The sequence below is a fragment of the Microbacterium sp. NPDC089987 genome (genome assembly GCF_044748505.1).
In the GTDB taxonomy this organism is placed as follows: domain Bacteria; phylum Actinomycetota; class Actinomycetes; order Actinomycetales; family Microbacteriaceae; genus Microbacterium.
Genome location: NZ_JBIVGE010000002.1, coordinates 892,214 through 1,006,323 on the forward strand (window position 1 = coordinate 892,214; position 114,110 = coordinate 1,006,323).

Below are 114,110 nucleotides of genomic sequence, written 5' to 3' on the forward strand. Positions count from 1 at the left end.
GGGAATAGGAGAACACTTTCATGGCTGCACCCAAGGCCGCCGCGCGCAAGCCGCGCCGCAAGGAAAAGAAGAACATCGCGCTGGGCCAGGCCCACATCAAGTCGACGTTCAACAACACCATCGTCTCGATCACCGACCCGTCCGGCGCTGTCATCAGCTGGGCCTCGTCGGGTGGCGTGGGCTTCAAGGGCTCGCGCAAGTCGACGCCGTACGCCGCCGGCATGGCCGCGGAGTCCGCTGCCCGCCAGGCAGCAGAGCACGGCGTCAAGAAGGTCGACGTCTTCGTGAAGGGTCCGGGCTCGGGCCGCGAGACCGCGATCCGCTCGCTGCAGGCCGCCGGCCTCGAGGTGGGGTCCATCCAGGACGTCACGCCTCAGGCGCACAACGGCTGCCGCCCGCCGAAGCGCCGCCGCGTCTGATCTCGCGCATTCGCCTCACTGGACCTTCGGCAGGCTCAGGGACCCAGGAGCAGAGCTCAGGGACCCAAAAGCACGGCTCGGGATCCAGTGAGGCGGACTCGCCCCCAGATTCCCCACAACTTCAGACCTCACCCCACACATGTCATATAGCGGGCATGTGATCGAAAGGAACACATAGTGCTCATCGCACAGCGTCCCACTCTCACCGAGGAGAAGATCTCCGAGAACCGCAGCCGGTTCGTCATCGAGCCGCTGGAGCCCGGTTTCGGATACACGATCGGCAACGCGCTGCGTCGCAGCCTGCTCTCGTCGATCCCCGGCGCATCGGTCACCACCATTCGCATCGACGGCGTGCTGCACGAGTTCAGCACGATCCCCGGTGTGAAGGAGGACGTCACCGAGATCATCCTCAACATCAAGCAGCTGGTCGTCTCCAGCGAGCGCGACGAGCCCATCACCGCGTACCTGCGCAAGACGGGCTCCGGCGAGGTCACCGCGGCCGACATCTCCGCTCCGGCGGGTGTCGAGGTGCACAACCCCGACCTGGTCATCGCGACGCTCAACGACACGGCTCGCTTCGAGCTCGAGCTGACCATCGAGCGCGGCCGCGGCTACGTCTCGGCAGCTCAGAACCGCAACGAGTACGCAGAGGCCGGCCAGATCCCGGTCGACTCGATCTACTCGCCGGTGCTCAAGGTCAGCTACCGCGTCGATGCCACCCGTGCCGGTGAGCGCACCGACTTCGACAAGCTCGTGCTGGACGTCGAGACCAAGTCGTCGATCCTCCCGCGCGACGCGGTCGCATCCGCAGCCAAGACCCTCACCGAGCTGTTCGGCCTCGCCCGCGAGCTGAACGTCGAGGCCGAGGGCATCGAGATCGGCCCCGCGCCGGTCGAGGCTGTGCTCTCCAGCGAGCTCTCCATGCCGATCGAGGACCTCGATCTGTCGGTGCGCTCGTACAACTGCCTCAAGCGCGAGGGCATCAACACCGTCTCGGAGCTGGTCGCCCTTTCCGAGACGCAGCTGATGAACATCCGCAATTTCGGACAGAAGTCGGTCGACGAGGTGCGCGACAAGCTCGTCTCGCTCGGTCTGTCGCTGAAGGATTCGGTGCCCGGTTTCGACGGCGCCCACTTCTACAGCGCAGGCGAAGACGAGTCCTTCTGAAACCCGACATCTTTCTGACCAGGAGCTAGACGATTATGCCCAAGCCCACCAAGGGTCCCCGCCTCGGAGGCGGCCCCGCACACGAGCGCCTTCTTCTCGCGAACCTCGCGGCCGCGCTCTTCACCCACAAGTCGATCAAGACGACCGAGACCAAGGCGAAGCGCCTGCGTCCGCTCGCCGAGCGCCTGATCACGCTCGGCAAGCGCGGCGACCTGCACGCCCGCCGTCGTGCTCTCACCGTGCTGCGCTCCAACAAGGACGCCGCGCACGTGCTGTTCAACGAGATCGCGCCGCTGGTCGCCGACCGTCAGGGTGGCTACACCCGCATCACGAAGGTCGGCAACCGCAAGGGTGACAACGCCCCCATGGCCGTGATCGAGCTCGTCCTCGAGCCCGTCACCCCGAAGCGCAAGGCTGCGAAGCCGGTCGCCAAGACCGAGGCTCCCCAGGCCGAGAAGGTCGAGGAGGCTCCCGTCGAGGAGACCACCGAGGCTCCGGTCGACGCCGCTGAGGAGACCACCGAGGCTCCCGCCGAGGAGAAGGCTGAGTAAGCTCTCCCTCCGCATCGAAGAAGCCCGCCGCCCCTTCCGGGGTGGCGGGCTTCTTCGCGTCCCGCCGGTGCCGGGCAGGGCGCGTCAGGCGCCCTGACGCGCTCGCAGGTCCTTGCGCAGGATCTTGCCGGATGCGGATTTCGGGATGCTCTCGATGAGCTCCACCTGCCGCACCTTCTCGTGCGGGGCCACCTTCGACGCCACGAACGTCATGACGTCCTCGGCGGTGAGCGTCGCATCCTTCTGCGTCACGATGAACGCCTTCGGCACCTCCTGGCCGTCCTCGTCGTTCGCGCCGATCACGGCCGCGTCGGCGATCAGCGGATGCTCGAGCAGCACCGCCTCGAGCACCGCCGGCGCCACCTGGTACCCCTTGTACTTGATCAGCTCCTTCAGGCGGTCGACGATCCGGAACGTCCCGTCGGATGCCGTCGTCGCGATGTCTCCGGTGCGCAGCCATCCGTCGGCATCCAGCATCTCCGCGGTGGCATCCGGCCGGTTCAGGTAGCCGACCATGACCTGGGGTCCGCGCACCCACAGCTCGCCGGGAGCGCTGTCGCCCTCTGCGGGGACGTCGACATCGGCGCCGGTCTCGGGGTCGACGAGTCGCGCCTCGGTGTTCGGCACCAGTGGTCCGATCGACGACTTGTCGATCTCGGGATGCCCAGCCGGGATCAGGTTCACGGCGGGGCTGGTCTCGGTCATCCCGTACCCCTGCACCACCTCGCAGCCGAGGCGCGCCGCGACCGCGGCCGCCAGCGACCCATCGAGGGGAGCCGCCCCCGAGAAGATCACCTTGATCGCCGACAGGTCGTACTGGTCGACGATCGGATGCTTGGCCAGGGCGACCGCGATGGGCGGCGCCACGAACACCCAGGTGGTGCGGTGCTCGGAGATGATGCGCAGGAACTCGAGAAGGTCGAACTTCGGCATGGTGACGAGCCCGGCCCGCTGCCGGAGGGCGAAGTTCAGCAGAACGGTCATGCCGTAGATGTGGAAGAAGGGCAGCACGGCGAGCAGGCGATCGGTGTGGTCGACATCCAGCAGCGGACGACACTGGGCCACGTTGGCGACGAGGTTGCGGTGCGTGAGCATCACGCCCTTCGGGTGCCCTGTCGTGCCTGACGAATAGGGCAGCACGGCGAGGTGCGTGGCGGGGTCGAACGTCACGTCGGGTGCAGCATGCCCCTCGCTCAGCAGGTCGCGCAGGCTGGGATGGCCGTCTGCGCCGTCGAGCACGATGAGGTGGTCGTCGGCGATGCCGCGCTGCCCGGCGGCCGCCTTCGCGCCGGCGAGCAGCGGCGACACCGTCACCAGCCACTCGGCGCCCGCGTCGTCGAGCTGGTTGGCGATCTCGTCGGCCGTGTAGAGGGAGTTGATCGTGGTGGCGGTGGCTCCGGCGCGCAGGATGCCGTGGAACACCGTCGCGAAGGCCGGGACGTTCGGGCAGAGCACACCCACCCGGTCGCCGATCGCGATGCCCCGTGCGGCGAGCGCGCCGGCGAACAGTTCGATCTGCCCGACCAGCTGCCGGTAGGTCGTCTCAGCGCCGGTTGTGCCGTCGACGATCGCGACGGTGTCGAGCGTCGCGTCATCGAGGTCGGAGAACAGGTAGTCGTAGATCGACACGGCCGGGATCTCGACGTCGGGCAGAGGGCTGCGAAGCATGTGATCTCCTTCGATCAGAGCGGGCGGCTTCTGGGCGTCAGTCTCGCACGGGTTGAGACACGGTCTCAATGGTGCGGTACCGGGTGCCCGGGCGGCCCTTGGTCGAGTAGTCCAGTGTGCGCACTGCGCGCCCCGTGCTCGCGAGGTGCTCGAGGTAGCGGCGTGCACTCACCCTCGACATCCCGAGCACTTCGCCGAGCTCGGCTGCGGAGGCGTCGGGGTTCTCACTCAGCGCGACGCAGACGCGATTCAGCGTCTCGGCGCTGAGCCCCTTGGGGAGGCCGGCGCGGCGACGGAACGCGATGATCGCATCGGCCGCCTCGACCCGGCGCACGACATCATGCAGTTCGGTGTGATCGCGCAGCAGCAGGGTGGCATCCACCGACTCGCCATCGACGCGCGCACCGGTGCCGCGAGCAACCAGCACATGACTGCCGACGATCACCGGACGACCGGCGTCCTCCCCGTCGCGGAGCACGACGAGCAGCTCGTCGTCGAGGACGTCCGCCGCCCGCGCGCCGGTCAGATCGCCGGCATCCGTGCCCAGCAGACGAGCGGCGGCGTCGTTGGCCAGGGTGATCGTGCCGGAGGCATCGACCGTGATGACACCCTCACTGAGGCCGTGCAGCGTCGTCTCCTGGTTGCGCACGAGGGCGGTGATCTCGTGCGGCTCGAGCAGGTGGATGCGCCGGCGGATCACCGCAGTGACCCATGCCGAGCCGAAGATGCCCAGCACGACCGCCACCAGCATCGCCCCGATGATCCACGTGAGATTGCCGACGAACTCTCCCGTGCCCTGCGACTCGAGGATGCCCACCGATACCGTGCCGATCACCTCGGAGCCGTCGAAGACGGGCACCTTCACTCGCCACGACGGGCCGAGCGTCCCGGTCTGCGTGCCCATGTAGATCTCGCCGGAGAGCGGCACCGACGCATCCGTCGACACCTTCTGGCCGATCCGCTCGGGGTTTGGATGCGAGAACCGGATGCCGTCGGCGTCGGCCACCACGACATAGGTGAGCTCGGATGCGCGGCGGATGGTCTCGGCGAGAGGCTGCACGGTCGCCGATGGATCCGCATCGTCGAACGCCTCGCGCACCACGGGCATCGACGCGATCGACTGCGCCACCGCCAGCATGCGGTCCTCATAGGCGTCGCGCACGGTGTGCGCCTGAATGACCCCCGCCGTCACCCCGGCGATCAGAGTCACCACTGAGACGATCAGCGCCTGCAGCAGGATCAGCTGCACGCGCAGCGTCATCCCGCTGTGCGTCATCTGCGACGCGCGCATCATCTTCGAGGCCACCAGACCATTCTCCTCGCGCCGGCGAGCAGGGGAACAGCCCGTCACCGCGCGTCCGAGACCAATACTTTCGAAAGCCCGACCAATGATTTCAGAAGCAGATCCGGCGTGGGCGCGGTGCCTACGGTTGCCCCATCCCTACACGCTCAAGGAGGAGCGCATGAAGAAGTCACGCTCAGCTCTCATCGCCATCGCCGCTGCGGCCGCACTGGCTCTCACCGGGTGCTCGTCGCAGAACGCGGCACCGGCATCCGACTCCGACGCGAAGGGCGACGCATCGTCCTTCACGGACGTCTCGCTCATCGTCCCAGCCGACCCGGGTGGCGGATGGGACCAGACCGGTCGTTCGATGTCGAAGGTGCTCACCGATGGTGACATCGTCGGATCGGCCGCGGTCAGCAACGTCGGCGGGGCCGGCGGCACAGTCGGCCTCGCGCAGCTCGCGAACCAGAAGGATCCGGCGACGCTCATGGTCATGGGCCTGGTGATGGTCGGCGCGATCGAGACCAACTCCTCGAACGTCCGCCTCGAGGACACCACTCCCATCGCGCGCCTCACCGACGAGCCTCTCGTGGTCGTCGTGCCGGAGAACTCGAAGTACGACACGCTCGAGGATCTCGTCGAGGACATCGCAGACAGAGGCCAGGAGATCACGGTGACCGGCGGCTCGGCGGGCGGCGCCGACCACATCCTCGCGGGCCTGCTGCTCGAGGAAGCCGGTGTCTCTGGCACCGACATCCCCTCGAAGCTGAACTACACGCCCAACTCCGGCGGCGGCGAGGCTGTCTCGCTGCTCGTCGGCAACAAGGTCGCCGCGGGCATCTCGGGAGTCGGCGAGTTCCTGCAGTACATCGAAGACGGATCGATGCGCGCGCTCGCCGTCTCGTCGGCGGAGCCGGTCGATTCGCTCCCCGAGGTGCCCACCATCACCGACGGGGGCTACGACGTCGTCCTGACCAACTGGCGCGGTGTGGTCGCACCGGGCGGCATCTCAGACGCCGACCGCGACGAGCTGGAGCGCATCGTGACCGAGATGCACGAGTCGGAGGCGTGGACGTCGGAGCTCAAGACGAAGGGCTGGACGGATGCCTTCCTCGCCGGCGACGAGTTCGACGCGTTCCTCGAGGAGAACATCGCAGAGGTCACCGGGACGCTCGAGAACATCGGGCTGATCTGACATGAACACCCCGTTCCTCGGGGCGACTGAGCGGGCCGAGGAGACTCGGCCCGCTCAGCGGGTTCCCCTCGGTGAATTCGTCTTCGCGCTGCTCATGCTCGCCCTCGGCGCGTTCGCGCTCATCGGGGCCTTCTCGATCCACGTTCCCGTCGGCGTGAAGGTCGGCCCCACGATCTTCCCGATCTTCGTCTCCATCGTCCTGCTCGCCTCTGCAGCCGCCGTGCTCGTCTCGGTGCTGCGCGGCAACCGCGCGGAGCTCGAAGAGGGCGAGGACATCGATCCCGATGCCCGGACCGACTGGCTCACGCTGGCGAAGATCGTGGGAGCGGTCGTCGCGCACCTTCTGCTCATCGATGTCATCGGGTGGGCGCCGGCGGCCACGCTGCTGTTCGGCATCGTCGCGTGGTCGCTGGGCGCCAAGCGCTGGTGGCTCGCCTTCATCATCGGCTTGGCGCTGAGCCTCGTCGTGCAGATCGTCTTCGGCGGGCTGATGGGGCTGTCGCTGCCCTGGGGTCCGGCACTCGGCTGGCTGGGAGGAATGTTCTGATGGACAGCTGGACTCTTCTTCTCGAGGGCTTCGCGACCGCACTGCAGCCGCAGTATCTCGTCTTCGCGTTCTTCGGCGTCCTGATCGGCACGGCCGTCGGTGTGCTGCCGGGCATCGGCCCGGCGATGACCGTCGCCCTGCTGCTGCCGCTGACCTACACGCTCGATCCGACGGCGGCGCTGATCACCTTCGCGGGCATCTACTACGGCGGGATGTACGGCGGCTCCACCACCAGCATCCTGCTCAACACCCCCGGCGAGTCCGCCTCGATCGTCACCGCGATCGAGGGCAACAAAATGGCCAAGCTCGGCCGGGGAGCCGCGGCGCTGGCGACAGCGGCTATCGGCTCCTTCATCGCCGGCACCATCGCGACGGTGGGCCTCACACTGCTCGCACCGGTGCTGGCGCAGTTCGCGGTGAACCTCGGTCCCGCAGACTACGTGGCGCTCATCGTCATCGCGTTCGTCACCGTCGGCGCCCTGATCGGCAGCTCCGTACCGCGCGGCATGACCTCGCTCGGTGTCGGGCTCTTCCTGGGCCTCGTCGGCACCGACACGCTCACGGCGCAGCAGCGCTACACGCTGGGACTGCTGCCCCTGTCCGACGGGATCGACATCGTGCTCGTCGCGGTCGGCCTGTTCGCCGTGGGGGAGACGCTGTACATCGCAGCTCGCCTGCGACAAGGTGGCATCGACGTCATCCCGGTCACCGGCGGGTGGCGCAGCTGGATGACGAAGGACGACTGGAAGCGCTCGTGGAAACCGTGGCTGCGCGGCACCGCGATCGGCTTCCCCATCGGCACGATCCCCGCGGGCGGCGCGGATGTGGCGACCTTCCTCTCGTACGCCACCGAGCGCAAGCTGTCGAAGCAGAAGAAGGAGTTCGGCCACGGTGCGATCGAGGGCGTGGCGGGCCCGGAGTCGGCGAACAACGCGGCGGCGGCTGGCGTGCTCGTGCCGCTGCTGACCCTGGGGCTGCCGACCACGGCGACCGCGGCGATCATCCTCGTCGCATTCCAGGCGTACGGTCTGCAGCCCGGACCGCAGCTGTTCCAGAGTCAGCCCGCTCTGGTGTGGGCGCTGGTGGCCAGCCTGTACCTCGGCAACGTCATCCTCATCGTGCTCAACCTCCCTCTCGTGGGGATGTGGGTGAAGCTGCTGCAGATCCCCCGGCCGTATCTCTACGCGGGCATCCTGCTGTTCGCCGCCTTCGGGGCGTATGCGCTGAACTTCGCCGTCGTCGACATCCTGATCCTCGTGATCATCGGTGTGCTCGGCTACTTCATGCGGCGCTACGGGTATCCGGTCGCTCCGCTCGTCGTCGGCATGATCCTCGGGCCGATGGGCGAGGAGTACCTGCGCAAGGCTCTGCAGCTGAGCCAGGGCGATCTGTCGACCCTGGTGGCGCAGCCGTTCGCAGCCACCGCGTACGCGGTGCTCGCCGCACTGGTCGTGGGGGGACTGTGGCTGCGACGGCGGCAGCGGCGCTACGAGCAGGCGCTCACCGAGTCGATCGCCGTGCCGATCAAGGCTGATCAGGAGGTCTGAGCAGAGCCGACCCGATGCCCGGGAGGGCATCGATGAGGAGCGCGGGGCCACCGGCGATAGTCTGAACTGCGTGAACGCGAAGCACCAGGCCATCACCCGGGGGCCCCGCGCCTACCTCTCCTTCATCGCCATCGGCCTCACCGCGGGTCTTCTCTCGGGGCTCTTCGGCGTCGGAGGAGGCACGGTCATCGTGCCGCTGCTGGTGGTGCTGCTCAGCTTCGGTCAGCGCATCTCCGCCGGCACGTCGCTGGCGGCCATCGTCCCGACCGCGAGTGTCGGCGTGATCTCGTACGCGATGTCGGGTTCGGTCGCGTGGATTCCCGCGCTCATCCTGGCAGCCGGCGCGGTCGTGGGTGCGCAGATAGGCTCGCGCCTGCTGCCGCGGGTGTCTCAGACCGCGCTGCGCTGGGGATTCGTCGCCTTCCTGCTCGTCGTGATCGTCAGCCTGTTCCTCGTCATCCCCTCGCGCGCCGCCGAGTTCGAGCTCGGCTGGCTCAACGGCCTCGCGCTGATCGCCGTGGGCGTGTTCACGGGCGTCATCGCGGGCCTGATCGGCGTCGGCGGCGGAGTGATCATCGTCCCGGTGCTGATGCTCGGATTCGGCACGAGCGATCTCGTCGCGAAGGGCACCTCCCTGCTGATGATGATCCCGACGGCTGTCTCCGGGACGATCGGCAACCTCCGTCACCGCAACGTCGACCTGATCGCGGCCGCACTGATCGGGGTTTCGGCCTGCACGACCACGGCGCTCGGCGCCTGGCTCGCGACGTTGATGGACCCGCTCCTGGGCAACGTCCTCTTCGCCGCCTACCTCGTGGTGATCGCCGTGCAGATGACGCTGAAGGCTCTTCGGTCGCGCGAGCGCTGAGGCGTTTGCACGGCCCGGCGGGCAGGATGTGCTCAGCGCTCGCCGGGTAGGATCGACGGGTGCCCGTGAACAGTGAACTGGTCGGCAGGGAGTTCCCGCCGACGGCCCCGTACCTCGTCGGCCGCGAGAAGGTGCGCGAGTTCGCCCGCGCCGTCTTCGCCGACGCCCCGCAGCACCTCGACGTCGAGGCGGCTCGCGCCGCGGGCTACTCCGATCTCGTCGCTCCGCCCACCTTCCCGATGGTCATCCAGGACCTCACGCTGCAGCAGCTGCTCTCCGAGCCCGACTCCGGCATCGTCCTGGCGCGCACGATCCACGCCGAGCAGCGGTTCCAGTACACGCGGCCGATCGTGGCCGGCGACGAGCTCACCGCTCGGCTGGCGGTCACGGGCATCCGCTCGCTGGGCGGCAACGCGATGATCACGAGCGAGGCGAGCCTCACCGACGCCTCAGGTGAGCATGTCGTCACCGCTGTCAGCGTGCTGCTGGTCGGCTCCGACAGCGAAGGGGAGGCCGCGTGATGGCGGAGTTCACCGTCGGCGATGTCATCGCCGAGCGCACGCTGCACCTCACCCGCGAATCCCTCGTCCGCTACGCCGGGGCATCCGGCGACTTCAACCCGATCCACTACCGCGACGACGTGGCCGTCGCCGTCGGGCTTCCCGGCGTGCTCGCGCACGGGATGCTGACCATGGGCCTCGCCTCGTCGGTCGTGCTCTCGGCTCTTCCGGCCGACACGCGCGTGGTCGACTACGGCGTCCGCTTCACCAAGCCGGTCCTCGTCGACGCCGAGACGGGCGCCGATGTGCACGTCTTCGCGAAGGTCGGCGCGGTCGACGAGACCACGGCGCGCATCGACCTCACCGTGAAGGCGGCCGAGGCGACCGTGCTCGTGAAGGCCCAGCTGCGGGTCGCGCTCTGACATGGCATCCGCCGACGTGACCGAGATCACCCCCGTCGCCCTGCGCGAGCTCACCACCCTGCGCACCGGCGCCGCTCCGCAGCGGATGCTCGAGGCAGGCACCCGCGAGCAGCTGCTCTCCGCGCTGCAGGACGCCTGGTCCACCGGCGACGACTGGTTCGTGCTGGGTGGCGGGTCGAACCTGTTCATCGGCGACGCGCCCTTCGAGGGCACCGTCATCCGCGTGCTCACCGAGGGCCTCGAAGAGCTCCCCTCGCCGCATGACGGCCGCATCCGCCTGCGCGTGCAGGCCGGACACAGCTGGGATGCCCTGGTCGCGTACGCCGTCGAACGCGGCTACGCCGGCATCGAGGCGATGAGCGGCATCCCGGGCACCGTCGGCGCCGCGCCCGTGCAGAACGTGGGGGCGTACGGTCAGGAGATCCAGGAGACGCTCGTCGAGGTCGAGCTCATCGACGAGCACGAGGACGCCCCGGTGGTGCTCCCCGCGGCGGATCTGGAACTCGGCTTCCGCACCTCGGTGCTCAAGCACCACTACGGCGAGGCAGAGGGCCGCCGCGCTGTCATCCTCTCGGTGACGCTCGACCTCGCCGTCACCGGCGATGCGGGGCGGGTGGTGCGCGGTGAGCAGCTGCGCCGAGCGCTGGGTCTCGAGGACTACGAGCCCGTTCCGCTCGCGTGGGTGCGCTCGCGGATCCTCGAGACGAGGGCCGCCAAGGGCATGCTGCTCGACGCCGACGACTCCGACACGTGGAGCGCCGGGTCGTTCTTCCAGAACGCGATCGTTCCCGAGCCGGTCGCGCGGACGCTGCCGCCGGAGTGCCCCCGCTGGCCCGTCGAGCCCGACCTCGACTCGGTCACCGTCATCCCGCTGGACTCGTACTACGGCCTCACGCCGCGTGAGGACAAGCCGATCGGGATGGTCAAGGTCAGCGCCGCCTGGCTGATCGAGAACTCGGGCATCCGCAAGGGCTTCCGTCTGCCGCAGTCGCGCGCGGGACTCTCGACCAAGCACGCGCTCGCGCTCACGAACCGTGGCGGGGCGAGCGCCGCCGAGCTGAGCGAGCTGGCCCGGTTCATCCAGAGCCGGGTGCACTCCGAGTTCGGTCTGCTGCTGCAGCCGGAGCCGGTGCTCGTCGGCGTCGACCTGTAGACGCTCGTCGACCGCCACGGCGTGCCCTGGCTGATCGGGCACAAGCGCTGACGCCGATAGGCCTCACACATCGGCGCCCCCTCTGAGCATCGGCGCCCCCTCTGAATCGCGTAGATCAGAGGGGGCGCCGACGACAGGAGGGGGCGTGGACGGATGAGCGGCCGGACGTCAGGCCGAGAACAGGCGCTGCAGGCGCTGCACGCCCTCCAGCAGCTGGTCATCTCCCAGGGCGTACGACAGGCGCAGGTAGCCGGACGGTCCGAAGGCCTCGCCGGGCACGACCGCGACCTCGGCCTCATCGAGGATGAAGTCGGCGAGCTCGAGCGAGGTCATCGGGGTCACCGTGCTGCCGTCGCGGCGAGTCCAGGTGCGACCGAGCAGACCCTGTACGTCGGGGTACACGTAGAACGCGCCGGTCGGGGTGGGCACCACCATGCCGTCGATCTTCGACAGCTCTGCCACGATGAGCCGGCGACGGCGGTCGAAGGCCTCGCGCATCTTCTCGGCCTCGTCCTGCGGACCGTTCAGAGCGGCGATCGCGCCGCGCTGGGCGACGTTGTTGACGTTGCTCGACAGGTGCGACTGCAGGTTGGCGGCGACCTTGATGGCATCCGCCGGTCCCACCATCCAGCCGACCCGCCACCCGGTCATCGCGTAGGTCTTCGCGACGCCGTTGACGAGGATGGTCTGGTTCGCGATGGCGGGCAGCGCCTCGACGATCGAGGTGGCCTTGACCCCCTCATACGTGAGGTTCTGGTAGATCTCATCGCTGATCACCCAGATGCCGTGCTCGAGGGCCCACTCGGCGATCGCCTTCGTCTCCTCGGCCGTGTAGACCGAGCCGGTCGGGTTCGACGGCGAGACGAACACGAGCACGGTGGTGCGCTCGGTGCGCGCGGCCTCGAGCTGCTCGACGGTGACCTTGTACTCCTGGTCAGCGCCGGCGAAGACCTCGACCGGCACGCCATCGGCCAGCTGGATCGCCTCGGGATACGTGGTCCAGTACGGCGCGGGCAGCAGCACCTCGTCGCCCGGGTTCACGACCGCCTGGAAGGCCTGATACACCGACTGCTTGCCGCCGTTGGTGACGATGACCTGCGACGGCGCGACCTCGAGACCCGAGTCGCGCAGCGTCTTCGCGGCGATCGCCTCGCGCAGCTCGGGAAGACCCGCAGCGGGGGTGTAGCGGTAGTTGGCCGGATCAGCGAGAGCCTTCGCCGCCGCATCGACGATGAACTGCGGCGTCGCGAAGTCGGGCTCGCCGGCGGCGTACGAGATCACGGGCTTGCCCTCGGCCTTGAGGGCCTTGGCCTTGGCATCCACCTTCAGCGTGGCGGACTCGGCGATGGCGGACAGTTTGCTAGAGAGGGGGGCGCGTTCGGTCACGACTCCGATCGTACTCGGGCGACCGTCGCGACGACACCGGCCCGAACCCTCTGCTGCGGTCGGCTCAGCCGACGTCGCACTGGCAGAAGTCGGCGAAGCGGCGGGTCGGATGCTGTGGATCGGTGATGTCGACGATCGCATCCGCATCCGTGTTCGCCATCTCGCCACCGGCGGCGAGCCAGATGCTCGAGTGCCACATCCACCGGGTGCGCTCGGCGAGCAGCGACGTGTCGCCGCAGACGATGGTCACGGCGTCCACTCCGGCATCCCGCATCGGCGCGACCACCTCGCTTCGCAGTTCGCTCTCGCCGCGACCACCCTGAGCGACGACGCCAGTGACGACGCCCTGCGTGCGCAGAGCCGCCGCGAGCATGTCGGCGAAGTCGGCGGAGCGCGCGGGGTCCGTCGCAGCGACGGCCAGCAGTCGTGCGCCTCGGCTGTAGTTGTGCAGGAACTCGCGCGCCAGGTCGTCCTGCGGCGTCCGTGATCCGATGGTGGTCCCGCTCATGCGACCAGGGTACGCCCGCGCGGTGCCGTGCGGGCCGGATCAGCGTTCGACGAGCACACCGTCCTCGTCGGCGTACAGACGCGCGCCGGGGCGGAAGACCACGCCGCCGAACTCGACGACGACGTCGGCCTCACCGGTGCCCTGCTTGCCGCTCTTGCGCGGGTTGGTGCCGAGCGCCTTCACTCCCAGCGGCATCCGTCCGATGGCGACGCTGTCGCGGATGCAGCCGTGGATGACGACGCCCGCCCAGCCGCTGTCGATCGCGAGCTGCGCGATCATGTCGCCCATCAGCGCGGTGCCGTAGGAGCCGTCGCCGTCGACGACGAGCACGGCGCCCTCGCCGGGGGAGGAGAGAACCGACTTCAGCAGCGCGTTGTCCTGGAAGCAGCGGACAGTGCGGACCGGACCCTCGAAGGAGGTGAACCCTCCGAACGAGCGCAGCTGCAGGGGCAGCGACTGCAGGTCGTCGCCGTGCACGTCGTAGAGGTCGGCGGTGGAGGTCATGGTCAGATCCTATGAGGTGGGGGAATGGGGGCGGATGCGCTTCGACAGGCTCAGCGTCCCATTTTGGGACCCTGAGCCCGTCGAAGGGCGGTCAGCTGAACTGGTTCATGGTGTTGTGCTGGCCGCCGGCCTTCAGCGCGGCCTCGCCGGCGAAGTACTCCTTGTGGTTGTCGCCCAGGTCGGAGCCGGCCATGTTCTGGTGCTTGACGGTGGCGATGCCGCCGCGGATCTCGCGGCGCTGCACGCCCTTCACGTACGCGAGCATGCCCTCGTCGCCGAAGTAGCCCTTTGCGAGGTCATCGGTCGACAGTGCGGCCGTGTGGTACGTCGGCAGGGTGATGAGGTGGTGGAAGATCCCGGCCCGCGCCGAGCCGTCGCGCTGGAAGGTGCGGATCCTCTCGTCGGCCAGCGCGGCGAGCTCGGTGTCGTCGTACTCGACGCTCATCAGCCGTTCGCGGTCGTACGCGGAGACGTCTTCACCCCGCTCGGCGAGCAGGTCGTACGCCTGCTGGCGGAAGTTCAGCGTCCAGTTGAACGACGGGCTGTTGTTGTAGACCAGCTTCGCGTTCGGGACCGCCTCGCGGATGCGGTCGACCATCCCGGCGATCTGCTCGACGTGCGGCTTCTCGGTCTCGATCCACAGCAGATCGGCGCCGTGCTGCAGCGAGGTGATGCAGTCGAGCACGACGCGGTCGACGCCGGTGCCCGGGCGGAACTGGTACAGGTTGCTGGCGAGGCGCTTCGGGCGCAGCAGTCTGCCGTCGCGCTGGATCACGACATCGCCGTCGCCGAGGTCGGCGGGAGCGATCTCCTCCACGTCGAGGAAGGAGTTGTACTGGTCGCCCAGGTCGCCCGGCTGACGCGAGACGGCGATCTTCTGGGTGAGGCCGGCGCCAAGGGAGTCGGTGCGGGCCACGATGATGCCGTTGTCGATGCCGAGCTCGAGGAATGCGTAGCGCACGGCGTTGATCTTCGCGAGGAAGTCCTCGTGCGGCACGGTGACCTTGCCGTCCTGGTGACCGCACTGCTTCTCGTCCGACACCTGGTTCTCGATCTGGATGGCGCAGGCGCCCGCCTCGATCATCTTCTTCGCGAGCAGGTATGTCGCCTCCGGGTTGCCGAAACCGGCGTCGATGTCGGCGATGATCGGCACGACGTGCGTCTCGTAGCCGTCGATCTGCGACTGGATGAACTCCGCGGCGGTGTCGTCGCCCGCTGCCCGTGCTTCGTCGAGCTGGGTGAACAGGAGGTCGAGCTCACGGGCATCCGCCTGCCGGAGGAACGTGTACAGCTCTTCGATCAGCGCGGGAACCGCGGTCTTCTCGTGCATCGACTGATCGGGCAGCGGCCCGAACTCGGAGCGGAGGGCGGCGACCATCCATCCGGAGAGGTACAGGTAGCGCTTGTTCGTCGACTTCAGGTGCTTCTTGATCGAGATCATCTTCTGCTGGCCGATGAAGCCGTGCCAGACGCCGAGCGACTGGGTGAAGGCCGACGAGTCGGTGTCGTACTCCTGCATGTCGCGGCGCATGATGTCGGCCGTGTACTGGGCGATCTCCAGCCCGGTGCGGAATCGGTTCTGTGCGCGCATGCGCGCGGCCGACTCGGGGTCGATGGCAGCCCAGCCGGAGCCCTGCGCGTGCGTGAGCTGCCGGATGGCGTCGATGTCTTCCTGGTAGCGGGTCATGGCATGTCCTTCGTGTGGTGTGGTCAGTCGTTGTCGGTCAGGTAGCGGGAGTACGCCGGCAGGGTGAGGAACGCGGGGAACTCGGGTTGCAGCGTGACCTCGCGGAAGAGTTCGGCGGCGTCGTCGAAGCGGTCGCCCTGGTGACGCGGAGCCGCGGCGAGCACCTCGCCGATCATCCGCTCGATGTGCTCGACGGTGATCTCGGTGCCCTCGTCGGTGCGGCGGTCCTGGTGGATCCACTGCCACACCTGCGAGCGGCTGATCTCAGCGGTCGCCGCGTCTTCCATCAGGCCGTCGATGGCGACCGCCCCCTGCCCGCGCAGCCATGCCTCCAGGTAGCGGATCGCCACCGACACGTTCTCGCGGACGCCGGCGTCGGTCACCGGCCGGCCGATGCGCAGGTCGAGCAGCTGCGCTGCGGTCACCTGCACGTCGTCGCGCTGGCGGTCGAGCTGGTGCGGGCGCTCTCCGAGCACCGCGTCGAACTCCGCCCTTGCTGTCGGTACGAGGTCGGGGTGCGCGACCCAGGTGCCGTCGAATCCGTCGGCGGCCTCGCGTCGCTTGTCTGCGGCGACCTTCTCCAGTGCGCGCTCGGTTGCCGCGGCGTCGCGCCGGTTCGGGATGAACGCGCTCATCCCGCCGATCGCGTGCGCGCCGCGCTTGTGACAGGTCTGCACGAGCAGCTCGGTGTACGCCCGCATGAACGGCACCGTCATGGTGACCTCGCTGCGGTCGGGCAGCGCGAATCGCGCGCCGCGCCCGCGGTAGTTCTTGATGATCGAGAAGATGTAGTCCCAGCGGCCGGCGTTGAGGCCGGCGCAGTGGTCGCGCAGCTCGTAGAGGATCTCGTCCATCTCGAAGGCGGCGGGCAGGGTCTCGATCAGCACCGTCGCACGGATGCTGCCGCGCGGGATGCCCATGTACTCCTCGCTGAACGAGAAGACGTCGTTCCACAGCCTCGCCTCTTCGCGCGACTCGAGCTTGGCGACGTAGAAGTAGGGGCCTCGGCCCGCGTCGATCAGCGCCTGCGCGTTGTGGAAGAAGTACAGCCCGAAGTCGGTCAGGGATGCGGATGCCGGGAGCCGGCGGCCTGAGCGGTCGGTGAACTCGATGTGCTTCTCGGTCAGGTGCCAGCCGCGCGGGCGCATCACGACGGTGGGGGTCTGCTCGGCGGTGACGCGGTATTCGCGGCCGTCGGCGCTCGTGTGGGTCAGCTCGCCCCGGATCGCGTCGCGCAGCGAGAGCTGGCCGCCGATGATGTTGCGCCAGGTCGGGCTGGTCGCGTCCTCGAGGTCGGCGAGCCACACGTTGGCGCCGGAGTTGAGGGCGTTGATGGTCATCTTCGGGTCGGTCGGCCCGGTGATCTCGACGCGGCGATCCTCGAGGCCGGGGCCGGCCCCGGCGACCCGCCAGTCGGCGTCGTCGCGGATGTGGGCGGTGTCCTCGCGGAAGCGCGGGTCGTGGCCGTTGCCGATCTCGAATCGGCGGCGCATCCGATCGGCCAGACGGTCATGACGGCGGCCGCCGAAGCGGTGGTGCAGCTCGGTCAGGAACGCGATCGCCTCGGTGGTCAGGATCTCGTCCTGACGGTCGAGCCGGGGCCCGGTGATGCGCAGCGTCGGACCGAGTCCGGCGGAGACGGCTGCGGTGACGGTGCGCGTCGGTGCGGTCGCAGTGGGAATGCTCATGATCTGTCTCCTCCGTGAGTGTCCGGTCGGCCTCGTGGCCGGGGTGGTGCGAGATCCACTGTGGGTGAAGAACGGCATGCGGAATCGCCAATGCAGGGGAGAAGTTCTGCCGAATTTCTGCTGCTGTGACAGACTGCGTGCATGTCTGACGAATCCGACGCGCTCACGATCGGCCGGCGCATCCGCCAGCTGCGCACCGCACGAGGGATGACGCTCGAAGAGCTCGCCTCCCGCATCGACCGCGCGCCGAGCCAGGTGTCGATGTTCGAGACGGGCAAGCGCGAGCCCAAACTCACCCTGCTGCAGACGATCGCCAAGGTGCTCGGCACCACCCTCGACGGCCTGCTCGAGGGTGAGCCGCTCGACGCGCGCGCGACCCGCGAGATCGCCCTCGAGCGCGCCATGAAGGGCCAGACGTTCCAGGCCCTCGGCATCCCGTCGTTTCGGATCGGCAAAGCGCTCTCCGACGACGCGATCGACGCGATGCTCGCCCTGCACGGCGAGATCGAGCGCCTGCGCGACGAGCGCTCCGCGACCCCGGAGGAGGCGCGCCGCGCCAATCTCGAGCTGCGCCACCTGATGCGCAGGCAGGACAACTACTTCGCCGATCTCGAGGCGCAGGCGCGCGGGATCCTCGACGCCGTGGGCCACCCGGGCGGACCGCTCACTCAGCGCACCGCGTCGGAGATCGCCGCGCACCTCGGCTTCACGCTGCACTACGCGCCCGACCTGCCGCAGTCCACGCGCAGCGTCGCCGATCTCGCGCACGGCCGCCTGTACCTCTCGAGCAGCGTGCCGGCCAAGGGCGATGCGCGCACCGCCGTGCTGCAGGCGCTGTCGAGCCGCATCCTCGGACACTCCGAGCCCCGCAGCTACGCGGAGTTCCTGCGCCAGCGGGTCGAGACGAACTATCTGACCGGCGCGCTGCTCGTGCCCGAGGCGCACGTCGTGCCGGTGCTGCAGGATGCCAAGCAGCGCCGCGCCATCTCGGTCGAAGACGTGCGCGATGCCTACTCGGTCTCATACGAGACGGCAGCGCACCGGTTCACCAATCTCGCGACGCGGCACCTGGGCATCCCGGTGCACTTCCTCAAGGTGCACGAGTCGGGCACCATCACCAAGGCGTACGAGAACGACGACGTGAACTTCCCGACCGACCGCCTCGGCTCGATCGAGGGGCAGATGTGCTGCCGCCGGTGGACGAGCCGCGAGGTCTTCGACGTCGACGACCGCTTCAACCCGTACTACCAGTACACCGACACCGGCAACGGAACCTACTGGTGCACCGCCCGCGTCGAGCCGTCCAGCGAGGGACTGCACTCGGTGAGTGTCGGGGTGCGCTTCGACGACACGAAGTGGTTCGTCGGGCGCGACACTCCCAACCGGGGAGTGTCGAAGCACTCGGTCGAGACCTGCTGCCGGCGTGCTCCCGCTGAGCTCGAGCAGCGCTGGCGCGAACAGGCGTGGCCCAATGTGCGCACCCCGCGCACGCTGCTGGCCACCCTGCCGACGGGGTCGTTCCCCGGCGTCGACACGACCGATGTCTACGAGTTCCTCGAGGCGCACGCGCCGCGCTGAGCCGGCGGTGCGGGTGCATCTGGGTAGTGTGGGCGTCGTGATGTCGGGGAGGAACCGCGTGGACGAGCGCAGCAGACCGATAGAGGAGCCGATCGAGGACCCGCACCCCTTCCGCAGCGATCTGCGGGCGATGCTCACCGGCGCGAACCTCGTCGTCCTGATCGCCGCAATCGCCGCCGGAGTCTGGGCCGTGTTCGACACCCTGGCCGATGCCGACGGCGAGCGCCCCTGGGGCATGCTGCCTGTCGCAGCCCCTGCCGCGTACGCCGGCTGGTGCATGCTCGAGATCGCCTGGAAGCCGTTGTCGGAGATCGGCCCCGTGCTCCGGCGGCTCGTGACAGCGTGCTTCGTCGCCCCGCTGTTCGTCGCAGTGCCGGTCGGGGTGGTCCAGGCGATCGCCGTCGCGTTCCCCGGCGTACGGCAGACGATCGACGACGCCAGTTCAGCGAACGGCGGATTCCACTACTGGTGGAGCGAGGGCATCGGTGCGCAGCTCGGCCTCGTGCCTGTCGCCGGCTACGTGATCGGCACGTGCGCGCCGCTCGCGGTGCTGCTGATCATCGTGATGCCGGTGCTCTCGCTGCGCGCTCCGCGCATCGCGGCCGAGGGCTCGCACCTGGAGAAGGTCGAACAGGGACGGCGCGGTGCCGCGACCGCCTTCGTGTTCGTCGGGCTCGGATCGATGACTCTCGGGGTCGGATTCTGGACGTTCGGCGACGGTGGCAGCCTCGTCGAATTCCCCGAGGACCTCGGCCGGTTCCTCGACGCGGTGTCCCACGGCTACGTCCCGTGGGACGACGCGGTGTGGCTCGTCGGGGTCGTGCTGGTGGTGCTCGGTGTCGCGGCGATGGCGTGGGGCTGCGTGCAGGTGCTCTTCGCGCGAGGCCGGGTCGCTGCCGCGGGTGGCGAGCGCGGCTAGCCGCGACCGAGCGCCCTCCCGCCACGTGCGGCGTCACCCGGCGCGAAGGGTCGCCCAGAGCTCAGCTCGCGCCGGGAACGAGCCGAGGTCAGCGCCGAGAAGCGACGCGGCCTGGGCGATCCGTGCACGCAGAGTGTGCCGATGGATGCCCAGCGCCGCCGCGGTCTGCTCGGAACGGGTGTCGTGCTCGAGCCAGACCCGCAGGGTGCGCTCCAGGTCGGCGCCGGTCGTCGCGTCGTGCGCGCGCAGCGGCGCGAGCCTCGTGCGGGCCAGGGTGCGCGTCTCGGCCGACACGACCGCGTCGAGCACACCACCTGACGCGACGTCGAGGTATTCGATCACCCGGTCGCCGCCCGATCGCCGCAGCGCGGTCATCGCCTGCGCGTGCGCGTGGGAGAACTCGCCGTACCCGGCGGGCGCTGAGACGCCGATCCGGATGCCGAATCGCTCGGCGACCTGATCGAGCAGGCCTCGCGATGCCGCCCCGAGGCAGATCGTCAGCCCGTCGGCATCCTCCGCCACGAACGACACGGTGCCGCCGACCGCACGCTGTCGCTCGAACCAGCCCACCATCGCGTCGACGGGCCCGGCGTCCGCGTTCGCGACGATCATCGGCGCCGGCGGCAGTGCGCCGAGCGTGCGCCGGGCGAGTTCCGGTTCGTCGGTGCGCAGCGACGCGAGCAGCTGGGTGTGCATGCGCCTGCGGCCGCGCGCGAGCTGCTCGCTCTGCTCGAGCGACAGGCCGGCCATGGCGATGGCCGTGGTGATGATTCCTCGCGCCTCCGCGTCGATGACGCTGAGGTCCACCCCGATCACACCCTTCAGCTGACCCGTGCGGCCGAACGTGAACAGCGTGACCGTGTGCTCGCCGGCGTCGAGAGACCGGCTCGCGGTCGTTCCCCTCGCGAGCATCTCGGCCACAGCATCCGCGACGGCGTCAGCGTCGCCGTCGAGAGCGGCCGGATGCTGCTGCGCGATCGCCCCGCTCGAGTCGAAGAGTCCCACCCAGCAGCCGAGGCGGCGGGCGAGCTCGGCGAGGGTCGCCTCGAGGCCCCGGGGACGCAGGGCCGCCACGGCCAGCGCGCGCTGCACCTCGAGCGCCCACGAGCGCCGGGCGTAAGCGTGCGTGGCCATCGCCTCGGCGTGCGCGCGGGCGATGGCGAGGAAGGGGATGTCGTACGGCACGTCGAACAGCGCGAGCCCGGCGTCGGCGCAGGCGGCGATGAGCTCGTCGGACGGCCCGAGGCGGTGAACGCCCGACCCGAATCCGAGCGCCAGCACGCCGCGTCGCACCAGGCGGTCGACGTACGCCGTGGCGCCCGGTGCGTCGCTGTCGGCGAACTGGCTGCCGGTCGTGAGCAGCACGAGATCGTCGGCGAGGAAGGGCGTCGGGTCGACGAGATCGGAATTGTGCACCCAGCGCACCGGCAGATCGAGCGCGCCGTCGGCGAGTGAGGTCTCGGGGGAGAGGAGGCTGAGGCGCAACTCGGCGTGCCCGAGCAGAGTGCGCAAGGTCGGGGTGGTGGCGATGTCCACGCTCTGGTCCTTGAGGGGTTGTACAGAATGGCGAAGCTGCTCCGGCAAGTGTACAACTCGGCGAATGCGTCGGACGGATACGGGTCGTAGCCTCGCCTCATGACCCTCATCGACGAGACCTCCACGATTCCTGCAGGCGGACCGACCCTCGAGCAGGTCCGTCGTGTCGTCACCGAGCTGCCCGGGCCCCGCTCCGCCGCGATCCTCGCCCGCAAGGCCGACGCGGTCGCCGCGGGCGTCGCGCACTCCATGCCCGTCTCCGTCGTGGCCGCCGGCGGCGGTGTCGTCGTCGATGCCGACGGCAACTCGCTCATCGACCTCGGCTCCGGTATCGCCGTGACGAGCGTCGGGAACGCGCACCCCAAGGTCGCCGCCGCCGTCGCCGCCCAGGCCGCGCAGTTCACGCACACCTGCTTCATGGTCTCGCCGTACGAGTCGTACGTGGATGTGGCCGAGGCCCTGAACCGCCTCGCCCCCGGTGACTTCGCGAAGAAGACGGCCCTGTTCAACTCCGGCGCCGAGGCCGTCGAGAACGCCATCAAGATCGCCCGCAAGCACACCGGTCGCCAGGCCGTCGTCGCCTTCGATCACGGCTACCACGGACGCACCAACCTCACCATGGCGCTCACCGCCAAGTCGATGCCCTACAAGGCCGGCTTCGGTCCGTTCGCCCCCGAGGTCTACCGGGTGCCCGGCTCGTACCCGTACCGCGACGGGCTGACCGGCGCGGAGGCTGCGAAGCGAGCCATCACGCTCATCGAGAAGCAGATCGGCGCCGACAGCCTGGCCGCCGTCATCATCGAGCCCATTCAGGGCGAGGGCGGCTTCATCGTCCCCGCCGACGGCTTCCTCGACGCGGTCGTGGCCTGGTGCCGCGACAACGGCGTGGTCTTCATCGCCGACGAGGTGCAGACCGGATTCGCCCGCACGGGCGCGATGTTCGCCAGCGAGATCTTCGGCATCGAGCCCGACCTCATCACCACCGCCAAGGGCATCGCCGCGGGCCTGCCGCTCGCCGGCGTCACCGGCCGCGCCGAGATCATGGACGCGGCTCACGCCGGCGGCCTCGGGGGCACCTACGGCGGCAACCCGATCGCCTGCGCCGCCGCGATCGCCGCGATCGACGCGTTCGAGAACGACGGGCTCGTAGAGCGTGCCCAGCAGATCGGCGCGGTGCTCACCGAGCGCCTCCGCGCGATCCGCGAGAACGACCCCCGCCTGGGTGACATCCGCGGTCACGGCGCCATGATCGCGGTCGAGTTCGTCGCCCCCGAGACGGGTGCTCCGGATGCCGCGCTGACCGCAGCCGTCGCCAAGGCCTGCGTGGCCGAGGGCGTCATCATCCTCACCTGCGGAACGTTCGGCAACGTCATCCGCTTCCTGCCGCCGCTGTCGATCGGCGACGACCTGCTGAACGAGGGCATCGACGTCCTCGCCACCGCGCTCGAGCGCGCCTGAGACGGTCGGCCGCGACCCTGGTCGGGGGATCAGGGGTCGCGGCCGACACATATTCGACACACATTCCGCATCAAAGGAGATCACCCATGGCAGAGCACGAGATCACGCGCGACGTCGTCATCGTCGGCGCGGGAGCCGCCGGCACCACCGCGGCGAACGAGCTGCGCAAGGCCGGCCTGTCGGTCGCCGTGCTCGAGGCGCGTGACCGGGTCGGCGGGCGCCTGTGGACCGACCAGATCGAGGGCGCGATGCTCGAGCTCGGCGGCCAGTGGGTCTCGCCGGATCAGGATGCCCTGAAGGAGACAATCGTCGACCTGGGCCTTGAGACCTTCGACCGCTACCGCGAGGGCGACAGCGTCTACGTCGGCCCCGACGGCACGCTGCACCGCTTCACGGGTGAGATGTTCCCCGTGTCGGCCGCGACCGAGGCCGTGATCGCCGAGATCACCGAGCGCCTCGACGCGATGGTGGCCGAGATCGACCCCGACCGCCCGTGGGAGCACCCCAGCGCCGCGGAGTGGGACACGATCACCTGGGACGCCTGGCTGCGCCAGCAGACCGATGACGACGAGGCCGTGCTCAACCTCGCGTTCGCCACCGGGTCTGCCATGCTCACCAAGCCCACCCACGCGTTCTCGCTGCTGCAGTCGCTGCTCATGGCGGCATCCGCCGGGTCCTACTCCAACCTCGTCGACGCCGACTTCATCCTCGACAAGCGCGTCGTCGGCGGCCTGCAGCAGGTTCCGCAGCTCCTCGCCGAACGCCTCGGCGATGACGTCTTCCTGAACCAGCCCGTGCGCACGCTGGAGTGGTCCGAGGACGGAGTCGTCGCGCACGCCGACGGCATGACCGTCCGCGCCCGGCACGCGATCCTCGCGCACGCCCCGGTGCTGTACGACCGGATCTCGTTCGTGCCGCCGCTGCCGCGTCGCCAGCACCAGCTGCACCAGCACCTCTCGATGGGCTTCGTCATCAAGGTGCACGCGGTGTACGACCGCCCGTTCTGGCGCGAGCAGGGTCTGAGCGGTACCGCATTCAGCCCGTACGAGCTCTCGCACGAGGCCTACGACAACACCAACCACGGCGACGAGCGCGGCACCCTGGTCGGCTTCGTCAGCGACCAGAACGCCGACGACCTGTTCACCCTGAGCGCCGAGGAGCGCAAGGAGCGCATCCTCGAGTCGCTGTCGCACTACTACGGCCCCGAGGCGAAGAACCCGGTCGTGTACTACGAGAGCGATTGGGGCAGCGAGGAGTGGACCCGCGGCGCCTACGCCGCGAGCTTCGACATGGGCGGCCTGCACCGCTACGGCGCCGACCTGCGCGCCGCCGTCGGTCCGGTCCACTTCGCCTGCAGCGACATGGCCGGCGCCGGCTACCAGCACGTCGACGGCGCGATCCGCATGGGCCGCCTCGCGGCCGCACAGATCATCGAGAAGGCCGGCGCCGGAAGCAGCGGAGCATGAGCGGGTCGATCGTCGTCGGGTACACGGCGACGGACGAGGGGGCCGACGCCCTCGCTCTCGGTGCGAGGCTCGCGCGCAGCATCGACGCGCACCTCGATCTCGTCATCGTGCTTCCGCCCGAAGGCACCCGCAGCTCGGCCGTCGTTCCCCCGGAGCGCGCTTTCGAGGCACACGTGCGCGCGCAGGCCGAGGAGTGGCTGCGGGCAGCCGTCGCTCAGGTGCCCGCCGACGTCCGCTGCCTCGGGCACGTGCGGTTCAACGAATCCTTCGCCGAGGGCATCATCGCCGCGGGCGAGGAGTTCGACGCACGGCTCGTGGTCATCGGAGCAGCCAACGGCACGACTCTCGGCCGCCACCGCCTCGGCTCCGTCGCCTCCGAGCTCGTGCACTCCTCGCCGATCCCCGTGGCGCTGGCACCTGCCGGCTCGCGCGACAACGCCGACGCCGAGACGCCGATCCCGCGCGTCACGGCCGCCGTCGGCACGCGCGCCGGCGCAGACGCGGTGGTCGACGCGGCTGCGCGCCTCGCGGCAGCCGCCCACGGCACGCTGCGTCTCGTCTCGCTGGTGCCGTTCGACGTGCCCGCCGGCCTCGACACCGGCGCGATCACCCTCGCGCAGAACGCGCACGGAGAGGACGTGCTCGCCCAGGTGCGGGCATCCCTTCCCGATGACGTCGCCGCCGAGGTCGAGCGCGCGGCAGGAGACAGCGTCGAAGACGCCGTGGCGCACCTGCGCTGGCATCCGGGAGAGGTCATCGTGGTGGGCTCCAGCCGGCTCGCCCAGCCCCGCCGTCTCTTCCTCGGCTCGACCGCGGCGAAGATGCTGCACGAGCTTCCCGTACCCATGATCGTCGTCCCGCGCGCACGCGCTGAAGCAGGAGAACGTTGATGTCCAGCACCGATCGGGCGATGGCGCCCGACTCCGGAGTCACGACCGGAATCTCCCGCAAGGGGCTCAGCGTCGGGACGGTCGGCGTTCTCGGCGCCCTCGTGATGGGCATCTCGTGCATCGCCCCGGCCTACACCTACACCGCCGGGATCGGCGGCGCGGTGGGCGCCGTCGGGTTCCAGGTTCCCGCCATCCTGCTGCTCGGCTTCATCCCGATGCTGCTCGTCGCCTTCGGGTACCGCGAGCTCAACAAGGCCATGCCCGACTCGGGCACGAGCTTCACCTGGGCCACCCGCGCGTTCGGACCCTACGTCGGGTGGATGGCCGGGTGGGGCCTGATCGTCGCGACGATCCTCGTGCTGTCGAACCTCGCCGGCATCGCCGTCGACTTCCTCTTCCTGCTGATCTCGCAGATCTCCGGCAACGAGGAGATCGCGTCCATCACGCGCAATCCCTTCGTGAACGTCGCGGTGTGCCTGATCTTCGTCGCGCTCGCCACCTGGGTGTCGTACCGCGACGTGTCGACCTCGCAGAAGCTGCAGTACGGCCTGGTGGCCTTCCAGGTCGTGATCCTCGTGCTCTTCGCCGTGATGGCGATCGTCGAGACCGTGCAGGGCGGCGCCTTCGAGGCGAACCTGCCGGAGTTCGCGTGGTTCAACCCGTTCGAGATCCAGGGCGGACTCTCGATGATCGTGATGGGTCTCTCGGCATCCGTCTTCATGTTCTGGGGGTGGGATGTCACCCTCACCATGAACGAGGAGGCGAAGGATCCCGAGCGCACGCCGGGCCGAGCCGCAATGCTCACCGTGCTCTCGATCATCGCGATCTACCTGCTGCTCACCATCAGCAGCCTGATGTACTCCGGGATCGGCGACAAGGGCCTCGGCCTCACCAACGAGGACATCGGCGGCAACGTGTTCTTCGCGCTCTCCGGTCCGGTGATGGGGGGCCTGGCGTTCCTGCTCTCGCTCGCCGTGCTCACCTCGTCGGCCTCGTCACTGCAGTCGACCTTCATCTCGCCCGCACGGACCCTGCTCGCGATGGGCCACTACGGTGCGATGCCCAAGAAGTTCGCGCGGGTCAACCCGCGCTTCTTCACCCCGGGCTACGCGACGATCGCCTCCGCGTTCGTCGCGGGCGGCTTCTACGCCGTGATGCGCTTCCTCAGCGAGGACGCCCTCTGGGACACCATCCTCGCACTGGGCATGATGATCTGCTTCTACTACGGCATCACCGCCCTCGCGTGCGTGTGGTACTTCCGCCGCCAGTGGTTCGACTCGGGCAAGGACTTCTTCTTCAAGTTCGCCAGCCCGCTCGTCGGCGGCGTCATCCTGCTCGTGCTCTTCGTGATCACCGCGGTCGACAGCCTCGCGCCCGACTACGGATCGATCGCCATCGGCGTCGACGCCAACGGCGAGGGCGGCATCGGCATCGTGTTCTTCATCGGCGTGGGCCTGCTCGTCTTCGGCGTGGTGCTGATGTTCGTCCAGAGGATCTTCGCCCCCGCCTTCTTCCGCGGTGAGACGCTGGGAGTGGACGCCCCGCCCAGCGCTCGCCAGCCCTGACCATCCCTCCCCACAGAATCGAGATGAACATGACACTCGCATCGAACGAGCAGGAACTCCTCTCCCGCGTCCCCGGCGGCCTCTTCATCGGCGGTCAGTGGACGGATGCCGAGGAGGGGCGCACCTTCGACGTGCGCGACCCCGCGACCAACGAGGTGATCGCGTCGATCGCCGACGCGACGCCCGGCGATGGCATCCGGGCTCTCGACGCAGCCGTCGCCGCGCAGGATGCCTGGGCGGCCACCGCCCCGCGCACCCGCAGCGACATCCTGCGTCGCGCCTTCGACCTCGTGCAGCAGCACAAGGAGGACCTCGCGCTGCTGATGACCCTCGAGATGGGCAAGCCGCTGGCGGAGGCGCGCGGTGAGGTCGTCTACGGCGGCGAGTTCCTGCGCTGGTTCAGCGAGGAGGCCGTGCGCATCAGCGGCCGCTACGGCAGCAACCCCGAGGGCACCGGCCAGATGATCGTGTCGCAGCGCCCCGTCGGCCCGTCCTTCTTCGTCACGCCGTGGAACTTCCCGTTCGCGATGGCGACGCGGAAGATCGCCCCCGCGCTCGCGGCCGGATGCACGGTGATCATCAAGCCCCCGGCGCTGACCCCGCTGACCACCATCTTCTTCACCAAGCTGCTGGAGGAGACGGGCCTGCCCGCCGGTGTCGTCAACGTCGTGCAGACCTCGCGCTCCGGCGCGCTGTCGGGCCCGATCATCGCCGACCCGCGTCTGCGCAAGCTGTCGTTCACCGGCTCGACCGAGGTGGGCCGCAAGCTCATCGCGCAGGCGGCCGACGGCGTCCTGCGCGTGTCGATGGAGCTGGGCGGCAACGCTCCGTTCGTCGTCTTCGAGGACGCGGATCTCGACAAGGCCGTGGACGGCGCGATGGCGGCCAAGTTCCGCAACATCGGCCAGGCGTGCACGGCGGCCAACCGCTTCATCGTGCACCAGGACGTGGCCGAGGAGTTCGGTCGCCGCGTCTCGGAGCGCGTGCAGGCGATGAAGATCGGCCGCGGCACGGAAGACGGTGTGGCGATCGGGCCGCTGATCGACGAGGACGCCGTCGCCAAGGCGCAGGAACTCGTCGGCGACGCCGTGGACCGCGGTGCGCGCGTGCTGGCCGGCGGCAAGGCCGTCGAGGGCACCGGCACCTTCTACGAGCCGACCGTGCTCACGGATGTGGTCGCCGGCAGCGCGATCCTCCGCGAGGAGATCTTCGGACCTGTGCTCGCCATCGCCACCTTCGCCGATGAGGCGGAAGCGGTGCGTCTCGCGAACGACACCGAGTACGGGCTGGTCTCGTACGTGTTCACCGAGGATCTCGGCCGGGGGCATCGGATGATCGATGCGCTCGAGACGGGCATGATGGGCCTGAACGTCGGTGTCGTATCGAACGCCGCCGCGCCCTTCGGCGGCGTCAAGCAGTCCGGCATCGGCCGTGAAGGCGGCGCCGAGGGCATCCACGAGTACCTGTCGACCAAGTACACCCTGATTCCGAACAGCTGACCCGACGGGTGGGCCCCCGACATCGTCGAGGGCCCACCTGCCTTTACGAGAGGAACCGACATGACCGACTACGCCGTCGTCAATCCGGCCACCGGCGAGACCCTCGCCAGCTACGACACCGCCACCGACGAGCAGATCGAGCAGGCCGTCGCGGCCGCCGCCTCAGCCGCCAAGGTCTGGGGCGCGACCGCTCCGACCGAGCGCGCCGCCGTGATCCGCCGCATCGCCGAGCTGCACCGCGAGCGCAAGGACGAGCTGGGCGCGATCATCGTGCGCGAGATGGGCAAGCCGATCGCCGCCGCAGTCGGCGAGGTCGAGTTCGCCGCCGACATCATCGAGTACTACGCCGACAACATCGACGTGATCACCGCAGACCAGCCGCTGCAGATCGTGGGGGAGGGCACCGCCGTGGTGCGGCGTGCGCCGCTGGGCGCGCTGCTGGGCATCATGCCGTGGAACTTCCCGGCGTACCAGGTGGCCCGCTTCGCGGCCCCGAACCTCGCGATCGGCAACACGATCATCCTGAAGCACGCCCCGCAGTGCCCGGAGTCGGCTGCCGCGATCGAGGCCATCTACCGCGACGCCGGCCTGCCCGAGGGCGCATACGTGAACGTGTACGCCACCAACGACCAGGCGGCGACGATCATCGCCGACCCGCGCGTGCACGGCGTCTCGGTCACCGGATCCGAGCGCGCCGGTGCCGCCGTCGCCGAGGTCGCCGGCCGCAACCTCAAGAAGGTCGCGCTCGAGCTGGGCGGGTCCGACCCGTTCATCGTCCTCTCGACCGACGACCTCGACTCGGTCGTGCAGCTCGCCGTCGACGCCCGCCTCGACAACAACGGGCAGTCGTGCAACGGCGCGAAGCGCTTCGTGATCGTCGACGAGCTGTACGACGAGTTCACCTCGAAGTTCGTGGCGTCGCTGGCCGCCGTCTCGGCGGAGGATCCGACCCAGGAGGACACCGTGCTCGGCCCGCTGTCGTCGCTGGCGGCCGCCGACCGCCTGCAGGAGCAGGTCGACACGGCCATCGCACAGGGGGCGACCGTGCTCACCGGCGGCACCCGTGAGGGGGCGTTCTTCGCGCCGACCGTGCTCGCCGACGTGACTCCCGAGATGGACGTGTACCGCGAGGAGCTCTTCGGCCCGGCCGCTGTCGTGTACCGTGTCGCTGACGAGGACGCCGCCGTCGAGCTCGCCAACGACACGACGTTCGGCCTCGGCTCCTACCTGTTCACGACCGACGCCGAGCAGGCCGAGCGCGTGGCGAACCGGATCGAGGCGGGCATGGTCTACGTGAACACCGCGCTCGCCGACAGCCCTGAGCTGCCCTTCGGCGGCGTGAAGCGCAGCGGCACCTCGCGTGAGCTGGGCCTGCTGGCCGCCGACGAGTTCGTCAACAAGAAGCTGATCCGCACGGCCTGAGCGGCCCGGGCCCGGGCATCCGGTGTTCAGCGCGCCGATGTCGGGCGCGCGAGCGAAGGTCAACACACGAGCGCAGGATGAGAACCCGGGTTCTCGTCCTGCGCTCGCGTGTTCTCCTACCTCGGGTGGGTCGGGCGGATGCTGAACCCGCGCCGGACTCGACCGGCGCCGGCCTCGAGCCCGCCGACCTCGACCAGTGCCGGCGGGCGTAGGGTCGAGGCATGGTCACCGTCGCTGAGAACATGGTCCGCACGCTGCGCGTCAACGGCATCGACCGGGTGTACGGCCTCCCGGGCGACTCGCTGAACGGGTTCACCGATGCGCTGCGCAAAGACGGGACGATCCGCTGGGTGCATGTGCGACACGAGGAGTCCGCAGCCTTCGCCGCGGCGGCGGATGCCGCGCTCACCGGTGACCTTGCGGTGGTCGCCGGCTCCTGTGGCCCTGGCAACCTGCACCTGATCAACGGACTCTACGATGCGAACCGTTCGCGGGTGCCGGTGCTCGCCATCGCCGCGCACATCCCCACGGTCGAGATCGGCACCGGGTACTTCCAGGAGACGCACCCGCAGGAGCTGTTCCGCGAGTCGAGCGTGTACGTCGAGTACGTCGCCGACCCGACGCAGATGCCGCGCCTGATGGAGATCGCGATGCGCGCTGCCATCGAGCAGCGAGGCGTCGCAGTTCTGGTGATCCCGGGAGATGTCGCACTCGCCGAGATCGCCGACGACCGCGCCGTCGTCATCCCGCGTACGAACCCCGTGATCACGCCCAGCCCCGCCGAACTCGAGCAGGCGGCGACGCTGCTCAACGGCACGCGGAAGGTGACCATCCTCGCCGGCGCCGGGGTCGAGGGTGCGCACGACGAGGTGGTCGCGCTCGCCGACCGGCTCGCCGCCCCGATCGTGCACGCGCTGCGCGGCAAGGAGCACATCGAGTACGACAATCCCTTCGACGTCGGGATGACGGGCCTGCTCGGCTTCGCTTCAGGATTCCGCGCGATGGAGGCGGCCGAGGTGCTTCTCATCCTCGGATCCGACTTCCCCTACACGCAGTTCTATCCCGAGAACGCGAAGACCATCCAGGTCGACATCCGCGGCTCGCAGCTCGGCCGGCGGCATCCGCTCGATCTCGGCCTCGTCGGCGACGTGAAGGCGACAGTCGACGCGCTTCTGCCGCGACTGGCTGAGAAGAGCGACCGCTCGCACCTCGACGACGCGGTCGCGCACTACCGCAAGACGCGGGCGAAGCTGGATGAGCTCGCGGTGCCGGCTCGCGGGAAGGCGCCGATCCACCCGCAGTACCTCGCGCGGCTGATCGATGAGGCTGCAGCGTCGGATGCGATCTTCACCGCGGATGTCGGGTCCCCGACGGTCTGGGCCGCGCGCTACTTCTCGATGACCGAGCGGCGGCGTCTGATCGGCTCGTTCACGCACGGGTCGATGGCCAACGCGGTGATGCACGCCATCGGCGCGCAGACGGCCCGGCCCGATCAGCAGGTGATCGCGCTCGCCGGCGACGGGGGACTGGCGATGATGCTCGGCGAGCTGATCACGGTCACGCAGAACCGGCTGCCGGTGAAGGTGGTCGTGGTGAACAACTCGTCGCTGAACTTCGTCGAGCTCGAGATGAAGGCCGCCGGGTTCGTCACCTACGGCACCGACCTGAACAACCCCGACTTCGCCGCGATCGCGACGGCCCTCGGCATCTTCGCGCGCCGGGTCGAGCGGTCGGAGGATCTGCCGGATGCCGTGGCCGAGGTGCTCGCCCACGACGGGCCCGCTCTGCTGGACGTGGTCACCGAGAGGCAGGAGCTCTCGATGCCGCCGTCGGTGAGCGCCGAGCAGGTGAAGGGCTTCGCCCTCTACGCGATCCGCACCGTGATGTCCGGCCGCGGCGACGAGCTGCTGGATCTCGCGAAGGCCAATTGGCGTCAGCTCTTCTGATGGCGCGCGCACGGCCCGGGCGCTCTGTCCGCGCGAGCGTAGGCGAACAGGCGGAGGTAGGAGAGAACTCGGGCGTTTCGTCCTACGCTCGCGCGTTCGCCTATGTCGGATGAGTCGCGGCGAGGGATGCCCGCATGCCCGGATGCCGGACTCCCGACGTCCGGGCGGGCCTGCGGGCTGGGCGGGCCCGCCTGTCCGCACGAGCGTAGGCAAACAGGCGGAGGTAGGGGAGAAGTCGTCCCTTTCGTCCTGCGCTCGCGCGTTCGCCTACGTCGAATGAGTCGCAGCGAGGGATGCCCGGATGCTCTGATGCCGGGGATGCCGGGCATCCGGGCAGGTCTGCGGGTTGAGCGGGTCCGCCTGTCCGCGCGAGCGTAGGCGAACAGGCGGAGGTAGGGGAGAACTTGGGCGTCTTGTCCTGCGCTCGCGCGTTCGCCAACGACGAATGAGTCGCAGAGAGGGACGCCCGCATGCCTGGATGTCGGATGCCCGATGCGCGGCATCCGGGCAGCTGGGCGGGCTGGGCGGGCCCGCCTGTCCGCACGAGCGTAGGTGAACAGGCGGAGGTAGGAGAAAAGTCGGGGATTTCGTCCTGCGCTCGAGCGTTCGCCTACGTCGGATGAGCGGCGGCGAACCGAACGCCGGATGCCGAACGCCAGAGCTCCCTGCGACCTACTCGTCCAGCAGCGCGCGCACCTGTGCGGCGTCGCCGGTGCGGCCGAGCTTCTCGAGAACGTCGCCGAGCTCGAGGGCCCCGACCTGGCGCAGCTGCGGGAACCCCGCTGCGCGGTCCAGCACGCTGCGGTACAGCGGCACGGCGTCGTCCAGGCGATCGGCGCCGGCGAGCGTGCGGGCGGCCAACAGCTCCGAACCGCCGGCCGCTCCGGCATCCCCGATCGCGGCGAAGCCATCGGCCGCGGTGAGCAGCGCGGCGATCGCCTCGTCGATGCGGTCGAACTCGATCAGCGCACGTCCGCGCGAGTCTGTCACGTCGGCGATCAGCCAGTCCGCCTCGTGCTCGACCGCGAGGGCGCGCACCTCGTCGAACAGCTCGAATGCGCGCTCGTCGCGCACGCCGCCGTACGACTGCCCGAGGTTGTGCAGCACCTCGACGATCGCGCCGACCGCATCCGTGGGGCGCACCAGGTCGGCTGCCTGCTCGAGCAGCCGGCGCGCGTCGGTGTGCTCGCCGAAGCGCGCGAGGATCTTCGCCTGCTCGGTGAGCACGAGTGCCTGTTCGGCGGGCTCCTCCGCCTCGGCATGCAGCTCGGCCGCATAGCCGTACGCGCCCATCGCCTGGCCGTACTCCTCAGCGGCGGCGAGAGCGCGACCCAGCACACTCGCCGTCATCGCCCGCGACGCGGCCGACGCTCCGCTGCTCTCCTCGCGCTGCAGCACATCTCCGAGCAGCTCGGCGGCCTCGGCCGCATGGCCCGCCGCGAGCATCGCCCGACCGAGCCGGAACTCCGCGCCGCTCACATCGCCGTCCCGCTCGCGCATCAGGCGGATGCCCGCACGGTAGCGCGGCACGGCCTGATCGGGGTGCCCGGCGTCGTCCCACAGTGCGCCGGCGAGCATCTGCGCGTCGGCCAGAGCGCTGACCGCGCCGAGGGAGGTCAGGACGCCCGCGGCGACGTCCGCGTCGACGGCACCCTCCTCGAGCCGACCGGCCCCGCCGTGCAGCCGAGCCCGCACCTCGAGCAGGCGCGCCCGCTGGCCGGGGTCGAGGTCCTCGTCGGCCAGCAGCGACTCCAGCAGCTCCTGAGCCTGCTCGATCTCGCCCTGGGCCACGCACGACATGGCGCGCAGCATCCTGCTCGCCGCGACCAGCCGCGCGTCGCCGGCCTCGGCGAAGCACACCGCCGCGTGCTCGGTGAGCTCCGCGGCGCCGACCGGGTCGTCACCTCGCAACCGCAGCGAAGCCAGGGTCAGCGCGACGTCGCCGCGCGACCAGGAGGGCAGGCCGGCGGCATCCGCCCACTCCTGCTCGAGCGCCGCGTGATCGCCGACGTCGCCGCGTCCGTACAGCGCGAGCCCGCGGCGGGCCTCCAGCTCGGCCTGCTCCGGGCGTCCGGCTTCTCGCAGCGCCGCACCGCGCAGCGGCAGCAGCGCCTCGGCCGCGGCCCATTCCGCGAGCGACGTGTGCGCGCCGATGCGCAGCCCGAGCAGCCGCGCCCGCCTCTCGGCATCCGGGAGCTCGCCGACGCGGTCGGCGGCGGCCAGCGCATCACGCTCCGAGCCGTAGCTGGCCAGGGCGACAGCCCGCTCGTACCAGCCCTCGGCATCCTGCGGCTGGGCCGACGGCGTCTCGACCGCGAACGCATCCGAGCGGATGGGAACGTCCCAGCGTGCGCCCGCCAGTGCCTGCATGCGGGCGCGGCGCTGCGCGTGCCAGTCCGACCCGTCACGCTCGTCGAACTCGGCGCCGATGCGGTCGGCCGCGGCGCTCGCCGCAGCTGCCAGGGCGGATGCCGTCCACCCGCCCTCACGATCGCCGAAGAACGACTCGAGGCCGGCGGCGTCGGCTCCGCGCACCGTGGCCTCGCCGTGACCGACCGCCGCGACGCGGTCGAGGGCGAAGGCGATGGCCGAGAGCATCGCGAAGTGCCCGTCGACGTTCAGCGGGTCGTGCGCCAGCCACGGCAGGTGGCGCTCGACCAGAGAGAGCGCCCGTGCCTCATTGCCCGTGACCGCGGCGAACACGAGGTTGTTCGCGACGATGCCGAGGTTGTCGGGGTTGTCCTTCGCCAGCCGGTAGCTGCGCAGATGCGCCGACCTGGCGTCGTCGAGACGGCCGGTGCGCAGATAGGGCAGCAGCACGCGCGACAGGGCGTGCTCGGGTTCCTCGCCGCACGAGAAGCCACCCTCGATCATCTCCTCGACCAGGCGGATCGCCTGCTCGTCTCGCTCGGTCGCGGCGAAGAACCCGGCGTTCTGGCTGCGTCCGCAGGCATCGCAGTGGCTGTAGTCGTCGCGAGGCGTCGTCTCGAGCAGGCCGCGCAGCCGCTCGGCTTCGTCGATGCGGCCGGAGGCCCAGGCATCCTCGAAGCGGGCGGTGAGCACTCCGCTCATGCCGATCCCCGCGCGGCGGTAGTGCGCCTCCATGTCGTCGAGCACGCCGGCGATCTGCTCGCTCGAGAACGCCGGCGAGGCGCGCAGGGTCGCTGCCATCCACTTGAACTGCCACATCAGGTCAGCGGCCCCGTTGTCGATGTCGAGCGGGAAGCGCTGCGGATCGGCGTCGTGGTGCGCGAGGCACCAGGCGAACGAGTTCAGCATCACGTCGGTGAGACCGCCCATGTTCGCCGAAGCCGTCTGGCGCATGCGCGCCTGGTACTCGAGCTGCTCGTCGCCGAGCTCCTGCGCGAGGGCCACCGCCTCGGCGGTCAGGGCCTGCTCGTGCGGACCCCAGGGTGTGCTGTCGATCTCGTCGAGGAGCTGCTGGAATCGCGTCGTCGAGTCGGTCATCAGGGCTCCTCGGTGAAGGGGTCGGGCAGGTCGAGCCCGTCGAAGGGGAAATCGTCGCGCACCCCGGCCGACAGGGCGACGAGATCGGTGAGGGCGGTGGTCATCAGCGACCGGTCGGCATCGGTCAGCGGATGGTGGCCGGCGAGCAGCGCCTGGATGTACAGCAGCTGCACCGTGCGGGAGAACACGGCGTCGTCGTCGACCCCGGCGAGGGTGCGCACCACGCGGTTCGACCAGTTCAGGCACAGCCGCGCGCGCTGGTCGTCGTCGGCCGCGCCGCCCATCGTGTCGTCGATTCGCGACAGCACGCCGCCCCACAGACCGCCGGCGATGCCCTTGGTGCGGCCGCGGTCGATCGCGCGCAGCACGCGCGGGTCGGCGACGTACAGTCCGCTGAGATCCGCCCGGTCGATCGCGCGGACGATCACCGCGCATCCGGATGCGGCGAGCACGGCGCCCGCACGCGCCTCCAGCGCGATGGCGGCCTCGCGGTCATCGAGTGGCGGCGGGTCGAGCCGGTCCAGCTCGCCGGTCACGTCGATCTGCTCGACCGTGACGTCCGGGAACAGCGCGGGAAGCTCGGCGACGAGGTCGGCGTCGTACAGGTACCCGCCGTTGACGAGCACCTCGGATGCCGGGATGATCCCCGCCACCTGCCGGAACTCGTCCACCGTGCGGGCATAGCGGATGTGCCGGTGCTGCTCGACGAGATCGCCGATGCGCACGCTGCCGTGGTTGGTCTCGACGGTCAGCCAGCGCGTGATGAAGCGGGCGAGCTCGTCGTCATGGCGCACGAGCGACTTCAAGCCCAGCTCGTGCACCGCGACGAACTGGGTGAGCAGGTGCGGAGCCGTGAGCCCGAGTTCGAGCACCCAGCGGCGGATGCCCGCACCGAGCCGCTCCCGCACGTGCTCGAGGGCGGTGTCCTCGACGAGGGACTCGCGGCTGGCGGTGGGGGAGAGGCCCGTGGAGTCGACGACCGCGCGCACGAAGAACGCCCAGTCGGGCAGCACCTCCGCCGAGCGCTCGGCCAGCAGCATCCGGCCGAGATACGTGCGCGTCGCCTGTCGCAGGTTGGGCGGCGGAGCGAAGGGGAGCACGTAGGCGAGGCCGCGGGTGCCGGTGGCCGGCTCCGAGATCTCGATGACGTCCATGGGGGTCGCGCCGATGAGGTCGCGACCGTACGCGAGGGCCGCGTCCGCGTCGCCCTCGCCGAGGAACGGCGCGGGGCGGGTCACATCGACGTCGCCGCCTGGCATCCCGATCGTGACCTGCACGGGCAGGAACTCGCCGAAATCCTGCGCGAGCTGTCGGACCGCGGCGGGACGCAGCAGATCGGCGTGCTCGAAGCGCGGGGTGAGATGCACGCTGGTGCCGATCGGCACCTCCTCATCGAGTTCGACGACCTGGAAGGTGCCGTCAGCGCTGCCGGTCCACTCCACGCCGGCACCGCCGCGCGCGCTGCGGGAGCGGATGACGATGCGATCCGAGACCATGAAGCAGCTCAGCAGCCCGATGCCGAACTGCCCGAGGTAGTCGCTGCGGGGCATGTCGAAGATGTCGCGCTTCGAGCTGCGACCCACGGTCGCGAGCAGATCCGCGACCTCGGTCGCGGTCAGGCCGACGCCGTCATCGCGCAGCACGAACTCGCCGCCGTCGTCGGTGAGCGGCGTGATCCGGATGCCCGTGCCGCCGCCATCCACCTCGGAGCGGGCGGCGATGGCATCCCGCGCGTTCTGGAGCAGCTCGCGCAGGTACACGCGAGGGCCGGAGTAGATGTGCCGGCTCAGCAGGTCGACGACTCCCCGAAGATCCACCTGGAACTGCTGCACATCCGCGCCCACTGGGCCCCTCTCGTCACCGGCTCTGCGCCGGTCGCGACCGGCTCCTCCCAGTCTGCCCGACGCCCGCGACTCACGCGGGCGTCAGCACCGGTTCGGCCGACGGTTCCGGATGCCGTACACTTGAGGGGCAGTTGTCTGCATCCTTCACCGTGCCTCAGGGTCGCGGCGGGGAGGTGGACCCAGAGGCCGGTCGGTCTCTAGGGCGGTAGCTCAATTGGCAGAGCAGCGGTCTCCAAAACCGCAGGTTGCAGGTTCGATTCCTGTCCGCCCTGCGCGTCAGCGCATGCTGACTCACGAAAGGTACGTGCATGGACCAGGACGACGTTCGCGGCGACATCGCCGCCTCGGGCACCTACGCCCTGCGCGACAGCAAGCTCGGCTTCTTCGGACGCATCGCCCTGTTCTTCCGCCAGGTCATCAGCGAACTTCGCAAGGTCGTCACGCCGACCCGCAAGGAACTCATCAAGTTCACCACTGTGGTGTTCGTCTTCGTGCTGATCGTCATGGGTCTGGTCTACGGACTCGACTGGCTCTTCGGAACCGGCGCGCACTACGTCTTCGGAGTCCCGCTGAGCTGATGAGCCCACTTCGACGGTCCGTCCCGCGGGCCGTCGCAGCGATTGGAAAGAAGCAAAGTGTCTGACAAGTATTCCGACGACGCCGACTGGGCGACCGCTGCCGAGCAGTCCAGCGAAGAGGACGAGTCCCAGGAGGGCAACGTGCTCGCCGAGCAGGAGCAGTCCTCCTCGGCCGCCGAGCACAGCGCTCTGCACATCGAGGGTGAGACCGGCGTGGAGTACGACGACACCGACGATGACATCGAGATCGAAGACCCGGAGGCGGACGCGATCGTGAACGACGCTCTGAACCTGGACGAAGCGGCTGAGTCTGAAGCAGCCGCCGAGGTCCTCAACGACGCTGTGGCGGAGGAGTCCGCCGAGGCCGAGGCCGCTGCGGCCGACGAGGTCACCCCGTACGACGGCCCCGAGGTCGACGACGCTGACGACGCCGTCGAGGAGGACCCCTACGAGGCGTTCCGCATGGACCTGCGCATGCTTCCCGGCAAGTGGTACGTCATCCACTCCTACGCCGGCTTCGAGCGCAAGGTGAAGGCCAACATCGAGCAGCGCAAGTCGACGCTCGAGGTCGAGGACGACATCTACCAGATCGAGGTCCCGATGGAGGACGTCGTCGAGATCAAGAACGGCCAGCGCAAGATGGTCAACCGCGTGCGCATCCCCGGCTACGTGCTGGTGCGCATGGAGCTCAACGAGGACACCTGGTCGGTCGTGCGCCACACGCCCGGTGTCACCGGCTTCGTGGGCAACGCCCACAACCCGACCCCGCTGCGCTTCGAAGAGGCGTTCAACATGCTGAAGTCGCTCGTCGAGGTCAAGGACGTCCCCACCGCGAAGTCCATCGCGGCGAAGGGCGGCGTCGCCGTCGCCCGTCCGATGGCGGCCGAGGTCGACTTCGAGGTCGGCGAGACCATCACGATCAAGGAGGGCTCGTTCGCGGGTCTGCCCGGAACGATCAGCGAGATCAACGCCGCCAGCGGCAAGCTCACGGTTCTCGTCTCGCTCTTCGAGCGCGAGACCCCGGTGGAGCTGTCGTTCGAGCAGGTCACCAAGATGATCTGACGCCTCCGCGTCTGCAGAGCGCCCCGTTGGCTTCGGCCGGTGGGGCGTTCTGCATCGGGTATACTTACATGGTTTGTGCACTTCTTCGATGGGTCCCTGAGCCCGTCGAAGGGTACCGCGCCCCGGAGACGCCGGGGAAGCGGGAGAGGGATGCCCTGGGCATCCGCTCGATGAAAGGAAAATCATGGCACCCAAGAAGAAGGTGACCGGCCTGATCAAGCTTCAGATCAACGCCGGTGCAGCCAACCCGGCGCCGCCGATCGGCCCCGCGCTCGGTCAGCACGGCGTGAACATCATGGAGTTCTGCAAGGCGTACAACGCCGCGACCGAGTCGCAGCGCGGCAACGTCATCCCCGTGGAGATCACCGTCTACGAGGACCGCAGCTTCACGTTCGTCCTGAAGACCCCGCCGGCAGCCGAGCTGATCAAGAAGGCCGCAGGCGTCGCGAAGGCCTCGGCCACCCCGCACACCGTCAAGGTCGGCAAGATCACCAACGACCAGGTTCGTCAGATCGCCGAGCAGAAGCAGGCCGACCTGAACGCGAACGACATCGACGCCGCGTCGAAGATCATCGCCGGAACCGCCCGCTCCATGGGCATCACGGTCGAGGGCTGAGGGAGATAACAATGGCTACCAAGTCCAAGGCATATGAGGCTGCTCTCGCGAAGATCGAGGCAGACCGTTTCTACACCCCGACCGAGGCCGTGGCTCTCGCGAAGGAGACCGGTTCGGCGAAGTTCGACTCGACCGTCGAGGTCGCGCTGAAGCTCGCCGTCGACCCCCGCAAGGCCGACCAGATGGTGCGCGGCACCGTCATGCTGCCGCACGGCACCGGCAAGACCGCTCGCGTCATCGTGTTCGCGAACGGTGCAGCCGCTGAGGCCGCCATCGCCGCGGGCGCCGATGAGGTCGGCAGCTCCGAGCTCATCGAGAAGGTCGCCGGCGGCTGGACCGACTTCGACGCCGCCGTCGCGACCCCTGAGCTCATGGGCCAGGTCGGTCGCCTCGGAAAGGTGCTGGGCCCGCGTGGCCTGATGCCGAACCCGAAGACCGGCACCGTGACCCCCAACCCGGCCAAGGCCGTCGAGGAGATCAAGGGCGGAAAGATCGAGTTCCGCGTCGACAAGCACGCCAACGTGCACTTCATCGTCGGCAAGGCCTCGTTCACCGCTGAGCAGCTGGACGAGAACATCGGCGCTGCGCTCGAGGAGATCGTCCGCCTCAAGCCGTCGAGCTCGAAGGGCCGCTACATCCAGAAGGGCGCCGTGTCGACCACGTTCGGCCCCGGCATCCCGCTGGACGTCAACGCCATCTGACGCTGATCGACCGGGCCGCTGAGCCCGTCGTCGCAAGGCCCCCGCCGGTTCGCCGGCGGGGGCCTTCTGCGTGTCACGCGGCGACATGCACGACCGCCCATGCAGGTTCGGCGCATAGTGTGAGATCACCGCACCACCGCACCACCGCACCCCAGGAGGGCTTTCCATGTCCCGTCGTCTCATCGCCGCCACCGCACTCGTCTTCGCCGCCGCAGCGCTCACCGCCTGCAGCGGTTCGAGCGCTCCTGCCTCGAGCGGATCGGCCACGTCCGGCGGCTCCGACTTCGGACTCGTCGAAGACGGCACCCTCACCGTGGCGACCGAGGGCACGTACCGGCCGTTCAGCTTCCACGCCGACGGCGGCACCGGCGAGCTGACCGGGTTCGACGTCGAGATCATCCAGGCGGTCGCCGACAAGCTCGACCTGAAGGTCGAGTTCCAGGAGACCCAGTGGGACGCGATCTTCGCGGGCCTGGATGCCGGACGCTTCGACGTCATCGCGAATCAGGTGACCATCAACGACGACCGCGAGGCGAACTACCTCTTCAGTGCTCCGTACACCGTCTCGCCCGGAGTGATCGTGGTGAAGGACGACGACGACTCGATCAGCTCGTTCGCCGACCTCGACGGCAAGACCACCGCGCAGTCGCTGACCAGCAACTGGAACGACCTCGCAAAGGAGTCCGGCGCCAAGGTCGAGGGCGTCGAAGGGTGGGCGCAGGCGGTCGCGCTGCTGCGTCAGGGGCGGGTGGACGCGACCATCAATGACAAGCTCACCTTCCTCGACTACGAGACCAGCGACGGTCCCACGGGGCTCAAGATCGCCGCAGAGACCGATGAGGCCGGCAAGCAGGCCTTCGTCTTCACCAAGGACAAGACGGCGCTCGTGAAGGCCGTCGATGAGGCACTCGAGGAGCTGCGCGCCGACGGCACCCTCGCCGAGATCAGCGACAAGTACTTCGGCGAGGACGTCACCGAGTAGGCTCGCCATCGATGGACGCCTGGCAGCTCTTCCTCGACTCGCTGGGGCCGATCGCGCTCGCCGGTGTCACGGTGACCGTGCCGCTGGCCCTGGTCTCCTTCGCGCTCGGCCTGCTGATCGCCGTCAGCATCGCGCTGATGCGCATCTCGGTGAATCCGGTGCTCTCGAACGCGGCCCGGTTCTACATCTCGGTGATCAGGGGCACCCCCCTGCTGGTGCAGCTGTTCGTGATCTTCTACGGGATGCCCTCGATCGGCATCACCATCGACCCGTGGCCCAGTGCGATCATCGCCCTGTCGCTGAACGTCGGCGGCTACGGGGCCGAGGTCGTGCGCGCCGCGATCCTCTCGGTGCCCAAGGGTCAGTGGGAGGCAGCCTATACGGTGGGCATGAACCGCGCCCGCACGCTGACGCGGATCATCCTGCCGCAGGCGGCCCGCGTGTCGGTGCCGCCGCTGTCGAACACCTTCATCTCGCTCGTGAAGGACACATCGCTCACGTCGCTGATCCTCGTCACCGAGCTGTTCAAGGTCAGCCAGCAGATCGCGTCGACCACGTACCAGTTCATGGTGCTCTACCTGGCCGCGGCCCTGGTGTACTGGGTGCTCTGCCTGGTGCTGTCCTTCGGGCAGAACGCCCTGGAGAGGAGACTTGATCGACGTGTCGCGCATTGAAGGATCCGTGCCGCTGCTCACCGCGACGGCGCTGCACAAGAGCTTCGGCGACAATCACGTGCTGCGCGGGATCGATCTGAGCCTGCACCGCGGCGAGGTCGTCGTGCTCATCGGGCCGAGCGGCTCGGGCAAGACGACAGTGCTGCGCTCGCTGAACGGACTCGAGACGCCGGATTCGGGGTCGATCGTCATCGACGGCGGTCCGGATGTCGACTTCGCGGCGGGCGTCACGCAGAAGCAGCGCCTCGCCCTGCGCGACCGGTCCGCGATGGTGTTCCAGCACCACAACCTCTTCCCGCACCTGACCGTGCTCGAGAACGTGATCGAAGGGCCCTGGCGGGTGCAGGGGCGCCCGAAGGCGGAGGTCATCGCCGAGGCCCGCGGGCTGCTCGAGCGGGTGGGCCTGGGGGAGCGGGCGGATGCTCGTCCGCATGAGCTCTCCGGAGGACAGCAGCAGCGAGTGGGCATCGTCCGCGCGCTCGCCCTGCGACCCGACCTGCTGCTCTTCGACGAGCCGACCAGCTCGCTCGATCCCGAGCTGGTCGGGGAGGTCCTCCTCGTGATCAAGGAGCTGGCGGATGAGGGCTGGACGATGGTCGTCGTGACACACGAGCTCAGCTTCGCGCGGGAGGCGGCGGATCACGTGCTGTTCATGGACGGTGGGGTCGTGGTCGAGCAGGGGTCGCCCGCGCAGATCTTCGGCGCGCCGCGCGAGGAGCGCACACAGCGCTTCCTCACGCGCATCCTCCGTCCGCTCGACGGCGGCTGATCCTCGTGCCGGTCAGCCGGTGAAGACGGGCAGCACCAGCAGGATGCCCATGAGCACGAGCAGCGCGGCGATGATCGTGTCGAGGATCCGCCAGGCGCGTGGTGTGCGCAGCCACCGGCCCAGGTGCCTGGCCCCGAAGCCGAGCGCGAAGAACCAGGTGATGCTGCCGAGGATCGCGCCCGCCGCGAAGAGCCAACGACCATCGCCGTGCGTCGCGGCGATCGAGCCGATCAGCAGCACCGTGTCGAGATAGACGTTCGGGTTGAGGTAGGTGAATGCGAGCGTGGCGATGAGCACCGGCACCAGCCGGGTGCGGGTCGCGGTGGCGGTGCTGCCGCCGACCGCTGCTTCCGATCCGGACGCCTGTGCGGCATCCGCCACGAGGGTCTCACCGTCTGCCGCCCACGCGCGGCGGGCGGCGAGGACCCCGTAGACGACGAGCGACAGGCCGCCGAGCCAGCGCGCGGCGACGATGAGCCAGGGCAGCTCCGCGATCAGGAAGCCGAGTCCGGCGGTGCCGACCAGCACGAGCGCGGCGTCGGATACCGCGCAGATCAGAACCACGGGAAGGACGTGCTCGCGGCGCAGTCCCTGCCGCAGCACGAAGACGTTCTGCGCGCCGACGGCGATGATCAGCGAGTACATGAGTCCGAGGCCGGAGAGGAACGTGAGCACGGGTCAACGGTACGGGCGCTCGCGCATCAGCACCAGCGAAGCGATCTGCAGTTACATTAGCCTCGCTTATATGAAGATCGATGCGCAGCTCGCGTCAACCGTCGCTATGGTGATCGATGAGGGCAGCTTCGAAGCGGCCGCTCGGCGGCTGCACGTGACGCAGTCCGCCGTCAGCCAGCGGATCAGGGCGATCGAGCAGCAGATCGGGCGAGCGGTCGTGGTGCGCTCGCGTCCGGTCCGCGCGACGGAGGCCGGTGAGGCGCTCGTACGGCTGGCCCGGCAGGTGGCGCTGCTCGAGCATGACGCGGTCACGGCGTTCGGTCTCGGCGACGCCGCGCCGGGCTCGCCGCGCGTGCGTATCCCCCTGGCTGTGAACGCCGACTCGATGGCCACCTGGTTCCTCGCCCCGCTCGCGCGCGTCGCGCGACGGCATCCGATCGATGTGGATCTGCACCGCGACGATCAGGACTACACCGCGCGCATGCTGGAGTCCGGCGAGGTGATGGCGGCCGTCACCAGCGAGGCCGAACCCGTCGGCGGCAGCGCCGTCACGCCGCTCGGTGTGCTCGAGTACCGCGCGATGGCCACCGCCGACTACGTCGCCGACTGGTTCCCGAGCGGCGTCACGGCTGACGCGCTGGCTCGTGCGCCGTTCGTCGACTTCGATCGGCGCGATGCGCTGCAGCAGGGATGGCTGCGCGCGAGGGGAGTGGAGCCATGGCAGGTGCCGCGGCACTACGTGCCCGCGTCGCACGACTTCTCCGAGGCTGTCCGGCTCGGGCTTGGGTGGGGACTCATCCCGGCTCCGCACGTCGCCGACGGTCTCGTCGAGCTCGGCGAGCCGCGCATCCGGGTGCCGTTGTACTGGCAGCAGTGGAATCTGCGCTCGCCGCTGCTCGACGCGATCGCCGAGGAGGTGGCGGCGGAGGCCGCCCGCGTGCTCGCGCCGCTGTGAGCGGCTACTCGGACAGGGCCAGGGCCCGGAACATGTCCCGCTCGCGGAGCGCCGACCGACGGCTCGGGGCCAGCGGCGCCCGCGTCGGCGGCGCCTGCCCCGTCGTGCGACGGTAGAGCTCGTCGATCAGACGCGTCGCGAGGGCGACGAGCTGACCGATCTCCTTCTCGTCGCGATCGATCCACACCGAGCGCGGCTCATCGTGGATCGGGTTGAAATCATCGTGCTCCTCCCACACGAACAGCGTGCGCTCGGCGCCGAGCACATGCTGCTGCCACCAGACCTGACGAAGGTAGGTGCGGGGGATGGTGCGCCAGGACTTGTTCGTGGTCTTGATCTCGGCGAGCAGCACGCGTCCATCGCCGTCCACGCAGACGCCGTCCGGAGTCGCCAGGTGCCGCTTCTCGATCTCGGCGTGGAACAGGGCCGACGAGGGCAGGATGCCGTGAGTCGCCGCCACCCATGCCGCGATCTCCGGCTCGCGGCGGCGGCCGTGATCCGTGTACGCGTTGCCGCCGAAGCGGGGACCCGCGCCGAGCTTGGCATCCGCCGCGCGCGTGATCGAGGCCTCACCGGAGAGTCCGGCCACGTCGGTGGCGGTGATCCCACGCGCTCGCGCCCGAAGCCAGGCGACCCTGTCGCGGGAGTCCGCGAGGATGCGCGCTTGGAGTTCGGGAGTCACCTCAGAAGCCTAACGCTCGCCCCCCGCATCCCCTCCCTCCCACGCCGCCCCCGTCCCCCGTCCCCGTTCCTGTCCCCGTTCCCCGTCCCCATCCCCGTCGAGAGCACGGGACCTCGCCGAACGCACGAGGTGTTCGCGTGAACGAGTCGTGCGCTCGCCGAGGTCCGGTGCTGTCGACGCAGGGAAGAGATATCCACAGAGGGGAGTTGTGCACAGATCGTGGGATCGGCGCGAGGGAGCGGATGCCAGGGCGCTGAGGATGACGGACATGGCATTCGAACAAGACGCGCTCATCGCTCGCATCCGTCGTGCCGGGTCGGATGCGCTGCTGCCCGACCTCGTCCGCTCGCGCGAGCACCTGCTGCTCGACGGATGGACCGATCGTGAGATGGCGCGTGCAGTCGCCGGGGGAGCGCTGCTCCACCTCCGACGAGGTTGGTACGTCGATGCCGAAGCTCACGCGTCACTTACGCCGGAACAGCGACATCGTGTGCAGATCATCGCCGTCGCGCGTGATGGCCACGGCGGCGCGGCGATGTCGCACACCTCTGCCGGCGTGCTCTGGGGGCTGCCCTTCTACCGCATCGATTTCGCACGAGTGCACATGACGACCGATGCGCCTCGCCGCATCTCGAGCGCTCCTGACGTGATGCGACACGTCGCACCACTCGGTGCTGATGACCTGGTCGTGGTCGACGGCATCCGGTGCACGAGCCTCGATCGGACGGTTTTCGATCTCGTGCGCACGCTGCCGTCGGAAGCCGCAGTCTGCGTGGCCGACGCCGCCGAACGTCTCATGGCAGAGCGGATCCGCGAATGGGATCAGGATGCCGTCGCGTCATGGAGAGCCAGCCTGACGGACCGGCTCGAAGGCAACGCCGGAGCCCGCGGGATGAGGCAGGCGCGCTGGATCTCGGAGTTCGCGGACGGACGCGCGCAGCTGCCGGGTGAGAGCGTGAGCAGGCTGCAGCTTCACCGGCTGGGCTTCCCGGCTCCTGACCTGCAGGTTCCGGTCCGCGGGCCGAAGGGGAAGATGTACTTCGTCGACTTCGGGCTCGACGGATGCAACAGCTTCGGGGAGTTCGACGGCGAGCAGAAGTACCTTGACGAGGCCCTGCGGTCCGGCCGCACTGTGGAGCAGGTGCTCCTCGACGAGAAGCACCGCGAGGATTGGATCCGAGGTACGACAGGTCGGCGCTTCGCCCGGTGGGGCATGGCCGACATCCGCTCGCCCAGGACGCTGGCATCCCGTCTCTCGCACTTCCATATAACGCCACCCTGATCACCGGCCTCTTCTTCGCGTCGAGAGCACGGGATCTCGCCGAACGCACGAGACGTTCGCGTGAACGACCCGTGCGCTCGGCGACGTCCCGTGCTCTCGACGAAAGCGGGGGCGGGAGGATTTGGGGGAGAGGGGCGGATGCCGTACAATTGGGCGTAACCGAAGACCGCCGGTCATCGTCGTGTGCGAACAGGACGATCGAAGCACTGCTCAGCAGGGGCCCGCGCAGGTGTGCGAATACTTCTCGAAGCTCCGTGCGCTTGCGTCGGAGCTTTTCTCATGTCGTGGGGCGGTCGAGGTCGACGTCCCGCATCCGCGTGGCGTCCGTACACGTAAGGAGTGACCATGGCGCAGAAGGATGCAACGGTTGCCGAGCTCACGAAGTCTTTCGAGAACTCGAACGCCGTCCTGCTGACCGAGTACCGCGGTCTGACGGTTGCCCAGCTCAAGGAGCTGCGCACCAACATCCGTCAGGACGCGGAGTACGCCGTGGTGAAGAACACGCTGACCAAGATCGCCGCGAACAACGCGGGGATCACGTCGCTGGACGAGGACCTCAAGGGCCCCTCGGCTGTGGCGTTCGTGCACGGTGACTTCGTCGCCACTGCCAAGGCTCTGCGTGACTTCGCCAAGGCCAACCCGCTTCTCGTGATCAAGGGCGGCGTCTTCGAGGGCAACGCCCTCGATGCCGACGAGGTCAACAAGTACGCCTCGCTCGAGAGCCGTGAGGTTCTGCTGGCGAAGGCTGCGGGCATGATGAAGGCGACGATGGGCAAGGCTGCCGCCACCATCGACGCGCTTCGCGAAAAGCTGGAGACCGCAGAGGCCGCGTGAGCGACCGGCGATTTCCTCACACAAACCCCATTCATTAGGAGAAAACATCATGGCGAAGCTTTCCACTGAGGAACTGCTGGAGCAGTTCGCAGGCCTCACCCTCGTCGAGCTCAGCGATTTCGTGAAGGCGTTCGAGGAGAAGTTCGACGTCACCGCGGCTGCCCCGGTCGCCGTTGCCGGCGCTGCCGGTGGCGCTGGCGCTGCTGAGGCCGAGGAGGAGAAGGACTCGTTCGACGTCGTCCTCGAGGCCGCCGGTGACAAGAAGATCCAGGTCATCAAGACGGTCCGCGAGCTCACCTCGCTGGGTCTCGGCGAGGCCAAGGCCGTCGTCGACGGTGCTCCGAAGGCCGTCCTCGAGGGCGCCAACAAGGAGACCGCCGAGAAGGCGAAGGAGGCCCTGGAGGCCGCCGGCGCCACGGTCACCCTCAAGTAATCACGCCTCACCGCGTACAGAAGGCCCCCGGTTCACGCCGGGGGCCTTCTGCCGTCTCAGGTTCTGCTGCCGGGCGGGTGCGCTACGCCCGCGGCACCGCGGTCGAGGAGCGGACGACCATCTCCGAAGCCACGGACAGCTGCTCGGCCGGCGCGTCAGGAGCATCCATCCTGCGCAGCAGCAGCTCGACCGCGGCGAGCCCCTGCATCCGCGGCCTCTGCCGCACCGTCGTCAGCGAGAACATCTCCGCGTGCGCGTGGTCGTCGATGCCGACCACGCTCAGCTCCGCCGGCACAGACAGCCCGAGGCGCCTGGCGGCGATGATGCCGCCGATCGCCGCCTCGTCGCACACCGCGGCGAACGCCGTCGGGCGGTTCTGGCGATCCCCGAGCATGCGCACGCCGGCGTCGTATCCGCCGGGTGTCGTCGAGTCGCCAGGCGCATGCCTGACGGCCGCCTCCAGCGACGCGGCCGCCATGGCGGCACGGTAGCCGCGCAGCCGCTGCGCGTCGCCGTAGGCGTGGGTCGCCGCGTCCTCACGGCCGCCGAGGAATGCGATATCGCGATGTCCGAGGTCGATGAGGTGCTCGGTCGCGATGCGGGCCGCGGCCTCGTCGTCGATCGCGACCGAGCTGTTCTCCTCGCGGTAGGCGCCGACGCTCACCAGCGGGGACCTGACCCGGACCAGACGCGACAGCTCGTGGGTGCTGGGCTGGATGCCGACGGCGATGATCCCGTCGAGTCGGCGGCGGGGGAGCACATCGGAGAAGAGCCGGGCGCGCTCATTCGAGCCCTCCTGGATCCCGTAGAGCACCAGATCCTGTCCGGCATCCAGCAGCCCCTCCTGGATCCCCGCGAGGAGCTCTGCGAAGAACCATCGATCGAGCGCGGGCATGATCACGCCGACCGACAGCGAGCGACCGGTGGCGAGGGTCGTCGCCGAGGAGTGGGCGACGTAGTGCAGCTCGCGCGCGGCGGATCGCACTCGCTCGCGCGTATCGGCCGAGACATAGCCGCCGCCGCTCAGCGCACGGCTCGCCGTGGCCTTGGAGACGCCTGCTCTCGCGGCGACATCGGCGATCGTGCTCATGGGGCTCCTCGAGTCGGCTCCGTCAGGCTACCCGGCATCCGACGTGGAAGGGAACCGGTTCCACGCGCTACACTTTGGGAGCGCTCCCAAAGCCGTGATCACGTATGCACAACGGTTGTGCGGTTGTCTCCGCGTGGCATTGTGCCGGGGCGCCCAGGGCAAGTAGGTTGTCCTGGAATCGGTTCCTCAACGCTGCGGATTCTCCGCCGAACGAGGTCCGGAACACCCTGGAAGAGGAGAAATCACATGGCTCTGTCACAGCGATACCGCCTGCTTGCTCCCCTCGCACTGCTCGGCGCGACTGCGATCGCCCTGGCCGGCTGCGCGGAGGCCTCATCGGGAGGGGGCGATGACGGCAACGTCGAAGGCAAGACCGTCCGCATCTCCGGAGGCATCACGGGAGGCGAGGCTGATGCACTGAACAAGTCCTTCGAGTCCTTCGAGAAGGACACCGGCATCAAGGTCGAGTACACCGGCGACAAGGGCTTCGAAGGCAACATCGTCACCAAGGTGACCGGTGGCGACGCACCCGACATCGCGATCGTCCCGCAGCCGGGTCTGCTGAAGACGCTGGTCGAGACCGGCAAGGTCACCGAGGCTCCTGACGCGGTGTCGAAGGCCGTCGACGAGAACTGGTCGGAATCGTGGAAGGAGATCGGCACGTTCGACGACACGTTCTACGCGGCGCCGATGCTCGCCAACCTGAAGGGCTACATCTGGTACTCGCCCGCCAAGTTCAAGGAGTGGGGCGTCGAGACGCCCAAGACCTGGGACGAGATGATCGCGCTCACCGACACGATCCGCGAGAAGACGGGTGCCGCCCCCTGGTGCGCCGGGTTCGCCTCGGGTGACGCATCGGGCTGGCCGGGAACGGACTGGGTCGAGGACCTGGTGCTGCGCACCGCCGGCGCTGATGTCTACGACGACTGGGCTTCAGGCGACGTGGAGTTCACCGACCCCCAGATCAAGAAGGCGTTCGACGCGGTCGGCACCATCCTGCTGAACCCGGACTACGTCAACGCCGGCTTCGGCGACGTGAAGAGCATCAACTCCACCGCGTTCGGTGACGTCGCGGCCAAGGTGGCCGACGGCAGCTGCGCGCTGACCCACCAGGCGTCGTTCCTCTCGGCGAACTTCCTCGATGTGAAGAACGCCGACGGAGAGACCCCTGAGGTCGCACCCGACGGCGACGTCTACGCGTTCATCATGCCGGGCATGACCGAGGGCGAGCTGCAGGTCGAGGGTGGCGGCGAGTTCGTCGCCGGCTTCAACGACAACGCCGCGACCCAGCAGGTGCTCGAGTTCATGGCGTCCCCCGAGTTCGCCGACGCACGCGTCAAGCTCGGCGGCGTCATCTCCGCCAACAAGAACGCCGACGCGAGCCTCGCGAGCAGCGAGTTCCTCCAGGAGGCGATGAAGGTCGTGCAGGAGCAGGGCGACAACGTCTTCCGCTTCGACGCGTCCGACCTCATGCCGTCCACGGTCGGCTCGGGCTCGTTCTGGAAGGGCATGGTCGACTGGATCGACGGCAAGGACACCGACCAGGTGCTGAGCGACATCCAGGCAGGCTACGAGAACTAGTCGGTCGCGCTGGTCTGAGCGCAATCCGCTGGTGAAGGCGGGGTCGGGCAGCGATGCCCGACCCCGCATCCGTACTCAGAAGGGGATCCCATGTCACTGCTGACAGTCGACGACGACAAGGACACGGCGGAACTGCCGAAGACAACGCACGGGGTGGATGCCAGAGGGCGCCGGATCACGCAGATCGTGGTCATCGCCGGCTTCGTCCTCGTTGTCGCGATGCTGTTCCTGCTCATCATCTCGGCACCGGTCGAAGACCCCGCGCGCATCGCGCTGGGCCCGGTTTCGCTGAACAACTTCTTCCTGTGGCTGGGCGGGCTCCATCCCCTGGCGCAGATTCCCGCCGTGCTGCTGGTCTTCGGCGTCGTGGTCGGCATCGTGCTCGTGCTGATCGAGTACGCGCCGCGTCCCGGCAGGGGCTACTTCATCATGCGACTCGTCGCATGCCTCGTCATCCCCGTGCTCGCGCTGCTGCTGCTTCGGCCCTACTCGAACGCCGTGCTGTACGTCGTCGCGATCGCGCTGCTCTCGGGCGCTCTGCTCTTCTTCGCCGACTACCGCTCGCGCCAGGGCGCCGGCTACCTGTTCCAGCTCATCCTCTTCATGGCCCCGGCGGCGATCATGCTGCTGCTGGGACTCATCTACCCGGCCATCGCCACCTTCGTGAAGTCGTTCTTCGACAAGCGGGGCGAGGAGTTCGTCGGACTCGACAACTACATCTGGGTGTTCACGAACCCGGTCGGCACCTGGTCGGTGATCAACACTCTGATCTGGGCGCTGCTCGCCCCCACCATCTCGGTCGCCTTCGGCCTCGCCTACGCCGTCTTCATCGACCGGGCTCGCGGCGAGAAGGTGCTGAAGGTGCTGGTGTTCATGCCCGTCGCCATCTCGTTCGTCGGCGCCGGCATCATCTGGAAGTTCATGTACGACTACCGCCAGGGCGATCAGCTGGGTCTGCTCAACGCGATCGTCACGATGTTCGGCGGTGAGCCGGTGAACTGGCTGGCTGTCGAGCCGCTGATCAACACCTTCATGCTGCTGATCGTCTTCATCTGGACCCAGACGGGCTTCGCGATGGTGATCCTCTCGGCCGCCATCAAGGCCGTCCCCGCCGAGCAGCTCGAGGCCGCCGAGCTCGACGGCACGAACGCCTGGCAGCGGTTCTGGAACGTCACGGTCCCCGGCATCCGCTCGTCGCTGATCGTCGTGCTGACCACCATCACGATCATGTCGCTGAAGGTGTACGACATCGTCGCGGTGATGACCGGCGGTCGCGACAACACCACCGTCCTCGGCTTCGAGATGGTCAACCAGCAGCAGCGCTTCCAGAGCTACGGGCACTCGTCGGCGCTCGCCGTCGTGCTGTTCATCTTCGTGCTGCCCCTGATCATCTACAACGCCCGGTCGCTGACCAAGCAGAGGGAGATCCGCTGATGAGCGCCACAGAAGCCATCGTCCGCGACACGCGCACGAAGCGTCAGGTCGCGCGCGACACCCGCCGCAACGAGGCGGTCGCCCACAAGAAGCTCACCTCGAAGGGGGCGACGATCGCCGCGGTCATCATCGCGGTGTTCTGGACCATACCCACCTTCGGGCTCTTCGTCACGTCGTTCCGACCCGGTGCCGACACGCAGTCGACCGGATGGTGGACGGCGTTCACGAACCCGGAGTTCACGCTCGAGAACTACTCAGAGGCGCTCAACGCCGGCGGCACCTCGACCACGCTCGCCACGGCCTTCATCAACTCGCTGGCGATCACGGTGCCGGCCACGGTGTTCCCGATCGTGATCGCGGCGCTCGCCGCCTACGCGTTCGCGTGGATCGACTTCAAGGGTCGCAACCTGCTGTTCGTGTTCGTGTTCGCCCTGCAGATCGTGCCGCTGCAGATGGCCCTGGTGCCGCTGCTGAGCCTGTTCTCGGAGGGACTCACGATCAACGATGTGATGGTCTTCCCGGGGCTCACGCTCAACGATGTCGACTTCAGCTTCGCCCGCGTGTGGATCGCTCACGCGATCTTCGCCCTGCCACTGGCGACGTTCATGCTGCACAACTTCATCGCCGAGATCCCCGGTGACATCGTCGAGGCCGCGCGCGTCGACGGGGCGGGACACGGCCAGGTGTTCTTCCGCATCATCCTGCCGCTGGCGATGCCGGCCATCGCCTCGTTCGGCATCTTCCAGTTCCTCTGGGTGTGGAACGACCTGCTGGTCGCGACGATCTTCGCATCGCCCGGCGCGCTGCCGATCACCCAGGCGCTGAACTCGCTGTCGGGAACCTGGGGCAACCGCTGGTTCCTGCAGTCGGCCGGAACCTTCATCTCGATCATCGTCCCGCTGATCGTGTTCTTCGCCCTGCAGCGGTTCTTCGTGCGCGGCCTGCTCGCCGGAGCGACGAAGGGCTGACCTCGAACCCGCTCTCGCTGAGCCGGTCTCAGCCCAGCAGCACGAGAAGGACGTGCGACGGCTGATCTGCTTCAAGCTCGTGCAGCACCCCGGCGGTGACGGTGATCGTCCCGCCGGGGGAGAGCACGTGCTCCGTCCCCGCGACCCGGAACCGGATGCCGCCGGCGACGACCTGCACGAGGATGGGCACCGGCGCGCGGTGCTCGCGCATGACCGAACCTGCGTCCATCGTCAGCATCCGGATCTTGTACCCGTCCCCGTCGACGACGCGGTGCGGGCGCACCCGCCCCGGGTCGACCGGGTGCGCCTGGACGAGATCGGCGGCCGAAGCGCCCAGAAGGAGAAAGGGATCGACGCTCATAGCCGAAGATTAGCGCGGTCACGGGGCACAATGGGACGATGAGAAGACGCACGCTGCTCATCGCCGGAAGCGCGACGCTCACGCTCGCCGCCTTACTGGGCGTGCTCGTGGTGCTGCTTCCGCGGGGCGCGACGATCGGGCTCGACGTGTTCTGGAACGACTTCATGTCGCACGTACGGCAGAACTGGATGCTGTCGGCCGCGTACCTGCTGAACTGGATCGGCGGGGGGTGGGTGGCCATCATCCTCGTGCCGCTGCTGATCGTGCTGCTGCTCGTGCTGCTGCGACGATGGCGCGGGGCCGTGTTCGCGGCGTTGGCGTTCGTGCTGAGTGCCGGACTCACCCAGCTGCTGAAGGAGATCTTCGCCAGAGCGCGTCCGGACGACATGCTGGTGACTTCGGACTTCGGATCATTCCCGTCCGGGCATACCTCGAATGCGGCGACCATCGCGGTGGTGCTCTGGCTGGTCTTCCCTCGGGTGTGGATGGCGATCATCGGGGTCGTCTGGGTGGTCGTGATGGCGCTGTCGCGCACGCTTCTCGCTGTGCACTGGATCACCGACACCGTCGGAGGTGCGCTCGTCGGCGCGTCGGCCGCGCTGCTCGTCGGCGCCTTCGTGCTGAGCTGGGCGTCACTAGGCTGGACGCCGACCCCCGACCCCGCACCGAGGAGCCCCCGTGACGAAGACCCGTCCCTACCGTGATGCCGATCGCGATGCGCTCTACGACATCTGCGTGAAGACGGCGGATGCCGGCGGCGACGCGACCGGCATGTTCACCGACGACCGCCTGTGGGGTGACGTCTTCGCGGTGCCGTACGCGGTGCGGCATCCGGATCTCGCGCGGGTGGTCGAGTCGGACGACGGCCGCACGGTCGGATACATCGTCGCGACCGACGACACGGATGCCTTCGAGCGGTGGTTCCGCGAGGAGTGGTGGCCTTCGAAGCAGAGCGCATACGCGCTCTCCGGTGCTGCCGAGCCCACCCGCCAGGACGGCATCATCCGCTACGCCAGCCGTCGCGCACCGGGCAGCGAGAAGCACGCGGCGGAGTATCCCGCGCACCTTCATATCGATCTGCTGCCCGAGACGCAGGGGCAGGGGCTCGGTCGTCGGCTCATCGAGACACTCTTCGACGAGCTGAAGAGCCGGGGCGTGCGCGGACTGCACCTCGGCATGAACCCGACGAACACGGGCGCAGGCGCCTTCTATGAGCGTCTCGGCATGCACCGACTGGACTCGAACCCCGACACGACCATGTACGGCGTGCGCTTCACCTGAGCAGTCGGTTCTGGTCCGAAGCGACGTGCGCGATCGGATAGGATGAACAGGTTGTTTCCTGGTGACGTGTCCGAGCGGCCGAAGGAGCACGCTTGGAAAGCGTGTGTTGTGCAAGCAACCGCGGGTTCGAATCCCGCCGTCACCGCCAAAGCACCGAACGGCCCTCGCACAGCGGGGGCCGTTCGCGGTGAGAGCCCCGAGCACCACCCCACGTAGAATCTCCTGGTGCCCACTCCGAAGATCGTGCTGTTCTACGCGTTCGCGCCGCTCGCGGACCCGCAGGCGATCCGCCTCTGGCAGCGCGATCTCTGCGAGGCGCTCGCCCTGCGCGGGCGCATCATCATCTCCGAGCACGGCATCAACGGCACGCTCGGCGGCGACCTTCCCGCGGTGAAGAAATGGGTGCGGCGCTTCCGCCAGCATCCGGCTTTCGCAGACGCCGACATCAAGTGGAGCGAGGGGACGGCGATCGATGCCGACGGCTACAGCGCCGACTTCCCCAAGCTGAGCGTGAAGGTGCGCGACGAGATCGTCTCGTTCGGCGCCCCCGAAGAGCTGCAGGTCGACGCGCACGGCGTGGTGGGCGGCGGCGCCAGGCTCGACCCCGAGCAGCTGCACAGCCTGATCGCCGAGCGCGGCGAAGAGGTGGTCTTCTTCGACGGTCGCAACGCGCTCGAAGCCGAGATCGGCCGATTCAAGAACGCGATCGTGCCCGACACCGACACCACCCGCGACTTCGTCCGTCTGCTGGATGAGGGCGCGTACGACGATCTGAAGGGCAGGCCGGTCGTCACGTACTGCACCGGCGGCATCCGCTGCGAGGTGCTGTCGAGCCTGATGGTCTCGCGCGGCTTCGGCGAGGTGTACCAGCTCGACGGAGGCATCGTCCGCTACGGCGAGAAGTACGGTGACGACGGTCTCTGGGAGGGATCGCTCTACGTCTTCGACAAGCGCGGAGCCGTCGACTTCAGCGACCACGCCGCCGTCATCGGCACGTGCGCCGGGTGCGGTGCCGCCACCAGCCGCACCGCGAACTGCCCGGACGCATCATGCCGCCGCCAGTTCGTCGTCTGCGCGGACTGCGGCACCGTGCCGTGCGCGGATCACGCGCCGGCTGTCTCAGCCTGAGCCCGCTCAGCGGCGCAGCAGCGATGCGGGCAGCAGCCATGCGAGCAGGCGTCGGCGGCCGCTGACGCTCAGCTCCAGATCCCCGAGCACCCGACGCAGCGCCGCGTCCAGTTCTCCTCCCGCAGGGCCGCCCTCGGCATAGCTGCGGCGCTCGACAGCGTTCACCAGCTCGCCGATCGCCTCCGCGTTCGCACCCCGCGCCGCCACGAGCGACTGCGCGCGGGTGCGCGCGGTGTCGGATTCGTGCAGCGACAGTCGCAGGTCGGCCATCGTGTCGGCCACCTCGCGCCATGCGGCGATCGCGTCGCCGCCGGCAGCGCGCCGTGTCCGCAGCATCCGGCGCAGCGCGCGTGCCAGCCCCGGCAGCAGAAGCACGACCAGCACCCCGGCGATGCCGAGCGCCACGGGGGTCGGGTCGAACTGTCGCAGCGCACTGTCGCCCCCCGCTCCGGGATCCTCGTCGCGGCGATCGGGACCGCCCGTCGGCGCCGTCGACGGGGCCGCCGTCGGCGCACCGGAAGCGGTCGGCACGTCAGCGTCGCCATCGCCGCCGGACCCCGCATCGGAGACGAAGCCGGTCGGCGTTCCGAGCGTCGCTGTCGGCTCGAACGGCACCCAGCCGATGCCGCGGAAGTACACCTCGGGCCAGGAGTGCAGCCTGTCGCTCGTGACGGAGTACACGCGCTGGTCGCCCCGCTTCTCCTCGGTCGCCGTGCCGGGCAGATAGCCGACGACGATGCGAACGGGCATGTCGAGTGCCTGCGCCATCAGCGCGAAGGCGCCGGCGAAATGGATGCAGTATCCGCTGCGCACGTCGAGGAAGGTCGCCACGGCATCGGCACCCGTGCCGTCGAAGCCGTCCTCGACCGGGGCGTCGAGCGAGTACTCGAACTCCGAGCGGAACCAGTCCTGCAGGGCGAGCAGCCGATCGTAGTCGGTGTCGGTGCCGCTGGTGACCTCGCGCGCGAGCTCGCCGATGATCTCCGGGAGATCACCCGCCGGCGCTGCGACGAGTTCCGCTCGGCCGGCAGAGCTCGCGCGGATCTGCTCGAGGCTCGGCGCGGGGGTCGCCGTCTGCACGGTGTAGTCGGCACCGGCGGCATCCTGCGTCGAGCTGATCACCGTGCGGTTGAGCGGCATCGCCTGCCAGCCTCGCGGCAGCCCGCTGATCTCCTCGGCGGCGTACGGAACGGGCAGCCGTGAACTCGACATCCCCACGACCCGGATCGAGACCTCGTGCTCGACCGTCTCGATGTCATCCGTCCACTGTCGAGCGCCGAAGCCGTCCTCCACCGGGTTGCGGTCGGAGCGATCAGGTCGCCAGACCTCGCCGTCGAACCTCGACAGCGTCGCCAGCCGCAGATACGGAGGGGCGGCTGCCGAGGTGACGACCGTCAGCGCCTCAGTCTCGTTGGGCCGTCGCAGGTCGTCGCCCAGCCGCAGGTCGGCGTTGACCGTCGGCATCTGCCCGTGCCCTCCGGCGGCGACGCTCAGGGGAAGACCGGGGGAGACGAAGACGGTGGCTGCGATGGCCGCTGCGCCGATGAGCCCGGCCGCCACGAAGGACGAATGGCGGATGGCGTCGCGATCATGTCTGGCGCCGAAGCGCAGCACGATCAGGATCATGATCGCCTGCAGCACGAACCACACCAGATTCACCGAGCCGAAGGTCAGCAGCATCGGCACGGCGCCCACGATCGAAGTGAACAGCACGGTGAGCACGACCAGCCGCTGAGCCAGCAGATGATCGACGAGCAGCGCGACCAGCGCGAACGCCACACCCATCGCCGTGGTCATCGAGACCGTCGAGTCGATCGGGGCGACGCCGTTCGAGATCTCGTCGACCGCGCGCTGCAGGCGCAGCCCGGTCAGCTCGAAGGTCGCCGCAGTGGGCACGAGACCGAACTGGGCAGCCTCGCTCGCCAGCAGGATCGTCAGCGCGAGGAGGAGGACGACCAGCTGCAGTAGCAGAGTGAGAAGCGACCGGATGCCTTCCCGCAGCCCCCGGAAGAGCCTTCGCCCCGCCACACCCGACGCCGCTGTCGCGGCGATGATCATGACGACCACGAACGTCCACGCGCCGGGAGCGATGACCCCGGTGTACGGCCACATCGCGACGAGGGTCGCCACCAGGGCCAGCATCCCGGCCCCGACCACCCCTGGCCGCGGTGCAGTGCGGACCGGCTCAGCCATGGGGTGCCTTCGCTCGCGGCATCGCTGCTTCCCACGCGTCGGCCGGGTCGGCCGTCGCGTGCAGCGCGGCGACGTGCCAGCCGCGACCGGCAGCGACAACGAGCGCCTCGGGGCGAGCGCCCGCCGCGATGAGCATCGGCGCCGAGGCGCCCGCTGTGCTCAGGCGTGCGGCATCGTCGGCACCGATCGCCCCGGTGATCAGCACCAGCGGGCCCGGGGGCGTGCCGCCGATGATGGCGCGCAAATCGCGGGGCTCACCGCGGGGTGTCACGGTCGCCAGCGCGACCATCAGCCCGTCCCGGTCGTCCTCGTGCCCGCGCAGCGCGCCGAGCAGCGAACCGGCGCTGTCGAAGACGTCGACGCTGTAGCCGTCCTGCACGAAGCACAGCGCGGCAGACGCGCACAACGAGACCGCCGCCTCGAAGGCAGGGTCGACGCCGTCACCCGGACGCGCCCAGCGCGCCGCTGCGCGGTCGAGCACCACGACGGCGTCGGGGCTGGCCTCTTCCTCCTCCTGCCTGACCATCAGCGAGCCCCGGTGCGCGGTGGCACGCCAGTGGATGCGCCGTCGGGAGTCGCCGGACAGGTAAGGACGAGGGATGAGGTTGTCTGCCCCCTGCCCGAGCCGCGTCGAGCGAGTCTGCGCCGCGCCGCCCGCCGCCCCCACCTTCGTCGGCAGCGGAGCGAGCGCGTGCACCTGCGGCACGACCGTGACCATCCGCGTCTCGCCGAACGACTGCACCCGCTGCGCGAGACCGAACGGATCGACGGTGCGCAGCAGCAGGGGGCCGAGCGTCGCCGTGCCGCGGCGCACCCCCTCGAGCTCGTAGTGCAGCAGCCGCGTCTCGCCGGGGTACTCGCCCGCGGCGTCGCCGCGCACCGCCTCCGGGAGAGTGTCGCTCCAGCGTCCGTGCGGGATGCCGGGAGCGTACAGCTCGAAGCGCACGCTCACCTTCGACGTCTCGCCGACCGCGAGCAGGTCGGTGGAGATCTGCCGCCACACCTCGCCGCGTCGCCGCGGCGCGCGCACGACGAGCAGCGCGATGAGCGGCAGCACGACGAGCAGCACGCCGAGGTACAGCAGCGCGCGGGCGGCGAGCACGTTGGCGGCGATGCACAGCATGACCCCGAGCAGCAGGCACGCTGCCCCTCGTGTGGTCAGCGGACGGGTGCGCATGACATGCTCAGACGCGTGCCGCGAACGGCACCGGCACGCGCGCGACGATCTGACGCAGAGCCGCCTCGACCGGCTGCGCTCCCGCCCGGTGCACACCGCGCGCCGCCAGCAGCCGGTGCGCGAAGACCGGGATGACCAGGTCGGCCAGATCGTCGGGCACCACGTATTCGCGGCCGTCGAGGGCGGCGACCACCTTCGCCGCGCGCACCAGCTGCAGGGTCGCCCGAGGGCTTGCCCCGAGATGCAGGCTCGGATCCTGCCGCGTGGCCTGCGCGAGCGCGACGGCGTATTCCTCGAGAGACTCGGCGACGTGCACGCGTCGCGCCCAGGAGATCAGCGCGCGGACCGTCGCGGCGTCGGCGACGGGCGCGATGGCGGAGAGCGGGTTGGCGGTGTCGCGCTGGCGGAGCATGAGCGTCTCGGCGGCGGCATCCGGATACCCCATCGAGATGCGCATCATGAACCGGTCGCGCTGCGCCTCGGGAAGCGGATACGTGCCCTCCATCTCGAGGGGGTTCTGCGTCGCCACCACGAGGAACGGGTCGGGAAGCAGATGAGTGTCGCCGTCGACGGTGACCTGATGCTCCTCCATCGCCTCGAGCAGGGCCGACTGGGTCTTCGGCGAAGCGCGGTTGATCTCGTCGGCGATCACGATGTGCGCGAAGATCGCCCCGCGCTTGAACTCGAACTCGCGCTCCACCGGGTCGTACACCGCGACGCCGGTGACATCGCCCGGCAGCAGGTCGGGGGTGAACTGGATGCGGCGCACGGTGGCATCCACGCTGGCTGCCAGCGCGCGGGCGAGCATCGTCTTGCCCACGCCCGGCACGTCCTCGATGAGCAGGTGCCCCTCGGCCAGCAGGCAGACGAGAGCGTTGCGCACGGCCTCGGCCTTGCCGTCGATCACCGAGGAGACGGAGGCGGTGATGCGCGACGTGTGCTGGGTGAACTGCTCAGCAGTGAGCGGTGCGTTCTCGTGCATGCGGGCCCTCTCGTGCGCGACGGTGCGTGTGATGATCGTAACGCCGTCCGACCGACGCCGTCGCCGCCTGCGAACGGGGCTGCGCAGGCGAGCGGCGGATCAGCACCACACCGAATGCCGTGGCGCCGTGCTGTCGATCGCTTCGTGCTGCGCCCGAGCCGCGCGCAGCACGACCAGACCCTCCGCTCCCTTCAGCTCGATCAGCTCCCCGCCGCCGAAGGTCTGCCGCCAGAGCGCGGCGAAGTCCTCGGCATCCGCCCGCCGCCTTCCGATCTGCTGAGGCACGGCGAGGTAGGTCCGCTCCCGCGCGCCGACGCGCAGCACGAACCGCGGAGTCCGCACCGGGCCGAAGAGCTCCTGCACCGCGTCGGCCAGCACCCGCCGTGTCTGCGGCGGGCCCTCGAACAGCAGCCGCACTCGTGTGGATCCGTCTGGGAGAGGCTGCGCGGTCACCGCTATGGCCTCGTCAGGGAGGGCCGCGATCCGTCCCGCCGAATGCAAGGCGCGCGCGACGGTCACTGCCGCGAGGTGATGGACCCGTGCCGGATCCCTGCGCAGACGGAGTGCTCGCCGCACGTCCTCGCCACGTCGAACGAGCGTGAACAGCGCGCCGGCACCCAGCGCCGCGCCGAGCCCGCCGAGCAACGGCAGGTGCAGCGCGAGCGGGCCGGAAGCCAGAGCGAGTGCTGCGCCACTCGCCAGTGTCGACAGCGCGAAGGTCCGAGAGGTGCCCGCGGTCAGCGCCGGGACCAGCTGGACGACGCCCCTGCGTCGCGCGCTGCGCACGGCGAGCGCTTCTCGCTCCCGTGCCGGCAGCGTCTCGCCGATGCGCCAGTCCGCCCGGGTCTGCGCGCGGGAGCGCTCCGCGGCGAGCACAGCCGCGTTGAGGGCGGCGACGCTCGTCTGACGGTCTTTCCCGATGACACGCGAGAGCAGAGCGCGTTCCGGCGCGGCGAGCACCGTGCCGAGGCCCGACACGATCTCGGAGTGGTCATCGGCGCTCAGCCCCCACAGGTGACCGTGACGCCGTCGCAGCCGTTCGATCTCGCCGCGGTCGTCGAGCGAGACGTGCGGCGGGATGAGACAGACGACCGACCAGTTGTGCGCCACCTTCTCGGGCCATGCGGGGTCGAGTCGCAGGGTGCGCCCGCGCAGCTGCTGAGTGGCGGTGCTGGTGGCGACGGTGGTCAGATCGACCAGGGTGTTCACGGCCGGGCAGTCCCAGCCCTCGCCGAGAAGGCCACGCGTGCCGACCAGCAGGCGCACAGTGCCATCGGCGACGAGGTGCGACACCGCGGCGACCAGACCCGATCCGCTCACGCCCCTCGCCCCCAGCCTGCGCGTCGCGCCGGGTGTCTCCTTGACCTCGACCGGAGTGCCGAGGAGGCGGCTGAGCGCGTCGGCGACGCCATGCGCTGCGGTCGCGGTGGTGCGCAGGTGCTCGCCCGTGAGCAGCACCGGCGACAGCGCGGCCGTGATCGGATCGGCGGCGAGCATCTCGAAGATGCGCAGCACGCCCGGAGCCGCATCGCCGGTGAGTCCTCGAGTGTTGCCGGATTCCACCACGTCGGTCACCACGACCGCGCGCACCCGCTCGCCGTCCGCAGCGCTCAGCTCGTGGCGGATGATCTCGACGGCGGCGTGGTCCTTCGCGACAGAGGCCGCCAGCGTCGACTCGACCGGGTCGCGTCCGCGGCGCAGGCCTCGATCGGTGAGATGCAGCCCGAAATCCGCCAGCGCCCCCTTCAGGAACCGCCACTGCGGGTGCGCGTCGGGATCGGCCAGCAGCCGGTCGAGCGCGAACCTCGCGAGCACCTGCAGCAGGTCGTCTGTGCTCGGCCTCCCGAACAGGCTCGGTTCGAGGAGCACGGCGAGCGGATGCCCGGGAGCGACTGCCCGCAGCACGGACCCGCATGCGGTGGCCAGTGGGAAATCCGCGCTCAGCGCGCGGTCGATGTCGCGGCGGGCGCGCTCGTCGGACGAGGACGCGGAGTCATCTGCTGTCTGCTGGTCATCGACCGTCGGCTGAAGCTGATCGACGAGGAAGCCGAGTCCGTCGGGAGACGAGAGCACCTGTGTGACCAGCTCGTGCAGCTGCGCCTCGCTCCGGCGGATGAAGTCGGCCTCCTGCGGCACGGGCTCCGTGAACCAGACGCGGGCGCGGTAGGGAGCGAGATGGCCCTCCTTGACGACCGCCGGAGTGGGCACCTCGTAGTCGACGTCGCCGAGCAGCTGGCTGTAGTTGTCGAAACCCGTCTCGTCGTCGGGCGAGGGCAGCGTGGCTGTGAGCCCGATCAGCAGGCCCGTGCCTCCGCTCGCGCGGATGCGCGATCTGAGATAGGCGACGACGAGCGCCCAGTGATCGAGCAGATGGTGGCATTCGTCGAGCACCACCGTGTCGACGCCCGCCTCGACCACGCGGTCGATGAGCGCGATGGCGTTCGGGTGCAGCGCACGGGCGATCTCGTCGGGCCTGGCGCGGCTGAAGCGGCGCCGCAGCGCGGAGGCGCGACTGCGGATGCCCCGAGCATGCTGCGCCGGGTTGTCGACGGACAGCGTCGCGAGCCAGGTCGCCGCGTCGGATGCCGTGCGCCCGGATGCCGTCAGCTCGTCCAGCCACTGCCGGGAGGCCAGCTCGTCGAAGGGTGAGCTGTCGCCGGTGACGCTCAGTCGCTGGTACGTCAGCACCGTCAGGTCCTTCAGCTCGGCGGGATCGTCCGAGACGGCGTCCACATCGTGCGCGAGATCACGCGCGGTGCGCACCCACTGATCGCGGATCGTCACGCTCGGGGCGAGGACGAGCGCTCTGTGCCCGACGCGAGCGGCGAGCAGCAGGCCCAACAGCGTCTTTCCCGAACCAGGAGGGGCGACGACATGCATCGCCGAGTCAGCCGGGTCCGCAGGGATGCTGCGCAGCGCCTCGGCCTGATACGTCCTCAGCTCGCCATCGAAGCGCCAGTGCGCGAGCGGTCGTGAAAGAAGGGAGGGCATCGATCCGAGCCTAGGCATACCGAGCTGCTGTTCGAGCGCCGGTCCGCGTTCGGGTAGACTCGTCAACGGCTCTCCGCGTGACGACACCCAGGCCAATTCCCCCAGGACGGAAACGTAGCAAGGGCAACCGGGCTCTGTCGGGTGCGCGGAGGGTCTTTTCTCTTCCCGAGCGGACTTCTGCGAGCGGACTGCTCGCGCGGTCAGCGTCGCCCCGACCCTCGGCTCTCTCACCGGATGCCCTGCGAGGATCGACCTGTGACCGCCCCCGCTGCATCCGCTCCGCGCTCCTCGTCAGCCGGCCGCTTTCTCGCGCCGGTGGCGCTGCTCGCCGTGATGTGGGCCATCCAGCTGCTCGACGCGGTGCTGCCCGGGTCGTTCACCGGGTGGGGACTGCGCTCCTGGGACCTCACCAGCCTTCCCGGTCTCGTGCTCGGCCCGCTGCTGCACGCCGGCTGGGCGCACCTGATCAGCAACTCGCTCCCGCTGCTCGTGCTCGGGTGCCTGGTGGCGGTGGAGGGCGTGAAGCGCTTCTGGGCGGTGACGGGCATCATCGCCGTCGTCGGCGGAGCGGGCACGTGGCTGCTCAACGCCCCGGAACGCTCACCGTCGGCGCATCGGTGCTCGTGTTCGGGTACTTCGGCTACACGGTGCTGCGGGTGTTCGCACCCGGCCGTATGTCGCACCGCATCGCCTACGCGGCGATCGCCCTCATCGTCATCGTGCTGTACGGCACGACCGTGCTCACCGGCATCTTCGGCGCCGGCACCGGGGTGTCATGGCAGGCGCATCTGTTCGGGGCGGTCGGCGGCGGCGTCGCGGCACTGGCCGCGCGGCGGTCTGCCGGGGGCACGCGTGCCCCCGTGCGATCGTGAGCGCTCGCCGCGCGGGTCGCACAACGCGTTCGCGGGCGCGCGCACAGCGGCGGCGAGGGCTCAGGGTGGCGGCGGTCACCGCGGGGGTCGCGGTTCTGGCATCCGGTCTTCTGGCGATTCTCGCCCTCATCACCGCTCCACGAGCCGAGGGCTACTGCCTCGATCAGCCGGAGGCGTACCCGGCGTTCGGAGTGAGCGGGTGGCACGGCGAGCAGCTCGAGAACGCCGCGACGGTCGTGCGCACCGCACGCGAGCTCGGGTTCGCGCGCGACGGTCAGATCGTCGGCGTCATGGCGGCGATGGGCGAGAGCTCTCTGCGCAACCTCGATCACGGCGACTGGGAGACGTCGGGGGTGGTGAACCCGGACGGCAGTCGCACGACGAGCATCGGACTGTCCCAGCAGCAGGACTGGTGGGGAAGCGCCGCCGAGCGGATGGATCCGGTCACCGCATCGTCGATGTTCTTCACCCGACTCCGGCGCGTGCCCGACTGGCAGACTCTCCAGCCGTCGCACGCCATCAACCGCGTGCAGATCAACGCGGACCCCGAGCACTACGCCCGATTCGCCGACGACGCCGCCGCTGTGGTGGATGCTCTGTCCGGGCCGTGCCCTTCGACAGGCTCAGGGACCCAGACAGGCTCAGGGACCCAGACAGGCTCAGGGACCCAGACAGGGTCAGGGACCCAGACAGGGTGAGGGACCCAGACAGGGTCAGGGACCCAGGGCGGCGGTCACTAGGCTGGTCCTGTGGCACGCAGCATCTACATCACGTCTGCCGAAGGACACACGGGCAAGTCGACGATCGCGCTCGGCGTGCTCGACGCGGTGATGCGCGTCTCACCGCGTGTCGGCGTCTTCCGGCCCATCATCCGCTCCGCCGATGAGCGCGACACCGTGCTCGAGCTGCTGCTGGCGCATGACGGCGTGCACCTCGAGTACGAGGACTGCATCGGCGTCACCTACGACGACGTGCGGCACGACGCGGACGCAGCCCTGGGCACCATCGTCGCGCGCTTCAAGGCCGTCGAGGCGCAGTGCGACGCGGTCATCGTCGTCGGCAGCGACTACACCGATGTGGCGGGGCCCGCCGAGCTCGGCTACAACGCGAGGATCGCGGCCAACCTCGGCGTCCCCGTGATGCTCGTCCTCTCGGGACGCGACAGCCAGAACCAGGCCGAGCAGCTGGGCACGACAACCGCCCGCACCCCCGGGCAGGTGCAGCAGATCGCCGCCCTCGCGATCGCCGAGCTCGCCGCTGAGCGAGCGGAGCTGTTCGCTCTCGTCGTCAACCGCGCCGAGTCCGGCGAGCTGGCCGAGATCATCGAGCTGATCGAAGACGGCCGCACCCCGGTGTGGGCCATCCCCGAGGAGCGGTCCCTCGTCGCACCCTCCATGCGCGGGATCATGCGCGCTGTCGACGGGCGACTCGTGCGCGGCGGTGACGAGCTGCTCGAGCGCGAGGCGTACAGCATCGTGATCGCGGGCATGTCGATGGTCAACGTGCTGCCGCGCCTGACCGAGGGGGCGGTGGTCGTGATCGCCGCCGACCGCACCGAGACGCTGCTCGCCACGGTGCTCGCCGCAGCATCCGGCACGTTCCCCGACCTCGCCGGCATCGTGCTGAACGGGCCGTTCGAGCTGCCCGATCCGATCCTGCAGCTGATCGACGGATTCGAGCTGCTCGTGCCCATCATCGCGACCGATCTCGGCACCTTCGACACGGCGGTGCGGATCATGGGCTCGCGAGGCCGAATGAGCCCCGAATCAGCGCAGCGCTACCAGAGCGCGCTGGAGCTGTTCCAGAAGCACGTCGACATCTCCGAGCTGACCGACGAGATGGGCCTGGCCGAGTCGACGGTCGTCACCCCCCTGATGTTCCAGTACGGGCTCATCGAGCGGGCGCGCAGCGAGCGCAAGCGGATCGTCCTTCCCGAAGGCGACGACGATCGGATCCTGCGGGCGGCATCCATCCTGCTCGCGCGCGAGGTGGCCGAGCTCACCATCCTCGGCGAGGAGGCACCTGTGCGTGCCCGTGCCGCGGCGCTCGGACTCGACATCTCCGCGGCGCAGGTGCTCAGCCCCACCGACCCGGCGCTCGTGCAGCGGTTCGCCGAGGAATACGCACGGCTGCGCGCGCACAAGGGCATCACGCTCCAGCAGGCGGCCGACACGGTCACCGACGTGTCGTACTTCGGCACCATGATGGTGCATCTCGGACTGGCCGACGGGATGGTCTCCGGCGCCGCGCACACCACGGCGCACACCATCCGGCCCTCCTTCGAGATCATCAAGACGAAGCCCGGCGTCGAGGTCGTCTCGAGCGTCTTCCTCATGGCGCTCGCCGACCGCGTGCTCGTCTACGGCGACTGCGCAGTCATCCCCGACCCGACCAGCACGCAGCTGGCCGACATCGCGATCTCCTCGGCGGCGACCGCCCGACGCTTCGGCATCGACCCGCGCGTCGCGATGCTGTCGTACTCGACCGGCGAGTCGGGCTCGGGCGCCGACGTCGAGAAGGTGCGCGCGGCCACGGCCCTGGTGCGCGAGCGGGATCGCCTCCTGCCCGTGGAAGGGCCGATCCAGTACGACGCGGCCGCCGACGCGGCGGTGGCGAAGGCGAAGCTGCCCGGATCGGAGGTGGCAGGACGCGCCACGGTGTTCGTCTTCCCCGACCTCAACACCGGGAACAACACCTACAAGGCCGTGCAGCGCTCGGCCGGCGCGGTCGCGATCGGACCGGTGCTGCAGGGTCTCAACAAGCCGATCAACGACCTGTCGCGCGGCGCGCTCGTCGACGACATCGTGAACACCGTCGCGATCACCGCGATCCAGGCCCAGGGAGAACAGGCATGAGCAGCGCCGCGTCGAGTCATCGGAGCGATGAGATGTCGCAGGGGGCCGTGCTCGTCATCAACAGCGGCTCGTCGTCGCTGAAGTACAGCCTCATCGATCCGTCTCGCGAGCTCGAGCTGGGCAGCGGGCTCATCGAGCGCATCGGGCAGGGCTCCGGGATCATCAGCCACACCGCCCGGGTCACCGCCGAACCGGGCGAGCCGGCGCCCACCGTCCTCGACGTGCGTCATTCGGAAGAGCGGCCCATCTCCGACCACCGCGAGGCGTTCGCCGTGATGCTCGCCCAGTTCGCCGAGCACGGACCCGATCTCGACGACCACCCGCCCGTCGCCGTCGGCCACCGCGTGGTCCACGGGGGCGCGCGGTTCTTCGAGCCGACGGTGATCACTTCTCTGGTCGAGATCAACATCGACGACCTCAGCGTTCTGGCGCCGCTGCACAACCCGGCGAACCTGGCCGGCATCCGGGCGGCGCGCGCGGCGTTCCGCGACGTGCCTCACGTGGCCGTCTTCGACACCGCGTTCCACCAGACCCTCTCGCCGGCGGCGTACACGTACGCGCTCGACGCCGCCACTGCCCGTGAGCACCGCATCCGCCGCTACGGCTTCCACGGCACCAGCCACAAGTACGTCTCCGAGGCCGCCGCAGCCTTCCTCGGGCGCGACCTCGCGCAGCTGCGTCAGATCGTGCTGCACCTCGGCAACGGGGCATCCATGACCGCCGTGGACGGCGGCCGGTCGGTCGAGACGTCGATGGGCTTCACCCCGCTCGAAGGTCTCGTGATGGGCACCCGCACCGGCGACATCGACCCGGCGGCGCTGTTCCACCTGTCGCGCCGGTGCGGACTCGGCACGGATGGGCTGGACGATCTGCTCAACAAGCGCAGCGGCCTGCTGGGCCTCGCCGGACGCAGCGACATGCGTGACATCCTCGCCGGCCGCGCCGCGGGGGAGGAGGCGGCGACGCTCGCCTACGACGTGTACGTGCACCGGCTGCGCGCCTACCTGGGAGCCTACGTCGCGCAGCTCGGCGGAGTGGATGTCATCGTCTTCACCGCCGGCGTCGGCGAGAACGCCGTCGACGTGCGCGCGGATGCGCTCGCGACCTTCGGATTCCTCGGCGTGGAGGTCGACGCGGAGCGCAATGGATCGCGCGGGCGCGGCATCCGGCGCATCTCCTCCGACGACTCGTCCGTCGAGGTGCTCGTGGTCCCCACCGACGAGGAGCTCGAGATCGCGCGGCAGACCCTGTCCGCCATCTGAGGGCGCACTCGCGGCATCCCACTCTCACTAGGCTGGATGAGCCCGTCCGACCAAGGAGGACCCATGTCTGACGCTCTCCCCGATCTGCACCGCACCACCGGCGTGCTCTTCGACCTCGACGGTGTGCTGACCCCCACCGCCGAGGTGCACATGCGCGCCTGGAAGAAGGTCTTCGACGAGGTCTTCGCGCGCTGGGGCATCGAGCCGGCATACACCGACGAGGACTATTTCGCGTACGTCGACGGCAAGAAGCGCTACGACGGAGTCGCGAGCCTGCTGCGCAGCCGCAACGTCGAGCTCCCCTGGGGCGAGATCACCGACCCACCCGAGGCCGAGACGGTGTGCGGGGTCGGCAACCGCAAGAACGACGCGTTCATCGCCGTGCTGCGCAGCGAGGGCATCGCCCCTTACCCGGGCTCGCTCGCGCTGCTCGAGAGCCTGCGCGACGCCGGCGTGCCGATGGGCGTCGTGTCGAGCTCCAAGAACGCCGGAGAGGTGCTCGCCAGCGCCGGCATCCGCGACTTCTTCCGCGTCGTCGTCGACGGCCTCGTCGCCGAGCGCGACCACCTCGCATCGAAGCCGGCACCCGACATGTTCCTCGACGGCGCGCGGATGCTGGGCGTCGATCCTGTTGCGGCCATCGCCGTGGAGGACGCCGTGTCCGGCGTCGCCTCCGCAGCAGCCGCCGGATACGGCGATGTGGTCGGAGTCGATCGCGGCGCAGGCGGCGCGGCTCTGCGCGAGGCGGGCGCGACCTGTATCGTCGATGATCTTGCCCGTCTGCTCATCCAAGCGCAGAACTGACCCCCTCACACGCTTTCGGAGAGAGCATGATCGATCGCGACCGCTACCCCGTCGACCCCTGGCGTCTCATCGAGACCCGCTACGACGAGGAGGGGGTCTCCGAGACCGTCTTCACCGTCGGCAACGGATACCTCGGCCTGCGCGGCAACCACATCGAGGGACGCGGCGCCCACGAGCACGGCACCTTCATCAACGGACTGCACGAGACGTGGCCGATCCGCCACGCCGAGCAGGCCTACGGGTTCGCGGAGGTCGGGCAGACGATCGTGAACGCGCCGGACGCCAAGATCATGCGCGTCTACATCGACGACGAGCCCCTCTCGTTCGACGAGATGGAGGTGCACGAGTACTCACGCGCGCTCGACATGCGCACCGGTGTGCTCGAGCGCAATGTCGTCTGGATGACGCCGTCGGGCAAGCGCGTGCGCATGCGCGACGAGCGCATGGTGAGCTTCGAGGAGCGTCACCTCGCCGTGCTGCGCCTGGAGCTGACCGTCGAGAACGCGGACGCGCCGGTGACGGTGAGCTGCCAGATGGTCAACCGGCAGGACGGCGCCGGCATTTACGCCGGCGACCCGATGGCGGGCAAGGGCGACGGCAAGGCGGGCTTCGACCCGCGCAAGGCCGAGAGGATCACGGAGCGCGTGCTGCAGCCCGTGGAGTACTGGCAGGACGGTCTGCGCTCGGCGCTGTCCTACCGCGTCTCGGACTCGGGGATGACCCTCGCGGTCGTCGCCGATCACCTCATCGAGACCGAGAACGAGTACAGCGCTCGCACGCTCGTCGAGCCCGACATCGCGAAGAACGTCTTCCGGATCCAGGCGAAGGCGGGTGTGCCGATCAGGATCGACAAGATCGTCAGTTACCACAGCTCGCGCGGCGTGCCGCCTCGCGAGCTCGTGGACCGCTGCCGCCGTTCGCTCGACCGCGTCGGGGTGGAAGGGGTGGATGCCCTGTTCGGCTCTCAGCGCGAGTGGCTCGATGCGTTCTGGGCGCGCTCCGACGTGCGCATCTCAGGTCACGACGACCTGCAGCAGGCGACGCGCTGGTGCCTGTTCCAGCTCGCGCAGGCGGCGTCCCGCGCCGACGGGAACGGTGTCGCCGCGAAGGGCCTGACCGGTTCGGGCTACAGCGGGCACTACTTCTGGGACACCGAGATCTACGTGCTGCCGTTCCTCACCTACACGTCGCCGCAGTGGGCGAAGAACGCCCTGCGTGCGCGCGTGATGATGCTTCCGGCCGCCCGTCGGCGCGCAGCCCAGCTCAATGAGGCGGGCGCGCTGTTCCCGTGGCGCACGATCAACGGCGAGGAGGCCTCGGCCTATTACGCCGCCGGCACCGCGCAGTACCACATCAATGCCGACGTCAGCTTCGCCCTCGGCAAGTACGTGCGCGCCACGGGCGACCTCGACTTCCTGCGCCGGGAGGGCGCCGACATCGCCGTCGAGACCGCGCGCCTGTGGGCGACGCTCGGCTTCTGGCGCGGCACCAACGGCGACTCGACCTTCCACATCCACGGCGTCACCGGGCCCGACGAGTACACCACGGTCGTCAACGACAACCTCTTCACGAACGTGATGGCCCGTTACAACCTGCGCTTCGCCGCGCGCATCGTCGGTGAGATGTCCGTGAACGACCCCGCCGCGTATGCGGCTCTCGTCGAGCGCACCGGCCTCGACGACGGCGAGCGGGATTCCTGGACGCGAGCGGCCGAGGCGATCCACATCCCGTACAGCGAGGCGCTGGGCATCCACCCGCAGGACGCGTTCTTCCTGGAGCGCGAGGTGTGGGACCTCGAGGGGACGCCGGCGGAGATGCGCCCGCTGCTGCTGCACTACCACCCGCTGGTGATCTACCGCTTCCAGGTGCTCAAGCAGGCCGACGTCGTGCTGGCGCTGTTCCTGCAGGGCAACCACTTCACCGAAGAGGAGAAGCTGGCCGACTTCGACTACTACGACCCGCTGACGACGGGGGACTCGACCTTGTCGGCGGTCGTGCAGTCGATCATGGCGGCCGAGGTGGGCTATCAGGATCTCGCACGGGAGTACTTCGAGCAGGCGCTGTACGTCGACCTGGCCGACCTGCACAACAACGCGGCCGACGGGGTGCACGTGGCGTCGGCGGGAGGCGTGTGGACGGTGCTCGTCAGCGGCTTCGGTGGCATGCGAGACCATGACGGCGAACTGAGCTTCGACCCGCGTCTGCCCGTCGACTGGCCGGAGCTGTCGTATCCGCTGCAGTGGCGCGGCTCGCAGCTGCAGGTCACCGTCACGCGGACTCAGCTGCGCCTGGAGGTGCGCGAGGGCGATGCCGTCGACTTCACCGTGCGCGGCGCCGCGCATCGCGCAGCGGTGGGGGAGCCGGCCTCGGTGCTGCTCGCGGGTCAGGGTCCGGTGCGTCCGGGGCGGCCGACGCTGCGCGGCATCGAGGATGCCCGTCGCGACGACGGCACGCGCCTGTCGGTCTCGCTTCCGGTGACCACGACGACGATCCCAATCATCGACGCCTACGAGGCCTGACGCCCGCCGAGGGCGGGCTGATGTCGGTGGCACGCCGTAGGCTGGACGGGTGACGACAGCCCTGTACCGCCGCTACCGGCCCGAGACCTTCGGCGAGATGATCGGGCAGTCGCAGGTGACCGATCCGCTCATGACCGCGCTGCGCGGTGACCGCGTCGGCCACGCCTATCTGTTCTCCGGCCCGCGCGGCTGCGGCAAGACCACGTCGGCCCGCATTCTCGCGCGGTGCCTGAACTGCGCCGAGGGTCCGACCGACACGCCCTGCGGCGTCTGCCCCAGCTGCGTCGAGCTCTCCCGTGCGGGCGGCGGCTCGCTCGATGTGGTCGAGATCGATGCGGCGAGCCACAACGGCGTCGACGACGCGCGCGACCTGCGTGAGCGCGCGACCTTCGCGCCGAGTCGGGACCGGTTCAAGATCTTCATCCTCGACGAGGCGCACATGGTCACCCCGCAGGGGTTCAACGCCCTGCTGAAGCTGGTCGAGGAGCCGCCGGCGCACGTGAAGTTCATCTTCGCGACGACCGAACCCGAGAAGGTGCTCGGCACGATCCGCTCGCGCACGCACCACTATCCGTTCCGGCTGGTGCCGCCTGCGGCGATGCTCGAGTACATCGAGAAGCTCTGCGGCGAGGAGGGCGTGCAGGTCGAGCAGGGTGTGCTCGCGCTCGTCGTTCGTGCCGGCGGCGGATCGCCCCGCGACACGCTGTCGCTGCTCGATCAGCTGATCGCCGGATCAGACGAGGGCAACGTGACCTACGAGCGTGCTGTCGCCCTGCTCGGCTACACGCATGCCGCTCTGCTCGACGAGATCGTCGACGCGCTCGCCGCCGGAGACGCAGCGACGGCGTTCCCGGCGGTCGACCGCGTCGTGCAGACCGGGCAGGACCCTCGCCGCTTCGTCGACGACCTGCTCGAGCGCCTCCGCGACCTGATCGTCATCGACGCGGTGGGCGACGGAGCGTCCGCGGTGCTGCGCGGCATTCCCGCCGACGAGATGGAGCGCATGCAGGCGCAGGCCGCGTCGTTCGGTGCCGCGCGCCTTTCTCGCACCGCCGACCTCGTGAGCCAGGCGCTCGACGACATGAGCGGAGCGACATCGCCGCGGCTGCACCTGGAGCTGATGGTCGCGCGCGTGCTCGCGGGATCGCCGAGGGATGCCAGTGCCGGCACTCCGCAGGGTGCGACCGCTCAGACCCCGCCCGCGAAACCCGCAGCTCCCGCAGAGGCACCCACGGTCTCGCCGGTGATCGTCGAGAACCTCACGGCGTCGAGTCCCGTTGCTCCGAGGTCGCCGGATGCCGCGCCCTCGCGGCCGGCCGAGAAGGCTGACGACGCCGCGGCGGCACCTCAGCCCGCGCGCGCAGCCGAGGCGCCGGCATCGGCACCGGAGGAGTCCCCAGCGCCGGCCGCATCCCCGGCACGCGCTGCGTCCGCCGCAGACGCGGCAGGCACCGCGACTGCTGCTGAGACCGTCGTGCCCACGGTGAGCGGTCCCGTCACCTTCGAGCGCATCGCCGCCGCATGGCCCGCCGTGCTCACCCGCCTCGAGACCATCAGCCGCGCCTCGTGGCTGATCGTGACCGGCATCCAGCCGCTCGCGTTCGACCCGAGCACCGAGGTGCTCACCCTCGGATTCTCGAGCCCGAGCGATGTGCCGCGGTTCAAGGGCACGACGCCGGGCAAGAGCACGTCGGACCACCTCCGCACGGCCATCGAGCAGGAGCTGGGCGTGACCGTCAAGTACCGCCCGGCGCCGCTGCCGCCCGGCGGCGGGGGAGCGGCAGTGCCCACCGGTCCTGCTGCACCCACCGGTCCTGCTCCCACAGGTTCACGACCCGACTCCACGCACGCGGGATCGGCGACGACCGGAGCCGGCCACCGGGCAGCTCCGCCGCGCCCCGCCGGGGGCGACGATGACGCCCCCGCGGCCGGCTGGGCCAACCCGCTGAGCGGTCCGCAGGATCTCGGTGGTGCCGGCCGCGGTTCCGGTGCTGCTGCTGAGGCGCAGCCGCGATCGGGCGCCGGCTCATCGGCATCCGGCGGCACCCGTTCCGCGGCGTCGGCGGTCACCGACTGGGCCGTCGCGCCCATTCCGTCATCCGCCCCGGTCGGGACGATGCCGGTCGAGACCGCTGCGACCGACGCCGTCGTCGCCACTGGCGCGCCCGGCGCAGGTGCGCCGATCGCCGGGTCGAGCGCACCGCAGCCGCAGTTTCCCGTAGACGACGAGCCATCCGAGGTCGAAGCCGCCTCCTCGGCGCCGCAGCCTCCGCATGACGGTGACATCGACGCGCCCCCGCCGCCGGACGACTACCCGCCATATGACGACGAGCCGCCCTATGACCCGGAGTACGACGAGCCGCGTGGACAGACCGGCGGTGCCGCTGCGGCCCCGGCGGCGGTCCCCGAGGCGAAGTCGCAGCAGGCGCCCGCTCGCCCGTCGCTCCGCGAGGTGCCGCCGGCACCGAGCCGCCCCCAGGGCTCCGACGGCGTCGAGCGTCGCGGCGAAGCCGTGATCCGGCAGGTGCTCGGTGCGAAGTTCCTGCGTGAAGAGCCCTACCAGCCCCCCTCGAGGTTCAACTGATGTACGACGGAATCGTCCAGGAGCTGATCGACGAGTTCGGTCGACTGCCTGGAATCGGCCCCAAATCCGCGCAGCGCATCGCGTTCCACATCCTGCAGACGCCGTCGTTCGACGTCGCACGGCTCTCCGAGCTGCTCACCGAGGTGCGCGCGCGCGTGCGCTTCTGCGAGGTGTGCGGCAACGTGTCCGAGCAGGATCGCTGCGCGATCTGCCGCGACCCCCGGCGCAATCCCGAACTGATCTGCGTGGTGGAGGATGCCAAGGACGTCGCGGCCATCGAGCGCACCCGCGAGTTCCGCGGCCTGTACCACGTGCTCGGCGGTGCGATCAGCCCGATCGCCGGCGTCGGTCCCGACGACCTGCGCATCGCGCAGCTGATGACCCGGCTCGCCGACGGCACGGTGCAGGAGGTGATCCTCGCCACGAACCCCAACCTCGAGGGCGAGGCGACCGCCAGCTACCTCAGCCGCTTGCTGACCAGCATGTCGATCACCGTGTCGCGCCTGGCATCCGGACTCCCCGTCGGAGGAGACCTCGAGTACGCGGACGAGGTGACGCTGGGGCGGGCCTTCGAGGGCCGTCGCCGCCTATGAGCGCTCACCACGCCGGATTCAGCCGCAGGGGCTGGATCCTGTTCGCGATCATGGCGTTCGTCTGGGGCATCACCTACCTCTTCATCAAAGAGGCGGTGCACTCGTTCTCGCCGCCCGCGGTGGTCGCCGGGCGCACCCTGCTCGGCGGGCTGATCCTGCTGCCGTTCGCGCTGCGCGGCGGCGCGCTGAGGGCGGCCTGGAAGCACTGGCCCTGGGTGCTCGCGTTCGGTCTCGTCGAGATGGCCGGACCCTTCCTGCTGCTCAGCCACGCCGAGACCCAGCTGCCATCCGGACTCACCGGGCTGCTCGTGTCGACGGTTCCGCTGTTCGCCGTGATCATCGCACTGCTGCGCGGAGATCGCTCGGCACTCGCGCCGGTCAGGCTCGGGGGCCTGCTGCTCGGTTTCGCCGGCGTCGCCGTGGTCGTGGCAGGCCCCGGGCTGTTCCCCCACGGTCCGAGCAGCGCGTTCGCCATCGCCGAGATCCTGCTCACTGCGGTGCTCTACGCCATCGCCCCCTTCATCATCGCCCTCAAACTGAAGGACGTGCCCTCGCTGGGCACGATCACGCTCGCGCTGTTCGCGATCGGAATCGGCTACCTGCCGGCGGCCCTGCTCACCCAGCACGAGGTGCCGACGATCCGCGCCACGGTGTCGCTGCTTCTGCTCGGCATCGTCTGCACCGCCCTCGCGTTCGTCGCCTTCTTCGCCCTGATCCGCGAGGTCGGGCCGGTGCGGGCCCCGCTGTTCACCTACGTCAATCCGATCGTCGCCGTCGTGCTCGGCGCCATCGTGCTCGCCGAACCGCTCACGCCCGGGCTGCTGATCGGCTTCCCGATCGTGCTGATCGGATGCTGGTTCGCCGCGACCGGTGGGCGGCTGCGGCCGCGGGCATCCGCCTCCGACCTGACCACGGGTCCGATCACCACCGCCGAGACGGCGGAGGCGATCGTGTCCGACCTCGGGGTCGGGTCCGAGCACCGACCCGATTCCGACGGCCGCCGCTGACGGCGACCGCCCGCGACCGCCGGGCGTCACATGCGTGAGGCGGCATGGGAGTGATTTGTAGAATGTGCCTGGGCGGATCCGCCCTTCGTCCCCGGGAGTGATCGTGGCCCTGATCGTGCAGAAGTACGGCGGTTCGTCCGTCGCCGACGCGGAGAGCATCAAGCGCGTCGCCAAGCGCATCGTCGACACCCGTCGTGCCGGTCACGACGTCGTCGTCGCGGTCAGCGCCATGGGCGACACGACCGACGAGATGCTCGACCTCGCGCACGAGGTCGCCCCGATCCCCGCCCCGCGCGAACTGGACATGCTCCTCAGCAGCGGTGAGCGCATCTCGATGGCGCTGCTCGCCATGGCGATCCACTCGATGGGCTTCGAGGCGCGTTCGTTCACGGGCAGCCAGGCCGGCATGATCACCGACTCGCATCACGGCAAGGCCCGCATCGTGGATGTCACCCCGGTGCGCCTGCGCGAGGCGCTCGACGAAGGGGCGATCGTCATCGTCGCCGGCTTCCAGGGCTTCAACCGCGACACCCGCGACATCACCACGCTCGGTCGCGGCGGCTCCGACACCACCGCCGTCGCCCTCGCCGCGGCCCTCAACGCGGACGTCTGCGAGATCTACAGCGATGTCGAGGGCATCTTCACCGCCGACCCGCGCGTCATCCCGCGTGCTCGCAAGCTCGACCACGTCTCCAGCGAGGAGATGCTCGAGCTCGCCGCCAACGGCGCCAAGGTGCTCTACATCCGCGCCGTCGAGTACGCCCGCCGTCACGGCGTGCTCATCCACGCCCGCTCGACCTTCTCGTCGGCCGAGGGCACGTATGTTCTGGGCGAGGGCATGAAGAACCCGCGCGCCACCGAGGGAGAAGTCATGGAAGAACCGATCGTCGCCGGAGTCGCCACCGACCTGAGCCAGGCCAAGATCACCGTCGCCGGTGTGCCCGATGTGCCGGGCAAGGCCGCCGAGATCTTCAAGATCGTCTCGAAGGCCGGGGCGAACGTCGACATGATCGTGCAGAACGTCTCTGCGGCATCGACCGGCCGCACCGACATCTCGTTCACGCTTCCGAAGGCCGATGCCGCGACGACGCTCAAGGCGCTCGCCGCCGAGCAGAGCGAGGTCGGCTTCGAGAACCTGCTGCACGACGACCAGATCGGCAAGCTGTCGGTCGTGGGCGCCGGCATGCGGACGCATTCGGGTGTGTCGGCGATCCTGTTCGAAGCGCTCAGTGCCGGCGGCATCAACATCGAGATGATCTCCACGTCGGAGATCCGCATCTCGGTCGTGCTCCGCGGTGACGACCTCGCGGAGGCGGCGCGCACCGTGCACAGCGCCTACGGTCTCGACAGCGAGATCGAAGCCGTCGTGCACGCCGGCACCGGCCGCTGACCCGCACGCGAAATGCCGGACCCGCAGCCGGCGGCGACCGGATAGACTCACCGCAACCCTGACATCGGTGCCAGGCGCAGCGTCCGCACCCGGGGGCTGAGCCTGGCGCATCGCCTGCACGCCAAGGATCCCCCCATGACCCGTATCTCCGATTCCGGATTCTCGATCGCCATCGTCGGTGCGACCGGCCAGGTCGGCACCGTGATGCGCGACATCCTCATCGAGCGCTCGTTCCCCGTGCGCGAGCTGCGTCTGTTCGCCTCCGCGCGCTCCGCCGGCACCGCCATCGACTTCGGCGGCGTCGACGTGATCGTCGAGGACGTCGAGACGGCGGATGTCGCTGGCATCCACATCGCGCTGTTCTCGGCCGGTGCGACCGCGAGCCGGGCGTACGCGGCGAAGTTCGCCGAAGCGGGAGCGGTGGTCGTCGACAACTCCAGCGCCTGGCGGATGGACCCCGAGGTTCCGCTCGTGGTGAGCGAGGTGAATCCGGATGCCATGGACGAGCGTCCTAAGGGAATCATCGCCAACCCGAACTGCACCACCATGGCCGCGATGCCCGTGCTGAAGGCGCTGCACGCCGAGGCGGGGCTTGAGCGTCTCATCGTCAGCACCTATCAGGCCGTGTCGGGCTCGGGCATCGCCGGCGCGGAGGAGCTGCTCGGCCAGGTCGAGGGCGTCCTCGCCCAGGGCGACACCCTGCGCCTCGTCCACGACGGATCAGCGGTCGAGTTCCCGGCGCCGGAGAAGTACGTCGCTCCCATCGCGTTCGATGTCATCCCGCTCGCCGGGTCCGTCGTCGACGACGGCGAGAACGAGACCGACGAGGAGAAGAAGCTCCGCAACGAGAGCCGCAAGATCCTCGGCCTTCCCGACCTGCGTGTCGCCGGCACCTGCGTGCGGGTGCCGGTCTTCACCGGCCACTCGCTGTCGATCCACGCCGAGTTCGCCAAGGACATCACTCCCGACCGTGCACGCGAGGTACTGGCATCCGCCCCCGGAGTCGTGCTCGACGAGGTGCCGACGCCGCTGCAGGCAGCCGGCAAGGACCCGAGCTTCGTCGGCCGGATCCGCGCCGACCAGTCCGCGCCCGAGGGCAAGGGCCTGGTGCTCTTCATCAGCAACGACAACCTGCGCAAGGGCGCGGCGCTCAACGCGGTGCAGATCGCGGAGGAGCTCACCAACCGCCTCGCCCCGGCCGCGCTCTGAGCCGCTGACCCGGGGCGCTGGGCGCCCCGGCCTGGCGGAAATCCGCGCTGTTCCGGACGACTAGACTGTTCTGGTGACCGAAACCGTCGATGTCGTTCTGATCGGTGGGGGCATCATGTCCGCCACGCTGGGTACCCTGCTGCACGACCTGCAGCCGGACTGGAAGATCGTCGCCTACGAGCGCCTCGGTGGCGTCGGCGAAGAGAGCTCGAACCCGTGGAACAACGCCGGCACCGGCCACGCCGCGCTGTGCGAGCTGAACTACATGCCGCAGAGCAAGGACGGCACGCTCGACCCCGCCAAGGCGATCTCGATCAACGAGCAGTTCCAGCAGAGTCGTCAGTTCTGGTCGACGCTCGTCGAGCGCGGCATCCTCGACGGCCCGTCGACGTTCATCAACTCGGTGCCGCACATGACCTTCGTGCGCGGCGAGAAGGACGTCGAGTTCCTCAAGGCGCGCTACGAGGTGCTCAAGGATCAGCCGCTCTTCGACGGGATCGAGTACAGCGAGGACTCCCGCGTCATCAACAAGTGGGCTCCGCTGCTGATGCAGAAGCGGCGCAAGGGCGAGCCGTTCGCCGCGACCCGGGTGCCGTCCGGCACCGATGTCGACTTCGGCTCCCTCACTCACCAGCTCTTCGATCACCTCGCCAAGTCGGGCGTGGAGGTGCGCACCGATCACGAGGTGCGCAGCCTCAAGCGCCAGGACGACGGCAGCTGGCTCGTCAAGTACCGTCACGTCATCGGTCGCACCCCGGGCCAGGTGAAGGCGCGCTTCGTCTTCGTCGGCGCCGGCGGCTGGGCGCTCAAGCTGCTGCAGAAGAGCGGCATCCCCGAGATCAAGGGGTACGGCGTCTTCCCGATCGGCGGACAGTGGCTGAAGACCACGGACCCCGCGCTCGTCTCGCAGCATCAGGCGAAGGTGTACTCGCAGGCGGCGATCGGCGCGCCGCCGATGTCTGTGCCGCACCTCGACACTCGCGTCGTCGACGGTGAGAAGTCGTTGATGTTCGGCCCGTTCGCGACCTTCAGCCCGAAGTTCCTCAAGCACGGCTCGATGCTCGACATCATCACCCAGGTGCGCCCGCACAACCTGTGGCCGATGCTCCGCGTCGCCTTCGCCAACCCCGATCTCATCACGTACCTGGTCAGCGAGCTCGTCAAGAGCCACGGCAAGAAGGTCGACAACCTGCGCACGTTCGTGCCGACCGCGCAGGATGAGGACTGGGAGCTGATCCAGGCCGGCCAGCGCGCGCAGGTCATGAAGAAGGACCCGAAGAAGGGTGGCATCCTGCAGTTCGGAACCGAGGTCGTCGCCGCCGAGGACGGCACGATCGCGGGTCTGCTCGGCGCCTCACCGGGTGCGTCGACGGCGGTGCCGATCATGCTCGGCCTGCTCAAGCGCTGCTTCCCCGACCAGTACGCCGGCTGGGAGCCGAAGCTGAAGGATCTCATCCCGACCATGGGACACCGGCTCAACGACGATGCGGCAGCCGCCGAGAGGTCGATGAGCGCGACCGCATCCGTTCTGTCCCTCACGGCCTGATCGCGCGACCGTGGCGAAGCTGTACTTCCGCTACGGCGCGATGAACTCGGGCAAGTCGACCGCCCTGCTGCAGGCCGCCTACAACTACGAGGAGCGCGGTCAGCGGGTGCTGCTGGCCAAGCCCGCGATCGACACGAAGGGCGCGTCGCAGATCGAGAGCAGGCTCGGCATGACGCGCCAGGTGGACTTCCTCATCGGGCCACACGACGAGGCACGCGCGCTGTTCACCAGCGAGCGAGAGCGGGTCCTCGATGAAGACCTGCAGTCCACCGAGCCGCGGGATGTCGCGTGCCTGCTGATCGATGAGGCGCAGTTCCTGACGACGGAGCAGATCGATGATCTGTTCCGCATCGCGGTGCTGGACGGCATCCCGGTGATGGCCTACGGCATCCGCAACGACTTCCGCACCCACGCCTTCCCCGGATCGGCGCGGCTGCTGGCGATCGCGCATTCCCTGGAAGAGCTCAAGACGATCTGTCGATGCGGGCGGAAAGCCGTCTTCAACGGCCGCGTGGTCGACGGTCGTTTCGTGTTCGCGGGCGACCAGGTCGCGATCGACGGCGCCGAGGTGACCTATGAGTCGCTGTGCGGGAACTGCTATCTCGACGAATCCGGCGGCGTGCTCGACTGACGGCCCGCCGGTCGTCGCTCAGCGCGCGACCGGATCGGGAAGGGTGAGGATCAGGGCATCCAGCTTGTCGGCGGTGTCCTGCCAGCCCTCGACCGCGACCGACCGCACCCCGATCGCCCGCACCGGATAGTCGTTGCCGCCCTCGTCGAGCCGGTCGCCGTAGAAGAGCATCTCGTCGAGGCGGATGCCGGTGTGCTCGACCAGCTTCTGCATGCCGTAGGCCTTGTCGATGCCGGCGCGAGTGATGTCGATCGACGTGGAGCCTCCGGAGCGCACCTCGAGCCCCGGCAGGCGCGGTGCGACCGCGTCGCGCAGTGCCGCTCGACGCTCACCAGTGGGATCCCAGGCGTGCTTGGCGTCTCGGGGTGCCCGCTGGCCGAGCGCGGAGAAGGTGATCTGCGAGCCGCGATCCTCGAGGATCTCGCCCCATGGCTCCGCCTCCCACAGCCCCAGCCTCTCGGCCTCTTCGCGCAGCGCGGCGAGAGCCGTCGTCTTCTCGTCGTCGCTCAGGTCGTGCGCGTAGACGGCGGAGAACGTCGTGCCGTCGTGACGCAGGTAGCGCGTGCCGCAGGTGGGCAGCAGATGCAGCCGGGCCTGCTCGGCGGGGAGGAGATCGGCGAGGCGGGCGATGACCTGCGTGCGGAACTGCTGTTCGTTGCCGCCGGAGATGATCGCGACGTCCACCCGCCGCAGCAGCTCGCGCAGCAGCTGCGCGATGCGATCGTCGATCTCGCCCTTCGACGGGGCGAGCGTGTCATCGAGGTCGAATGCGACCAGGCGGGGGTGCGTCATGATGACCCCAGCTTATTGGGGTTGGCTGTGGAGCGGCGGCGTGCGGAGCCTCCCGCGCCGCGGGCCCACTCGAGATTCTTGAGCATGAAGAAAGGGACCCGCCCCCGGCGAGTCCCTTTCTGCAAGCTGTCGGGGTGACAGGATTTGAACCTGCGGCCTCTTCGTCCCGAACGAAGCGCGCTACCAAGCTGCGCCACACCCCGTGATTGCAACCGTTCAAGTCTACATGTCTCGCGCTGCAACCACGAATCCGATGGCCCGTTCGGGCGCGTCAGGAGCGGGCGGTCAGCGTCAGCAGGGTCGCCTCGGGGCGGCAGGCGAACCGAACCGGCGCGTAGATCGAATGCCCGCAGCCGGCCGAGACGTTCAGCGGCACCGTGCGGCCACGGTGCGACCAGCTGCTCAGGCCCTTCGCCTGCTTGAGCGGGATGTCGCAGTTCGCGACCAGTGCGCCGAAGCCGGGGACGCACACCTGCCCGCCGTGGGTGTGGCCGGCGAAGAGCGCGTCCGCCCCCAGGTCGATGAACGAGTCGAGCACACGCCGGTACGGTGCATGGGCCACGGCGATCCGCGACGTCCCTGCGGGGGACGCCTCGAGCGACGAGATCGCGGAGGTGAGAGCGGCGAAGTCGTCCCACTCGCGGTGCGGGTCGTCGACCCCCACGAAATCGATGTCGTTCCCCGCGACCTCCAGCCGCACCGCGGCGTTGTTCAGATCCACCCAGCCGAGCTCGTTGATGAAGAACGCGTCCATCGCCGCGGTGTCGAGCAGCTCAGGCGCGCGGTGCACGCGGGAGGGGCCTCGGAAGTAGTTCAGCGGGTTCCGAGGCGCGGGAGCCTGCACGTCGTTCGATCCGTGCACGAAGACGCCGGGGACGCCCGCGAACGGGGCGAGGGCCCGTCGGATCCCGGCGAGTCCTTCCGGATGCCCGAGGTTGTCGCCCGTGTTCACGATCAGATCGGGTTCGAGCTCCGCGAGCGATGCGAGCCACTCCTGCTTGCGCCGCTGCCAGGGTGCCATGTGCGCGTCGGAGACGTGCAGCACGCGCACCGGCGCGCTGCCCGGCGCCAGAGCGGCGACGTCGGCCCGTCGCACGGTGAACAGGTAGCGCTCGATTCCGATTCCCCAGACCGCTGCGCCGACGCCGACGGCCCCCATCGCGCCGAGCGCGATGAGGGCCGGGTGCGCGGCCGTGCGGCGGGTCACCCGTCACCCGCGCAGGTGAGCGTCACCACGGTGCCGGCGGCGGCAGCAGTGTTCGCGGGAGGGTTCTGTCCGTTCACGGTCGACCCGTTCTTGCATCCCTCGGCTGAGACGCCGTAGCCCGCTCCTTCGAGCTTGGCCTTCGCCTGGTTGAACGGACCTTCTGTGACGTTCGGCACGGTCGCCGGCTTGTTGCCCGTGCTCGGGCGCAGGGTGACGGTGGTGCCGCTGGCCACGCGCCCGGCGCCGGGCGTCTGCTCTGCGACCAGACCCGCGCCGACCTCGCTGTCCATGGGCTCGCCGACCTGCACACTGAATCCGGCGGCATCCAGGATCTGCGTGGCCTCCTCGACCGACTTCCCGACCACGCTCGGCAGATCCTTGGGGACGGTGCGCGTGAGGCCGCGGTCAGGCTCGGGGAACCGGTCTCCGCCGTACACCCTGTTCGCCGCGCGCTGCAGATCCCTGGCGAGGGGATAGCGGATGTCGTTGAGCCGTATCCCATGCGCACGGAAGTTTTTCAGGTCTTCGCGGCCGTCGGCGTTTCCGACCCATACCGCTGTCGTGACGTTGGTGCTCGACTCAACCAGCATCGTGTGCGAGACCTCCGCAGTACCGGTCTTGCCGATGACCTGGATGCCGTCGTTGGGGTTGGCGCCTGAGCCGGTTCCACCCTCCATCACGCCCCGCAGCGCGTATGCGGCGGTTGCAGCCACCTCAGGGGAGATCACCTGCGTGCAGCTCGTCTTCGGGAGGGGAATCTCTTTGCCGTCCTGGGCGACGATCTTGTCGATCACGCGAGGTTCGCAGAAGATGCCCTTGTTGGCGACCGTGGCGTATGCGCCTGCCATCTGAATCGGGGCGACGGACTTCGAACCGAGCACGGTGGGGAACGGGTCGTTGGGCGCGGAGCCGTCAGTGGTGACATCTCCCATGTTGCCGTAATGCACGCCGAGGCGCTTTGCCATCTTGTTGATGTCGCACAGGTCGAGCTTCTGCGCCATGGCCAGGAAGCCGGTGTTCAGTGAGGCAGCGGTGAAGCTCCGCACGCTGCTGACCGACCCGCGCCCGTTTCCAAAGTTCTTGGACGATTTATCGCGGGCCAAGGTGTAGGTGCCGCCGCACTGGGCGAAGCTGCCGCTGACCGGATAGCGGCCGTCGAGCACTTCGTTGACCGAATGTCCACGCTCGAGCCACTCCAGCAGAGTGAAGAGCTTCCATGTCGACCCGGTTTCGAAGCCGTTCGTGGAGCCGTTGTGCTTCTTGTCAGCGGCGAACACCTGAGATGACTGCCCGTTCGCGAGGCTCGCATTCGACGACTCGCTGAAGTCCGTGTTCTGCGCAATCGCGAGGATGCGGCCGGTGGATGCTTCGATCGAGACGCCGGCGCCGCCGACGAGAATACCGGGCATCGCCGCCGGCACCCTCTCGCGGACGGCCTGCACCGCAGGACCCTGCACCCGCATGTCGAGCGAAGTGTAGATCTGCATGCCGCCGCGTCGCATGTTCTCGACGCGCTTCTCCGGCGTGGCGCCGAATGCCTCGTCCGACTCCACGACCGACTTCACATACTGACAGAAGTAGGCATTGGCGCCCGCAGCCGCACAGCCTTGAGTGGTCTGCGTGAGGTTCGGCTCGATCGGCGCCTCCACTGCGGCAGCATGCTGTTCTTCGGTGATCTGTCCGTTCTTCAGCATCTGACCGAGAACGTAGTCACGGCGGTCCCGCGTTGTCGCGTAACCGTCGGCAGCGGTGTTGTGCGCGACGCCGTCCTTATCGGTCCAGGTGCCCTCCTCGGGGCGGTCGATGCGCAGCAGATTGGGCTCCTGAACCATGCCCGCCAGCGTTGCCGCCTGCACGAGCGTCAGGCTCGCGGCGCTCGTGCCGAAATAGCGGTTGGCCGCAGCCTCGATACCGTAGGTGGTGCCGCCGAAATTCGACACGTTCAGGTATCCCAGCAGGATCTCGTTCTTCGAGTAGTCCTTCTCGATCTGCACCGCGTAGCGCATCTCCTGCAGTTTGCGCTCGATGCCCTCGGCGCCCTTCGACTGCGCGGCACCTTCGAAGCACTGCTGGATCTTGACGTCGTAGTCCTCCTCGCCGGGGCTGACGCCCTGCTCGCATTCCTGGATCAGAGCGTTCTTGACGTACTGCTGGGTGATCGTCGACGCGCCTCGGGAAGACGAGCCCGTGAAGTTCTCGACCGCGGCCTTCATGGTCTGCAGGAGGTTCACGCCGCCGTGCTCGTAGAAGTTCTTGTCCTCACTCGAGAGGATCGCGTCGTACAGCAGCGGCGACACCTGCTCGAACGTCACCGGCACCCGGTTCTGGTCGAAGAACTTCGCCAGCTGGAACGGCTGACCGTCCTCGCCGGTTCCGTAGAACTCGGTCGGCTCCATAGGAGGGTTGGGCGTCAGGCTGTTCGGCAGGTTGTCGAAGATCGTCAGCGCCTGCGAACCGGTCACTCCTGCGACGGCGATGGCGGGAGTGACGGCTGCGGTGACCAGGACCCCGGCGACCGCGCTCAGGCCCACCAGGCCGAGCAGTCCGCCGAGCACACCAGACAGCGTGCGTTTCGTTTGAGGCATACGCTGATGTTAAGGGAATTCCCTGAATAAGAGCCTCGACGCTTCGGCATCCCGTGCCGTTCGTCGCCGACGCACAGGAGTGCCATGATCACGTGGGAGTATCTGACCACGCCGCTGCTGATCCACAACACGGCGGCGATCCTCAACAACTGGGGCAAGCAGGGCTGGGAGCTCGTGCAGGTCGTGCAGGGTCCGGAGGGCGGTCTCGTCGCCTATCTGAAGCGTCCCATCACGCAGGACTCCACCGCCAACGCCGGCCTCGCCGCTGCGGCTGAGGCGTCCCGCCAGTTCGAGGGCGATGTCCTGAGCGAGCGAAGCGAGTCGAAGGGGGAGAGCCGGTGAGCGTCTCCGCCCGCCTCGACGAGCTCGGCATCGAGCTGCCCGCCGTCGCCGCTCCCGTCGCCGCGTACGTCCCGGCCGTGGTCCACGCCGGTCTGGTCTACACCTCCGGGCAGCTGCCGTTCGTCGACGGCGCGCTGCCGGCGACCGGCAAGGTCGGCGCCGAGATCGAGGCGGCGGATGCCCAGGGCTACGCCCGGACGTGCGCGCTGAACGCACTGGCCGCCGCCGCGCAAACCGCGGGAGGCGTCGACCGGATCGCAGGCGTGCTGCGTGTGGGGGGCTTCGTGGCATCCGACCCCGCCTTCACCGGCCAGCCGGCGGTCGTCAACGGCGCCAGCGACGTGCTCGCCGAGATCTTCGGTGACGCTGGCCAGCACGCTCGCGCGGCTGTGGGTGTGGCGAGTCTGCCGCTCGACACTCCCGTCGAGGTCGAGGTCACCTTCATCCTGGCCTGACCCTTCACTTCGTCTCGCTGGCGCTCGCTCAGCACAGGCGGCAGGCTCAGGAACCCAGACCACGAACAGCGGCCCCTCCGATCGGAATGGGAGGGGCCGCTGTTTCGTGTGCCGACTACTTCACCTGGCTGGTGATGGTGCTCATCACCATGGTGTCTGCCAGCGTCGTCGTGTCGCCGACCTCGCGGCCCTCGGCCACATCCCGCAGCAGACGACGCATGATCTTGCCCGAGCGCGTCTTCGGCAGCTCGTTCACGATGTAGACATCGCGCGGACGGGCGATCGGCCCGATCTGCTCGCCGACCCAGCCGCGCAGCAGCGTCGCCAGGCCCTCGGGCGAATGCGCCTCGAGGTAGCTCTGCTTGATGATCACGAAGGCGACCACGGCCTGACCGGTGGTCTCGTCCGACGCTCCCACCACCGCCGCTTCCGCGGTGGCCTCGTGCGCGACCAGCGACGATTCGATCTCGGTCGTCGACAGGCGGTGACCCGACACGTTCATCACGTCGTCGACGCGCCCGAGCAGCCACAGATCGCCGTCCTCGTCGAGGCGGGCGCCGTCACCGGCGAAGTAGTACCCCTTGTCCTGGAACTTGTCCCAGTAGGTCTCCTTGAACCGCTCCGGGTCGCCCCAGATGCCGCGCAGCATCGACGGCCACGGCTCGGTGATGACCAGCAGTCCGCCGTTGCCATTGCCCACCTCGTTGCCGTCGTCGTCGGTGACGTCGACGGAGATGCCGGGGATGGGCACCTGCGCGGAGCCGGGCTTGGTGGCGGTGATGCCGGGGAGGGGCGAGACCATGATCGCACCGGTCTCGGTCTGCCACCAGGTGTCGACGATCGGGGTCGTGTCGGCGCCGATCACCTCGCGGTACCACATCCACGCCTCGGGGTTGATGGGCTCACCCACCGACCCGAGCAGGCGCAGGCTCGACAGGTCGAACTTCTGCGGGATCTGACGCCCGAGCTTCATGAACGAGCGGATCGCCGTGGGCGCGGTGTAGAAGATCGTCACGCCGTACTTCTCGATCAGCTCCCACCAGCGGCCGGGATGCGGCGAGTCGGGCGTGCCCTCGAAGAGCACCTGGGTGGCGCCGTTCGCGAGCGGACCGTAGGTGACGTAGCTGTGCCCGGTGACCCAGCCGATGTCGGCGGTGCACCAGAAGACGTCCGTCTCGGGATGCAGGTCGAAGACGTACTTGTGCGTGTAGGCGGCCTGCACGAGATAGCCGCCGGAGGTGTGCAGGATGCCCTTGGGCTTTCCGGTCGTGCCCGACGTGTAGAGGATGAACAGCGGGTTCTCGGCGGGGAAGGCCTGCGCCTCGTGATCGCCGGATGCCTGCGGCACGACATCGTGCCACCAGATGTCGCGCTCGTCGTTCCACTCGACCTCGTTGTCGCCGCGCTTGACGACGAGCACGTGCTCGACGGTCTGCTGCTCGCCCTCGCCGTTGCGGTCACTGAGCGCCTGGTCCACTGCGGGCTTGAGCGCCGAGACCTTGCCCTTGCGGTATCCGCCGTCGGCGGTGATCACGAGCTTGGCTCCGGCGTCGTCGATCCGGGAGCGCAGGCTGTCGGCGCTGAAGCCGCCGAACACGACCGAGTGGATGGCGCCGAGGCGCGCCACGGCGAGCATCGAGATGACCGCCTCGGGGATCATCGGCAGGTAGATGGCGACGCGGTCGCCGTGACCGATGCCGAGGTCCTGCAGCACGTTGGCGGTGCGCTTGACCTCGTCGGTCAGCTCGGCATACGTGATGCGGCGCTCGTCGCCGGGCTCGCCCTCCCAGAGGATGGCGACGCGGTCGCCGTTGCCGGCCTCCACATGCCGGTCGAGGCAGTTGTAGGCGACGTTCAGCTCGCCGTCGTCGAACCACTTCGCGAACGGCGGGTTCGACCAGTCGAGCACCCGCGTGAACGGCTTGTGCCAGTGCACGCTCTCCCGGGCCTGCTCGCCCCAGAACGCCTCGCGATCGGCGGCAGCCTTCTCGTACAGGGCGGGGTCGTCGATCGACTGAGCGACGAACTCGTCTGACGGCGGGAATCTGCGGGCCTCATCGAGGAGGTGGTCGATCTGGCTGCTCATGCACTCGCTCCTTTGCGCGGTCGGGTGATCGTGCGGGAACACGACCGTGACACGGCGAATCTAGTCCCACCGGAGAAGGAGGCCTACTGTCGAAAGTCGGTAGCGAAAGGGGTTTGCCGTGGCGGGCGCCTCGTGCGTACACTGACCTCAGCCGATTCGTATACGGCTTCAGCGCGCCCGGGTGCCCCCCTCGTTCCGGGCAGCGCGTGGGCGGCACCTCATTCCCCCCGTGAGGTGCCGCCCGTCCGTTTCCGGAATGTCTGAGGTCTGTCTGCACAGCACTGGTGCAGCGACAGTTGTGCACATCACATGGGAATCGGGCCGTTCCGAGCGGAGCGGTGAGCTTAGCGTCACTGCATGCCCGAACCGTTCGTCCTCCGCATCCAGCAGCCTGACGGCCGCGCGGCGGCTGATTCGATCGTCGAGGTCGATCCGGCCCTCGGTGCGCTCGCCGAGCACGTGCGCGACGGCGAGGTGACGGACATCTTCGTCAACGGCGCCGACGGTCTGTATGTCGATCGAGGCCGCGGTGCTGAGCGGGTGCCGGCCTGGCGCGCATCCGAGCGCGAGGTGCGCGGTCTGGCGGTCGCCCTCGTCGCCGCCGGCGGACGCCATCTCGACGACCAGTCGCCGTGCGTCGACGTGCGGCTCGCCTCCGGCATCCGCGTGCACGCCGTCCTCGCGCCGGTCTCGGTGACGGGCACCGCACTGTCGGTGCGCATCCCGCGCGTGCTCGGCGCCGACCTCGCGGCGCTCGCCGCGACCGGCACGTTCAGCGACGCGCAGCGTGCCTGGCTCACCCGGCTGGTGGGGGATCGGGCCAACGTGCTGATCACCGGCGGAACGGGCACGGGCAAGACGACGCTGCTCGCGGCCCTGCTGTCGCAGGTGGGCGAAAGGGAGCGGATCGTGACCATCGAGGATGTCGCTGAGCTGCGTCCCCGGCATCCGCATCACGTCTCGCTCGAAGCCCGCCAGGCGAATCTCGAGGGCGCCGGCCGCATCACGCTCGCGATGCTCGTGCGGGAGTCGCTGCGCATGCGTCCCGACCGACTCGTCGTCGGCGAGTGTCGCGGCGAGGAGGTGCGCGAGCTGCTGACCGCTCTGAACACCGGTCATGACGGGGGCGCGGGAACCCTGCACGCCTCGGGGCTGGCCGATGTGCCGGCCCGGATGGAGGCCCTCGGTGCTCTGGCTGGGATGGATGCGACGGCCCTGGCGCGGCAGGTGGTCAGCGCCTTCACGATCGTGCTGCACCTGGAGCGCAGCGCGGACGGACGCCGCCGCATCGCGCATGCCGGCCGCTTCGTGCTGCGCGGCGATCGCCTGGCCATGGAGGAGGTGCAGCCGTGGTGAAGTGGCGGCAGCGGCATCCCGACCCGAGCGACCCGCAGCAGGCCGCTGCTGCGGTGCGCACCCTCGCTGTGCTGCTGCAGGCCGGAGCCCGGCCACGCGCCGCGTGGCGGCACCTCGCCGACACCGGCGACGTCGTCGCGGGCCGGATCGTCGCCCGGGTGGATTCGGGGGCCGAGCTCGTGGGCGCGATCGACGCGGAGGGCGACGCGTGGTCGGACGTCGCCGCCGCGTGGGAGATCGCCACGACCGTGGGCGCACCGCTCGCTGAGGTGCTGCGCGCCCTGTCGGAATCGCTGCAGGACGCCGCTGCCGCCGCCGACGACGTGAGGGTCGCTCTGGCTGAGCCGACCGGCACGGCCCGCCTGCTGCTCTGGCTGCCGTTCGCCGGACTGCTGCTGGGTTTCGCGCTGGGCTTCGACACGATCGGCGTGCTGGTGAGCAATCCGTTCGGCCTCGCCTGCGTCGTGCTCGGCATCGCCCTGGTTCTGGTGGCGCGCTGGTGGACTGCGCGCATGGTGCGGGCCGCGCAGCCCCAGGCCGGCACCCCTGGCATGCATGCCGAGCTGGTCGCGGTGGCGCTCGCCGGTGGCGTCGGCATCCCGCGGGCGCTGCGGCTCGTCGAGCACAGTCCCGCTGCCGTGTCGGACGACCGCAGCGGCACGGACGCGGTCCTGGAGCTGTCGCGCTCGGCCGGCGTGCCGGCCGGCGAGCTGCTGCGTGCGACGGCCGCGCAGCAGCGCCACGAGTCACGGGTGCGAGGGCGCGTCCGCGCCGCCCGACTGTCGTCGAAGCTGCTGCTGCCGCTGGGCGCGTGCACCCTGCCCGCATTCCTCCTGCTCGGGGTGGCGCCGCTCATGCTCAGCGTGCTCGCCTCCACACCGCTGCCCATCTGAGACGTCGAGGGCGAGAGCCGCCCCGCACGAGAGAGAAGGAACACCATGACCGCACCCTGCACCGATCCGCTGCCCCCGCTCACCAGAAGCCGCGCAGCCGAGCTGTTCACCGACGAGACGGGAGCCGCGACAGCCGAATACGCGATCACCACGATGGCCGCCGTGGCATTCGCCGGCCTGCTCGTCGTCATCATGCGCTCCGACGAGGTGAGAGGCATCCTCACCGACCTCGTCCGACGGGCGCTCACGGTCGCCTGATGCCGCGCCCCTCTCGCCTGCTCGGCGACGACCGCGGGTCGGTCGCCGCCGAGCTCGCGGTCGCCCTGCCGGCGGCGCTGATCGCGGTCGCGTTCGGTGTCGGAGCGCTCGGCGCGGCGGCGACGCAGGTCTCGCTGCAGGATGCCGCTGCCGACGCCGCCCGCCTGCTCGGCCGCGGCGAGACGAACGCTCGGGCAGCGGCGGTGGTTCGGGATGCCGTGGACGGCGCCTCATCGGCATCCCGATCGGCGGGAGACCTCGTGTGCGTGACCGCCTCGCTCGACCTGCGCATCGGACGCCTGATCTCGGTGCCGCTGAGCGCGTCGAGCTGTGCCCTCGCGGGAGGGCTGTGATGGTCTGCGCAGGGGCGGGGTCCGGGAGGGGAGGGACCGACCGATGAGCGGAACAGCGCTCGCCGCCGGCGTGGTCACCGTCGCAGCGACCCTCTCGCTCGGACTCGCGGCCGTCGGCGGCGCGGCCGTCACTGCCCAGCGCGCGGCGGGGGCGGCCGATGCGGCCGCTCTCGCCGCTGCCGATGTCGCCTCGGGGGCTGTCGACACGGGGGAGGATGCCTGCGCTCTCGCCGCGCGCGTGGCCGAGGCATCCGGATCGGCGCTCGTCTCGTGCACGGTCGACGCTCTCCTGGCGACGGTCGAGGTCAGATCGGCGTACTCTGGACTGGTCGCCGTCGCCCGCGCCCGAGCGGGGCCCCCGAAGAGCTGAACGTGCGACGCCCCTCACACCGCCCGCGCGTCAGCCGATTCGCCGGACGAGCTCTCGGCCCACGCCAGGATCGCGGTGTGTATGGTGTGCTTCGAAGAAAGGACGCCCCTTGGCAGAAGGCAAGAAGCTCGTCATCGTCGAGTCCCCGACGAAGATGCGGTCGATCCAGGGATACCTCGGCGACGGGTACGAGGTGCTCAGCTCGGTCGGTCACATCCGCGACCTCGCCGACAAGAAGGACATCCCCGCTGACGACAAGAAGGCGTACGGCAAGTACTCCATCGACGTCGAGAACGGCTTCGATCCCTACTACGTGGTGTCCGATCGCAAGACCAAGACGGTCGCTGAGCTGCGACGCGCGCTCAAGAGCGCCGACGAGGTCCTGCTCGCCACAGATGAGGACCGCGAGGGCGAGGCCATCGCCTGGCATCTGCTCGAGACCCTCAAGCCCAAGGTGCCCGTCAAGCGCATGGTCTTCCACGAGATCACCAAGGACGCCATCCAGGCCGCCGTCGGCAACACCCGCGAGCTCGACCTCGCCCTCGTCGATGCCCAGGAGACCCGTCGCATCCTCGACCGCCTCTACGGGTGGGACGTCTCGCCGGTGCTCTGGTACAAGGTCAAGTCGGGTCTGTCGGCCGGCCGTGTGCAGTCCGCCGCCACGCGCATGGTCGTCGAGCGCGAGCGCGAGCGGATGGCTTTCGTCTCGGCCGAGTACTGGGACGTCGAGTCCCAGGCGTCCGCTTCGGCAGGCTCAGCGACCCAGGGAGCCGCGTTCGGCGTGCGTCTCGTGCGCGTCGACGGAGGGCAGCTGGCCCGCGGAACCGACTTCAACGACGCGGGACAGCTGAAGAAGGCTGTCGTCGTGCTCTCGGAGGCCGACGCCGAAGCGCTCGCCGCCGCGGTGGATGCCACCGGCACGGCATCCGTCACCAAGGTCGAGGCGAAGCCCGGCACCCGCAGCCCCTACGCGCCCTTCACCACCTCCACGCTGCAGCAGGAGGCCGGACGCAAGCTCTCGATGAGCGCCAAGCAGGCGATGAGCGTCGCCCAGCGGCTCTACGAGAAGGGATACATCACCTATATGCGCACCGATTCGGTCGCGCTGTCGACGCAGGCCGTCCAGGCCGCGCGCAGCCAGGCCGTCGCGCTGTACGGCGACGCGGCCGTGCCGCTGAAGCCGCGCGTGTACAAGTCGAAGAGCAAGAACGCGCAGGAGGCGCACGAGGCGATCCGCCCGTCGGGCGAGACCTTCCGCACTCCCGCCTCGGTCTCCTCCGGTCTCGACCGCGAAGAGCAGCGCCTGTACGACCTGATCTGGAAGCGCACCGTCGCCAGCCAGATGTCGGATGCCAAGTACGAGACGACCACGATCACCCTCGAGACCGAGGCTGCAGGCAAGCGGGTCGAGTTCACGGCATCCGGAACCGTCTACACGTTCAAGGGCTTCCTCGAGGCGTACGAGGAGGGGCGCGACGAGAAGCGCAACGCGCAGGACTCCTCCGCCGACCAGTCGCTGCCTGCCGTCGCCGTCGGCGACGAGCTGGCCATCGGCGAATCCGTCGCGAAGGGGCACCGCACCACTCCGAAGCCCCGCTACACCGAGGCATCGCTCGTGAAGGCCCTCGAAGAGCACGGCATCGGCCGTCCCTCGACCTTCGCCAGCATCATCGGCACCGTGATCGACCGCGGGTACGCGACCAAGCGCGGCCAGGCGCTCGTGCCGACGTGGCTGGCCTTCAGCGTGGTGCGGCTGCTCGAGCAGCATTTCGCCGATCTCATCGACTACGACTTCACCGCCGCCCTGGAAGACGATCTCGACGCGATCGCCCGCGGCGAGCAGAACCGGGTCGAGTGGCTGAAGTCCTTCTACTACGGCTCCGAGAATCAGGTGGGCCTGAGGCAGGTCGTCGACAACCTCGGCGAGATCGACGCGCGGGCGCTGAACTCGACACGGATCACCGACGATGCGACCCTGCGCTTCGGCAAGTACGGTCCCTATCTCGAGGTCGTCGACCCGGCGAACCCCGAGGCGAAGCCGCGCATCGTCAACGTGCCTGAGGATCTCGCGCCCGATGAGCTCACCGCAGACAAGGCGCGCGAGCTGATCGACGCGCCCGTCGCGGGCGACCGTGTGCTGGGCGAGAACCCCGAGAACGGCAAGATCGTCGTCGTCAAGGACGGCCGCTTCGGTCCGTACGTGCAGGAGAACGACCCGGTCTCCGAGGACGACTCCGTCGACGAGGCGACCGGTGAGGTCCTTCAACAGGCTCAGGAACCCAGTGCGAAGGGCAAGAAGAAGACGAAGAAGGAGGCGGCACCCAAGCCGCGCACCGCGTCGCTTCTCCGCTCGATGTCGGTCGACACCATCGACCTCGACACCGCGCTGCAACTGCTGAGCCTGCCGCGTGTCGTGGGCACGGACCCCGCCACCGGCGAGGAGATCACCGCGCAGAACGGCCGCTTCGGGCCGTACCTGAAGAAGGGCACCGACTCGCGCTCGCTGGAGAGTGAATCGCAGATCTTCGACGTCACGCTCGAGCAGGCGCTCGAGCTGTACGCGCAGCCGAAGTACGGCGGGCGCAAGGCTTCCAGCGCGCTCAAGGAGTTCGAGGCCGACCCGGTCAGCGGCAAGCCGATCCGCATCCGCGATGGACGCTTCGGCGCCTACGTCACCGACGGCGAGACCAACGTGACGATCCCGCGCGGTCAGACGCCGGACGATGTCACCTTCGAGATCGCCGTCCAGATGCTCGCCGACAAGCGCGCCAAGGGACCCGCGCCCAAGCGGGGCGCGAAGAAGCCGGCCGCGAAGAAGGCTCCTGCCAAGAAGGCTCCTGCAAAGAAGACGGCGGCCAAGAAGGCACCGGCCAAGAAGGCACCCGCATCGGACGCCGACAAGGCGGCCGCACGCTCCGAGGCCGCGAAGAAGGCCGCGGCCACGCGCAAGGCGAACGCGATCGCGAAGGCCGATGCGGGGCGCGCGGCGGCGAAGGCAGGCTCGTGACCTCAGCGGCGGGGCTGTGGATCACGCTGGAGGGCGGTGACGGCTCGGGCAAGACGACTCAGGCCGGACTGCTCGCGCAGTGGATGCAGCAGCGCGGTCGCACCGTGCTGCGCACCCGCGAGCCCGGCGGCTCCGAGGTCGGCACACTGATCCGCGACATCGTGCTGCACCACCGCGGCGACATCGCGCCGCGCGCCGAGGCTCTGCTGTACGCCGCCGACCGAGCGCACCATGTCGCGACGGTCGTCCGGCCGGCGCTGGCGCGCGGCGAGGTCGTCATCCAGGACCGCTATCTCGACTCGTCCGTCGCCTACCAGGGCGCCGGGCGCGTCCTCGACGCCACCGAGGTGCGCGACCTCTCGCTGTGGGCGACCGAGGGCGAGCTGCCGGATCTGACCGTGCTGCTCGACCTCGATCCCTCGACGGCGCGTCACCGGCTGGACGCGGACGACAAGCCGTTCGACCGTCTCGAGGCAGAGAAGGAGGACTTCCACGCCCGCGTGCGATCGGCGTACCTCGCCCTCGCCGCCGCCGAGCCGCAGCGGTTCCTCGTCGTCGACGCCTCGCTCGACCCCGACGACATCGCCGTGCTGATCCGGGCGCGCATGTCGGTTCTCGTCTGAGCAGGCAGAGCAGCCGATGTCGGCCCCGCGGATAGGCTGGAGAGCATGACAGCCCTCGCCACCGCGCCGTTCCCGTGGACGGACGTGTGGGGTCAGGATGCCGCGGTGCAGACGCTTCGTCAGGCCGCAGCCGACCCGGCGTCGCTGTCGCACGCCTGGCTGATCACCGGCCCGCCGGGCTCGGGGCGCTCCACTCTGGCCTACGCCTTCGCCGCCGCGCTGATCGCCGACCGGCCCGACGATGAGGCGACGATGCGTCAGGTGCTCGCGCGCACGCATCCGGATGTCGCCGCGCTGCGCACCGACAAGGTGATCATCACCATCGCAGAGGCCAGGGCACTGGTCGAGCGGTCGTACTTCGCCCCGTCCGCCGGACGCTACCGGGTGATCGTCGTCGAAGACGCCGATCGCATGGTCGAGCGCACCTCGAACGTGCTGCTGAAGGCCCTCGAAGAGCCACCGGAGAAGACGGTCTGGGTGCTGTGCGCACCCAGCGAGGCCGACCTGCTCCCGACCATCCGCTCCAGGGTCCGCCCGCTGCGGCTCCGCGAGCCCGACGTCGACGACGTCGCCCGGCTCATCGCCGCACGCACCGGCGTCGACCCCGAGATCGCCGAGCAGGCCGCCCGGCACGCGCAGCGGCACATCGGCATGGCGCAGCGGCTGGCGACCGACGACGACGCACGCCTCCGACGCGACGACACGCTGCGCGCCGTGCTCGGCGTTCGCGGGGTCAGCACAGCCGTGGAGGTGGCAGGGAAGATCATCCAGGCCGCGACCGACGACGCCAAGGCCCTCAGCGCCGAGCGCGACGCCGCCGAGCGAGCCGCACTGCTGCGCACCGTGGGCATCGCGGAAGGGCAGGCCGTGCCGCCCGCGCTGCGCGCGCAGGTCAGCGCCCTCGAGGACGATCAGCGCAAGCGCGCGACACGCAGCCTGCGCGACGGCATCGACCGGGTGCTCACCGATCTGCAGTCGCTCTACCGTGACGTCGTCATGCTGCAGTTCGGGCGCGGCGACCAGCTGATCAACCGCGAACTGCGCGACGACCTCGAACGGATCGCCGAGGCGTGGCCCGTCGAGCGCACCATCGTCGTGCTCGACGCGGTGGCCGACACCCGCCAGTCACTGGAGCGCAACGTGGCACCGCTCCTCGCCGTCGAGAGTCTTCTCGTGACCGTCTCCAGCGGAAGGACCCCGTGAACGTCCGAATCCCCAGGTCGCGATCCCTGCGGCCGCTGCGCCGAGTCGCCGCCGTGCTGGCCGGTCTCGCCGCGGCATCACTCGTGCTCTCCGGGTGCCTCTACGCGCAGATCCCCGACGCTCCCACCTCGATCTCCCGAGAGCCGGACGGGTCCGGCGTCTCGGAAGAGCTGAAGCCGTACTACTCGCAGAAGCTCGAGTGGGAGGCCTGCGGGGCACGGTTCGACTGCACCGAGGTGACCGCCCCGCGCGACTGGGAGGACCCGTCGGCAGGCGACCTGACACTCTCGGTCATCCGTCACCAGGCGACCGGAGAGTTTCAGGGTTCGCTTCTCATCAACCCCGGCGGGCCCGGCTCGAGCGCCTACGACTTCGTCGCCCAGAGCCTCGAGTATGCGGTCGGCGCCGACCTCATCGAGCGCTTCGACGTGATCGGATTCGATCCGCGCGGCGTGGGTCGCTCGAGCGCCGTCGCCTGCCTCGATGCCGAGCAGATGGACGAGTACAACTACGGTGTGCTCGACGCCCCGCGCGACACCCCCGAGTGGGAGGCGGAGATCACCGCGCGCAACCAGCAGTACGCCGACGCATGCGAGGCGAACAGCGACGGCCTGCTGCCGCACATCACGACGGTGAACTCGGCGCGCGACATGGACCTGATCCGCGGGGTGCTGGGCGACAAGACGCTGAACTACCTGGGCTACTCGTACGGCACGTTCCTCGGTGCCACCTACGCGAAGCTGTTCCCGGAACGTGCGCAGCGGCTCGTGCTCGACGGGGCGATCGACCCATCCGTCCCCGGGCTGGATGTCGGCACCACGCAGGCGGTCGGCTTCGAGTCCGCGCTGCGCGCGTACCTCTCCGAGTGCGTCTCGTCCGCAGACTGCCCGTTCAACGGCTCGGTCGACGAGGCCATCACCGACTTCCAGGCACTGCTCGCCACGGTGGCTCGCACGCCGATCGAGAACGGCGACGGGCGGATGCTGACCGTCGACACGATGATCACCGCAGTGATCACGGCGATGTACAGCGAGCAGAGCTGGCCGTACCTCACGCAGGGCCTCACCGCGGTGCTGCAGGGCGATCCGTCGGTGCTCTTTGCGCTCGCCGACAGCTACAACGGGCGCGAGGCCGACGGCACCTACGCCGACAACTCCTCCGAGGCGTTCCGGGCGTACAACTGCATCGACTACCCCGTGGAGGACGACCCTGCGGCGGAAGCTGCCGCGATCGCGAAGATCGAGAAGCTCGCGCCGACGTTCGCTCCGTACTGGCAGGGTCCCGACCCGTGCGAGGTGTGGCCGTATGCGCCGGTCGGCGTGCGCGAGCCGATCGCCGCGCCGGGCTCGGGTCCGATCGTCGTGGTCGGCACGACCAACGACCCGGCCACGCCCTATGAGTGGTCGCAGTCGCTCGCGCAGCAGCTCGAGAAGGGCGTGCTCGTGACCCGGGTGGGCGAGGGGCACACGGGCTACAACAAGGGCAGCAGCTGCGTCGACGACGCGGTCGAGAGCTTCCTCATCGACGGGACTGTTCCGGATGACGGGCTGCGCTGCGAGTGATGTGCCGGCGGTGCCTGCTCGGTTTCGCGAGCACCCGATGGTCGTAGTAGGATCATTGCTTGTGCCGCAGTCCGCTGCGCACGCCACCTTAGCTCAGTGGTAGAGCATCCCACTCGTAATGGGAAGGCCGTCAGTTCGATCCTGACAGGTGGCTCAGATCGGACCCGGGATGCACAGCATCCCGGGTCCGCAGTGGTTTCAGTCGACAGCGACGATCAGATGATCGAGCGGCCCTCGGCCTTGGCCTGCTTCGCCTCCTTGACGAAGGCGCGGATGATGACCGTGAGCGTTCCCGCCACGATCACCGGCCAGACCAGCATGTAGGCGGTCAATGCGATGGTCGACATCTCCATCAGTTCCTCTCGTTCTCAGCCGACAGCGGCTTCTCGGTCTCGGTGAGCCGGGCCAGCTCCACGTTCAGCTCGTCGGTGTCGAGGGAATCGAAGTCGCCGGTGCGCTGCTTGATGAGGTCGAAGTCGAAGTCCGCCTTCCTGCTCGGCAGCGTGAGTGCGACGCACACGATCGTCGACACGGCGTAGGCGATCAGCGAGCCCGACAGCACCGGGTAGGTGTGCAGGAAGCCGATGGCGAACGGAGCGGATGCCAGAGTCGCCACGGTCGCGACGATCAGCGCCACGCGCTTGCCGAAGAAGCCGAAGGCCATCAGGCCGAGCACCACGCCGATGCCGACCGTCGACAGCACATCCGAGATGATCCCGACCGGACCGTTCAGCTCGACCCACTCGAAGCGCACCGGGATGAACGCGGCGAGAGCCACCACCACCGAGACGGAGAAGGCCAGGTTCGTGACGCGGTTCCAGTAGAAGCTGGCGATCACGGGGAAGACCAGCGCACCCCAGAGGGCGCCGACGAAGACCAGCAGATCGAGGATGTTGAACTGGCTGCCGGCGAAGAACAGGCCGGCGACCATCGCCACGACCATCGTGATGCGGCCGATCAGCACCATCGTGCGCGGGTTGGCCCTCTTCTTGCCGGCGACGTTCTGACCGTAGATGTCGGCCATCACGATCGACGACAGAGCGGTCAGGTCGGCGTCCGCCGTCGACGAGAGCGAGCCGATGATCATCACGAAGAAGACGCACAGCAGCAGCGGCGACAGGTAGGTGGCCGCCATCTGCGGGATCAGGTTGTTCAGGTCGCCGCCGACCGGCGTGATCCCGGCGTACAGGGCGATGACGCCCAGCATGCCGATGCCGATGATCGTCGCGCCGTACCCGAACGTCGCCGTCACGAACGTCTTCTTGATCAGGTCCTCGCGCACGGCGAACAGACGCTGTGCGATCGTCTGGTTGCCGATGGCGTACGCCAGCACGGCCGCGATGTACGGCGCGCCCTGGTTGAAGAACGCGTCAGACGAGAAGAAGTCCGCCTGCTGCGGTGTGAGGTTAGATGCGCCCGTCTCGAACAGGCTCGGACCGCCCGCCGCGAAGAACACCACCGGGATGATCACGATCACGGCGCCGAGCATCGCGCACACCTGGGCGAAGTCGGTGAGCACCGAGGCGCGGAAGCCCGACCACAGCGTGTAGAGCAGCACTCCCGCGCCGATCGCCAGGATGCCCTGCGCGAACGTGAACGGCGAGAGCATCGAGATCAGCGCGCCGCCGGCGATGAGGTTCGAGGTCAGGCTGATGACGCTGCCGAGCACATTGGAGCCCGCGAGCATGAGCTGGCTGGAGCGGCCGTGACGGGCGAACATCACCTCGGCAATGGTGTGCGCCTTGGGTGCCACCTGACGGATGCGCCTGCCGAAGGGGTAGATGAGCAGGATCATCAGAGCGCCCCACAGGCCGTAGTGGATGGGGCCGGAGATGCCGTAGGTGTAGCCGGATGTAGCCGAGGCGTACATCGACGCCGCCCAGATCCAGGTGGCGGTCATGGATGCGGCTGAGATGCCGAACCCGATTTTTCCGCCGCCGGTCATGTAGCTGTCGGCGTTCTCGGTGCGCTTGCGGATGCGCAGCGACATGTACAGGCTGCCGCCGAAGAACAGCAGCATGAGCAGAACCACGACGGGTCCGGCGAGGGTTTGCAGGTTTTCCACTTTTCACTCTCTTGTCGAAGGGCCGGCGGCACTGCCGGTGGGCGGGACGAGAGAGCGCTAACGGGACGGGAGGGTGGCTTTGAGTGGGCCGCTGCGCAGACGGGCGGAGGGTGCGGGGGTGAAACGGATACTGGCCGGCATACGGTTCCTTCACTCGGTGGGCACGCGCGCGGATGTCGCTCCCGCCGAGGAGTGATGCGCGCGTGCGCGGAAGGCAGAAGCCTCCGCGCGAGCCGGAGAGAACGGGCGCTGCTCACGACGCAGGCGGTTCGTCGTGGCGCACCCAGGGGCGGACCTCAGGTCCTCATCCAGGCGGGCGCTCGTGACCGGGCGGCAGCGCTGCGAGCGTGTCCGGCCCGCTTCTCCAAGGTAGCAATCGGCCGAGGCAAGTCAAATGCCGGGCCGATCGCGACGATGCGGGGCACCGGCGCACCTCTCCGACACGTACGCTCGTCGCATGACCAGGGCTCTTCTCATCGTGGATGTGCAGAACGACTTCACCGAGGGCGGTGCGCTCGCGGTCGCGGGTGGTGACGCCGTCGCGTCGAGGATCTCGGCGCTGCTGGCTGAGCGCGCCACCGACTATGACGTCATCGTCGCGTCGCGTGACTGGCACGACGCCGAGAGCGACAACGGCGGACACATCTCCGCACAGCCCGACTACATCGACACCTGGCCTGTGCACTGCATCGCGGGCACCGAGGGCGCCGACTACGATCCGCTGCTCGACACGACGGCGGTCACGCACCACGTGCGCAAGGGGCAGGGCATCCCGGCCTACTCCATGTTCGAGGGCGTGACCGAGAGTGGGGAGCGGACGGCCGAGATCCTCACCGCCCACGGCGTGACCGACGCCGACGTGGTCGGCATCGCCACCGATCACTGCGTGCGGGCTTCCGCACTGGATGCGATCGCCCATGGCATCCGGGTGCGGGTGCTCACCGATCTCGTCGCGGGCGTGGCCGTGGAGGCGAGCGAGGCGGCGCTCGCCCAGCTCGCGCACGCCGGCGCCGTGCTCGCCCCGGTCAGCCGATGACCGACCGCTGCGCGCTGCTGCTGAGGGCGGTGAACGTCTCGGGCGCGAACCGGGTGCCGATGGCCGAGCTGAGGTCGCTGCTGTCCGAGCGCAGCGGCCTGCACAACGTGACGACCTACATCGCCAGCGGCAACATCGTCTGCGATGCGCCGGATGATCTCGCCCGTGCGTGCGCAGACGTGCGTGCGCTCGTCGCCGAAGGTTTCGGCGTCGACACCCCGGTGATCGCCCGCACGCACGCAGAGCTCGCACGCGCCCAGCGCGACGACCCGTTCCCCGACGCGGCTCTCGACAAGATGGTGCACGCGATGTTCCTCGAGGCTGAGGCCGCTCCCGGTGCCCTCCAGCAGCTCACCCCTCGGCTGCAGCCGGGCGAGCGCATCGCGCTCCTCGGGCGCGAGCTGTGGATCGATTACGGTCAGGGCGGCGTCGCCTCGACCAAGCTCACCCGAGCGGTGCTGGATCGTGCGCTGGGGACAGCGGGCACGGGTCGCAACCGCAACACCGTGCGGAGGCTGGCGCAGCTGACCGCACCCGCCTGACTCCGCCTGCGCTGACAGAGCGCTCCGCCTGCGCGTGACAGAGCCGGGGTCGGATGCACCGGCCCCGGCTCTGGGAGATGTTCGACTCAGCTGTCGATGTCCACCTGCACGACGCCGAGATCGGCGTCGAGCTCGACCTCCACCTCGCTGCGGTCGCCGCCGCGCAGCTCGACCTCGTAGACGGCGCCCGAGCTGCTCGTCGACAGCGCGTGGAACGCTGTCTCGGTCGCCCCCGCGTCGGTCGCGGCCGACTGCGCCGCGGCGAGGATGTCACCGAGCTGAGCCAGATCGATCAGCGGATCGTCGTCATCGTCATTCGCCTCGTCGCCGCCGCGCTCGCGCACCGAGCCCTCGGGTGTGACGAACAGGTCGACCTCGCTGCCGTCGGAGAGTCGCGCATCGATGTCGTACCCGCCGCGCTCGATCTCGATCGAGGTGATGCCCTCGGCGGAGGAGTGCTCGATGGCCGCCTCCGCGGCCGCGCGCAGCGCGCCGGCATCGGCCGGAGCGGACGCCGCGCCGGCGTCGCCGGGTCGTTCGTCACGGTCGTCCTCACGGTCGCCGCCGGGGCCGTGTCCCGGCTGGCCGCCGCGCGCGTCTCCGTCCCGAGAGCCCGGTGCGTGGATGCCAGGCCGATCGTCGTCGTCATCGTCGGCCACGGCCGTGCCGATCGCGAAGGCGCCGCCGCCGAAGGCGAGCAGCGCGACAGCGGCACCGGCGCCGATCAGGATCCTGCGGTTGCGGCTCCGGCCGCCCACGTGGTTCTCCGCGGCCGGCGCAGTGTCAGGCGTGGATGAGTCGGCGCGAGCGGGCGCAGTGGCGTCGTCGAGGCGCTCAGTGGGAGCGTCGGCACCGGCACTGTCGGGGTGCGTCGCGTCCCGGCCGGCGCGGTCGTCGGAGGAGGCGGGAGTGTTCTCGTCGTTGTCCATGTCTCCACTGTGCTCCGCACGGGGTGAAGCGTTCCTGAAGCCACCTGAAGACGTCTTCAGGCTTCGGCGGAGCGAGGAAGGGAGAGAGTCATCAGCGCCCCTCCGGAGGTGCCGTCGGATGCTGTGACGGTTCCCCCGTGCGCCAGAGCGATCTCCCGCACGATGGCGAGCCCGAGGCCGCTGCCCCCGGCATCCCTCGCCCGCGCTTCATCGAGGCGCACGAAGCGGTCGAAGATGCGCTCGCGCTCTGCGGCGGGGATGCCCGTTCCGTCGTCCTCGACCTGCAGCAGCACTCTGTCGCCCTGCTCGAACACCCGGATGGCCACCTGCTCGCGCGCGTGGCGCGCAGCGTTGTCGACGAGGTTCCGCGCCGCACGAGCCAGCAGCGCTGCGCTGCCCACGACCCGGCCGGGGCCGATTCCGCGCGCGTCGACGCTGATTCCCATCCCGCGCAGCCGCTGCACCTCGGCGAGGGCGATGTCGTCGACGTCGGTCGGCGCCGTGGGGGCGTCGCGGCCCTCGTCGAGCCGGGCGAGCAGCAGCAGACCCTCGACGAGCTCCTGCATCCGCTCGCCCTCGTCGAGCACGACGCGGCTCAGGGCCGGCAGCGAGCTCGCCTCGGGATGCGCTGTCGCCAGCTCGGCGTGCTGACGGATGGTCGCCAGAGGCGAGCGCAGCTCGTGCGACGCGTCGCTGACGAACCGACGCTGCGTGATCTGCGACTGCTCCAGGCGATCCAGCATCCGGTTCATGGTGTGCGCCAGCGCCCCCAGCTCGTCGTCGCGGGTGGCATCCACCCGCCGGTCGAGACCGGTCGCGTCGATCGCGTCCACCTGCCGACGCAGCCGTTCCACGGGAGCGAGCGCGCGGGTGGCGACCACCCACATGACCAGGCCGACGAGGCCGAGCACGAGCGGCACGGCGACGGCCAGCAGGGCGGCCGACGCCGACACCGCCTCGTCGACGCCGTCGAGCGGGCGGGCGACGGTGAGCGTGCCGCGCTCGGTCTCCTCGCCGGCCGCGAGGTAGGACTCGCCGTCGACCTCGACGCGCTGCACGTGGTCGTTGCGCAGGACGGGGAGGGCGCGGGCATCCTCATCGTTCACCTGATCGGCGCCCGGCGCTCCGCTGTCGTCGTCATCGCGCTCGCCGTCGTGGTCATCGCCGGGGCCCTGCAGCAGCACGAGAACGTCGTCATCGATGGCATCCACGCGCCCGGGGCCGCGCTCCAACTGCGCCGAGATCGTGTCGACGTCCTGCTGAACGGCCGCGGCGACGCTCTCTGTCAGCGTGGCCCTCAGCACCTGCACCGCGGCGAACGAACCGGCGATCAGGGCGATGGCCACGACGGCCAGCGCGCCGATCGTCAGGCGCGAGCGGATGGAGCGCAGTGGCGAGGTCATGCCCTGGCATCCCTCCCGGCCAGGCGATAGCCGGCGCCGCGGACGGTCTGGATGCTCTCCCGTCCGAACGGGCGATCCACTTTCGCGCGGAGGTGCCCGATGTAGACCTCGACGATGTTCGCGTCGCCGTCGAAATCGGCTCCCCACACGTTCGCGATGATCTCGGCCTTGGTGACCACCTCGTCGCGGCGACGCATCAGGAAGTCGAGCACCGCGAGCTCCCGTGCAGTGAGTGAGATCTCGGTGTCGTCGCGGAAGACGCGACGCGCGGCGGGGTCGAGGCGCAGGTCGCCCGCCTCGAGCACTGCGGGGCGCTCACGTCCACCGCGACGCACGAGTGCCCGGAGGCGGGCGACGAGCACGGGGTACGAGAAGGGCTTGGTCAGCCAGTCGTCGCCGCCGGTGTCGAGGCCCTCGACCTCGTCCCACTCGCCGTCCTTCGCGGTGAGGAAGAGCACCGGCGTCCAATCGCCTTCAGCGCGCAGCGCCTGGCAGAGTCGGTACCCGCTCATGCCCGGCATCATCACATCGAGCACGATCGCGTCGTAGTCCTCGTCGCGCGCGCTGGCAAGGCCGTCGACGCCGTTGTTCGCGACGTCGACGACCATGCCCTCGGCTTCGAGTCCGCGCCGGATGCCGTCGGCGAGACGCACTTCGTCGTCGACGAGCAGGATCCGCATGCTCACAGTCTGTCGGCTGGATCCTGAAGCGCAACTGAAGTGCGGAGCGGGAGATCAGGCGTGCTGCTCGCGGTGCTTGCCCTCGCCGATCTCCTCGACCACCTTCGCACAGAACGCCGGCAGGTCATCGGGCGTGCGGCTGGAGACCAGGCCGGCATCGACGACGACCTCCTCGTCGACCCAGTTCGCTCCCGCATTGCGCAGGTCGGTCGCCAGGCTGGGGTAGCTGGTGATCGTGCGGCCGTCGACGACGCGCGCCTCGATCAGGATCCACGCGCCATGGCAGATCACCCCGACCGGCTTGTGCTGCTCGAAGAATGCGCGCGCGAGGTCGATCGAGTCGCGGTCCATGCGCAGATGGTCGGAGTTCACGACGCCGCCGGGCAGCACCAGCGCGTCGAAGTCGTCGGCCGAGGCGGAGGATGCGGCGAGGTCGACGGTCTGCGCGTGGCCGTTCTTCCCGGTGATCTCGCCGGACTCCGGCGACACCATGGTCGCCGCGCCGCCTGCATCGGTCACGGCCTTCCACGGCTCGGTCAGCTCGCTGTCTTCGAAGCCGTTCGTCGCGAGGAAGGCGACCTTCGCGTCGGAGATGCTCGTCATGATGCGTCCTTTCGATCGGGGATGGGATGCCACTCTGCGACGGGCGCGCGCATCTCGGCAGGGGATGGCGAGGCACGGCGACGCGTGGTACGCAGACGGGTGCCTACGCTGGAGAGATGTCCGTGTCGTCGCACCCGCTGCCCGCGACGATCGCCGCCCCCGTCGAGCACGAGCTGGTGATCCGCAAATCGCGGTTCCTGACGTCGGTGGCTCCGGTCGATTCGCCGGAGGGGGCCGACGCCGTGATCGCCGCCGTGAAGAAGCGATATTGGGATGCCAGGCACAACTGCAGCGCGCAGATGACCGGGCTGCACGGCGAGCGGGCGCGGTCGTCCGATGACGGCGAGCCGTCGGGGACGGCCGGGATCCCGATGCTCGAGGTGCTGCGGCGGCGAGAGCTGACGGACGTCGTCGCTGTGGTGACGCGCTACTTCGGGGGCATCAAGCTGGGAGCCGGCGGACTCGTGCGCGCGTACTCGTCCGCGGTCTCCGAGGCGCTGGATCTGGCGGCCCTGCTCGACCGGCGCGTGCTGGATCAGGTGCGGGTGACTGCTCCCCATGCGGATGCCGGGCGCTTCGACCACCTGCTGCGCGACTGGACGGCACGCACCGGGGCGGTGCTCGGTGAGACCACCTACGCGGGCTCGGCGGAGTTCGAGGTGTGGGCACCCGCGGCCACTGTGCCGGTTCTGCAGGCCGAGGTCGCCGCTCTGTCGGCCGGAGCGGTGGCGGCGGTCGGCACGGGGGTGCAGCGGGTGGTGGACGTCCCGCGCTGAGCGGCAGGCCGGGTCAGCCGCGAAGGGCGGCCAGCACGGCATCCGACAGCGGCGGCCAGGCCTCGATCGCCCACTGCCCGAAGTCCCGATCGGCGAGAGCGACACAGGCTGCCTGCGCCTGCGGGTCGACCCAGAGGAACGTGCCGCTCTGCCCGAAGTGGCCGAAGGTCTCGGGGGAGTTCGAGGCCGACGTCCAGTGCGGAGACTTGCCGTCGCGCAGCTCGAATCCCAGCCCCCAGTCGTTGGGCCGCTGCACGCCGTAGCCGGGGAGCACGCCGTCGAGCCCGGGGAACGCGACGGTCGTCGCCAGGGCCCGGGTCTGCGGCGCCAGCAGCTGGGGACGCTGAAGTTCCGCGGCGAAGCGCGCGAGGTCAGCAGCGGTGGACTCGGCGCCCGCGCCGGCGGATCCTGTCAGCTTCGCCGACGTCATGCCGAGCGGCGCGAAGACGGCCTCGTCGATGTAGGTGGCGAAGGGGATCTCGGCACGCTCTGCGAGCGTCTGCGCGAGCACGTCGAAGCCGCGGTTGGAGTAGATGCGGCGACTGCCGGGCTCGGCGCGCACCTTGTCTTCCGAGAAGTCGAGGCCGGAGGCGTGGGCGAGCAGGTGCCGCACCGTCGAGCCGGGAGGACCCGCGGGGTCATCGAGGTCGAAGACGCCCTCCTCGACGGCGACGAGCGCCGCGTAGGCGGTGAGCGGCTTCGTGACGGATGCCAGGCGGTACACGCGATCGAGATCGCCTCTCGAGGCGACGGTGCCGCCGTCGGCGCCGATGACGACCGCCGCGGCGTTATCGACCGGCCAGCTGTCCACCTGGGCCAGTGCGTCGTCGATGGCTGTCATTCGTCGTCCTCTCGCTCGATGAGCGTCTCTCGGCGCGGAGCGCGTTGGCATCCTCCCACATCGGTTCGCGAGCCCGCTGGTCGCCGCATGTGACAATCGGCATATGAACTCGCGAGTGTCAGGAGCGGCCCCGGGACTCGCCGGTCTTGCCCTCATCCTCTTCCCGCTCGTGGCTCTTGCGGCGAAGCTCGTCTACCCGGGATGGATGCTGGTGCTGGTGATCTGGAGCAGCTGGCTGCTGCTGCCCGGGTACGTGATCCAGGTCGTGATCGCCGCAAGCGCCCTGCTGCGCAGGAGGGGCGTGCTGCGTCATGCAGACGGCGGGTGGCGCGCCATCGTCGCCTCGTGGGTCACCTCCATCGGGGTGCTCGGGGTCGGCTTCTTCCTGTTGGACGGAGGCGACGACGGCCGCTCCGAGTCAGCGATGACCGTGCTGTCGGGCATGACGGAATCCGCACCCGCGGCTCAGGTCTCGATGGTGCTCGCCCTGATCTGCGGCTTCTTCTGGCTGGTCGGCTGGATCTGGCTCGTCTTCGAATGGATCATTCAGCTGATCCTTCTTCGTCGGGCACAGACGGTCGCCTGAGCGCGTCCGTTCGCCACGTACGAGGCATGCGCCCGTATGTGGCGATGGCGTGGCAGTTACGACAGTGCACGTCGCACTTCGCGATCTCCTTCGCGATCACGCGGATGTGATGTTTTCGGTTCTCGCGGTAGTACTTTCTGGACGATGCGCGGTTGCACTCTCGGCAGACTTCCTGGAGGCCGTCCGGTCGTGCTGACTTCCGGTTGAAATCGGTGAGTGGTTTAGACTTCTGACAGGTGCCGCAACGCTTTTCAGTCGGCATCTGCCCCCGTAGCTCAGAGGCAGAGCAACCGGCTTTTAACCGGTGGGTCGGGATGTCGGAATTCCCCGGGGGCACCTCTTGAGCGGTCATGCAGAGTCCTTCCGTTGCGGATGACAGTAGCCAAGGCATCGGACATCACCACGGGGACTCAAAGCGCGGGCCTATGAGACCGCGCACACGAAGAGGCGCCCGTCGATTCCTCGTCGACGGGCGCCTCTGATCAGCTTGCGGATCCCCACCGGGCTGATCTCACCGCGTCACTCCTGCACGGTGTCCGCTTGGTCACTGAGCCGGCGGCATCAGGACCGAGTCGATGAGGTAGACGGTGGCGTTGGCGGTCTGCACGCCGCCGCAGATGACGTTCGCGTCGTTCACCATCCACTCGTCGCCCGAGCCGCTGGCCTCGAGCTCGGCGCCCTGCACGGTCTTGTGCATGCCCTCGATGTCGGCCGGCGAGATCTGCCCGGGGACGACGTGGTAGGTCAGGATCGACGTGAGCGTGTCGGCGTCGGTCTTCAGGCCCTCGATCGTCGCTGCGTCGATCTTGGCGAAGGCGTCGTCCACCGGTGCGAAGACGGTGAACTCGTCGCCGTTGAGCGTGTCGACGAGGTTCACGTCGGGGTTCAGCTGTCCGCTGACCGCGGCCGTCAGCGTCTTGAGCATCGGGTTGTTCGATGCCGCCGTCGCGACCGGGTCCATCGACATGCCCTCGATCGAGCCGTCGCCGTCCGGCACCTGCTCGGCATACGCCTCGCAGCCGGCGCCGACGAGGTTCGCGGCCGGGTCCATGGTCTCGGGGGCGTCGGACATCTCGGACGTCTCGGCCGGCTTCGGCTCCGACGACTCCATGTTCGACTCGTCTCCCATCGTGCAGCCCGACAGGACGAGGGCGCCGACGAAACCGAGCGAGAGAGCGGCGGTGATCTTCTTCTTGGTGCTGAGCATTTCAACCTCCGGGGTTCCGTGCCGCGGACCTCCCGCGGCGTCGATGGTTGTTCGGAACCCCTCCGCGATCGGATGGGAATCAATCCGATTCGATTTTCCGAACCGAAGAATCGGCGAGTGGCGTCCATGCACGAGAGGGGGGATGAGGCATGCTTGTCGAGATGGTTATCGATGGCGTCGAGGTGCTCGAGGACGGGTCGTCCGGCGATCTCGCCGCCGACCTCCTCATCCGCGTCGCCGACGGCGATCAGCGGGCGTTCGCAGAGCTCTACGACCTGCTCTCTTCGCGCGTGTTCGCCCTCATCCTCAAAGTCGTGGTGAATCGCTCGCAGAGCGAGGAGGTGCTGCAGGAGGTCTTCCTCGAGATCTGGCAATCCGCTTCGCGGTTCGCTCCGAACAGAGGTCAGGGCCGCTCCTGGATCTTCACGATCGCACACCGCCGGGCCGTCGACCGGGTGCGTTCGTCGCAGTCCAGCACCGATCGCGACATGCGCGTCGGCGTGCGCGACCTCGGCGGCGAACGGGACGTGGTGCAGGAGGCGGTCGAATCGAAGCTGGAAGGCGAGCGTGTGGTCGCCGCTCTCGCGGCCCTGCCCGAAGCGCAGCAGGAAGCGCTCATCCTGGCTTACTACGGCGGCTACAGCCAGAGTGAGATCGCGGCTCTCACGGGAGTGGCACTGGGAACGATCAAGACGAGAATGCGGGATGGATTGACGCGGTTGCGCGGGGAGATGGGGGTGTCAGCAGCATGAACGAGCAGGAATTCGCGGAGCTCGCGGCCGCCCACGCCCTCGGCGCGCTGACCGACGCCGACGAGCGCCGGTTCGCCGCAGCGCTCGCCGAGCATCCCGAGTGGCAGGCCATCGCCGACGACGACCACGACACCGTCGCGATCCTCGCCGACGGACTCTCACCGGTCGCGCCGCCGCCCGCGCTGCGCTCGGCCCTGCTGCAGCGGATCGCCGACCTGCCGCAGGACGATGGGGAGGCTCCGGCATCTCCGGATGCCACTGCCGCTGCGGAGGCGGGAACCCGGGACCTCGCCGCCCCGGCGCCCGCCGGAGCGCCGTGGCGACGCAGGATCTTCGCGCTCGCCGCGGGACTCGCGCTGATCGTCGGGGCCGGTGTGGCGACGACGACCGTCGTCTCGCAGCTGCAGCGACCGGCATCCGTCGTCGCGCTCGACGAGATCCGCTCCGCCCCGGATGCCGAGCAGGCGAAGGTGCAGCTCGACTCCGGCGCCACCGCGACCGCGCACTGGTCGGGTGAGGTCGGCAAGGCCGTGCTCGTGGCATCCGGACTCGACGATCTCGGCACCGACAAGAGCTACGAGCTGTGGTTCGTCCGTGGTGATCAGCCCATCGCCGCCGGCGTCTTCGATGCTGACGACGGCACGGCGACGGCTCTGCTGGATGTGCCCATGCAGGCCGGCGATGTCATCGCGGTGACGGTCGAGGAGGCCGGAGGATCGCCGTCGGGTTCACCGACGACCGACCCGATCATCGTCATCCCGACCGCCTGAGCGGTCGACGCCGGATGCCCTGACGCCGCAACGCACATCGCCGGGCAGCTCTCGATGAGCTGCCCGGCGATGTGCGCGTCACGCGGGTGCGGTGATCCTCAGGACCACGGTCCCCAGGCGGATCCGGGCGCCTCGCCGCGAGTCCACCACTTCGCGGTGTAGGTCTTGCCCTTGTACTCGACCTGGTCGCCCTTCGTGTAGATCGTGTCGCTGAACCACTGCTGCACAGCATCCGCATCCACACCGCACGCGGTCAGCGTGGCCCACGGACCGGTCGTCGACGAACCGGGCTCGGAGCCCTTCGCGTACCACTGCGCCTGGAACACCTTGCCGTCGATGAAGACCAGGTCTCCGTTGCGATACGTCGCGGTGGCGTTCCACGGCGCGGCGTCGCTCTGCGCTCCGCACAGCAGCGGGGCCTTCCCCGCCACAGGGCCGGGGGCAGCAGCGCGCAGCACATCAGCCGCAGCGATCGACAGGTCGCCGTCGACGTCCTGGCCGATGTCCCAGTAGTCCACGCCACCCAGCCCGTTGGCGACCGCCCAACGTGCCTTCTCGGCTGCGGCGGTCGGGTCATCGAGCGACCAGAACTCCTTGCGTGCGGCGTCGTACGCCCAGGTCGCGTCGAACGCTCCATCAGCGGTGTACTCGTGGTGGTACTCGAGATCCCGCGACGAGAGCTCGTCCCACGAGAGCTGGCCGTGACCTGCGGTCGCGGGAGTCCACGGCTCGGGCTGCGCGTTGCTCCACCCCTGCCCGTACGCGGCCAGACCCAGGTTCAGCTGAGAAGGATCGACACCGGCCGACACGTAGCTCGCGACGATCGAGTCAACCCCGAGACCCCAGTTGTGCTCGGGTGTGCCGTGGATGTTGCCCTGGTGACCGGTCTCTGCCGACCAGGAGCCCCACAGGTCGTACCCCTGCAGGTTGCCGAAGTCCAGCAGCTCCCACAGCGCAGGGTCGCTCCAGCCACCTGCGGAGATGACGGTCGGGCTCGCCGGCACGAACGCGCTGAGCTCGTAGTCGTCGCCGGTCTCCGGCTCGAGTGCATCGAGCTGATCGCGCAGCTCCTGCACGAAGGCGAGGAAGTTCGCCCTGTCGTTGACCGGGTCGACCGTGTTCCCGACCTCCTGAGACCAGTCCGGAGCGCCCGGCCACTCCCAGTCGAGGTCGAACCCGTCGAAGATCCCCGCTGCCGACCCGGCGCCGCCGCGTCCGTCGATCTGGGGGAGGTTGCCGCGGATGTACAGATCGATGCATGACTCGGCCAGCCCCTCGCGCAGCTCGGGCGTCGCCGTCGCGGCCGAGAAGGACTTCGACCACGACCAGCCACCCAGTGACGCGAGCACCTTCAGGTCGGGGTAGAGCCGCTTCAGCTGCCGCAGCTGGTTGAAGTTGCCGGCCAGCGGCTGGGTGGCGGAGTCCGCGATGCCGAGCACGGACTCCGCGGCGGTGTAGCGGTGCAGGAAGTCGCTGTCGGCGTCGCCCGCCGTCTCGGTCTGGCCGGGGGCCGGAGCAACCCCGTCGGAGATGAAGCAGGTGTAGGGCTGGACGCCGTCGAGCCCCTTCGTGCCGGCGGCTGCGGCGGCGTCGATGGCCTCCTGAGATCCGGCGATGTTGCCGAATGCGTAGTTCAGATGCGTCAGGTTCTCGCCGGCCGGCGTGTCGACGAAGAGGCGCTTGATCGTCGCGCCGGCCTCTCCGTTCGCGCGCCACTGGCCGTAGTAGCCGACGCTGCGATAGCCGTTGATGGTCGTGGTCGGGGTGGCCGACTCCTCGGATGCGGTCGCCGGCGTGGCGACCAGCAGGCTGCCGGCGATGAGGCCGGCGGCGGCGAGGGCGGGGTAGCGGTACTTCACACAAGCTCCTTCGATTGCGGATGGCGACTGCAGCATCAATTAGGCAACACGCCTAACAAATGACGCGCCCAGTCTGACACGTTCCGGCAGGGAAGACCAGACCTGATCGCGTGGATCGCCGGCCCGAAAGCCGCACAGCGGGCGTACCCTTGATGGATGCCCGAGCAGTTCCACCGCCCTGTCCGCAGGCCGCCCACGGCATTCGACAACATCGTCGGCGAGGCCGATCCGGCCGAGCAGTCACGTGTCGCTCACGCCACGGCATCCGCTCTTCTCGAGCGCGCACGCAGCGACGAGTCAGGCGTCATCACCGAGCGTCTTCTCGCCTTCGCCTCGGAGCACGGCATCGACGAGATCGCCGAACTCTGGTCGCACGCGCCCGCGCGTTCGCTGCCGGGAGCGCTGTGGCGGCTGTACCTGCTGCAGATCGCGATCCGCTCTGACGCGCCGTTGACCGCGCTGCTCTACGAGCGAGGACGCGTCGAGCTGCACACGGCCGATGCGGCGATCGCGGGCGCTCCGGCTCCCGCCGACCCCGGCGAGCTCGTCGATCTCGTCGACGCCATTCTGCGCGGAGTGTTCCGAGGCGACTTCTCTGTGGCGCTCGAGCGCGCTGCCGCGTACTGCCGGGTGCAGGCATCCGGCGCCACCCACACGGCAGACGACTACGAGCCGACCGAGCCGCAGCGGGCGAGCGATCTCACCCGCCGGGCGCTGCGGTTGACGACCTACGCCGAGGACCTCGCGGCCGCCGCTGCCGCATGGCGCCGCGGCATGCTCACCTGACGCTGAGGAAGCGCGTGCCGTCGATCGTCTGCTGTCTCCGACGGCGGATGCCGAGGCCGCGAGGGCAGAAGAAAAGCCGGACCGCAAGAACGCCTCTCGGCGGAAGGCCGCTCGCAGCGGCGAATATTGGAGCCCGGGGTTATGCGGCCCGGCCGATCAAGTGTAACGCGTCATCGGCACGGGTATTCCCGTCGCCTCTAGGCTGTGCACATGTCCCAGCGCTTCGCCCTCATGATCGCCCCCGCCGACGCCGCCGACGGCCGTGCGGACTTCGCCGACACGTTCACGCCGATGGATGTCGCCGCACCGGCGCTCAGCGTGGGGGAGCTCAGCACGCAGCGCGGTGACGGCGTGTTCGAGTCGATCGGCGTCGTCGACGGGCACGCGAACGAGGTCGAGGCGCACGTGCAGCGGCTCGCGCACTCCGCGCATCTGTGCGATCTGCCCGCGCCGAACCTCGCCCAGTGGCGTCAGGCGATCGCGGTCGTCGCCGCGCAGGCTCCCGTGGGCGAGGCTGTGATCAAGCTCATCCTCAGTCGCGGCGTCGAGCACGGGCCGGCCCCGACGGCGTGGGCGACGGTGTCAGCGGCGCACGACTTCACCAAGGTGCGGCGCGACGGAGTGAAGGTCGTCACGCTCGACCGGGGATACGACCTCGGCGCGGGGGAGCGGGCGCCGTGGCTGCTGCTCGGCGCGAAGACCCTGTCGTACGCGGTGAACATGGCTGCGCTGCGCGAGGCCAAGCGGCGTGGCGCCGACGACGCGATCTTCGTCACCCGCGACGGGTACGTGCTCGAAGCGCCGACCGCATCGCTGATCATCCGCGTGGCCGGGGAGTTCCTCACCCCGGCGCCCGCGGGAGGTATCCTGCATGGGACCACGCAGCTCAGCGTGTTCGAGCATCTGGAGTCCCGCGGTCTCACCACCCGCTACGAGATCCTGTCCGCCTCCGATCTGACGAAGGCCGATGCCGCCTGGCTCGTGTCGAGCATCCGCCTCGCCGCGCCCATCACCGCCGTCGACGGCGCGCCCCTGGCATCCGACCCCGACCTGACCGCCGAGTTCAACGCCTATCTGCTCTCCCCGCGCTGAGCCGACGGTTCGGTGCTCGGTATCGTAAGGGGCATGATCACCATCTGGAAACGCGCACTCGCGACCACTGCCATCGCTCTCGTCGCAGGAGTAGGCCTGACCGCCTGCGATTCAGGCGCAGACAAGGCATCCGACTCCAAGGGCTCGCAGTCTCAGACAGAGTCGCAGAAGCAGGCCAAGCCGTCAGCGACGATGACCGCCGATGACTTCGCCCAGCGCATCAACGACGCCCAGATCGAAGCGGGGTCCACGCACTTCGCTCAGACGATGGAGGTCTCCGGGCAGAAGATCGAGTCCAGCGGTGACATGGTCGTCGATGCCGACCCCCGCAAGACGAGGATGGCCATGTCGATGCCCGGCGGCATGGAGCTGCGCCTCGTCGACGGCGAGATGTACCTGAACATGGGCGAGCTCACGGGCGGCAAGTTCTACCAGCCCTCCAGCGAGGCCGGAAACCCGATCACGGAGCAGCTGAACGGCTCGCTCGACCAGGCGAACCTCGGCAAGCAGATGTCGACCTTCAAGACCGCGCTCAAGGACTTCACGGCCGAGGAGGACGCCGAGACGATCGACGGCGTCAAGACGACGAAGTACACGCTGGTCCTCGACTCGAAGAAGCTCTTCGAAGCGCAGGAGCTCGAGATCCCGGCTGAGGCGGGTATCGGCGACACCATCGAGTATGTGATCTTCGCGGGCGACGACGACCTGCCGCGTCGGATGGTGACGGATCTGGCCGGCAGCGCCATAACCATGGACTTCAGCAAGTGGGGCGAGGACGTCTCGATCGAGACGCCCGCGCCCGACGAGATCACGGACAAGGCTCCCGGTATGTGAGAGCCGACTGCAGCGCAGAGGCCCCGACGACCAGTCGCCGGGGCCTCTGCGCGTCACAGGAGCGGTCAGCCGAAGCGGCCGGACACGTAGTCCTCCGTGGCCTGCACGGCAGGGGTGGTGAAGATCGTGGCCGTGTCGTCGAACTCGATCAGCTTGCCCGGCTTGCCCGTGCCGGCGATGTTGAAGAACGCGGTCTTGTCGCTCACACGCGATGCCTGCTGCATGTTGTGCGTCACGATGACGATCGTGTAGTCGTTCTTCAGGTCCTGGATGAGCTCCTCGATCGCGAACGTCGAGATGGGGTCGAGCGCCGAGCACGGCTCATCCATCAGCAGCACCTCGGGCGACACGGCGATCGCGCGGGCGATGCACAGACGCTGCTGCTGACCACCCGAGAGGCCGGAGCCGGGCTTGTCGAGCCGGTCCTTGACCTCGTTCCACAGGTTCGCGCCCATCAGCGACTTCTCGACCAGGGCATCCTGATCGCTCTTCGACATCTTGCCGTTGTTGAGCTTGACCCCCGCCAGCACGTTCTCCTTGATCGACATGGTCGGGAACGGGTTCGGGCGCTGGAACACCATGCCCACCTGGCGGCGCACGAGCACCGGGTCGACGCCCGCGCCGTACAGGTCCTTCCCGTCGAGCAGCACCTCGCCCTCGACGCGCGCGCCGGGGATGACCTCGTGCATGCGGTTCAGGGTGCGCAGGAACGTGGACTTGCCGCAGCCCGACGGGCCGATGAACGCGGTCACGCTGCGCGGCTGGATCTCGAGGGAGACGCCCTCCACGGCGAGGAAGTCGCCGTAGTAGACGTTGAGGTCGTTGACTTCGATGCTCTTGGACATATCGGGTTCCTTCGGGTTCGGGTGC

Annotated in this window: 100 protein-coding genes, 5 tRNA genes, 1 other RNA gene and 1 pseudogene; 74 read left to right on the forward strand and 33 right to left on the reverse strand. The window is 69.3% G+C overall.

Going from position 1 to position 114,110, the window contains the following annotated elements; genetic code table 11:
* The first annotated feature begins 20 nt into the window (after positions 1 to 20).
* The 3 genes from rpsK (at position 21) to rplQ (ending at position 2,137) form a co-directional block, all read left to right on the forward strand.
* Positions 21 to 419, forward strand: a complete 399-nt coding sequence (gene rpsK, locus ACIPV2_RS12005; protein WP_071644012.1) for a 30S ribosomal protein S11 — start codon at positions 21 to 23, stop codon at positions 417 to 419.
* Positions 420 to 596: 177 nt separating this feature from the next.
* Complete coding sequence (locus tag ACIPV2_RS12010; protein WP_101188505.1) at positions 597 to 1,586, forward strand: DNA-directed RNA polymerase subunit alpha; 990 nt, start codon at positions 597 to 599, stop codon at positions 1,584 to 1,586.
* Between the two features lie 35 nt (positions 1,587 to 1,621).
* On the forward strand, positions 1,622 to 2,137 hold the full coding sequence (rplQ, locus tag ACIPV2_RS12015; RefSeq protein WP_400841533.1) for a 50S ribosomal protein L17: 516 nt from the start codon (positions 1,622 to 1,624) through the stop codon (positions 2,135 to 2,137).
* An 84-nt stretch (positions 2,138 to 2,221) separates the two neighbouring features.
* Here rplQ and ACIPV2_RS12020 read toward each other — a convergent pair whose 3' ends face one another.
* Both ACIPV2_RS12020 and ACIPV2_RS12025 read right to left on the reverse strand, forming a co-directional pair.
* Positions 2,222 to 3,805, reverse strand: a complete 1,584-nt coding sequence (locus ACIPV2_RS12020) for an AMP-binding protein (RefSeq protein WP_400841535.1) — start codon at positions 3,803 to 3,805, stop codon at positions 2,222 to 2,224.
* A 37-nt stretch (positions 3,806 to 3,842) separates the two neighbouring features.
* On the reverse strand, positions 3,843 to 5,111 hold the full coding sequence (locus ACIPV2_RS12025; RefSeq protein WP_400841537.1) for a PAS domain-containing protein: 1,269 nt from the start codon (positions 5,109 to 5,111) through the stop codon (positions 3,843 to 3,845).
* 157 nt (positions 5,112 to 5,268) lie between these two features.
* On the opposite strand from ACIPV2_RS12025, the gene ACIPV2_RS12030 reads away from it, so the two are divergent.
* From ACIPV2_RS12030 to ACIPV2_RS12060, 7 genes are all read left to right on the forward strand, one after another.
* Positions 5,269 to 6,285, forward strand: a complete 1,017-nt coding sequence (locus tag ACIPV2_RS12030) for a Bug family tripartite tricarboxylate transporter substrate binding protein (protein WP_400841539.1) — start codon at positions 5,269 to 5,271, stop codon at positions 6,283 to 6,285.
* Between the two features lies 1 nt (position 6,286).
* The gene (locus tag ACIPV2_RS12035) at positions 6,287 to 6,832 is read left to right on the forward strand and encodes a tripartite tricarboxylate transporter TctB family protein (protein WP_400841541.1); all 546 of its coding nucleotides are present in this window, start codon (positions 6,287 to 6,289) and stop codon (positions 6,830 to 6,832) included.
* Entirely contained in the window at positions 6,832 to 8,379 is a 1,548-nt protein-coding gene (locus ACIPV2_RS12040) for a tripartite tricarboxylate transporter permease (RefSeq protein WP_400841543.1), read from the forward strand. The genes ACIPV2_RS12035 and ACIPV2_RS12040 overlap by 1 nt, the downstream gene beginning before the upstream one ends.
* A 70-nt stretch (positions 8,380 to 8,449) precedes the next feature.
* Complete coding sequence (locus tag ACIPV2_RS12045) at positions 8,450 to 9,247, forward strand: sulfite exporter TauE/SafE family protein (protein ID WP_400841545.1); 798 nt, start codon at positions 8,450 to 8,452, stop codon at positions 9,245 to 9,247.
* 59 nt (positions 9,248 to 9,306) lie between these two features.
* A complete protein-coding gene (locus ACIPV2_RS12050) occupies positions 9,307 to 9,768 on the forward strand; it encodes a MaoC family dehydratase N-terminal domain-containing protein (RefSeq protein ID WP_400841546.1) in 462 nt (153 codons plus the stop codon).
* Positions 9,768 to 10,169: a MaoC/PaaZ C-terminal domain-containing protein gene (locus ACIPV2_RS12055; protein WP_400841548.1), complete on the forward strand. Its 402-nt coding sequence runs from the start codon at positions 9,768 to 9,770 to the stop codon at positions 10,167 to 10,169. The genes ACIPV2_RS12050 and ACIPV2_RS12055 overlap by 1 nt, the downstream gene beginning before the upstream one ends.
* Positions 10,170 to 10,185: 16 nt before the next feature.
* On the forward strand, positions 10,186 to 11,322 hold the full coding sequence (locus tag ACIPV2_RS12060; RefSeq protein ID WP_400841822.1) for a UDP-N-acetylmuramate dehydrogenase: 1,137 nt from the start codon (positions 10,186 to 10,188) through the stop codon (positions 11,320 to 11,322).
* Positions 11,323 to 11,490: 168 nt separating this feature from the next.
* Here the strand turns inward: ACIPV2_RS12060 and ACIPV2_RS12065 are convergent, their stop codons facing one another.
* From ACIPV2_RS12065 to aceB, 5 genes are all read right to left on the reverse strand, one after another.
* Entirely contained in the window at positions 11,491 to 12,708 is a 1,218-nt protein-coding gene (locus tag ACIPV2_RS12065) for a pyridoxal phosphate-dependent aminotransferase (RefSeq protein WP_400841550.1), read from the reverse strand.
* 64 nt (positions 12,709 to 12,772) lie between these two features.
* Positions 12,773 to 13,216, reverse strand: a complete 444-nt coding sequence (locus ACIPV2_RS12070; protein WP_400841552.1) for a hypothetical protein — start codon at positions 13,214 to 13,216, stop codon at positions 12,773 to 12,775.
* 39 nt (positions 13,217 to 13,255) lie between these two features.
* A complete protein-coding gene (rraA, locus tag ACIPV2_RS12075; protein WP_400841554.1) occupies positions 13,256 to 13,720 on the reverse strand; it encodes a ribonuclease E activity regulator RraA in 465 nt (154 codons plus the stop codon).
* Positions 13,721 to 13,811: 91 nt separating this feature from the next.
* Entirely contained in the window at positions 13,812 to 15,407 is a 1,596-nt protein-coding gene (locus ACIPV2_RS12080; RefSeq protein ID WP_400841556.1) for an isocitrate lyase, read from the reverse strand.
* Between the two features lie 23 nt (positions 15,408 to 15,430).
* On the reverse strand, positions 15,431 to 17,095 hold the full coding sequence (aceB, locus tag ACIPV2_RS12085) for a malate synthase A (RefSeq protein ID WP_400841558.1): 1,665 nt from the start codon (positions 17,093 to 17,095) through the stop codon (positions 15,431 to 15,433).
* A gap of 141 nt (positions 17,096 to 17,236) precedes the next feature.
* On the opposite strand from aceB, the gene ACIPV2_RS12090 reads away from it, so the two are divergent.
* Positions 17,237 to 18,673 carry a helix-turn-helix domain-containing protein gene (locus ACIPV2_RS12090; RefSeq protein ID WP_400841560.1) on the forward strand — a complete coding sequence of 479 codons (1,437 nt, stop codon included), beginning with the start codon at positions 17,237 to 17,239 and terminating at the stop codon, positions 18,671 to 18,673.
* A gap of 58 nt (positions 18,674 to 18,731) precedes the next feature.
* Positions 18,732 to 19,592, forward strand: a complete 861-nt coding sequence (locus tag ACIPV2_RS12095; RefSeq protein ID WP_400841562.1) for a hypothetical protein — start codon at positions 18,732 to 18,734, stop codon at positions 19,590 to 19,592.
* A gap of 33 nt (positions 19,593 to 19,625) precedes the next feature.
* On the opposite strand, the gene ACIPV2_RS12100 is transcribed toward ACIPV2_RS12095, so the two are convergent.
* Positions 19,626 to 21,128: a PucR family transcriptional regulator ligand-binding domain-containing protein gene (locus ACIPV2_RS12100; protein ID WP_400841564.1), complete on the reverse strand. Its 1,503-nt coding sequence runs from the start codon at positions 21,126 to 21,128 to the stop codon at positions 19,626 to 19,628.
* Between the two features lie 99 nt (positions 21,129 to 21,227).
* On the opposite strand from ACIPV2_RS12100, the gene gabT reads away from it, so the two are divergent.
* From gabT to poxB, 7 genes are all read left to right on the forward strand, one after another.
* Complete coding sequence (gabT, locus tag ACIPV2_RS12105) at positions 21,228 to 22,586, forward strand: 4-aminobutyrate--2-oxoglutarate transaminase (protein ID WP_400841566.1); 1,359 nt, start codon at positions 21,228 to 21,230, stop codon at positions 22,584 to 22,586.
* A gap of 86 nt (positions 22,587 to 22,672) precedes the next feature.
* On the forward strand, positions 22,673 to 24,052 hold the full coding sequence (locus tag ACIPV2_RS12110) for a flavin monoamine oxidase family protein (protein ID WP_400841568.1): 1,380 nt from the start codon (positions 22,673 to 22,675) through the stop codon (positions 24,050 to 24,052).
* Positions 24,049 to 24,942 carry a universal stress protein gene (locus ACIPV2_RS12115; RefSeq protein WP_400841570.1) on the forward strand — a complete coding sequence of 298 codons (894 nt, stop codon included), beginning with the start codon at positions 24,049 to 24,051 and terminating at the stop codon, positions 24,940 to 24,942. Before ACIPV2_RS12110 ends, ACIPV2_RS12115 begins: the two co-directional genes overlap by 4 nt.
* Complete coding sequence (locus ACIPV2_RS12120) at positions 24,942 to 26,507, forward strand: APC family permease (RefSeq protein ID WP_400841572.1); 1,566 nt, start codon at positions 24,942 to 24,944, stop codon at positions 26,505 to 26,507. The genes ACIPV2_RS12115 and ACIPV2_RS12120 overlap by 1 nt, the downstream gene beginning before the upstream one ends.
* Before the next feature lie 29 nt (positions 26,508 to 26,536).
* Positions 26,537 to 28,006 (forward strand): NAD-dependent succinate-semialdehyde dehydrogenase, encoded by a 1,470-nt coding sequence (locus tag ACIPV2_RS12125; protein ID WP_400841574.1) that lies wholly within the window; start codon positions 26,537 to 26,539, stop codon positions 28,004 to 28,006.
* A 60-nt stretch (positions 28,007 to 28,066) separates the two neighbouring features.
* Complete coding sequence (locus tag ACIPV2_RS12130; protein ID WP_400841576.1) at positions 28,067 to 29,428, forward strand: NAD-dependent succinate-semialdehyde dehydrogenase; 1,362 nt, start codon at positions 28,067 to 28,069, stop codon at positions 29,426 to 29,428.
* A 221-nt stretch (positions 29,429 to 29,649) separates the two neighbouring features.
* Positions 29,650 to 31,374 carry a ubiquinone-dependent pyruvate dehydrogenase gene (gene poxB / locus ACIPV2_RS12135; RefSeq protein ID WP_400841578.1) on the forward strand — a complete coding sequence of 575 codons (1,725 nt, stop codon included), beginning with the start codon at positions 29,650 to 29,652 and terminating at the stop codon, positions 31,372 to 31,374.
* Between the two features lie 672 nt (positions 31,375 to 32,046).
* Here the strand turns inward: poxB and ACIPV2_RS12140 are convergent.
* Positions 32,047 to 34,842, reverse strand: coding sequence for a hypothetical protein (locus tag ACIPV2_RS12140; protein ID WP_400841580.1), 2,796 nt, complete (start codon positions 34,840 to 34,842; stop codon positions 32,047 to 32,049).
* Entirely contained in the window at positions 34,842 to 36,659 is a 1,818-nt protein-coding gene (locus ACIPV2_RS12145) for an HSP90 family protein (protein WP_400841582.1), read from the reverse strand. The genes ACIPV2_RS12140 and ACIPV2_RS12145 overlap by 1 nt, the downstream gene beginning before the upstream one ends.
* Positions 36,660 to 36,885: 226 nt before the next feature.
* Here ACIPV2_RS12145 and ACIPV2_RS12150 point away from each other — a divergent pair.
* The 8 genes from ACIPV2_RS12150 (at position 36,886) to ACIPV2_RS12185 (ending at position 42,068) form a co-directional block, all read left to right on the forward strand.
* Positions 36,886 to 36,958 (forward strand) — tRNA-Trp (locus ACIPV2_RS12150).
* 36 nt (positions 36,959 to 36,994) lie between these two features.
* Complete coding sequence (gene secE / locus ACIPV2_RS12155; RefSeq protein ID WP_101188530.1) at positions 36,995 to 37,264, forward strand: preprotein translocase subunit SecE; 270 nt, start codon at positions 36,995 to 36,997, stop codon at positions 37,262 to 37,264.
* Between the two features lie 57 nt (positions 37,265 to 37,321).
* Positions 37,322 to 38,326: a transcription termination/antitermination protein NusG gene (gene nusG / locus ACIPV2_RS12160; RefSeq protein ID WP_101188531.1), complete on the forward strand. Its 1,005-nt coding sequence runs from the start codon at positions 37,322 to 37,324 to the stop codon at positions 38,324 to 38,326.
* A 184-nt stretch (positions 38,327 to 38,510) separates the two neighbouring features.
* The gene (rplK, locus tag ACIPV2_RS12165) at positions 38,511 to 38,942 is read left to right on the forward strand and encodes a 50S ribosomal protein L11 (protein ID WP_101188532.1); all 432 of its coding nucleotides are present in this window, start codon (positions 38,511 to 38,513) and stop codon (positions 38,940 to 38,942) included.
* Between the two features lie 11 nt (positions 38,943 to 38,953).
* The gene (gene rplA, locus ACIPV2_RS12170) at positions 38,954 to 39,643 is read left to right on the forward strand and encodes a 50S ribosomal protein L1 (RefSeq protein ID WP_101188533.1); all 690 of its coding nucleotides are present in this window, start codon (positions 38,954 to 38,956) and stop codon (positions 39,641 to 39,643) included.
* 166 nt (positions 39,644 to 39,809) lie between these two features.
* The gene (locus ACIPV2_RS12175; RefSeq protein ID WP_400841586.1) at positions 39,810 to 40,625 is read left to right on the forward strand and encodes an amino acid ABC transporter substrate-binding protein; all 816 of its coding nucleotides are present in this window, start codon (positions 39,810 to 39,812) and stop codon (positions 40,623 to 40,625) included.
* 11 nt (positions 40,626 to 40,636) lie between these two features.
* Complete coding sequence (locus tag ACIPV2_RS12180; RefSeq protein WP_400841588.1) at positions 40,637 to 41,299, forward strand: amino acid ABC transporter permease; 663 nt, start codon at positions 40,637 to 40,639, stop codon at positions 41,297 to 41,299.
* Positions 41,286 to 42,068 carry an amino acid ABC transporter ATP-binding protein gene (locus tag ACIPV2_RS12185; RefSeq protein WP_101188536.1) on the forward strand — a complete coding sequence of 261 codons (783 nt, stop codon included), beginning with the start codon at positions 41,286 to 41,288 and terminating at the stop codon, positions 42,066 to 42,068. The genes ACIPV2_RS12180 and ACIPV2_RS12185 overlap by 14 nt, the downstream gene beginning before the upstream one ends.
* A gap of 12 nt (positions 42,069 to 42,080) precedes the next feature.
* Here the strand turns inward: ACIPV2_RS12185 and ACIPV2_RS12190 are convergent, their stop codons facing one another.
* Positions 42,081 to 42,743 carry a LysE/ArgO family amino acid transporter gene (locus ACIPV2_RS12190; RefSeq protein ID WP_400841590.1) on the reverse strand — a complete coding sequence of 221 codons (663 nt, stop codon included), beginning with the start codon at positions 42,741 to 42,743 and terminating at the stop codon, positions 42,081 to 42,083.
* Between the two features lie 70 nt (positions 42,744 to 42,813).
* On the opposite strand from ACIPV2_RS12190, the gene ACIPV2_RS12195 reads away from it, so the two are divergent.
* The gene (locus tag ACIPV2_RS12195) at positions 42,814 to 43,698 is read left to right on the forward strand and encodes a LysR family transcriptional regulator ArgP (RefSeq protein WP_400841592.1); all 885 of its coding nucleotides are present in this window, start codon (positions 42,814 to 42,816) and stop codon (positions 43,696 to 43,698) included.
* A 4-nt stretch (positions 43,699 to 43,702) separates the two neighbouring features.
* Here the strand turns inward: ACIPV2_RS12195 and ACIPV2_RS12200 are convergent, their stop codons facing one another.
* Positions 43,703 to 44,380 (reverse strand): YqaJ viral recombinase family protein, encoded by a 678-nt coding sequence (locus ACIPV2_RS12200; RefSeq protein WP_101188538.1) that lies wholly within the window; start codon positions 44,378 to 44,380, stop codon positions 43,703 to 43,705.
* 268 nt (positions 44,381 to 44,648) lie between these two features.
* Between ACIPV2_RS12200 and ACIPV2_RS12205 the strand changes: the two genes are divergently transcribed.
* From ACIPV2_RS12205 to rplL, 3 genes are all read left to right on the forward strand, one after another.
* Positions 44,649 to 45,662: a hypothetical protein gene (locus ACIPV2_RS12205; RefSeq protein WP_400841595.1), complete on the forward strand. Its 1,014-nt coding sequence runs from the start codon at positions 44,649 to 44,651 to the stop codon at positions 45,660 to 45,662.
* A gap of 345 nt (positions 45,663 to 46,007) precedes the next feature.
* Positions 46,008 to 46,496, forward strand: coding sequence for a 50S ribosomal protein L10 (rplJ, locus tag ACIPV2_RS12210; RefSeq protein ID WP_101188548.1), 489 nt, complete (start codon positions 46,008 to 46,010; stop codon positions 46,494 to 46,496).
* A 49-nt stretch (positions 46,497 to 46,545) separates the two neighbouring features.
* On the forward strand, positions 46,546 to 46,929 hold the full coding sequence (gene rplL, locus ACIPV2_RS12215) for a 50S ribosomal protein L7/L12 (RefSeq protein ID WP_101188549.1): 384 nt from the start codon (positions 46,546 to 46,548) through the stop codon (positions 46,927 to 46,929).
* Positions 46,930 to 47,011: 82 nt separating this feature from the next.
* On the opposite strand, the gene ACIPV2_RS12220 is transcribed toward rplL, so the two are convergent.
* Entirely contained in the window at positions 47,012 to 48,019 is a 1,008-nt protein-coding gene (locus tag ACIPV2_RS12220; protein ID WP_400841597.1) for a LacI family DNA-binding transcriptional regulator, read from the reverse strand.
* Positions 48,020 to 48,265: 246 nt separating this feature from the next.
* On the opposite strand from ACIPV2_RS12220, the gene ACIPV2_RS12225 reads away from it, so the two are divergent.
* From ACIPV2_RS12225 to ACIPV2_RS12235, 3 genes are all read left to right on the forward strand, one after another.
* Positions 48,266 to 49,600 (forward strand): ABC transporter substrate-binding protein, encoded by a 1,335-nt coding sequence (locus tag ACIPV2_RS12225; RefSeq protein WP_400841599.1) that lies wholly within the window; start codon positions 48,266 to 48,268, stop codon positions 49,598 to 49,600.
* Positions 49,601 to 49,690: 90 nt separating this feature from the next.
* A complete protein-coding gene (locus ACIPV2_RS12230) occupies positions 49,691 to 51,034 on the forward strand; it encodes a carbohydrate ABC transporter permease (RefSeq protein ID WP_400841601.1) in 1,344 nt (447 codons plus the stop codon).
* The gene (locus ACIPV2_RS12235; protein ID WP_101188553.1) at positions 51,034 to 52,002 is read left to right on the forward strand and encodes a carbohydrate ABC transporter permease; all 969 of its coding nucleotides are present in this window, start codon (positions 51,034 to 51,036) and stop codon (positions 52,000 to 52,002) included. The genes ACIPV2_RS12230 and ACIPV2_RS12235 overlap by 1 nt, the downstream gene beginning before the upstream one ends.
* A gap of 28 nt (positions 52,003 to 52,030) precedes the next feature.
* On the opposite strand, the gene ACIPV2_RS12240 is transcribed toward ACIPV2_RS12235, so the two are convergent.
* A complete protein-coding gene (locus tag ACIPV2_RS12240) occupies positions 52,031 to 52,363 on the reverse strand; it encodes an AraC family ligand binding domain-containing protein (protein ID WP_400841604.1) in 333 nt (110 codons plus the stop codon).
* Between the two features lie 38 nt (positions 52,364 to 52,401).
* On the opposite strand from ACIPV2_RS12240, the gene ACIPV2_RS12245 reads away from it, so the two are divergent.
* The 4 genes from ACIPV2_RS12245 (at position 52,402) to ACIPV2_RS12260 (ending at position 54,772) form a co-directional block, all read left to right on the forward strand.
* The gene (locus ACIPV2_RS12245; protein ID WP_400841606.1) at positions 52,402 to 53,067 is read left to right on the forward strand and encodes a phosphatase PAP2 family protein; all 666 of its coding nucleotides are present in this window, start codon (positions 52,402 to 52,404) and stop codon (positions 53,065 to 53,067) included.
* Positions 53,042 to 53,644 (forward strand): GNAT family N-acetyltransferase, encoded by a 603-nt coding sequence (locus ACIPV2_RS12250; protein ID WP_400841608.1) that lies wholly within the window; start codon positions 53,042 to 53,044, stop codon positions 53,642 to 53,644. The genes ACIPV2_RS12245 and ACIPV2_RS12250 overlap by 26 nt, the downstream gene beginning before the upstream one ends.
* A gap of 60 nt (positions 53,645 to 53,704) precedes the next feature.
* Positions 53,705 to 53,792, forward strand: a tRNA-Ser gene (locus ACIPV2_RS12255).
* 77 nt (positions 53,793 to 53,869) lie between these two features.
* Positions 53,870 to 54,772, forward strand: coding sequence for a rhodanese-related sulfurtransferase (locus ACIPV2_RS12260; RefSeq protein ID WP_400841610.1), 903 nt, complete (start codon positions 53,870 to 53,872; stop codon positions 54,770 to 54,772).
* A gap of 6 nt (positions 54,773 to 54,778) precedes the next feature.
* On the opposite strand, the gene ACIPV2_RS12265 is transcribed toward ACIPV2_RS12260, so the two are convergent.
* The 4 genes from ACIPV2_RS12265 to ACIPV2_RS12280 form a co-directional block, all read right to left on the reverse strand.
* Entirely contained in the window at positions 54,779 to 56,965 is a 2,187-nt protein-coding gene (locus ACIPV2_RS12265; RefSeq protein ID WP_400841612.1) for a transglutaminaseTgpA domain-containing protein, read from the reverse strand.
* Positions 56,958 to 58,142 carry a DUF58 domain-containing protein gene (locus ACIPV2_RS12270; protein WP_400841614.1) on the reverse strand — a complete coding sequence of 395 codons (1,185 nt, stop codon included), beginning with the start codon at positions 58,140 to 58,142 and terminating at the stop codon, positions 56,958 to 56,960. Before ACIPV2_RS12270 ends, ACIPV2_RS12265 begins: the two co-directional genes overlap by 8 nt.
* Before the next feature lie 7 nt (positions 58,143 to 58,149).
* Positions 58,150 to 59,124, reverse strand: coding sequence for a MoxR family ATPase (locus tag ACIPV2_RS12275; RefSeq protein ID WP_101188559.1), 975 nt, complete (start codon positions 59,122 to 59,124; stop codon positions 58,150 to 58,152).
* Between the two features lie 99 nt (positions 59,125 to 59,223).
* Positions 59,224 to 62,115, reverse strand: coding sequence for a DEAD/DEAH box helicase family protein (locus ACIPV2_RS12280; RefSeq protein ID WP_400841616.1), 2,892 nt, complete (start codon positions 62,113 to 62,115; stop codon positions 59,224 to 59,226).
* 64 nt (positions 62,116 to 62,179) lie between these two features.
* Between ACIPV2_RS12280 and ffs the strand changes: the two genes are divergently transcribed.
* From ffs to ACIPV2_RS12350, 14 genes and pseudogenes are all read left to right on the forward strand, one after another.
* Positions 62,180 to 62,276, forward strand: an RNA gene (ffs, locus tag ACIPV2_RS12285) — signal recognition particle sRNA small type.
* Between the two features lie 172 nt (positions 62,277 to 62,448).
* Positions 62,449 to 62,987, forward strand: a pseudogene (locus tag ACIPV2_RS12290) (rhomboid family intramembrane serine protease).
* Positions 62,988 to 63,052: 65 nt separating this feature from the next.
* Positions 63,053 to 63,685: a hypothetical protein gene (locus tag ACIPV2_RS12295; protein WP_400841618.1), complete on the forward strand. Its 633-nt coding sequence runs from the start codon at positions 63,053 to 63,055 to the stop codon at positions 63,683 to 63,685.
* Positions 63,686 to 63,736: 51 nt separating this feature from the next.
* Positions 63,737 to 65,842 (forward strand): phosphate acetyltransferase, encoded by a 2,106-nt coding sequence (pta, locus tag ACIPV2_RS12300; protein WP_400841620.1) that lies wholly within the window; start codon positions 63,737 to 63,739, stop codon positions 65,840 to 65,842.
* On the forward strand, positions 65,839 to 67,104 hold the full coding sequence (locus ACIPV2_RS12305) for an acetate/propionate family kinase (RefSeq protein ID WP_400841622.1): 1,266 nt from the start codon (positions 65,839 to 65,841) through the stop codon (positions 67,102 to 67,104). The genes pta and ACIPV2_RS12305 overlap by 4 nt, the downstream gene beginning before the upstream one ends.
* A 63-nt stretch (positions 67,105 to 67,167) precedes the next feature.
* Positions 67,168 to 67,908 (forward strand): HAD family hydrolase, encoded by a 741-nt coding sequence (locus ACIPV2_RS12310; RefSeq protein WP_400841624.1) that lies wholly within the window; start codon positions 67,168 to 67,170, stop codon positions 67,906 to 67,908.
* Between the two features lie 26 nt (positions 67,909 to 67,934).
* Positions 67,935 to 70,427, forward strand: a complete 2,493-nt coding sequence (locus ACIPV2_RS12315) for a glycoside hydrolase family 65 protein (protein WP_400841626.1) — start codon at positions 67,935 to 67,937, stop codon at positions 70,425 to 70,427.
* Positions 70,428 to 70,476: 49 nt separating this feature from the next.
* Positions 70,477 to 73,011, forward strand: coding sequence for a DNA polymerase III subunit gamma and tau (locus ACIPV2_RS12320; protein ID WP_400841628.1), 2,535 nt, complete (start codon positions 70,477 to 70,479; stop codon positions 73,009 to 73,011).
* Positions 73,011 to 73,604 (forward strand): recombination mediator RecR, encoded by a 594-nt coding sequence (gene recR / locus ACIPV2_RS12325; RefSeq protein ID WP_071643765.1) that lies wholly within the window; start codon positions 73,011 to 73,013, stop codon positions 73,602 to 73,604. Before ACIPV2_RS12320 ends, recR begins: the two co-directional genes overlap by 1 nt.
* On the forward strand, positions 73,601 to 74,611 hold the full coding sequence (locus ACIPV2_RS12330; RefSeq protein WP_400841631.1) for a DMT family transporter: 1,011 nt from the start codon (positions 73,601 to 73,603) through the stop codon (positions 74,609 to 74,611). Before recR ends, ACIPV2_RS12330 begins: the two co-directional genes overlap by 4 nt.
* Before the next feature lie 103 nt (positions 74,612 to 74,714).
* Positions 74,715 to 76,001, forward strand: a complete 1,287-nt coding sequence (locus tag ACIPV2_RS12335) for an aspartate kinase (RefSeq protein WP_400841633.1) — start codon at positions 74,715 to 74,717, stop codon at positions 75,999 to 76,001.
* A 135-nt stretch (positions 76,002 to 76,136) separates the two neighbouring features.
* The gene (locus tag ACIPV2_RS12340; protein ID WP_400841634.1) at positions 76,137 to 77,210 is read left to right on the forward strand and encodes an aspartate-semialdehyde dehydrogenase; all 1,074 of its coding nucleotides are present in this window, start codon (positions 76,137 to 76,139) and stop codon (positions 77,208 to 77,210) included.
* A 73-nt stretch (positions 77,211 to 77,283) separates the two neighbouring features.
* Entirely contained in the window at positions 77,284 to 78,756 is a 1,473-nt protein-coding gene (locus ACIPV2_RS12345) for a malate:quinone oxidoreductase (protein ID WP_400841636.1), read from the forward strand.
* Between the two features lie 10 nt (positions 78,757 to 78,766).
* Complete coding sequence (locus ACIPV2_RS12350; protein ID WP_400841638.1) at positions 78,767 to 79,387, forward strand: thymidine kinase; 621 nt, start codon at positions 78,767 to 78,769, stop codon at positions 79,385 to 79,387.
* An 18-nt stretch (positions 79,388 to 79,405) separates the two neighbouring features.
* Here ACIPV2_RS12350 and ACIPV2_RS12355 read toward each other — a convergent pair whose 3' ends face one another.
* The 4 genes from ACIPV2_RS12355 to ACIPV2_RS12370 form a co-directional block, all read right to left on the reverse strand.
* Positions 79,406 to 80,179, reverse strand: a complete 774-nt coding sequence (locus ACIPV2_RS12355; protein WP_400841640.1) for an HAD-IIB family hydrolase — start codon at positions 80,177 to 80,179, stop codon at positions 79,406 to 79,408.
* Positions 80,180 to 80,308: 129 nt separating this feature from the next.
* A tRNA-Pro gene (locus ACIPV2_RS12360) sits at positions 80,309 to 80,382 on the reverse strand.
* A 68-nt stretch (positions 80,383 to 80,450) separates the two neighbouring features.
* Positions 80,451 to 81,338, reverse strand: a complete 888-nt coding sequence (locus ACIPV2_RS12365; RefSeq protein WP_400841824.1) for a metallophosphoesterase — start codon at positions 81,336 to 81,338, stop codon at positions 80,451 to 80,453.
* A 44-nt stretch (positions 81,339 to 81,382) separates the two neighbouring features.
* On the reverse strand, positions 81,383 to 83,971 hold the full coding sequence (locus ACIPV2_RS12370; protein WP_400841642.1) for a transglycosylase domain-containing protein: 2,589 nt from the start codon (positions 83,969 to 83,971) through the stop codon (positions 81,383 to 81,385).
* 84 nt (positions 83,972 to 84,055) lie between these two features.
* On the opposite strand from ACIPV2_RS12370, the gene ACIPV2_RS12375 reads away from it, so the two are divergent.
* Together ACIPV2_RS12375 and ACIPV2_RS12380 are read left to right on the forward strand one after the other, a co-directional pair.
* Entirely contained in the window at positions 84,056 to 84,313 is a 258-nt protein-coding gene (locus ACIPV2_RS12375; protein ID WP_101188573.1) for a hypothetical protein, read from the forward strand.
* On the forward strand, positions 84,310 to 84,768 hold the full coding sequence (locus ACIPV2_RS12380) for a RidA family protein (RefSeq protein WP_400841644.1): 459 nt from the start codon (positions 84,310 to 84,312) through the stop codon (positions 84,766 to 84,768). The genes ACIPV2_RS12375 and ACIPV2_RS12380 overlap by 4 nt, the downstream gene beginning before the upstream one ends.
* 115 nt (positions 84,769 to 84,883) lie before the next feature.
* Here the strand turns inward: ACIPV2_RS12380 and acs are convergent, their stop codons facing one another.
* Entirely contained in the window at positions 84,884 to 86,854 is a 1,971-nt protein-coding gene (acs, locus tag ACIPV2_RS12385; protein ID WP_400841646.1) for an acetate--CoA ligase, read from the reverse strand.
* A gap of 357 nt (positions 86,855 to 87,211) precedes the next feature.
* On the opposite strand from acs, the gene ACIPV2_RS12390 reads away from it, so the two are divergent.
* From ACIPV2_RS12390 to ACIPV2_RS12435, 10 genes are all read left to right on the forward strand, one after another.
* Positions 87,212 to 88,210, forward strand: coding sequence for a TadA family conjugal transfer-associated ATPase (locus ACIPV2_RS12390; RefSeq protein WP_400841648.1), 999 nt, complete (start codon positions 87,212 to 87,214; stop codon positions 88,208 to 88,210).
* Entirely contained in the window at positions 88,204 to 89,103 is a 900-nt protein-coding gene (locus ACIPV2_RS12395; RefSeq protein WP_400841650.1) for a type II secretion system F family protein, read from the forward strand. Before ACIPV2_RS12390 ends, ACIPV2_RS12395 begins: the two co-directional genes overlap by 7 nt.
* Positions 89,104 to 89,148: 45 nt before the next feature.
* A complete protein-coding gene (locus ACIPV2_RS12400) occupies positions 89,149 to 89,361 on the forward strand; it encodes a DUF4244 domain-containing protein (RefSeq protein WP_071643739.1) in 213 nt (70 codons plus the stop codon).
* Positions 89,361 to 89,714, forward strand: coding sequence for a TadE family type IV pilus minor pilin (locus ACIPV2_RS12405; RefSeq protein ID WP_400841652.1), 354 nt, complete (start codon positions 89,361 to 89,363; stop codon positions 89,712 to 89,714). The genes ACIPV2_RS12400 and ACIPV2_RS12405 overlap by 1 nt, the downstream gene beginning before the upstream one ends.
* Positions 89,715 to 89,757: 43 nt before the next feature.
* Complete coding sequence (locus ACIPV2_RS12410; protein ID WP_400841654.1) at positions 89,758 to 90,084, forward strand: Rv3654c family TadE-like protein; 327 nt, start codon at positions 89,758 to 89,760, stop codon at positions 90,082 to 90,084.
* Between the two features lie 109 nt (positions 90,085 to 90,193).
* Positions 90,194 to 93,091, forward strand: coding sequence for a type I DNA topoisomerase (gene topA, locus ACIPV2_RS12415; protein ID WP_400841656.1), 2,898 nt, complete (start codon positions 90,194 to 90,196; stop codon positions 93,089 to 93,091).
* The gene (tmk, locus tag ACIPV2_RS12420) at positions 93,088 to 93,714 is read left to right on the forward strand and encodes a dTMP kinase (RefSeq protein ID WP_101188580.1); all 627 of its coding nucleotides are present in this window, start codon (positions 93,088 to 93,090) and stop codon (positions 93,712 to 93,714) included. Before topA ends, tmk begins: the two co-directional genes overlap by 4 nt.
* A 45-nt stretch (positions 93,715 to 93,759) precedes the next feature.
* The gene (locus tag ACIPV2_RS12425) at positions 93,760 to 94,917 is read left to right on the forward strand and encodes a DNA polymerase III subunit delta' (protein WP_400841659.1); all 1,158 of its coding nucleotides are present in this window, start codon (positions 93,760 to 93,762) and stop codon (positions 94,915 to 94,917) included.
* Positions 94,914 to 96,479 (forward strand): alpha/beta hydrolase, encoded by a 1,566-nt coding sequence (locus ACIPV2_RS12430; RefSeq protein WP_400841660.1) that lies wholly within the window; start codon positions 94,914 to 94,916, stop codon positions 96,477 to 96,479. Before ACIPV2_RS12425 ends, ACIPV2_RS12430 begins: the two co-directional genes overlap by 4 nt.
* A gap of 82 nt (positions 96,480 to 96,561) precedes the next feature.
* A tRNA-Thr gene (locus tag ACIPV2_RS12435) sits at positions 96,562 to 96,633 on the forward strand.
* Between the two features lie 61 nt (positions 96,634 to 96,694).
* Here ACIPV2_RS12435 and ACIPV2_RS12440 read toward each other — a convergent pair.
* Positions 96,695 to 96,832: a putative transporter small subunit gene (locus tag ACIPV2_RS12440; protein WP_400841662.1), complete on the reverse strand. Its 138-nt coding sequence runs from the start codon at positions 96,830 to 96,832 to the stop codon at positions 96,695 to 96,697.
* Positions 96,832 to 98,499 carry a sodium:solute symporter family protein gene (locus ACIPV2_RS12445; protein ID WP_400841826.1) on the reverse strand — a complete coding sequence of 556 codons (1,668 nt, stop codon included), beginning with the start codon at positions 98,497 to 98,499 and terminating at the stop codon, positions 96,832 to 96,834. The genes ACIPV2_RS12440 and ACIPV2_RS12445 overlap by 1 nt, the downstream gene beginning before the upstream one ends.
* A 502-nt stretch (positions 98,500 to 99,001) precedes the next feature.
* Between ACIPV2_RS12445 and ACIPV2_RS12450 the strand changes: the two genes are divergently transcribed.
* Together ACIPV2_RS12450 and ACIPV2_RS12455 are read left to right on the forward strand one after the other, a co-directional pair.
* On the forward strand, positions 99,002 to 99,580 hold the full coding sequence (locus tag ACIPV2_RS12450) for an isochorismatase family protein (protein ID WP_400841663.1): 579 nt from the start codon (positions 99,002 to 99,004) through the stop codon (positions 99,578 to 99,580).
* Positions 99,577 to 100,122 (forward strand): DUF1697 domain-containing protein, encoded by a 546-nt coding sequence (locus ACIPV2_RS12455; RefSeq protein WP_400841665.1) that lies wholly within the window; start codon positions 99,577 to 99,579, stop codon positions 100,120 to 100,122. Before ACIPV2_RS12450 ends, ACIPV2_RS12455 begins: the two co-directional genes overlap by 4 nt.
* Before the next feature lie 86 nt (positions 100,123 to 100,208).
* On the opposite strand, the gene ACIPV2_RS12460 is transcribed toward ACIPV2_RS12455, so the two are convergent.
* Genes ACIPV2_RS12460 through ACIPV2_RS12475 form a run of 4 tightly spaced genes read right to left on the reverse strand, consistent with a single transcriptional unit; the run spans position 100,209 to position 103,737 of the window.
* A complete protein-coding gene (locus ACIPV2_RS12460) occupies positions 100,209 to 101,051 on the reverse strand; it encodes a hypothetical protein (RefSeq protein ID WP_400841666.1) in 843 nt (280 codons plus the stop codon).
* A 56-nt stretch (positions 101,052 to 101,107) separates the two neighbouring features.
* Entirely contained in the window at positions 101,108 to 102,454 is a 1,347-nt protein-coding gene (locus tag ACIPV2_RS12465; RefSeq protein WP_400841668.1) for a sensor histidine kinase, read from the reverse strand.
* A complete protein-coding gene (locus ACIPV2_RS12470) occupies positions 102,451 to 103,134 on the reverse strand; it encodes a response regulator transcription factor (RefSeq protein WP_101188587.1) in 684 nt (227 codons plus the stop codon). The genes ACIPV2_RS12465 and ACIPV2_RS12470 overlap by 4 nt, the downstream gene beginning before the upstream one ends.
* A 54-nt stretch (positions 103,135 to 103,188) precedes the next feature.
* Positions 103,189 to 103,737, reverse strand: coding sequence for a type 1 glutamine amidotransferase domain-containing protein (locus ACIPV2_RS12475; protein ID WP_400841671.1), 549 nt, complete (start codon positions 103,735 to 103,737; stop codon positions 103,189 to 103,191).
* A 116-nt stretch (positions 103,738 to 103,853) separates the two neighbouring features.
* Here ACIPV2_RS12475 and ACIPV2_RS12480 point away from each other — a divergent pair, with 116 nt between their 5' ends.
* Positions 103,854 to 104,513 carry an IMPACT family protein gene (locus tag ACIPV2_RS12480; protein ID WP_400841673.1) on the forward strand — a complete coding sequence of 220 codons (660 nt, stop codon included), beginning with the start codon at positions 103,854 to 103,856 and terminating at the stop codon, positions 104,511 to 104,513.
* 13 nt (positions 104,514 to 104,526) lie between these two features.
* On the opposite strand, the gene ACIPV2_RS12485 is transcribed toward ACIPV2_RS12480, so the two are convergent.
* Positions 104,527 to 105,354 (reverse strand): serine hydrolase domain-containing protein, encoded by an 828-nt coding sequence (locus tag ACIPV2_RS12485; protein WP_400841675.1) that lies wholly within the window; start codon positions 105,352 to 105,354, stop codon positions 104,527 to 104,529.
* A 103-nt stretch (positions 105,355 to 105,457) separates the two neighbouring features.
* Between ACIPV2_RS12485 and ACIPV2_RS12490 the strand changes: the two genes are divergently transcribed.
* Together ACIPV2_RS12490 and ACIPV2_RS12495 are read left to right on the forward strand one after the other, a co-directional pair.
* Positions 105,458 to 105,940: a hypothetical protein gene (locus ACIPV2_RS12490; RefSeq protein ID WP_400841677.1), complete on the forward strand. Its 483-nt coding sequence runs from the start codon at positions 105,458 to 105,460 to the stop codon at positions 105,938 to 105,940.
* A gap of 264 nt (positions 105,941 to 106,204) precedes the next feature.
* Positions 106,205 to 106,276 (forward strand) — tRNA-Lys (locus ACIPV2_RS12495).
* A 208-nt stretch (positions 106,277 to 106,484) separates the two neighbouring features.
* On the opposite strand, the gene ACIPV2_RS12500 is transcribed toward ACIPV2_RS12495, so the two are convergent.
* Positions 106,485 to 107,147, reverse strand: coding sequence for a fasciclin domain-containing protein (locus ACIPV2_RS12500; protein ID WP_400841679.1), 663 nt, complete (start codon positions 107,145 to 107,147; stop codon positions 106,485 to 106,487).
* A gap of 161 nt (positions 107,148 to 107,308) precedes the next feature.
* Between ACIPV2_RS12500 and sigK the strand changes: the two genes are divergently transcribed.
* Entirely contained in the window at positions 107,309 to 107,899 is a 591-nt protein-coding gene (sigK, locus tag ACIPV2_RS12505; RefSeq protein WP_400841681.1) for an ECF RNA polymerase sigma factor SigK, read from the forward strand.
* Positions 107,896 to 108,669, forward strand: a complete 774-nt coding sequence (locus ACIPV2_RS12510; protein WP_400841683.1) for an anti-sigma factor domain-containing protein — start codon at positions 107,896 to 107,898, stop codon at positions 108,667 to 108,669. Before sigK ends, ACIPV2_RS12510 begins: the two co-directional genes overlap by 4 nt.
* Positions 108,670 to 108,767: 98 nt before the next feature.
* On the opposite strand, the gene ACIPV2_RS12515 is transcribed toward ACIPV2_RS12510, so the two are convergent.
* Entirely contained in the window at positions 108,768 to 110,528 is a 1,761-nt protein-coding gene (locus tag ACIPV2_RS12515; protein WP_400841685.1) for a glycosyl hydrolase family 18 protein, read from the reverse strand.
* Between the two features lie 156 nt (positions 110,529 to 110,684).
* On the opposite strand from ACIPV2_RS12515, the gene ACIPV2_RS12520 reads away from it, so the two are divergent.
* The 3 genes from ACIPV2_RS12520 to ACIPV2_RS12530 all read left to right on the forward strand — a co-directional run bounded on the left by ACIPV2_RS12520 (position 110,685) and on the right by ACIPV2_RS12530 (position 113,240).
* Positions 110,685 to 111,314, forward strand: coding sequence for a DNA-directed RNA polymerase subunit beta (locus ACIPV2_RS12520; RefSeq protein ID WP_101188596.1), 630 nt, complete (start codon positions 110,685 to 110,687; stop codon positions 111,312 to 111,314).
* Between the two features lie 210 nt (positions 111,315 to 111,524).
* Positions 111,525 to 112,406 carry an aminodeoxychorismate lyase gene (locus ACIPV2_RS12525; protein ID WP_400841687.1) on the forward strand — a complete coding sequence of 294 codons (882 nt, stop codon included), beginning with the start codon at positions 111,525 to 111,527 and terminating at the stop codon, positions 112,404 to 112,406.
* 33 nt (positions 112,407 to 112,439) lie between these two features.
* Positions 112,440 to 113,240, forward strand: a complete 801-nt coding sequence (locus ACIPV2_RS12530; RefSeq protein ID WP_400841689.1) for a hypothetical protein — start codon at positions 112,440 to 112,442, stop codon at positions 113,238 to 113,240.
* Between the two features lie 65 nt (positions 113,241 to 113,305).
* On the opposite strand, the gene pstB is transcribed toward ACIPV2_RS12530, so the two are convergent.
* Complete coding sequence (gene pstB / locus ACIPV2_RS12535) at positions 113,306 to 114,085, reverse strand: phosphate ABC transporter ATP-binding protein PstB (protein ID WP_101188599.1); 780 nt, start codon at positions 114,083 to 114,085, stop codon at positions 113,306 to 113,308.
* Between the last annotated feature and the right edge of the window lie 25 nt (positions 114,086 to 114,110).

Coding starts and splice junctions, on each gene's coding strand:
- ACIPV2_RS12315 (WP_400841626.1), top strand. CDS start 67,935: ATGATCGATCGCGACCGCTACCCCGTCGACCCCTGGCGTCTCATCGAG.
- ACIPV2_RS12225 (WP_400841599.1), top strand. CDS start 48,266: ATGGCTCTGTCACAGCGATACCGCCTGCTTGCTCCCCTCGCACTGCTC.
- ACIPV2_RS12040 (WP_400841543.1), top strand. CDS start 6,832: ATGGACAGCTGGACTCTTCTTCTCGAGGGCTTCGCGACCGCACTGCAG.
- ACIPV2_RS12510 (WP_400841683.1), top strand. CDS start 107,896: ATGAACGAGCAGGAATTCGCGGAGCTCGCGGCCGCCCACGCCCTCGGC.
- ACIPV2_RS12365 (WP_400841824.1), bottom strand. CDS start 81,338: ATGGGGGCCGTCGGCGTCGGCGCAGCGGTCTGGGGAATCGGAATCGAG.
- ACIPV2_RS12520 (WP_101188596.1), top strand. CDS start 110,685: ATGCCCGAGCAGTTCCACCGCCCTGTCCGCAGGCCGCCCACGGCATTC.
- ACIPV2_RS12195 (WP_400841592.1), top strand. CDS start 42,814: ATGAAGATCGATGCGCAGCTCGCGTCAACCGTCGCTATGGTGATCGAT.
- ACIPV2_RS12270 (WP_400841614.1), bottom strand. CDS start 58,142: ATGCGCACCCGTCCGCTGACCACACGAGGGGCAGCGTGCCTGCTGCTC.
- ACIPV2_RS12275 (WP_101188559.1), bottom strand. CDS start 59,124: ATGCACGAGAACGCACCGCTCACTGCTGAGCAGTTCACCCAGCACACG.
- ACIPV2_RS12030 (WP_400841539.1), top strand. CDS start 5,269: ATGAAGAAGTCACGCTCAGCTCTCATCGCCATCGCCGCTGCGGCCGCA.
- ACIPV2_RS12305 (WP_400841622.1), top strand. CDS start 65,839: ATGAGCAGCGCCGCGTCGAGTCATCGGAGCGATGAGATGTCGCAGGGG.
- ACIPV2_RS12390 (WP_400841648.1), top strand. CDS start 87,212: ATGCCCGAACCGTTCGTCCTCCGCATCCAGCAGCCTGACGGCCGCGCG.
- ACIPV2_RS12465 (WP_400841668.1), bottom strand. CDS start 102,454: ATGACCTCGCCACTGCGCTCCATCCGCTCGCGCCTGACGATCGGCGCG.
- poxB (WP_400841578.1), top strand. CDS start 29,650: ATGGTCACCGTCGCTGAGAACATGGTCCGCACGCTGCGCGTCAACGGC.
- ACIPV2_RS12265 (WP_400841612.1), bottom strand. CDS start 56,965: ATGGCTGAGCCGGTCCGCACTGCACCGCGGCCAGGGGTGGTCGGGGCC.
- ACIPV2_RS12375 (WP_101188573.1), top strand. CDS start 84,056: ATGATCACGTGGGAGTATCTGACCACGCCGCTGCTGATCCACAACACG.
- ACIPV2_RS12130 (WP_400841576.1), top strand. CDS start 28,067: ATGACCGACTACGCCGTCGTCAATCCGGCCACCGGCGAGACCCTCGCC.
- ACIPV2_RS12450 (WP_400841663.1), top strand. CDS start 99,002: ATGACCAGGGCTCTTCTCATCGTGGATGTGCAGAACGACTTCACCGAG.
- ACIPV2_RS12425 (WP_400841659.1), top strand. CDS start 93,760: ATGACAGCCCTCGCCACCGCGCCGTTCCCGTGGACGGACGTGTGGGGT.
- secE (WP_101188530.1), top strand. CDS start 36,995: ATGGACCAGGACGACGTTCGCGGCGACATCGCCGCCTCGGGCACCTAC.
- ACIPV2_RS12240 (WP_400841604.1), bottom strand. CDS start 52,363: ATGAGCGTCGATCCCTTTCTCCTTCTGGGCGCTTCGGCCGCCGATCTC.
- ACIPV2_RS12035 (WP_400841541.1), top strand. CDS start 6,287: ATGAACACCCCGTTCCTCGGGGCGACTGAGCGGGCCGAGGAGACTCGG.
- ACIPV2_RS12400 (WP_071643739.1), top strand. CDS start 89,149: ATGACCGCACCCTGCACCGATCCGCTGCCCCCGCTCACCAGAAGCCGC.
- ACIPV2_RS12410 (WP_400841654.1), top strand. CDS start 89,758: ATGAGCGGAACAGCGCTCGCCGCCGGCGTGGTCACCGTCGCAGCGACC.
- ACIPV2_RS12445 (WP_400841826.1), bottom strand. CDS start 98,499: ATGCTGCTGTTCTTCGGCGGCAGCCTGTACATGTCGCTGCGCATCCGC.
- ACIPV2_RS12370 (WP_400841642.1), bottom strand. CDS start 83,971: ATGCCTCAAACGAAACGCACGCTGTCTGGTGTGCTCGGCGGACTGCTC.
- ACIPV2_RS12310 (WP_400841624.1), top strand. CDS start 67,168: ATGTCTGACGCTCTCCCCGATCTGCACCGCACCACCGGCGTGCTCTTC.
- aceB (WP_400841558.1), bottom strand. CDS start 17,095: ATGAGCATTCCCACTGCGACCGCACCGACGCGCACCGTCACCGCAGCC.
- ACIPV2_RS12070 (WP_400841552.1), bottom strand. CDS start 13,216: ATGAGCGGGACCACCATCGGATCACGGACGCCGCAGGACGACCTGGCG.
- ACIPV2_RS12485 (WP_400841675.1), bottom strand. CDS start 105,354: ATGACAGCCATCGACGACGCACTGGCCCAGGTGGACAGCTGGCCGGTC.
- rraA (WP_400841554.1), bottom strand. CDS start 13,720: ATGACCTCCACCGCCGACCTCTACGACGTGCACGGCGACGACCTGCAG.
- ACIPV2_RS12125 (WP_400841574.1), top strand. CDS start 26,537: ATGACACTCGCATCGAACGAGCAGGAACTCCTCTCCCGCGTCCCCGGC.
- ACIPV2_RS12245 (WP_400841606.1), top strand. CDS start 52,402: ATGAGAAGACGCACGCTGCTCATCGCCGGAAGCGCGACGCTCACGCTC.
- ACIPV2_RS12330 (WP_400841631.1), top strand. CDS start 73,601: ATGAGCGCTCACCACGCCGGATTCAGCCGCAGGGGCTGGATCCTGTTC.
- ACIPV2_RS12525 (WP_400841687.1), top strand. CDS start 111,525: ATGTCCCAGCGCTTCGCCCTCATGATCGCCCCCGCCGACGCCGCCGAC.
- ACIPV2_RS12205 (WP_400841595.1), top strand. CDS start 44,649: ATGGCATTCGAACAAGACGCGCTCATCGCTCGCATCCGTCGTGCCGGG.
- ACIPV2_RS12440 (WP_400841662.1), bottom strand. CDS start 96,832: ATGGAGATGTCGACCATCGCATTGACCGCCTACATGCTGGTCTGGCCG.
- acs (WP_400841646.1), bottom strand. CDS start 86,854: ATGAGCAGCCAGATCGACCACCTCCTCGATGAGGCCCGCAGATTCCCG.
- pstB (WP_101188599.1), bottom strand. CDS start 114,085: ATGTCCAAGAGCATCGAAGTCAACGACCTCAACGTCTACTACGGCGAC.
- ACIPV2_RS12355 (WP_400841640.1), bottom strand. CDS start 80,179: ATGACGCACCCCCGCCTGGTCGCATTCGACCTCGATGACACGCTCGCC.
- ACIPV2_RS12140 (WP_400841580.1), bottom strand. CDS start 34,842: ATGACCGACTCGACGACGCGATTCCAGCAGCTCCTCGACGAGATCGAC.
- ACIPV2_RS12480 (WP_400841673.1), top strand. CDS start 103,854: ATGTCCGTGTCGTCGCACCCGCTGCCCGCGACGATCGCCGCCCCCGTC.
- rplK (WP_101188532.1), top strand. CDS start 38,511: ATGGCACCCAAGAAGAAGGTGACCGGCCTGATCAAGCTTCAGATCAAC.
- ACIPV2_RS12115 (WP_400841570.1), top strand. CDS start 24,049: ATGAGCGGGTCGATCGTCGTCGGGTACACGGCGACGGACGAGGGGGCC.
- ACIPV2_RS12120 (WP_400841572.1), top strand. CDS start 24,942: ATGTCCAGCACCGATCGGGCGATGGCGCCCGACTCCGGAGTCACGACC.
- rplA (WP_101188533.1), top strand. CDS start 38,954: ATGGCTACCAAGTCCAAGGCATATGAGGCTGCTCTCGCGAAGATCGAG.
- ACIPV2_RS12500 (WP_400841679.1), bottom strand. CDS start 107,147: ATGCTCAGCACCAAGAAGAAGATCACCGCCGCTCTCTCGCTCGGTTTC.
- rplQ (WP_400841533.1), top strand. CDS start 1,622: ATGCCCAAGCCCACCAAGGGTCCCCGCCTCGGAGGCGGCCCCGCACAC.
- ACIPV2_RS12235 (WP_101188553.1), top strand. CDS start 51,034: ATGAGCGCCACAGAAGCCATCGTCCGCGACACGCGCACGAAGCGTCAG.
- sigK (WP_400841681.1), top strand. CDS start 107,309: ATGGTTATCGATGGCGTCGAGGTGCTCGAGGACGGGTCGTCCGGCGAT.
- ACIPV2_RS12175 (WP_400841586.1), top strand. CDS start 39,810: ATGTCCCGTCGTCTCATCGCCGCCACCGCACTCGTCTTCGCCGCCGCA.
- gabT (WP_400841566.1), top strand. CDS start 21,228: ATGACCCTCATCGACGAGACCTCCACGATTCCTGCAGGCGGACCGACC.
- ACIPV2_RS12470 (WP_101188587.1), bottom strand. CDS start 103,134: ATGCGGATCCTGCTCGTCGACGACGAAGTGCGTCTCGCCGACGGCATC.
- ACIPV2_RS12280 (WP_400841616.1), bottom strand. CDS start 62,115: ATGCCCTCCCTTCTTTCACGACCGCTCGCGCACTGGCGCTTCGATGGC.
- ACIPV2_RS12220 (WP_400841597.1), bottom strand. CDS start 48,019: ATGAGCACGATCGCCGATGTCGCCGCGAGAGCAGGCGTCTCCAAGGCC.
- ACIPV2_RS12080 (WP_400841556.1), bottom strand. CDS start 15,407: ATGACCCGCTACCAGGAAGACATCGACGCCATCCGGCAGCTCACGCAC.
- rplL (WP_101188549.1), top strand. CDS start 46,546: ATGGCGAAGCTTTCCACTGAGGAACTGCTGGAGCAGTTCGCAGGCCTC.
- ACIPV2_RS12340 (WP_400841634.1), top strand. CDS start 76,137: ATGACCCGTATCTCCGATTCCGGATTCTCGATCGCCATCGTCGGTGCG.
- ACIPV2_RS12490 (WP_400841677.1), top strand. CDS start 105,458: ATGAACTCGCGAGTGTCAGGAGCGGCCCCGGGACTCGCCGGTCTTGCC.
- recR (WP_071643765.1), top strand. CDS start 73,011: ATGTACGACGGAATCGTCCAGGAGCTGATCGACGAGTTCGGTCGACTG.
- ACIPV2_RS12180 (WP_400841588.1), top strand. CDS start 40,637: ATGGACGCCTGGCAGCTCTTCCTCGACTCGCTGGGGCCGATCGCGCTC.
- ACIPV2_RS12405 (WP_400841652.1), top strand. CDS start 89,361: ATGCCGCGCCCCTCTCGCCTGCTCGGCGACGACCGCGGGTCGGTCGCC.
- ACIPV2_RS12230 (WP_400841601.1), top strand. CDS start 49,691: ATGTCACTGCTGACAGTCGACGACGACAAGGACACGGCGGAACTGCCG.
- rpsK (WP_071644012.1), top strand. CDS start 21: ATGGCTGCACCCAAGGCCGCCGCGCGCAAGCCGCGCCGCAAGGAAAAG.
- ACIPV2_RS12020 (WP_400841535.1), bottom strand. CDS start 3,805: ATGCTTCGCAGCCCTCTGCCCGACGTCGAGATCCCGGCCGTGTCGATC.
- ACIPV2_RS12530 (WP_400841689.1), top strand. CDS start 112,440: ATGATCACCATCTGGAAACGCGCACTCGCGACCACTGCCATCGCTCTC.
- rplJ (WP_101188548.1), top strand. CDS start 46,008: ATGGCGCAGAAGGATGCAACGGTTGCCGAGCTCACGAAGTCTTTCGAG.
- ACIPV2_RS12460 (WP_400841666.1), bottom strand. CDS start 101,051: ATGGACAACGACGAGAACACTCCCGCCTCCTCCGACGACCGCGCCGGC.
- ACIPV2_RS12455 (WP_400841665.1), top strand. CDS start 99,577: ATGACCGACCGCTGCGCGCTGCTGCTGAGGGCGGTGAACGTCTCGGGC.
- ACIPV2_RS12055 (WP_400841548.1), top strand. CDS start 9,768: ATGGCGGAGTTCACCGTCGGCGATGTCATCGCCGAGCGCACGCTGCAC.
- ACIPV2_RS12090 (WP_400841560.1), top strand. CDS start 17,237: ATGTCTGACGAATCCGACGCGCTCACGATCGGCCGGCGCATCCGCCAG.
- ACIPV2_RS12475 (WP_400841671.1), bottom strand. CDS start 103,737: ATGACGAGCATCTCCGACGCGAAGGTCGCCTTCCTCGCGACGAACGGC.
- ACIPV2_RS12110 (WP_400841568.1), top strand. CDS start 22,673: ATGGCAGAGCACGAGATCACGCGCGACGTCGTCATCGTCGGCGCGGGA.